The 112,092-nt window shown below is 62.0% G+C and carries 110 protein-coding genes and 3 pseudogenes (1 of these 113 running past the window's edge); 58 read left to right on the plus strand and 55 right to left on the minus strand.

Going from position 1 to position 112,092, the window contains the following annotated elements; all coding sequences use genetic code 11:
* From BLM15_RS29795 to BLM15_RS29815, 5 genes are all read right to left on the minus strand, one after another.
* Window positions 1-1,868 carry the 5' portion of a mechanosensitive ion channel family protein gene (locus BLM15_RS29795; RefSeq protein ID WP_164547729.1) on the minus strand. The gene continues 355 nt to the left of window position 1, outside the view, so the window shows 1,868 of its 2,223 coding nt (coding positions 1-1,868); it begins with the start codon at window positions 1,866-1,868; its stop codon lies off the left edge, out of view.
* Between the two features lie 112 nt (window positions 1,869-1,980).
* Window positions 1,981-3,213 carry an HlyD family secretion protein gene (locus BLM15_RS29800; RefSeq protein ID WP_126116548.1) on the minus strand — a complete coding sequence of 411 codons (1,233 nt, stop codon included), beginning with the start codon at window positions 3,211-3,213 and terminating at the stop codon, window positions 1,981-1,983.
* On the minus strand, window positions 3,206-3,646 hold the full coding sequence (locus BLM15_RS29805) for a hypothetical protein (protein ID WP_126116549.1): 441 nt from the start codon (window positions 3,644-3,646) through the stop codon (window positions 3,206-3,208). Before BLM15_RS29805 ends, BLM15_RS29800 begins: the two co-directional genes overlap by 8 nt.
* A 36-nt stretch (window positions 3,647-3,682) precedes the next feature.
* Window positions 3,683-4,126: a hypothetical protein gene (locus BLM15_RS29810; RefSeq protein WP_126116550.1), complete on the minus strand. Its 444-nt coding sequence runs from the start codon at window positions 4,124-4,126 to the stop codon at window positions 3,683-3,685.
* Between the two features lie 167 nt (window positions 4,127-4,293).
* The gene (locus tag BLM15_RS29815) at window positions 4,294-4,596 is read right to left on the minus strand and encodes a hypothetical protein (protein WP_236846845.1); all 303 of its coding nucleotides are present in this window, start codon (window positions 4,594-4,596) and stop codon (window positions 4,294-4,296) included.
* Between the two features lie 77 nt (window positions 4,597-4,673).
* Here BLM15_RS29815 and BLM15_RS29820 point away from each other — a divergent pair, with 77 nt between their 5' ends.
* The 6 genes from BLM15_RS29820 (at window position 4,674) to BLM15_RS29850 (ending at window position 13,884) form a co-directional block, all read left to right on the plus strand.
* Window positions 4,674-6,479, plus strand: coding sequence for an adenylate cyclase (locus tag BLM15_RS29820; protein ID WP_126116551.1), 1,806 nt, complete (start codon window positions 4,674-4,676; stop codon window positions 6,477-6,479).
* A 227-nt stretch (window positions 6,480-6,706) separates the two neighbouring features.
* Window positions 6,707-7,801 carry an alpha/beta hydrolase gene (locus tag BLM15_RS29825; RefSeq protein ID WP_236846846.1) on the plus strand — a complete coding sequence of 365 codons (1,095 nt, stop codon included), beginning with the start codon at window positions 6,707-6,709 and terminating at the stop codon, window positions 7,799-7,801.
* A 482-nt stretch (window positions 7,802-8,283) separates the two neighbouring features.
* A complete protein-coding gene (locus tag BLM15_RS29835) occupies window positions 8,284-8,952 on the plus strand; it encodes a hypothetical protein (RefSeq protein ID WP_126116552.1) in 669 nt (222 codons plus the stop codon).
* A 459-nt stretch (window positions 8,953-9,411) separates the two neighbouring features.
* A complete protein-coding gene (locus BLM15_RS29840) occupies window positions 9,412-10,716 on the plus strand; it encodes a metallophosphoesterase (RefSeq protein ID WP_126116553.1) in 1,305 nt (434 codons plus the stop codon).
* The gene (locus BLM15_RS29845; protein WP_126116554.1) at window positions 10,713-12,842 is read left to right on the plus strand and encodes an ORC-CDC6 family AAA ATPase; all 2,130 of its coding nucleotides are present in this window, start codon (window positions 10,713-10,715) and stop codon (window positions 12,840-12,842) included. The genes BLM15_RS29840 and BLM15_RS29845 overlap by 4 nt, the downstream gene beginning before the upstream one ends.
* Window positions 12,835-13,884, plus strand: a complete 1,050-nt coding sequence (locus tag BLM15_RS29850; protein WP_126116555.1) for a hypothetical protein — start codon at window positions 12,835-12,837, stop codon at window positions 13,882-13,884. Before BLM15_RS29845 ends, BLM15_RS29850 begins: the two co-directional genes overlap by 8 nt.
* A 190-nt stretch (window positions 13,885-14,074) precedes the next feature.
* Here BLM15_RS29850 and BLM15_RS29855 read toward each other — a convergent pair whose 3' ends face one another.
* The 3 genes from BLM15_RS29855 to BLM15_RS29865 form a co-directional block, all read right to left on the minus strand.
* Complete coding sequence (locus tag BLM15_RS29855; RefSeq protein WP_236846847.1) at window positions 14,075-14,491, minus strand: cyclophilin-like fold protein; 417 nt, start codon at window positions 14,489-14,491, stop codon at window positions 14,075-14,077.
* A 77-nt stretch (window positions 14,492-14,568) separates the two neighbouring features.
* Complete coding sequence (locus tag BLM15_RS29860; RefSeq protein WP_126116556.1) at window positions 14,569-15,666, minus strand: alpha/beta hydrolase; 1,098 nt, start codon at window positions 15,664-15,666, stop codon at window positions 14,569-14,571.
* Between the two features lie 23 nt (window positions 15,667-15,689).
* A complete protein-coding gene (locus BLM15_RS29865; protein WP_126116557.1) occupies window positions 15,690-16,874 on the minus strand; it encodes an MFS transporter in 1,185 nt (394 codons plus the stop codon).
* Between the two features lie 122 nt (window positions 16,875-16,996).
* Between BLM15_RS29865 and BLM15_RS29870 the strand changes: the two genes are divergently transcribed.
* Window positions 16,997-17,890: a LysR family transcriptional regulator gene (locus BLM15_RS29870; protein ID WP_126116558.1), complete on the plus strand. Its 894-nt coding sequence runs from the start codon at window positions 16,997-16,999 to the stop codon at window positions 17,888-17,890.
* 986 nt (window positions 17,891-18,876) lie between these two features.
* On the opposite strand, the gene BLM15_RS29880 is transcribed toward BLM15_RS29870, so the two are convergent.
* A complete protein-coding gene (locus BLM15_RS29880) occupies window positions 18,877-19,062 on the minus strand; it encodes a helix-turn-helix transcriptional regulator (protein ID WP_126116794.1) in 186 nt (61 codons plus the stop codon).
* Between the two features lie 168 nt (window positions 19,063-19,230).
* Between BLM15_RS29880 and BLM15_RS29885 the strand changes: the two genes are divergently transcribed.
* The 6 genes from BLM15_RS29885 (at window position 19,231) to BLM15_RS29910 (ending at window position 23,821) form a co-directional block, all read left to right on the plus strand.
* Entirely contained in the window at window positions 19,231-19,836 is a 606-nt protein-coding gene (locus BLM15_RS29885; protein ID WP_126116559.1) for a hypothetical protein, read from the plus strand.
* Entirely contained in the window at window positions 19,802-20,707 is a 906-nt protein-coding gene (gene ehuB, locus BLM15_RS29890) for an ectoine/hydroxyectoine ABC transporter substrate-binding protein EhuB (protein WP_236846849.1), read from the plus strand. Before BLM15_RS29885 ends, ehuB begins: the two co-directional genes overlap by 35 nt.
* Before the next feature lie 8 nt (window positions 20,708-20,715).
* Complete coding sequence (locus BLM15_RS29895) at window positions 20,716-21,375, plus strand: amino acid ABC transporter permease (RefSeq protein ID WP_126116796.1); 660 nt, start codon at window positions 20,716-20,718, stop codon at window positions 21,373-21,375.
* Entirely contained in the window at window positions 21,365-22,024 is a 660-nt protein-coding gene (locus BLM15_RS29900) for an amino acid ABC transporter permease (RefSeq protein WP_126116560.1), read from the plus strand. Before BLM15_RS29895 ends, BLM15_RS29900 begins: the two co-directional genes overlap by 11 nt.
* A 23-nt stretch (window positions 22,025-22,047) precedes the next feature.
* Window positions 22,048-22,797: an amino acid ABC transporter ATP-binding protein gene (locus BLM15_RS29905; protein WP_126116561.1), complete on the plus strand. Its 750-nt coding sequence runs from the start codon at window positions 22,048-22,050 to the stop codon at window positions 22,795-22,797.
* An 82-nt stretch (window positions 22,798-22,879) separates the two neighbouring features.
* Window positions 22,880-23,821, plus strand: coding sequence for a succinylglutamate desuccinylase/aspartoacylase family protein (locus BLM15_RS29910; RefSeq protein WP_236846850.1), 942 nt, complete (start codon window positions 22,880-22,882; stop codon window positions 23,819-23,821).
* Here the strand turns inward: BLM15_RS29910 and BLM15_RS29915 are convergent.
* From BLM15_RS29915 to BLM15_RS29930, 4 genes are all read right to left on the minus strand, one after another.
* Entirely contained in the window at window positions 23,788-24,312 is a 525-nt protein-coding gene (locus BLM15_RS29915; RefSeq protein WP_126116563.1) for a GNAT family N-acetyltransferase, read from the minus strand. The two genes, BLM15_RS29910 and BLM15_RS29915, sit on opposite strands and share 34 nt — an antisense overlap.
* Before the next feature lie 223 nt (window positions 24,313-24,535).
* Window positions 24,536-25,162, minus strand: a complete 627-nt coding sequence (locus BLM15_RS29920; protein WP_126116564.1) for an acyl-homoserine-lactone synthase — start codon at window positions 25,160-25,162, stop codon at window positions 24,536-24,538.
* 69 nt (window positions 25,163-25,231) lie between these two features.
* Window positions 25,232-25,960: a helix-turn-helix transcriptional regulator gene (locus BLM15_RS29925; RefSeq protein ID WP_126116565.1), complete on the minus strand. Its 729-nt coding sequence runs from the start codon at window positions 25,958-25,960 to the stop codon at window positions 25,232-25,234.
* Window positions 25,961-26,109: 149 nt separating this feature from the next.
* Window positions 26,110-26,376 (minus strand): helix-turn-helix domain-containing protein, encoded by a 267-nt coding sequence (locus BLM15_RS29930; protein WP_126116566.1) that lies wholly within the window; start codon window positions 26,374-26,376, stop codon window positions 26,110-26,112.
* Between the two features lie 126 nt (window positions 26,377-26,502).
* On the opposite strand from BLM15_RS29930, the gene BLM15_RS29935 reads away from it, so the two are divergent.
* Entirely contained in the window at window positions 26,503-27,870 is a 1,368-nt protein-coding gene (locus BLM15_RS29935; RefSeq protein ID WP_126116567.1) for a threonine synthase, read from the plus strand.
* A gap of 61 nt (window positions 27,871-27,931) precedes the next feature.
* Here BLM15_RS29935 and BLM15_RS29940 read toward each other — a convergent pair whose 3' ends face one another.
* Both BLM15_RS29940 and BLM15_RS29945 read right to left on the minus strand, forming a co-directional pair.
* On the minus strand, window positions 27,932-28,942 hold the full coding sequence (locus BLM15_RS29940) for a PLP-dependent cysteine synthase family protein (protein ID WP_126116568.1): 1,011 nt from the start codon (window positions 28,940-28,942) through the stop codon (window positions 27,932-27,934).
* Window positions 28,936-29,874, minus strand: coding sequence for a GHMP family kinase ATP-binding protein (locus BLM15_RS29945; RefSeq protein WP_236846851.1), 939 nt, complete (start codon window positions 29,872-29,874; stop codon window positions 28,936-28,938). Before BLM15_RS29945 ends, BLM15_RS29940 begins: the two co-directional genes overlap by 7 nt.
* A gap of 347 nt (window positions 29,875-30,221) precedes the next feature.
* Here BLM15_RS29945 and BLM15_RS29950 point away from each other — a divergent pair.
* A pseudogene (locus BLM15_RS29950) lies at window positions 30,222-30,488 on the plus strand (hypothetical protein); the annotation flags it as partial.
* Between the two features lie 55 nt (window positions 30,489-30,543).
* Here BLM15_RS29950 and BLM15_RS29955 read toward each other — a convergent pair.
* Window positions 30,544-31,047 carry an RES family NAD+ phosphorylase gene (locus BLM15_RS29955; RefSeq protein WP_126116570.1) on the minus strand — a complete coding sequence of 168 codons (504 nt, stop codon included), beginning with the start codon at window positions 31,045-31,047 and terminating at the stop codon, window positions 30,544-30,546.
* Between the two features lie 8 nt (window positions 31,048-31,055).
* Window positions 31,056-31,406, minus strand: a complete 351-nt coding sequence (locus BLM15_RS29960; RefSeq protein WP_126116571.1) for an MbcA/ParS/Xre antitoxin family protein — start codon at window positions 31,404-31,406, stop codon at window positions 31,056-31,058.
* 333 nt (window positions 31,407-31,739) lie between these two features.
* On the opposite strand from BLM15_RS29960, the gene BLM15_RS29965 reads away from it, so the two are divergent.
* From BLM15_RS29965 to BLM15_RS29975, 3 genes are all read left to right on the plus strand, one after another.
* Window positions 31,740-33,410 (plus strand): ParB/RepB/Spo0J family partition protein, encoded by a 1,671-nt coding sequence (locus BLM15_RS29965; protein ID WP_126116572.1) that lies wholly within the window; start codon window positions 31,740-31,742, stop codon window positions 33,408-33,410.
* Window positions 33,411-33,610: 200 nt separating this feature from the next.
* Window positions 33,611-34,231 carry a DUF7673 family protein gene (locus tag BLM15_RS32260; RefSeq protein ID WP_335904848.1) on the plus strand — a complete coding sequence of 207 codons (621 nt, stop codon included), beginning with the start codon at window positions 33,611-33,613 and terminating at the stop codon, window positions 34,229-34,231.
* 326 nt (window positions 34,232-34,557) lie between these two features.
* Window positions 34,558-35,139, plus strand: a complete 582-nt coding sequence (locus tag BLM15_RS29975) for a hypothetical protein (RefSeq protein ID WP_126116573.1) — start codon at window positions 34,558-34,560, stop codon at window positions 35,137-35,139.
* A gap of 92 nt (window positions 35,140-35,231) precedes the next feature.
* Here BLM15_RS29975 and BLM15_RS29980 read toward each other — a convergent pair whose 3' ends face one another.
* Both BLM15_RS29980 and BLM15_RS29985 read right to left on the minus strand, forming a co-directional pair.
* The gene (locus BLM15_RS29980; RefSeq protein ID WP_126116574.1) at window positions 35,232-35,699 is read right to left on the minus strand and encodes a type II toxin-antitoxin system VapC family toxin; all 468 of its coding nucleotides are present in this window, start codon (window positions 35,697-35,699) and stop codon (window positions 35,232-35,234) included.
* Window positions 35,696-35,998 (minus strand): type II toxin-antitoxin system Phd/YefM family antitoxin, encoded by a 303-nt coding sequence (locus BLM15_RS29985; protein WP_126116575.1) that lies wholly within the window; start codon window positions 35,996-35,998, stop codon window positions 35,696-35,698. Before BLM15_RS29985 ends, BLM15_RS29980 begins: the two co-directional genes overlap by 4 nt.
* Window positions 35,999-36,295: 297 nt before the next feature.
* Here BLM15_RS29985 and BLM15_RS29990 point away from each other — a divergent pair, with 297 nt between their 5' ends.
* Window positions 36,296-37,222: an ArdC family protein gene (locus BLM15_RS29990; RefSeq protein ID WP_126116576.1), complete on the plus strand. Its 927-nt coding sequence runs from the start codon at window positions 36,296-36,298 to the stop codon at window positions 37,220-37,222.
* Between the two features lie 37 nt (window positions 37,223-37,259).
* On the opposite strand, the gene BLM15_RS29995 is transcribed toward BLM15_RS29990, so the two are convergent.
* The gene (locus BLM15_RS29995) at window positions 37,260-38,459 is read right to left on the minus strand and encodes a DUF1173 domain-containing protein (RefSeq protein ID WP_126116577.1); all 1,200 of its coding nucleotides are present in this window, start codon (window positions 38,457-38,459) and stop codon (window positions 37,260-37,262) included.
* Between the two features lie 764 nt (window positions 38,460-39,223).
* On the opposite strand from BLM15_RS29995, the gene BLM15_RS30005 reads away from it, so the two are divergent.
* Entirely contained in the window at window positions 39,224-39,535 is a 312-nt protein-coding gene (locus BLM15_RS30005) for a DUF736 domain-containing protein (protein ID WP_126116578.1), read from the plus strand.
* A gap of 397 nt (window positions 39,536-39,932) precedes the next feature.
* A complete protein-coding gene (locus BLM15_RS31510; protein WP_164547730.1) occupies window positions 39,933-40,097 on the plus strand; it encodes a hypothetical protein in 165 nt (54 codons plus the stop codon).
* A 32-nt stretch (window positions 40,098-40,129) separates the two neighbouring features.
* On the opposite strand, the gene BLM15_RS30010 is transcribed toward BLM15_RS31510, so the two are convergent.
* The 4 genes from BLM15_RS30010 to BLM15_RS30025 all read right to left on the minus strand — a co-directional run bounded on the left by BLM15_RS30010 (window position 40,130) and on the right by BLM15_RS30025 (window position 42,421).
* A complete protein-coding gene (locus BLM15_RS30010; protein ID WP_126116579.1) occupies window positions 40,130-40,408 on the minus strand; it encodes an HU family DNA-binding protein in 279 nt (92 codons plus the stop codon).
* 350 nt (window positions 40,409-40,758) lie between these two features.
* A complete protein-coding gene (locus BLM15_RS30015) occupies window positions 40,759-41,127 on the minus strand; it encodes a helix-turn-helix transcriptional regulator (protein WP_126116580.1) in 369 nt (122 codons plus the stop codon).
* A gap of 177 nt (window positions 41,128-41,304) precedes the next feature.
* On the minus strand, window positions 41,305-41,718 hold the full coding sequence (locus BLM15_RS30020) for a hypothetical protein (RefSeq protein ID WP_126116581.1): 414 nt from the start codon (window positions 41,716-41,718) through the stop codon (window positions 41,305-41,307).
* 1 nt (window position 41,719) lies between these two features.
* Window positions 41,720-42,421 (minus strand): ParA family protein, encoded by a 702-nt coding sequence (locus tag BLM15_RS30025; protein WP_126116797.1) that lies wholly within the window; start codon window positions 42,419-42,421, stop codon window positions 41,720-41,722.
* Between the two features lie 603 nt (window positions 42,422-43,024).
* On the opposite strand from BLM15_RS30025, the gene BLM15_RS30030 reads away from it, so the two are divergent.
* Window positions 43,025-43,441, plus strand: coding sequence for a hypothetical protein (locus BLM15_RS30030; protein ID WP_126116582.1), 417 nt, complete (start codon window positions 43,025-43,027; stop codon window positions 43,439-43,441).
* On the plus strand, window positions 43,441-45,768 hold the full coding sequence (locus BLM15_RS30035; RefSeq protein ID WP_126116583.1) for a relaxase/mobilization nuclease domain-containing protein: 2,328 nt from the start codon (window positions 43,441-43,443) through the stop codon (window positions 45,766-45,768). The genes BLM15_RS30030 and BLM15_RS30035 overlap by 1 nt, the downstream gene beginning before the upstream one ends.
* Before the next feature lie 3 nt (window positions 45,769-45,771).
* On the opposite strand, the gene BLM15_RS32060 is transcribed toward BLM15_RS30035, so the two are convergent.
* Window positions 45,772-46,017, minus strand: coding sequence for a helix-turn-helix domain-containing protein (locus tag BLM15_RS32060; protein WP_236846853.1), 246 nt, complete (start codon window positions 46,015-46,017; stop codon window positions 45,772-45,774).
* 289 nt (window positions 46,018-46,306) lie between these two features.
* On the minus strand, window positions 46,307-47,182 hold the full coding sequence (locus BLM15_RS30045; RefSeq protein ID WP_236846854.1) for a transglutaminase-like domain-containing protein: 876 nt from the start codon (window positions 47,180-47,182) through the stop codon (window positions 46,307-46,309).
* A gap of 429 nt (window positions 47,183-47,611) precedes the next feature.
* Here BLM15_RS30045 and BLM15_RS30050 point away from each other — a divergent pair, with 429 nt between their 5' ends.
* The 8 genes from BLM15_RS30050 to BLM15_RS30085 all read left to right on the plus strand — a co-directional run bounded on the left by BLM15_RS30050 (window position 47,612) and on the right by BLM15_RS30085 (window position 55,065).
* Complete coding sequence (locus tag BLM15_RS30050) at window positions 47,612-49,537, plus strand: AI-2E family transporter (protein ID WP_126116584.1); 1,926 nt, start codon at window positions 47,612-47,614, stop codon at window positions 49,535-49,537.
* A gap of 229 nt (window positions 49,538-49,766) precedes the next feature.
* Window positions 49,767-50,888, plus strand: coding sequence for a phospholipase D-like domain-containing protein (locus tag BLM15_RS30055; protein ID WP_236846855.1), 1,122 nt, complete (start codon window positions 49,767-49,769; stop codon window positions 50,886-50,888).
* Window positions 50,889-51,143: 255 nt separating this feature from the next.
* On the plus strand, window positions 51,144-51,635 hold the full coding sequence (locus tag BLM15_RS30060) for a pyridoxamine 5'-phosphate oxidase family protein (RefSeq protein WP_126116586.1): 492 nt from the start codon (window positions 51,144-51,146) through the stop codon (window positions 51,633-51,635).
* Window positions 51,636-51,685: 50 nt separating this feature from the next.
* Window positions 51,686-51,985, plus strand: a complete 300-nt coding sequence (locus tag BLM15_RS30065) for a SemiSWEET family sugar transporter (protein WP_126116587.1) — start codon at window positions 51,686-51,688, stop codon at window positions 51,983-51,985.
* A 249-nt stretch (window positions 51,986-52,234) separates the two neighbouring features.
* Window positions 52,235-53,218 (plus strand): L,D-transpeptidase family protein, encoded by a 984-nt coding sequence (locus BLM15_RS30070; RefSeq protein ID WP_126116588.1) that lies wholly within the window; start codon window positions 52,235-52,237, stop codon window positions 53,216-53,218.
* Window positions 53,219-53,310: 92 nt separating this feature from the next.
* Window positions 53,311-53,826 (plus strand): cupin domain-containing protein, encoded by a 516-nt coding sequence (locus tag BLM15_RS30075; protein ID WP_126116589.1) that lies wholly within the window; start codon window positions 53,311-53,313, stop codon window positions 53,824-53,826.
* Window positions 53,827-53,889: 63 nt separating this feature from the next.
* Window positions 53,890-54,267: a VOC family protein gene (locus tag BLM15_RS30080; protein WP_126116590.1), complete on the plus strand. Its 378-nt coding sequence runs from the start codon at window positions 53,890-53,892 to the stop codon at window positions 54,265-54,267.
* Window positions 54,268-54,306: 39 nt separating this feature from the next.
* Window positions 54,307-55,065 carry an arginase family protein gene (locus BLM15_RS30085; RefSeq protein WP_126116591.1) on the plus strand — a complete coding sequence of 253 codons (759 nt, stop codon included), beginning with the start codon at window positions 54,307-54,309 and terminating at the stop codon, window positions 55,063-55,065.
* 82 nt (window positions 55,066-55,147) lie between these two features.
* On the opposite strand, the gene BLM15_RS30090 is transcribed toward BLM15_RS30085, so the two are convergent.
* Together BLM15_RS30090 and BLM15_RS30095 are read right to left on the minus strand one after the other, a co-directional pair.
* Window positions 55,148-55,423, minus strand: coding sequence for a hypothetical protein (locus tag BLM15_RS30090; RefSeq protein ID WP_126116592.1), 276 nt, complete (start codon window positions 55,421-55,423; stop codon window positions 55,148-55,150).
* A 67-nt stretch (window positions 55,424-55,490) separates the two neighbouring features.
* Window positions 55,491-56,351, minus strand: coding sequence for an alpha/beta fold hydrolase (locus BLM15_RS30095; RefSeq protein WP_126116593.1), 861 nt, complete (start codon window positions 56,349-56,351; stop codon window positions 55,491-55,493).
* Between the two features lie 543 nt (window positions 56,352-56,894).
* Between BLM15_RS30095 and BLM15_RS30100 the strand changes: the two genes are divergently transcribed.
* The 8 genes from BLM15_RS30100 to BLM15_RS30135 all read left to right on the plus strand — a co-directional run bounded on the left by BLM15_RS30100 (window position 56,895) and on the right by BLM15_RS30135 (window position 62,810).
* Window positions 56,895-57,077: a hypothetical protein gene (locus BLM15_RS30100; protein ID WP_126116799.1), complete on the plus strand. Its 183-nt coding sequence runs from the start codon at window positions 56,895-56,897 to the stop codon at window positions 57,075-57,077.
* Between the two features lie 329 nt (window positions 57,078-57,406).
* Window positions 57,407-58,141 (plus strand): alpha/beta fold hydrolase, encoded by a 735-nt coding sequence (locus BLM15_RS30105; protein WP_126116594.1) that lies wholly within the window; start codon window positions 57,407-57,409, stop codon window positions 58,139-58,141.
* Window position 58,142: 1 nt separating this feature from the next.
* Entirely contained in the window at window positions 58,143-59,243 is a 1,101-nt protein-coding gene (locus tag BLM15_RS30110; protein WP_126116800.1) for a sensor histidine kinase, read from the plus strand.
* A gap of 193 nt (window positions 59,244-59,436) precedes the next feature.
* Window positions 59,437-60,312: a hypothetical protein gene (locus tag BLM15_RS30115; RefSeq protein ID WP_126116595.1), complete on the plus strand. Its 876-nt coding sequence runs from the start codon at window positions 59,437-59,439 to the stop codon at window positions 60,310-60,312.
* A 606-nt stretch (window positions 60,313-60,918) separates the two neighbouring features.
* Window positions 60,919-61,173, plus strand: coding sequence for a hypothetical protein (locus BLM15_RS30120; protein WP_126116596.1), 255 nt, complete (start codon window positions 60,919-60,921; stop codon window positions 61,171-61,173).
* Between the two features lie 157 nt (window positions 61,174-61,330).
* Window positions 61,331-61,630, plus strand: coding sequence for a PepSY domain-containing protein (locus BLM15_RS30125; protein ID WP_126116597.1), 300 nt, complete (start codon window positions 61,331-61,333; stop codon window positions 61,628-61,630).
* A gap of 13 nt (window positions 61,631-61,643) precedes the next feature.
* On the plus strand, window positions 61,644-62,183 hold the full coding sequence (locus tag BLM15_RS30130) for a hypothetical protein (protein ID WP_126116598.1): 540 nt from the start codon (window positions 61,644-61,646) through the stop codon (window positions 62,181-62,183).
* Between the two features lie 273 nt (window positions 62,184-62,456).
* On the plus strand, window positions 62,457-62,810 hold the full coding sequence (locus tag BLM15_RS30135; protein ID WP_126116599.1) for a response regulator: 354 nt from the start codon (window positions 62,457-62,459) through the stop codon (window positions 62,808-62,810).
* Here the strand turns inward: BLM15_RS30135 and BLM15_RS30140 are convergent.
* Window positions 62,807-63,802 (minus strand): sensor histidine kinase, encoded by a 996-nt coding sequence (locus tag BLM15_RS30140; RefSeq protein ID WP_126116600.1) that lies wholly within the window; start codon window positions 63,800-63,802, stop codon window positions 62,807-62,809. The genes BLM15_RS30135 and BLM15_RS30140 overlap by 4 nt on opposite strands.
* Window positions 63,803-64,517: 715 nt before the next feature.
* Between BLM15_RS30140 and BLM15_RS30145 the strand changes: the two genes are divergently transcribed.
* Window positions 64,518-64,880 carry a hypothetical protein gene (locus BLM15_RS30145; protein ID WP_126116601.1) on the plus strand — a complete coding sequence of 121 codons (363 nt, stop codon included), beginning with the start codon at window positions 64,518-64,520 and terminating at the stop codon, window positions 64,878-64,880.
* A 27-nt stretch (window positions 64,881-64,907) separates the two neighbouring features.
* Here the strand turns inward: BLM15_RS30145 and BLM15_RS30150 are convergent, their stop codons facing one another.
* The 4 genes from BLM15_RS30150 to BLM15_RS30165 form a co-directional block, all read right to left on the minus strand.
* A complete protein-coding gene (locus tag BLM15_RS30150) occupies window positions 64,908-65,156 on the minus strand; it encodes a hypothetical protein (RefSeq protein WP_126116602.1) in 249 nt (82 codons plus the stop codon).
* A gap of 86 nt (window positions 65,157-65,242) precedes the next feature.
* Window positions 65,243-66,169 (minus strand): manganese catalase family protein, encoded by a 927-nt coding sequence (locus tag BLM15_RS30155; RefSeq protein WP_126116603.1) that lies wholly within the window; start codon window positions 66,167-66,169, stop codon window positions 65,243-65,245.
* Window positions 66,170-66,221: 52 nt separating this feature from the next.
* Window positions 66,222-67,391: a zinc-dependent alcohol dehydrogenase gene (locus BLM15_RS30160; RefSeq protein ID WP_126116604.1), complete on the minus strand. Its 1,170-nt coding sequence runs from the start codon at window positions 67,389-67,391 to the stop codon at window positions 66,222-66,224.
* A gap of 329 nt (window positions 67,392-67,720) precedes the next feature.
* Window positions 67,721-67,930, minus strand: coding sequence for a hypothetical protein (locus BLM15_RS30165; protein ID WP_126116605.1), 210 nt, complete (start codon window positions 67,928-67,930; stop codon window positions 67,721-67,723).
* 149 nt (window positions 67,931-68,079) lie between these two features.
* Between BLM15_RS30165 and BLM15_RS32405 the strand changes: the two are divergent.
* Window positions 68,080-68,169, plus strand: a pseudogene (locus BLM15_RS32405) (DUF6894 family protein); the annotation flags it as partial.
* A gap of 62 nt (window positions 68,170-68,231) precedes the next feature.
* Window positions 68,232-68,384, plus strand: a pseudogene (locus BLM15_RS30170) (DUF1236 domain-containing protein); the annotation flags it as partial.
* On the opposite strand, the gene BLM15_RS32410 reads toward BLM15_RS30170, so the two are convergent.
* The 4 genes from BLM15_RS32410 to BLM15_RS30180 all read right to left on the minus strand — a co-directional run bounded on the left by BLM15_RS32410 (window position 68,312) and on the right by BLM15_RS30180 (window position 70,174).
* Window positions 68,312-68,602, minus strand: coding sequence for a hypothetical protein (locus tag BLM15_RS32410; protein ID WP_442859487.1), 291 nt, complete (start codon window positions 68,600-68,602; stop codon window positions 68,312-68,314). The pseudogene BLM15_RS30170 and the gene BLM15_RS32410 sit on opposite strands and share 73 nt — an antisense overlap.
* Window positions 68,603-68,819: 217 nt before the next feature.
* Entirely contained in the window at window positions 68,820-68,954 is a 135-nt protein-coding gene (locus tag BLM15_RS32170) for a hypothetical protein (protein ID WP_257791811.1), read from the minus strand.
* 200 nt (window positions 68,955-69,154) lie between these two features.
* A complete protein-coding gene (locus tag BLM15_RS30175; protein ID WP_126116606.1) occupies window positions 69,155-69,457 on the minus strand; it encodes a DUF6894 family protein in 303 nt (100 codons plus the stop codon).
* 207 nt (window positions 69,458-69,664) lie between these two features.
* Complete coding sequence (locus BLM15_RS30180) at window positions 69,665-70,174, minus strand: YciE/YciF ferroxidase family protein (protein ID WP_126116607.1); 510 nt, start codon at window positions 70,172-70,174, stop codon at window positions 69,665-69,667.
* Between the two features lie 252 nt (window positions 70,175-70,426).
* Here BLM15_RS30180 and BLM15_RS30185 point away from each other — a divergent pair, with 252 nt between their 5' ends.
* Window positions 70,427-70,684, plus strand: coding sequence for a hypothetical protein (locus BLM15_RS30185; RefSeq protein WP_126116608.1), 258 nt, complete (start codon window positions 70,427-70,429; stop codon window positions 70,682-70,684).
* Window positions 70,685-72,059: 1,375 nt separating this feature from the next.
* On the opposite strand, the gene BLM15_RS30195 is transcribed toward BLM15_RS30185, so the two are convergent.
* From BLM15_RS30195 to BLM15_RS30210, 3 genes are all read right to left on the minus strand, one after another.
* Window positions 72,060-72,485 carry a DUF1236 domain-containing protein gene (locus BLM15_RS30195; RefSeq protein WP_126116610.1) on the minus strand — a complete coding sequence of 142 codons (426 nt, stop codon included), beginning with the start codon at window positions 72,483-72,485 and terminating at the stop codon, window positions 72,060-72,062.
* A 411-nt stretch (window positions 72,486-72,896) separates the two neighbouring features.
* The gene (locus BLM15_RS30205) at window positions 72,897-73,076 is read right to left on the minus strand and encodes a hypothetical protein (RefSeq protein ID WP_126116611.1); all 180 of its coding nucleotides are present in this window, start codon (window positions 73,074-73,076) and stop codon (window positions 72,897-72,899) included.
* A 302-nt stretch (window positions 73,077-73,378) separates the two neighbouring features.
* On the minus strand, window positions 73,379-73,630 hold the full coding sequence (locus tag BLM15_RS30210; RefSeq protein WP_126116612.1) for a hypothetical protein: 252 nt from the start codon (window positions 73,628-73,630) through the stop codon (window positions 73,379-73,381).
* A gap of 311 nt (window positions 73,631-73,941) precedes the next feature.
* Between BLM15_RS30210 and BLM15_RS30215 the strand changes: the two genes are divergently transcribed.
* Together BLM15_RS30215 and BLM15_RS30220 are read left to right on the plus strand one after the other, a co-directional pair.
* Window positions 73,942-74,193, plus strand: a complete 252-nt coding sequence (locus BLM15_RS30215) for a DUF982 domain-containing protein (RefSeq protein WP_126116613.1) — start codon at window positions 73,942-73,944, stop codon at window positions 74,191-74,193.
* A gap of 344 nt (window positions 74,194-74,537) precedes the next feature.
* On the plus strand, window positions 74,538-74,789 hold the full coding sequence (locus tag BLM15_RS30220) for a hypothetical protein (protein ID WP_126116614.1): 252 nt from the start codon (window positions 74,538-74,540) through the stop codon (window positions 74,787-74,789).
* 65 nt (window positions 74,790-74,854) lie between these two features.
* Here BLM15_RS30220 and BLM15_RS30225 read toward each other — a convergent pair whose 3' ends face one another.
* Window positions 74,855-75,166, minus strand: a complete 312-nt coding sequence (locus BLM15_RS30225; RefSeq protein WP_164547731.1) for a DUF1236 domain-containing protein — start codon at window positions 75,164-75,166, stop codon at window positions 74,855-74,857.
* Window positions 75,167-76,493: 1,327 nt separating this feature from the next.
* Here BLM15_RS30225 and BLM15_RS30230 point away from each other — a divergent pair.
* Window positions 76,494-78,332 carry a type II toxin-antitoxin system HipA family toxin gene (locus BLM15_RS30230; protein ID WP_236846823.1) on the plus strand — a complete coding sequence of 613 codons (1,839 nt, stop codon included), beginning with the start codon at window positions 76,494-76,496 and terminating at the stop codon, window positions 78,330-78,332.
* Between the two features lie 839 nt (window positions 78,333-79,171).
* Here BLM15_RS30230 and BLM15_RS32075 read toward each other — a convergent pair.
* Window positions 79,172-79,384, minus strand: a complete 213-nt coding sequence (locus tag BLM15_RS32075; protein WP_126116616.1) for a hypothetical protein — start codon at window positions 79,382-79,384, stop codon at window positions 79,172-79,174.
* Window positions 79,385-79,398: 14 nt separating this feature from the next.
* Window positions 79,399-79,584, minus strand: coding sequence for a hypothetical protein (locus tag BLM15_RS30240; RefSeq protein ID WP_126116617.1), 186 nt, complete (start codon window positions 79,582-79,584; stop codon window positions 79,399-79,401).
* A 1,223-nt stretch (window positions 79,585-80,807) separates the two neighbouring features.
* Here BLM15_RS30240 and BLM15_RS30250 point away from each other — a divergent pair.
* From BLM15_RS30250 to BLM15_RS30260, 3 genes are all read left to right on the plus strand, one after another.
* Window positions 80,808-81,341: a hypothetical protein gene (locus BLM15_RS30250; protein ID WP_126116619.1), complete on the plus strand. Its 534-nt coding sequence runs from the start codon at window positions 80,808-80,810 to the stop codon at window positions 81,339-81,341.
* A gap of 368 nt (window positions 81,342-81,709) precedes the next feature.
* Window positions 81,710-87,964, plus strand: coding sequence for a HAMP domain-containing protein (locus BLM15_RS30255; protein WP_236846824.1), 6,255 nt, complete (start codon window positions 81,710-81,712; stop codon window positions 87,962-87,964).
* Window positions 87,965-87,984: 20 nt separating this feature from the next.
* Window positions 87,985-89,694 (plus strand): response regulator, encoded by a 1,710-nt coding sequence (locus BLM15_RS30260; protein WP_126116620.1) that lies wholly within the window; start codon window positions 87,985-87,987, stop codon window positions 89,692-89,694.
* A gap of 473 nt (window positions 89,695-90,167) precedes the next feature.
* On the opposite strand, the gene BLM15_RS30265 is transcribed toward BLM15_RS30260, so the two are convergent.
* The 5 genes from BLM15_RS30265 to BLM15_RS30285 form a co-directional block, all read right to left on the minus strand.
* Window positions 90,168-92,417, minus strand: coding sequence for an amylo-alpha-1,6-glucosidase (locus BLM15_RS30265; protein ID WP_126116621.1), 2,250 nt, complete (start codon window positions 92,415-92,417; stop codon window positions 90,168-90,170).
* Window positions 92,418-92,471: 54 nt separating this feature from the next.
* Complete coding sequence (locus BLM15_RS30270) at window positions 92,472-93,524, minus strand: glycosyltransferase family 4 protein (protein ID WP_126116622.1); 1,053 nt, start codon at window positions 93,522-93,524, stop codon at window positions 92,472-92,474.
* 73 nt (window positions 93,525-93,597) lie between these two features.
* Entirely contained in the window at window positions 93,598-94,812 is a 1,215-nt protein-coding gene (locus BLM15_RS30275) for an MFS transporter (protein WP_126116623.1), read from the minus strand.
* Between the two features lie 75 nt (window positions 94,813-94,887).
* Entirely contained in the window at window positions 94,888-95,070 is a 183-nt protein-coding gene (locus tag BLM15_RS30280; protein ID WP_126116624.1) for a DUF3606 domain-containing protein, read from the minus strand.
* 138 nt (window positions 95,071-95,208) lie between these two features.
* Window positions 95,209-95,433, minus strand: coding sequence for a peptidase dimerization domain-containing protein (locus BLM15_RS30285; protein ID WP_164547733.1), 225 nt, complete (start codon window positions 95,431-95,433; stop codon window positions 95,209-95,211).
* 676 nt (window positions 95,434-96,109) lie between these two features.
* On the opposite strand from BLM15_RS30285, the gene BLM15_RS30290 reads away from it, so the two are divergent.
* Window positions 96,110-96,364: a GlsB/YeaQ/YmgE family stress response membrane protein gene (locus BLM15_RS30290; protein WP_126116626.1), complete on the plus strand. Its 255-nt coding sequence runs from the start codon at window positions 96,110-96,112 to the stop codon at window positions 96,362-96,364.
* Between the two features lie 25 nt (window positions 96,365-96,389).
* On the plus strand, window positions 96,390-96,845 hold the full coding sequence (locus tag BLM15_RS30295) for a YidB family protein (RefSeq protein WP_206438719.1): 456 nt from the start codon (window positions 96,390-96,392) through the stop codon (window positions 96,843-96,845).
* Window positions 96,846-97,099: 254 nt separating this feature from the next.
* On the opposite strand, the gene BLM15_RS30300 is transcribed toward BLM15_RS30295, so the two are convergent.
* A complete protein-coding gene (locus BLM15_RS30300) occupies window positions 97,100-97,354 on the minus strand; it encodes a DUF768 domain-containing protein (RefSeq protein WP_126116627.1) in 255 nt (84 codons plus the stop codon).
* Between the two features lie 44 nt (window positions 97,355-97,398).
* Complete coding sequence (locus BLM15_RS30305) at window positions 97,399-97,638, minus strand: DUF6894 family protein (protein ID WP_126116628.1); 240 nt, start codon at window positions 97,636-97,638, stop codon at window positions 97,399-97,401.
* A gap of 196 nt (window positions 97,639-97,834) precedes the next feature.
* Here BLM15_RS30305 and BLM15_RS30310 point away from each other — a divergent pair, with 196 nt between their 5' ends.
* The 6 genes from BLM15_RS30310 to BLM15_RS30335 all read left to right on the plus strand — a co-directional run bounded on the left by BLM15_RS30310 (window position 97,835) and on the right by BLM15_RS30335 (window position 105,132).
* Window positions 97,835-98,020, plus strand: coding sequence for a hypothetical protein (locus tag BLM15_RS30310; RefSeq protein ID WP_126116629.1), 186 nt, complete (start codon window positions 97,835-97,837; stop codon window positions 98,018-98,020).
* 110 nt (window positions 98,021-98,130) lie between these two features.
* Window positions 98,131-98,883, plus strand: a complete 753-nt coding sequence (locus tag BLM15_RS32080; RefSeq protein ID WP_126116630.1) for an ImuA family protein — start codon at window positions 98,131-98,133, stop codon at window positions 98,881-98,883.
* Complete coding sequence (locus BLM15_RS30320) at window positions 98,798-100,321, plus strand: Y-family DNA polymerase (protein ID WP_126116631.1); 1,524 nt, start codon at window positions 98,798-98,800, stop codon at window positions 100,319-100,321. Before BLM15_RS32080 ends, BLM15_RS30320 begins: the two co-directional genes overlap by 86 nt.
* Complete coding sequence (locus BLM15_RS30325; RefSeq protein WP_126116632.1) at window positions 100,318-103,578, plus strand: error-prone DNA polymerase; 3,261 nt, start codon at window positions 100,318-100,320, stop codon at window positions 103,576-103,578. The genes BLM15_RS30320 and BLM15_RS30325 overlap by 4 nt, the downstream gene beginning before the upstream one ends.
* 81 nt (window positions 103,579-103,659) lie before the next feature.
* Window positions 103,660-104,409: a DNA polymerase III subunit epsilon gene (locus BLM15_RS30330; protein WP_126116633.1), complete on the plus strand. Its 750-nt coding sequence runs from the start codon at window positions 103,660-103,662 to the stop codon at window positions 104,407-104,409.
* Between the two features lie 108 nt (window positions 104,410-104,517).
* Entirely contained in the window at window positions 104,518-105,132 is a 615-nt protein-coding gene (locus tag BLM15_RS30335; protein WP_126116804.1) for a hypothetical protein, read from the plus strand.
* A 120-nt stretch (window positions 105,133-105,252) separates the two neighbouring features.
* Here the strand turns inward: BLM15_RS30335 and BLM15_RS30340 are convergent, their stop codons facing one another.
* Window positions 105,253-105,540 carry a hypothetical protein gene (locus BLM15_RS30340; RefSeq protein WP_126116634.1) on the minus strand — a complete coding sequence of 96 codons (288 nt, stop codon included), beginning with the start codon at window positions 105,538-105,540 and terminating at the stop codon, window positions 105,253-105,255.
* A gap of 105 nt (window positions 105,541-105,645) precedes the next feature.
* Between BLM15_RS30340 and ku (BLM15_RS30345) the strand changes: the two genes are divergently transcribed.
* Complete coding sequence (gene ku, locus BLM15_RS30345; RefSeq protein WP_126116635.1) at window positions 105,646-106,488, plus strand: non-homologous end joining protein Ku; 843 nt, start codon at window positions 105,646-105,648, stop codon at window positions 106,486-106,488.
* Here the strand turns inward: ku (BLM15_RS30345) and ku (BLM15_RS30350) are convergent, their stop codons facing one another.
* The 4 genes from ku (BLM15_RS30350) to BLM15_RS30365 all read right to left on the minus strand — a co-directional run bounded on the left by ku (BLM15_RS30350) (window position 106,489) and on the right by BLM15_RS30365 (window position 110,698).
* Entirely contained in the window at window positions 106,489-107,277 is a 789-nt protein-coding gene (gene ku, locus BLM15_RS30350; protein WP_126116636.1) for a non-homologous end joining protein Ku, read from the minus strand.
* A 72-nt stretch (window positions 107,278-107,349) separates the two neighbouring features.
* On the minus strand, window positions 107,350-109,974 hold the full coding sequence (gene ligD, locus BLM15_RS30355) for a DNA ligase D (RefSeq protein WP_126116637.1): 2,625 nt from the start codon (window positions 109,972-109,974) through the stop codon (window positions 107,350-107,352).
* Window positions 109,975-110,220: 246 nt separating this feature from the next.
* The gene (locus tag BLM15_RS30360; RefSeq protein ID WP_126116638.1) at window positions 110,221-110,430 is read right to left on the minus strand and encodes a hypothetical protein; all 210 of its coding nucleotides are present in this window, start codon (window positions 110,428-110,430) and stop codon (window positions 110,221-110,223) included.
* Between the two features lie 58 nt (window positions 110,431-110,488).
* On the minus strand, window positions 110,489-110,698 hold the full coding sequence (locus BLM15_RS30365; RefSeq protein WP_126116639.1) for a cold-shock protein: 210 nt from the start codon (window positions 110,696-110,698) through the stop codon (window positions 110,489-110,491).
* Between the last annotated feature and the right edge of the window lie 1,394 nt (window positions 110,699-112,092).

The raw sequence follows: 112,092 nt of genomic DNA on the forward strand, positions 1-112,092 counted from the left end.
AGATCGGTGTCGCGCTTGAAGCGCAGGTTGAATTTCACAGTCGCCCAGTCGCGGCTGAAATTGGTGATCTGGCCGAGCTGCCCGAAGGGGATGGTGTGGATCTGCCCATTCTGATGGCGCAGGCGGATCGAGCGCAGGGTGAAACCCTCGACCGATCCCTTGGCTTTGCCGCAATCAATGTATTCGCCGACCCGGAAGGCGTCGTCGCTGAGATAGAAGACACCCGAAACGATATCGCGCACGAGCGCCTGGCTTCCGAACGAGATGGCTAGCCCGAAAACCGAGGCGCCGGCCAGTAGCGGGCCGATGTTCACGCCCAGCTCCGATAGCACGATCAGCAGCGCAATCACGCTGATCGTGACTGCAAGGACGACGCGCAGCAAGGGGAGTAGGGTGGCGAGCCGCGAACTCCCCATGTTGGCTTCTTCCCCCGCGTGGGGGCCCGCGCTCGTCGCGACCGGAGTATGGCGGCGGGTGACGAAATCGATGAGCTCCCAGGCCACAAAGGCCAAGAACAGAGTGATCCCGGTCGCTAGTGAAGAGCGCGTCAGTGCCCGCCAACCCTGAGCATCAACCAACCCGAAAACGTCCACGATCCAACTCTGTGCCACGATCGCGATGACGCCGATCAGGATCGCGACGCGCAGGCAGCGCAGCACAACGTCGAGCACCCGCCGCGGCTGCGGCGCCGATGAAGGCAGAGAGTCCGTTGCGGTAGGCGCCTCGCCGTCCGGACGCGTGAGATACCGCACGAGGGTCTGCAGGCTGATCAGAACGATGAGCGCGTTCAGTGTCAGCAGGACCGCATTGGGCACGGTGTAACGGATGCTGACGGCGCCGTAGATCTGGGTCAACCCCAAGAAAACGAACAGTGGAATCGCTACATAAAGCCAGTTCAGGCCAAGGCGGCGCCCGAAGCTCCGCTGCTCCTGGCTCTGCGACAGGGTGGCGAACCAGCGCGCCATCGGCGCGCGCGATGCCGCCGCCGTCGCGATGGCGAGGCTCACGCCGATCGTCGTTGCCAGAAGCTGGCCGGCGGCGACGGCTTCCGGCGGGGCCTGCGTCGCGATCAGCAGACGGATCACAATGCGCAGCGAGCCGATCACAAGGATCAGCAACGAAATTCGGCGGCAGACCGTTGCCGCATTCTCGTCGTCCATATCGGCAAGGCGGGCACCGGGAAGCCCGGGACGCAGGACAAGACGGAACAGCAACACATAAAGGCGCCAGGCGAAGATGCCGGCGAGAATCCCGACAGCCAATTTGTCCTGCCCGCTCGCGTGGGAGAACCAGATTCCGATGGCGCCGTAGCTGACGAGCCAGACCGCGCCGATCGCCAGGACATCGATCGCTAGAAGACTGATCAGGGGGATCATCGCCGCAAGGCCGCGTCGCCCCGCCGCATTTGCGTTCAGCCGCTGTCGAAGCGTTCCGAAGACGGCCCAGATGCCGCGTTCGGCGCCGAGCGCAGCCAGCGCGGATGCGAGCAGCAAGGCCAGGAAGGCGGGGAGGCTGCGCCCGCCGCCCGACTCGCTGATTAGCGCGGGTAGCGCGATCAGGCGCTCCGCAAGCTCGGGAAAGGCGGCGAGCGCCTGTCGGCTGTGTGCGACGAATTCGCCGACGCGGCCCTCGACATCAGCATCCGGAACAGTGGCCGGAGCAGCGCGCGGGGCTGGGGCGCCTTTCTCGGTCTGACGGGCGTCTAGTTTGCGAACGACGGCATCGCTGATCGCATCGACCAGAGCGTCGAACTGCTCCTTGCCGATGCCGGCCGGAGGTTGAGGTGCCTGGGCGAAAGCGGGAGGCACGAAGCCCGCGACCGTGCACAGCAGGAAGCAGCTATAGAGCCACGCAGCCAAGCCCGCCATGCCCCCTCGCGCCGGCTGGCGACGGAGGTGCCCAGGCGACGCGAGTCGATCACTGCCCATCTGCCCCCCCAGTTGAGACTCTTTCGTCACCAGCGGCTTCGGCCGCTCGCCTTTAGTGGCCGCTGAGGACGAGGGTCCTGATCGGCAGCACTTGCGCCTGAATGCGCAGGAGCAGGGCATGCACCAGCCCGACCGCGTCCACCGCATGCAGGACGATGCGCCGGAAGGTGCTGGTATCCTTTGCTGCGATCACATCGTGATTGCTGGTGTAGGCATTGGCGATGCAGCTCGAACCCGGCGTCACTCCGTCCAGCCCGCCCGGGTGGAGCGGCTCGAGATAGGCCAAGATCGTGCCCGGGCGTACTACCTGCTGTGCGTCGATCAGTTGTTCGCCGCTGCGGACCTGGCCGGCGGCGATGAAGTCCTGCACACCTGTCACCACCATCGGGATCACCGTCCACGGCTTCGAGACGCACGTGGCCTCGGCGACCATGCCGACCTTGATCACCTGCGCCTCGATCTGGTTGAAGCCGGCCTGTAATCCGACCCGGCCGGCCTCTGCCGGAATGATGGTCCCGGCCGGACGCATGAAGGGGTTGACGATATCGCCGGCCCGCAACGTGAATTGCTCGACATGCCCGGTAAAGCCGGCCCGCACCACGGTCTTGCCCAACTCCACCTCGGCCTGCGCCAACGCCGCCTCAGCGCTGGCGCGCTCGGCCGGCAGCAGCGTCACGATCTTTGTCTGGGCCGCCGCCTGCGAGGCCGTCGCGGACGCAACCGCGGCCTCGCGGCCGGCCACGATGTTCTCCAGCCGCTCGATTTCGCGGGTCGCGACGATGTCGTCGTTGCGCCGCTTCAACTCGCGCTTGGTCTGCAGTTCGTCGAGTGCCTGCTGCAGCGCGCTCCTCGCCTCCTGGATCTTGCCGTCAAAAGCGAGGATATCGGCCTTCGCGACAACCAGCGTCGCCTCGACCTCGGCGATCTTGCGCCGAGCGGCCTCGACGGCCGCCTCCTGGCTCTTGCTGTCGAGCGTGAAGATCGGCGCGCCCTTTTCGACCTTCGCGCTGTAACCGACATGGACCTGCGCGACGCGGCCATTGATCTCCGGCACGATCGGCACGCTCCGGAAGAACACCGTGGCGCTGCTCGTCGACGGATGGTTGTAGAAGATCACCGTGATCAGGCCGACCGTCAGCATGACGCAGGTGACGATGCCCCAGCGCAGTTCGAACCAGACCGAATAGAACGTGATCTCCTTGCCCAGCCGCTTGCCCTGGCCGTATCGGCGGTAGAGGTAATCCGGAACGATGGTGAAGAGCGCGCAGACGAGAAGCTCAAGCATGGTTCTTCTCCTCGATGCCGGCGCTCGCGTCCCGCGCGTTCCCCTCCGGCCCGCGCAGGGCGGCCTCCGCGTCCGATGCAGCGTCGCCACCCCGGCCCGGCGCGATATCGGCGATTTTCTCAAGGGAGCCGGCCATTCGGCCGAACATCCCCGGAATGTCGGGCAGGTCGATCAGCGCGAGCAGCAGCCCGGCGACCCAGAAGGCATGGACATGTGTGAAGAGCGCAAGCAACCCGAGAACGGCGACGATCTCGAACTGGATCTTGTGCGTCTTGTGCGCCATCCGCTCGGGCAAGGTGTGCAGGCGTAGGAAGAGCAGGCCGATGCCTAGTACGGCGCCGATCAGGATGACCGCCGCGGCGACCATCAGGTAGTCCGTTCCCCCGGGTGCGGTGATGAAGCTCGGCAGGTGGTGAGGGGCGGCGGCGTTCATGGCGATATCCCTGGTTTCGGGAAGCTACGGGCAGACCTACTGCTTGAACCCGATCAGGACTCCGTCAGCTCCCAGTGAAAGCTGCAAGCCTCTCCTTTGCGTCGCGAGGCGCATCATCACGCCCTTGGCATTGCGCAGCCAGAGCGTGCCGCGGCCCTGGCCGCCGATCGCCCAGCCCTCGCGGATCTGGACATAGGCGCCCGCGATATCCTCGACCTGGTTCAGGCCATAGACTGAACCGGTTGCCGTAAGCCGCGAGGCGCCGATGCCGCCGATGCCGAGTCCGCCGACGGTGAGGTCATAGCTGCGGTTGCGGAAGCGGAGCGTACCGCCGCCGATCGCCCCCGAGCCAATGAAGGCGACCTGGAGCTGCTTGATGCGAACGGTGGCGCTGGGCGGGCCGCTGGGGCGGGCTTGTGCGTAGGCGCCCCCGCCAGCCAGCAGGAGGCTCAGAACGAGGGCGGCGATCCTGACAATCATGATGTTCTCCGGATGGTTATTCTTTGCGCGTCTCGGGGCTGCGGAATCCAAACTTGGTTCGGGAGGTCGGATAGTCGCCTTTTTGGATCCGCCGCCGGTTCGGGTTTGAAGCGTGGTGTGTCCAGGTCATAGAAGGCAATGCACGACCGAACTTTCGTTGGCAGGCCCTATCGATAGTGATCCAGTGTCGCCTCGACTTCGGCCGCGAGTTCGTTCATCAGGCCGCGATATTCGGCGATGCGAGCCTCCTTCACGGGGGACGACGATTGCTCCCAGTGCAGAAGTGCCGCTTTGGCTTCGGCGAGATCGGCGCAAAGCGAACAGAATTCCTCGTTCGTCCTGGCGAGTTCCTCAATGGCATGTCCCCGATCCGGAAAATGGGCGACGGCGACCAGCAGGTTTCGATCCATGATGCAAACCGGACGGCTGCTTGAGGCGATGCGGATGCACCGCCTCACGATCGGGAGCATCGCGCTGTAGCCGGCAACCCGGGAGTAGTTTACGGTAGGATACGCTGGCTCAATGTCGGAACGGATCTGGGGGTCCTATGCTCGACGGCCGCAGCATCGCCGATGGAACGGATCAGGCGCGGGGGTTGCCTTCGGCAGACGACGTGCGGGCGGAGCTTGACCGGCTCATCGCGAGTCCCGAGTTCAACATCCCGGGCCGGGCCAAGAAATTCCTGCGCTATATTGTCGAGGAAACGCTGGCGGGACGCGCTGCCCGCATCAAGGCTTATACCGTCGGAACGGAGGTCTTCGACCGCGATGCCGCTTTCGATGCCCAGAACGACCCGGTGGTGCGGATCGAGGCCGGGCGACTGCGGCGCGCGCTGGAGCGCTACTATTTGATCGCCGGGTCGGCGGATTCCGTCACCATCTCCATTCCAAAGGGCGGTTACGTGCCGCTTTTCGAGCTGCGTGCCGCCCGCCAGGCCGCACCGTTAGCCCCAGTGTCACCCGCGCCCGACACGGCTTCTATGCCGCCGCAGCGACGTATGGCCTGGCTCGGAGCCGGCGTCGTCCTATCCTCCATTCTGTTCATCGGTAGCGCCCTGTTGAGTGGCTCACGCGACGGTCCCAAGCCGACTATCGAAGCCCCGGCAGTATCGACGCTTGCCATCACGCCGTTCGCCAATCTCGGCGATATCCCGGAGGCGAAGATCTATGCCGAAGGGCTGACCGAGGAGGTCATGAGCCAGGTCGCGCGCTTCAAGGAACTGTCGGTCCTCGGGCGCGAAACCTCTCGGAACATCCCGCCCGGCGCCGATGCCGCGCAGATCTATCGTACGCTTGGTGCCAGATATGTGCTGGAGGGAAGCGTTCGCGCCGCGACTAGTCAGCTGCGCGTTACTGGCCGGCTGCTCGATGCCAGGACTGGGGCAGTGTTGTGGTCGCAGAGCTATGACAACGACCTGCGCGCACGCGATCTCCTCACGATCCAGAACGATGTGGCGCAGAAAGTCGCCACTGCCATTGCGCAACCCTACGGCATCATCTTCCAGGCCGACGAACTACGGACCGGCGCGAAGGCGCCGGACAATCTCGAGGCCTATGCCTGCTCTCTGAGGTTCTACGGCTACCGAACCACACTCTCTGCCCAGAGCCATGGCGCCATCCGCGGCTGCCTTGAACAGGCCGTCGCCGCCAATCCCGGATATGCAACCGGCTGGGCCATGCTATCGATTTTATATCTCGACGAAGACCGCTTCGGCTTTAACCCAAAACCGGGCTCGTCAGCAGCCATTCAGCGCGCGACAGACGCAGCACGCCGCGCGATCCGTCTCGATCCCGCCAATGTGCGTGCGCTTCAGGCGCTCATGATGGCTCTGTTCTTCACCCAGCAACCGGCCGAAGCATTCGAGATTGGCGAGCGGGCTGTGGCCTTGAATCCGAACGACACTGAGTTGCTTGCCGAGCTCGGAACGCGCGTGGGGCAAATCGGCGCCTGGGCCCGCGGCACGGCGCTGCTGGAGCAGGCCCTTGCCCGCAATCCCGCGCATTCGGACTATTATCATGGGGTCCTAGCCCATCACGCCTATATGCAGCGCGATTATCGGCGCGCCGAAGCGATGATCCGGCAAGCAAGCTTGGACAAGTTCCCGCTCTACCATTTCGTCGCCGCCATCATCTACGCCCAGCTCGATATGAAGCCGCAGGCGGCGGCGGCGAAAGGCGAGTTCCTCCGCCTGCTGCCGAAATTCTTCGAGGATTGGGAGCATGAGATGGCCAAGCGCAACTACCGACCGGAAGATGCCATCCACCTGGCCGAAGGCGCGCGGAAAGCCGGCTTTCCGTTGCCGAACAGGACGGCGGCGGAGACCGCTTTCGGGGTGGCTTCTCCGCAGCACTGAGGGCCGCAGCCATCCCGAACATACAGGATGCTACATGCCATGTAGCCGCGCCGCTGCTAAACGGGAACAATGCGATCCGGTATTTCGAGGCGGCCAAGAGCAAACTTCCGACAGGCCAGCTGCCTCCGGCGCGATGGGGTCTTTTCGGGTAGAGCGGGGCGACGGCAGTGTGCAGGGCCACAGCGGCGTACGTCAGAATTCGAACCTGGCTCATCGCAGCGCTTGCCGTGGCGGTGCTCGGAGCAGGTTGCGGCACCCGGCCGGAGACTGGCTTCCTCACCCCGGTCGCAGCTATTGACGCAGAGGGGACGGCCCACACGATCCTGGTTGCGACGACCCGCAAGCGGGATGAGCGGCCGGGCACCTTCTTCGGCGGCGAGCGCGCAACGCCCCTCGATTTCGCCAGGATCGAGGTATCAGTGCCCCGCGGGCACCAGTCGGGCGAAATCGAATGGGCCTCGACGGCGCCGGGGAACGCACAGACCGATTTCGTCGTTCGCCGCGCCGGCTATCTCGACGGGGAGAAGGCGTTCGTCCGATCGCTCAATGCGCAGCTCGCCGCGCGTCCGCGCGGCAACCGCAAGGTGATGCTGTTCATCCACGGCTACAACACGATGTTCGCCGAGGGGCTCTACCGTTTCGCCCAGGTCGTTCACGACGCCAAATCGCCCGCCGTGCCGGTGCTGTTTACCTGGGCGTCGCGCGGTGAGCTGACGCAGTACGTCTATGACAACAACAGTGCGACGACGGCGCGCGACGATCTCGAACGGACCATCCGCCTGATCTTCGCGAGCGACGCCGAAGAGGTGAATATCCTGGCCCATTCGATGGGCAACTGGGTCACCGTTGAGGCCCTTCGGCAGATCAAGATCTCCGGCGGGCTGGCGCAGATCAGCAAGCTCGGTAACCTCGTGCTCGCGGCGCCGGATATCGACGTCGATGTCTTCAAGTCGCAGATGCGGCGCTTCGGCAAGCCCAGGAAGCCTTTCTTCATCGTCCTGTCGAAAGACGATAAGGCGCTCAGCGCCTCGCGCTTCATCGCTGGAGGCCAGGAGCGTCTCGGTGCCGGGAGCAACGCGGCGGAGCTCGCCGCACTCGGCGCCGTCGTCATCGATCTGTCGGACGTTGCGGCAACGGACTCGTCTAATCACGGAAAGTTCGCTCAGCTCGCAGCAATCGCACCGCAATTGGAGCGCGCATTGGCACAGGGCGTCGATAGGAAGCCCGGCGCCGCTCAGGAGGCAGTGGGAGACTCCCTGAGCGCGGTCGTTTCGCTACCGATCAAGATCCTCGGTCTCCCACTGAGGATCATCGCGCAATAGCCCACACGAGCCGACGCAGAGCGACCGGAGAGCTATTCGATACCCTCACTCAAAACCAGCGGAGGAGACACTCATGACGATGACGTTTTCTGGTCTTGCGGCCTCGGCACTGCTGGGCGTGCTCATGAGCCTAGCCCAGGTCCAACCTGCGGAGGCTGTTGTGTACTGCAAGACGGTTGGCATCCCGAAAGGCTGCGTCGCGCGGGTTGGAGCTCCCGTCGCTCGCCGCGCCGTCGTGACCCCCGGTTTAGGTGCGGCCGGCGTTGGAATACGACCCGGCACGCCGATGAATCGAGGCGGACCGGTAAACCGAGCCGGTAGGCGCTAACCACCGGCTTTGATCTCGCTTCTTCCGGGGCGATTGACAGTGTTCAACCGCCCATATGCCAACTCGCAACTGGCTCCGAGCAGCTAGCGGCGCACCTAGATTTTGGAAGTGCCGCCGATGCTGGCATGCAAGCCGATAGCGATGAGGCGGTGGAATGACGAATGACGTTCATCGCCGCGCTACCGTTCGACCACGATGGAATCGAAAATTGTTCGTAAAATCTGCAAAATGGAGACATCCGATGTTGAAGAATATGAGCATGATCATGGCAGTTTCGCTCGCGCTGGGGGTTGCGGGTTGCGCGACCAATCCGACGGTCACCAGCCAGACGGTCATCGTTGCCGGTATCGGGCCGGTGGAAGTCGAGCGACTTGATGTCGAGGTCGCCGCCGTAGATCCCGCCGAGCGCATCGTGGTTATTCGGCAGGGCCGCCAAACATGGCCGGTTGCGGTGCCGGAAGTGTTCGGCAACCTGCAAAACATCGGCCCCGGTGACAGGGTCGAGGTCCAGCGCGTCGAAGGCGTGATCCTTGGCGCCAAGCGCGCTCGCAAGGGTGCCAAGCCTGCGATCATCTATTCGGAGGCGGCCAGCGACCCCTCCTTCCAGAACCTGCCGGAAAAGTTCGTCGTGCGGTCGCTGACGGTGACGGCGAGGTTCGAGAATTTCGATCCGACAACCAACGTTGTGAACTATGTTGGACCGGCCGGAGCGCGGACCCATACCGTGTCGGACCCGGTCATCCTGAACGATCTCAGGCGCCTGAGGCGTGGCGACATGGTCGAATTGACCTTCGCGCAAGCCTTCCACTTCCGGAAGTACTGAGCCCTCGGCTCACCGAGGTGTATGGATGCCGGGGTCGGGCGCGAGCTCAAATCCAGAAGGAGGCGAGCATCGCATCCAGCTCCGGCAAGAGCGCCGGAGAACACATCTCCAGCAATATGCTGAGGCGGAGGTTGGCGCATTGAATCAGCGCCGGATGTTCGATGAGTGGCCCATTCCGGACGCAGGGAACGCCCGCTTTCCGGCGATCTAGTGCAGCTCTAGACCGGAAGACAAAACTGTCCAATCGTGGACGCTAAAGATGTCCGCCTATGTGGCTTTCCATTGACCAGCTGCGTGTTTCCAGCGGAAATGCCCGGAGCGCCCCACAACCGGCACGCGGTCAGTTCCCCCATGGGCGGATAGTGATGGGATTTTCCATTCATAGACAATAATCCGTGGGAAAAGCCCTAGGTTGCGTCCTATTTCCCTTGCGACTTCAGCGTGAAATCTAGATCGATCTTGAGAGAACTCAAAGACGACAGCGACAAAAGAATGCTGCCAAGGCTGCGGGTAATACAGGTAGGAGACATCCATCTCGTCCGAACGGCGAAGACGGAGCGCCATCTGGACGATAAGGATCCACGCTTTCCGAGCGGGGTTCGCAACCTCATGGCAGGCTCCCCAATCAAGACAGTGTTTCGCACGCTCCATCGACTCATTGAGCAAGAACCCATCGCTTCGCTGTTGTTTATGGGCGATTTCGCCGAAAAGGGAGATCTTCCTGGTTTTGAAGCCTGCGTGCGCTACCTTGCTGAAGCGCTCCAAATCGGATCTGGCCGGCGCCTAAGTGCACTTCAAGTCGGATTCATATCTGGCAATCATGACATTAGCCGCGACCTCGCGGCGAAACCTGGCCTACGTACGAAATTTCTGCCGCTGCAAAAAGCCATGGCGGAGCTGGGCCTGCCAAGCCTTCCGATTGAGCAGCCCATCTGGCTCAACACTACCGAAGGAAACAGTCGAATAGACATTGCTCTTCTTAACAGTTGCTGGGGGTGCGGCGCCAAGGAGTTTATACCAGAAGAGTTCCGCACAGAGATTTCCAACGCTATCAATACTGCAATTAGCCAAGGTCTCGATGAGCGTGCGACCACCGCCTATTACGATCGCCAACTCGATACGCCGGCTTTCAGCAACAACACTGTGCAGTACCTGATCGATGCCGTGCCCAAATTGCCCGGTAGTTCCCTGATATTGGCCTGCGCTCATCACAATCTTCTGCCGCAGCATATGCCACGGCTCGCGCCCTATACCGAGCTAGTCAACTCTGGCGTAGTACGCCGCGCACTTCTCGCCTTGGAAAGACCGGTTCTCTATCTCCATGGTCATATTCATGACGATCCAGTCGAGATAATTCAGACGCCCACGGGAGGGCCTCTTGTCTGCATTTCTGCACCTGAGGCGTCCGAAGGCTTCAACGTTCTAGAGCTCGTCTTCACTCAATCAGGATTGCCGCTAACCTGCTACCTTCGACCCTGGCGCTTCGATGGGGGCGTATTCCACGAACGGACCAGGCGAGTGATTCCGATTAGCGGCAGCCGCCGCAAGCCCTCGGATCCCTCCTTGTCGGCCATTTACCAAAAGATCGTTGCCGAGCGAGACTGCTACTGGCACGCGCTCGTAGGTTGCGCAAAGACAGTTGGAGCACCTGAACCTGATGGGGCCACCGAGGAAGCCCTCGAAACGCTAGTCTCCGACCAGCTCATTACGATCGAGAACTATGATCTCGACCGAGAGCATTGGATCATAAGGTCTAGACTATGAATCTGCGCGATCTCAATCCATTCCGGCCCACGCGCTGGGAACATCAACGCACCGGCCATCATCTAATCTGGTTCGCCAAGACCGCCGAAGAGCTGACTGGGGACAAATCAGTATATATTCGAGGGAGCCGCGGCAGCGGTAAAACTACCCTTTTGAAAAGCATCTGTTGGGAGGATCTCACTCGGAATCCATCGCTTATTAGGCAGCGGAGCTTGACTGATTTTGCATACATTGGCGTTTATATTAAGTTCCCCGATCACGTCAGCATGTCTCTTTCTTACTCGGATTGGGGTAAGATCTATCCCCAATCTCCCAATCCCGAGCTCGAAATGCACCGCTTCTTCTCACTTGCGGTTGAGCTTGTCTGTCTCGATCGGTGCCTGACCGCATGCCACGAGCTTCGCGTCGACGGTGCGGTCAGCCTGATGCCTAGCGAGGAGCACGCAATCGTCAGCGCAGCACTCAATGAATTTCCGGCCCTCGGCGCCTTTTCTGATCAGCTTAGCAGTTTCCACGGCCTCGCGCGGGTGGCGCGCACGATTGTGCGCGAAATGAACCAAGCTTGCGGACGAGGTAATATCGCGGCGCTTAATCACCGTTTACCGGCCCGCGAGCCTGGTGAGCTACTCAAGTTCGTGACTGAACGACTAGCCGAGGCCATATCTCTCACGAACGACCCTCATGGGGGGGCAATTGGATTTAAGTTCTGTCTCGATGATTGCGAAGTTCTGAGTTCAGGTCAGCAAAAAAGCCTCAACACGCTGGTCCGTATAAGCAAGCACCCAGTATCCTGGGTCGTAAGCTCGGTTGGCTCGTTCTTCGACACATCTGATACATTCATCGACCAACAGCCGCTTACCGATCATGATCGCCGCATAGTGCCACTCGATTCTCGGAGCTCCGACGAATTCCGGGCTCTCTGTCAGGCCGTTTTGTCTCTGCGCCTCTATTTCGCCGTGAGTCAGGAGGCGCAAACAGCCTATACAGGACAAATTCAGGAGTACTTCCCGCTTGATACGCGGCTTGGCAAGCGCAATGTCAATGATCTCTTTGCATCCCTCATCGATGAGTCAAAGAGTGTATACGCCACGCGCGTCGAGCACGCAGCCAAACGCCTTCGTGAAGCACTAGTACAGCGATTTGATCGCTATCGCGACAAATACCCAGCTGAATCTACCGGCTACCCCTATTACGAAGCCTATGTTTTGCTGCTTTGGAATGGGCGAGAAGATGCTTTCAAGGTCGATTTTGATCGTGGCGATGAAGAGCGGATGCTGTCGCTTGTCGATCGCTTCGATAACGGCTCGTTCGAGGCTTGGCTGCGGCGCAAGCAAGCGGCGGCGCTTCTGCATTTTGCGGCCAAGCTTGGATCGCGCCGATTACCGCTTGGCGGAACTCCTATCATAATTTCACTTGCTGACGGCTCGGTGCGAGATTTCTTGGAGATCATCGGTGAAATTTTCGAGTCTTACTGCCGACGCCAACGCATTGACCGGGGTGATACTGCGGCACTCGACTATTTCGCTTCGTCACGCACGCGCATTGGCTGGCCCATCCAGACCCGCGGCATCTATAGCGCAAGTGCCTCATACCTGAGCGGTATCAGCAATCGGTCCGAACTCGACGCAAGCGTCGTCACTCGCTTCATCGATGGCCTGGGGTTGTATACGGCGGCGCTTCAGTCGAATCCCAATGATCCCTCGGTCCTAGGCCGCGCGGAAAGGGGCATCTTCAGCGTCCGAATCCCGCATATCGCCGGCGATGATGCTAAGCAGCAATTGGACGAAGAGCTTGTTTGGAATGTCATTCGTCAAGCTGAGCTCGCCGGCTATATTCGCACTCAATCCGTGAGGTTCGGGGCTGGCGCAGCTAAATATGTGCTCGACAACGATGCGCGGATCATAAATTTCCGCCTTCACCGGCGATTTGCCCCACATTTTCGCTTTTCTTATAGGGGCGCATATGAACCAGTTTCACTGGCATTCGAAGATGTCGCACTGCTGCTCGACAGAGTGAATCAGATCGATTCGAAGAGCTGGGTGCAGCGCATGCTAAACCGCCCTGCGCGGCCCGATTTTGGCGAACAACTGAAATTCGATCTCATCCTGGCCCCCGAAGATGACTGACACGCTTGCTATCGGTCGGCTCTCACTTCGCCAGCGGCAGCTTGTCGCGGGCGAAATCCTCGTGGGCCCTTATGACCTCGTTATTGTCGCGGTGAGTTGGGAGGCCCGTAACGCTACCGCACTTCAAGCAATTGGCGGGACGACAATTGAGACTCTGATGATCCGCTTCGAGTCTCCCAAACCCACGGTTGACGCCAAGAAGGATGCCAGCCAAGCGGCTCTCGAGGCGTTGTGCCCGAATAACAAAATACTTCGGCTAAGTCGATCTATAGCGTTTGATAAGAATAGTACCGATCTAGAAAACGAATTGCGCGATCGCTTTCTGGCCAAAGGAAGGCCTCTGCGTATCCTAGTCGACATCAGCTGCATGCCCCGATCCTATTTGAGCTTCCTGTGTGGGCTCGGATTCGCCAACGATTATATCTGCCGCTTCGACTGCCTCTATTCGGAAGGCCAGTATGATATGAGGGGTTCGCCTAGCCCTGGGGGACCGCTGTCGATCATTTCTGAAGGAGAATGGACGTCGCTCCAGATACCATACCTTGAAGCAAGCGAGACATTTCCTGTTGAGCGTGACCTTATTGTAATACTTGGTGGAGAGATCGGATATTCTCTGCCGTTTATCGAGCGCTACGAGCCTAACCGACTCAGCATCGTTTTTATTCGTGATGGCCTTGACCCGGAAGCTCTCACAGGCAGCGAGAGAGCGGCGTATAGCGAACTCACCTCTGAGCCAAACTTAATGCGGGAAGACTTCGCCATTAACGACATGATTGGTGTAGTCGCACACGTGTGGCGCTTCTGCACGACAGATTGCGGGCGTCCCGTTATTGGCCTTGCGATCGGTTCCAAAGCGCAGTCGCTCGCGCTCGCTCTTGCCGCGCTGGACCTCGACAATCTTGAGGTCGTATGCAGGATACCCAGCGCCTATTCTGACCGTGATGTCGAGCCGAGCGGCCGTATTTTTTTCTACGGTATTGAAGACCGTTTTGAGCCCATGTCTTACCTCCCAGAGGAGCCTGCTAAGCTGGCCAAAGCGTAAAAGGGCGGGCCGCTGCAAAATTAGATGATTTTGTTAGCCCTTAAGATGCGCTGGATTGCATCAATTCCGGCCCTCGATGTCGAAAATCGGATGTCCGCTTTCTCGACGCATTCTAAGTCCGGCTTTTGGCGCTCGGGCGACCTGAAGATGGTCACTGCCGCCTTGTTGTTGAGGCCGGCAGCGGCTTCCATCATCGATCCTCGCGCTCAACCCGCACGGAAACCGACCCCGCGCGATCGAAGATTGACGCACCGCCCTTCACCTCTCCGAGGATGACGATGCCGGGTTGAGGGACCTGACCATCGCGATAGTAGACGACGAAGTGGTCCGGCCCCCACAGACCGATCGTGCCGTTCTTGAAGGCCCGCTGGCGCGCCGCCGCTGGCAAGCCGGCAGGCAGGCTTCCCGTCTTCTCTTGTCGCAGATGATCCGTCATGGGGATGGTCAGCGGCAGCATGCCTAGCAACGTCTTGGTGGTGGCGTTGTCGATGAGGTCAGCCGTGACCGAACCCCACTCCGACGAGATCTTGATGCGTTCCTGAGCCATGGTTGCTCCCATTGTTCCAAGGAATATCGCGCCGGCGATCCGAATGGTCCTCAGCGGCATTGTCCGGTCCTCCTGATTAGCTGTCGTTTCAAGCCCCGCCGGTCGAGCTGCGAGGCATGGCTCCGCGTGCTTCGCGATCAGGCGACGAGATGCCGGTCGAAGAAGCTCGCCAGCTTGTCGAAGGGGATCACGTCGGTCTTGTCGTAGAGATCGACATGGCTGGCGCCGGGGATGATCATCAGCTCCTTCGGCTCTGCCGCGGCCGCATAGGCGGTCTCGGCGAAGTACCTGGAATGCGCCTTCTCGCCGTGGACGAACAGGACGGGCCGGGGTGCGATTTCCTTGATGTAGGTGAGGATCGGCATGTTCATGAAGGAGAGCGGCGTGGTCTGCGTCCAGGAATTGCCGGAGTTCACCGCGCGCGGGTGATAGCCACGCGGGGTGCGGTAATAGTTGTGGTAGTCGACCATGAACTGGGCCTCGCCGCCCTTGAGATCGTTGTACGGCGGCTGGTAGGCCGGCGTGCCTTTGGCCGCGTCCTCCCAGCGCTGCCGGCTGAGCTGTTCCAGCGTCTTTGTCCGCTGTTCGAGCGTCACGCTGTCATTGTACCCTTTCGACATGACGCGGGTCATGTCGTACATCGTGCTCGCGACCACGGCCTTGACCCGCTTGTCGACTGCGACGGCATTCAGCGCCATTCCGCCCCAGCCGCAGATGCCGATGACGCCGATGCGCTCGCGGTCCACCATCGGCTGCAGGCCGAGGAAGTCCACGGCTGCACTGAAGTCCTCGGTGTTGATGTCCGGCGATGCGACGTTGCGGGGCTCGCCGGTGCTCTCGCCCGTGAACGACCCATCAAAGGCCAGCGTCGCGAAGCCGCGCTCGGCCAGGGTGTGGGCATAGAGACCGGACGACTGCTCCTTCACCGCGCCGAACGGGCCGCCGACCGCAATCGCGGCAAGCCGGCCATCGTCGCGTGTCCTGGGCAGGTAGAGGTCGCCCGAGAGGGTCAGGCCGTAGCGGTTCTTGAAGGTCACCTTGCGGTGGTCGACCTTCTCGCTGCGAGGAAAGGTCTTGTCCCAGCTGGCCGAGGGGGCCTGGGTCTGCGCTTCGGCGTTCCGGCCGAGCGAAGCGGCGGCGGCGATCGCCACGCCCACGCCCGTCAGCTTCATGAGGCCGCGACGGTCCAGCCGAGCGGATCGATCATTCCGGGATGCTGTGTGTTCGTGGGTCATGGCATGCTCCTTTGCGGTTGAGGTCAGTTCGGCTTGAGAAGGGATCGGCCGCCGCCGATCAGCAGGACGGCCACGGCGGCGAGTGCGACGCTTCCTGCGAAGGTTGCGGCGATCGAAAGAGTGTCGAGCAGGATGCCGCCGAGGACTGCGCCCAGCAGGATCGAGGCCTGGATCGCGGCCACCATCAGGCTGCCGGCGGCCTCAGGCTCATCGTCGACGGTCCGCGACATCCAGGTCATCCAGATCACCGACATCGCGGTGTTCGTCGCACCCCAGATCGCCAGGAACATGCCCGCAGCGACGACCGAGCTGCCCAACAGCAGTAGGCCGAGCGTGCATCCGCCCATCACGAGGGCGGGAAGCCTGAGCCAGGGCGCGACGCTGCCGTTCACGAACCGACCGGCCGCCCAGGTACCGGCGAATCCGGCGCAGCCCAGCAGGAGCAGGAGCATCGAGAGGACGGCGACGTCGGCGCCGGTAACCTGCTCCAGGAAAGGGCGCAGATAGGTGAACATGGTGAAAGCCGAGCTCCAGGACAGCATCGCCGCGACGAGGCCGCGCCGGAAATGTGGACGCGCAAGCAAGCCGATCATGCCGCGGAAGTCCTGTCTGCCGCGGGCGGGGAGAGCCGGCAGCGAGATCAGGTGCCAGGCGAGATTGACGGCGACGATCGGGACCAGCATCCAGAAGACGGCGCGCCAGCCGAGCAGGTCACCGAAATAGCTGCCGATCGGGGCGGCGAAGGCGGCCGCGATCGCTTGGCCGCCGTACATGAGAGCCAGCGCCCGCGGCATGTGGGCGGCGGGGACCAGCCGCATGAGGACGGCCGTGGCCAGCGCCCAGAAGCCACCGATGCAGATGCCCAGCAGCGCGCGGCCCAGCATCAGCATGGCGAAGTTCGGAGAGGCCGCCACCAGAACGAGCGACAGCAGCATGAGCGCCGTCATCGCAACCAGCACCCATTTGCGATCAAGCCGACCCGCCACGGTCGTGACGAGCATGCTCGCAGCAATCGCGAAAAGCCCGCTGACCGAGATCGCCTGCCCGGTCTGGCCCTCGGTCGCGTTCAGCCCGGCCGCCATCGGCGTGAGCAGGCTGACCGGCATAAACTCCGAGGCGATGAGCATCGCGACGCTAAGCGCCATCGACAGGACGGCGCCCCAGGCGGCGGCGGGCCTCCCCTCGTTCATGGTCGTAACGGCTGCCATCGCAAGCGCCTCCCTTATCGATGGAGACGATCTAACAGTTCAGGCATCCTTCTAATAGTCGTCGCAAACGGATTGAACTGATCGAACAGGTCGAATAATAGATCTGTGCGTGAGGGACCCATATGCCGATCGGCGACCTGAACAGGCTTCGATGGTTCCAGCTCGTGGCGGAGGAGCGCAGCTTTACGCGCGCTGCTGCCCGGCTCGGCGTGGCCCAGTCAACGCTCAGCCACTCCATCAAGCAGCTCGAAGCACAGATGGGCATCCGGCTATTGACGCGGACAACGCGCAACGTTGCGTTGACCGAGGCGGGCGAGCGGCTCTTGCAGACGATCGCGCCGCGCCTGACGGAGATCGACGAGGAGATCGCCGCGCTGTCCGCGTTTCGCGACAAGCCCTCCGGCTCGATCAGGCTGACGCTATCGGATCACGCCCTGGACCGCGTCGTCTGGCCGAAGCTCAAGCCCGTCCTGAAGGACTATCCAGACGTCACCGTCGAGCTGATCCTCGACAGCACCTTCCGCAACATCGTCGAGGAAGGCTTCGACGCCGGCGTTCGTTTGGGCGAGAGCGTCGAGAAGGATATGATAGCCGTCCGGATCGGGCCTGACTGGCGCCTGGTCGCGGTCGCCTCGCCGGCCTATCTCGCCGCCCGTGGCACACCGCGCCATCCGAAGGATCTCGTCGGGCACGCCTGCATCAACATGCGCCACGAGAGCGCGGGCGGACTATATGCTTGGGAGTTCGAGAAGGACGGGCAGGACCTCCGAGTGCGGGTGAGTGGTCAACTCACCTTCAACAACTCCTACGCGATGATCGACGCGGCCGTGAGCGGCTTCGGCATCGCCTACGTCCCGAACGACATCGTCGAGCGAGAGATGGAATCCGGGGCTCTGGTACAGGTGCTCGACGACTGGTCGCCCCTCTTCGACGGCTACTTCCTCTATTACCCGAGCCGCCGGCAGAACCTCCCGGCTTTCAAGGTAGTCGTCGCGGCGCTGAGGCACCGGGAGTGAAAGCGCTCCAAGTCGACATCGCTGAGCGGCCATGTGCGGATGTCCGCTTTGCGACGTGTCTCCAATGTCGGGAAGTGGCGCAGAACCGCCTATGAGCCCTCCCTGATTGAATCGGCGGCACTGTGAGCGGCCCCTCTTGGTTAGCTTTCGCGACGGTCGTACATGGCTACCTCGCCATTCTGGAGCGGCTTGCTGGAGGCCAACTACTCAGGGCCAGTCAGTCCCCGCCAGTCCACACCCTGGGGCTCGTCGCAGCAGATCGAGCACTTATCCGGCGCAACGCTGCCGCCGCACGGCGGCCGTTTCGCGGCTGCGATGCGGAACGCTGTCCTAAGGCCAGGCGGAACATCCCGGTACGGGGGAGCGTTGTCCGGCTACTCAACAGAAGGGGACAGTGTCGTGAAAATCTCGACAATAAGCCTTATCGGCGCCGCCGCTCTAACCCTCAGTGCGTGCGGCAATACAACGGAGCAGCGCATTGGCGGCGCCGCTGTCGGGGCAGGAACCGGGGCGGTGGTCGCCGGCCCGGTCGGAGCGGTCGTCGGCGGAGCGGCTGGGGCTGTCACAGCACCGTCAGTCGTGCGTAGCACCCGGCGTGCGACCCGCTAGAGCAAAACCATACCGAACAAAAAGGGCCGTCCTTTCGGGCGGCCTTTCGCTTGCCGAAGACGAGGCAGATCACTGCCTACCAGAAAGCCCGCTGAGACGGCCACCGCATCCATGCCGGTGCAAAGCATCAAAAGCTGCCCCCTGGTGCCGGGCGGCGATAAGCAGCGAGACGACGCTTGCAGCGCCGATTGTTGAGATGCTGGCGCTCCCGCCGTCTGTTGGGCTGGAGCTTTTCCTGCGTCCTGCGTTTCAGTGTCGCGGGGTCCGAATGCGCGGACATCGACCCCAATATCTGCTCCCCGTCCGACGGCTACGACCCCAACGAAGCGCATCCTTTCAGCCAACTTCAAATGCAACCAGAGCCTTGAGCCGCGTTTCTAACTTGCTTCGTGCAAGCGAATGCCATTGTTCGGAAGTATCTCGATGCCACCCCGTTCGAGCGCCCTCGTAATGCTGATCAAATTGTTTGCGATTGGGATACGCGCCCCGCGTTCGAAGTCCGCAATTGTCTGACGAGCAACATTTGCTTCGCGAGCTAACTCGTCTTGGCTCCAACCGAGCATCGCGCGCGCCCCGCGGCATTGAGCAATGCTCAAATTCGGGTGGGAGTTCGCAACTCTCTGATTGACGTCAATCAATTTGTCTATTATCCCATCTAGGTACAAACGGCCGGAAGGGCGCGGCAACGCCCTTCCGGCCTGACCACGCCTAAGCTGTCTGGAGCTCGGATCATGGCTGATTCCGACAATAGCACGACTGTGCCTTTCGTCACGACTGGACGGCAGCGTTGGACGGCACCCATAGCCCGCTCTGCGGATCGCGAGGCTGCTCACACAACAACATTAGCGGATCCGGCTTTGGCATTGTCACAGGCCTGGACCGAGGCTCATGCCGCGACGGCGGCGCAGTGCCTGAAGCAACAGCAGCTCGAGACCGCGTTGCTGGAGCGGGGGAGCTCTGTGGAGCTCGTTGGCGGACAACCTGCCAGCAGGGCAGGGGGCCGCGGCGGCATGAGGCGGGCCTACGCCGAAGCAAAGGCGGCCGAGGCACTGGCCGGTGCGCGCGAACAAGAGCTGCTGGAGCGCTTGGCCCGCACGCCCGCAACCTCGCTGGCAGGGATCGCCGCGAAGCTCTCCGTCATCGCGATCGAAGCGGAGGACAATACCGACCTGGCTGATTTTCCCGTGTCGCATGTCCGCTCCGCTCTTGAGGACCTTCGGCGTTTGATGGGCGGCGAAACCGTCGATTTACGCCCGGCATCGTCGGACGGCTGCGCAGAGGTCGGCGAACCCGACCTTTGCGGTGCGCAACGCCAACTCATTCAGCGGGAGAGGTGAAATGGCCGCACAGGCTGCGACAAGGATGGCACTGTTTGGGATCGCTGCGCTGCTGCTCATCTCGGACTGGACCGGCGCATCTGCCGAAACGACCAAGGACCGGATCCTGCGCGAAGGCAGGATCGTCGTCGGCATCCACAACCGCTCGCCCTGGGGTTTTCGCGACGAGAAGACAGGCGAGCCCACCGGATGGCATCCCGACATTCTCAAGGCCGCCTTCGCCGAGCTCGGCGTCAAGAACCTGGAATTCCAGGTGACCGAGTTCGGGGCGCTCATCCCGGGCCTTCTCGCAGGCCGGTTCGACGCTGTCGCGTCGGGTCTGTCGATCACCCCTGAGCGTTGCAAACAGGTGGCCTTCGGCGCGCCGGACCTGCAGGCGCCGGACGCGGCCATTGTCCGGGCTGGCAACCCCAGGAAGATCCACGGCTATGCCGACATCGCCGCCCAGGACGACATCGTCATGGGGGCCGGCCGCGGCAGCGTCGTCACCACCAATGCCGCAGCAGCCGGCGTACCCGGCAGCCGCATGCTGCTGTTTCCGGACATCGAATCCAATCTCTCGGCGCTGCGCGCCGGCCGCATCGACACAGCACTCATGGCGTCGCCGACGGTCATCGGGCTTCTGGCCGGGAAGGGCGGGCACGGCCTCGAACGCGTGGCACCGTTCGACGTCGGTAAGGCGCAGACCAACTTCGCGGCGATCGCTTTCCGCAAGCAGGATGTCGAGCTGCGCGCGACCTATGATGAACAGCTGGCCAAGCTGAAACGCACCGAGGCTTTCGCTGCGATCATGACGAAATACGGCTTCGGCGAGCAGGAAGCCGTGCCGCCGGGCATCGTCACCGCCGACCTCTGCAACGGGCAGCGATAACGATGCCGATGAGCCTGTTCGAGATCTGGCTGGGCATTCTGCAGGGGTTCGGCACAACGCTGGCTGTCACCGCCTATGGCCTTGTCTTTGCCGTTCCCTTCGCGCTGGTGTTCGGCGTCGCCCAATATCTCACGCGCGGCGTCGCGCATCTGCTGGTCACCGGCGTCATCGAGTTCTGGCGCAGCTCCGCCGTCATCATCCTGCTGTTCGTGTTCTACTACGCGCTGCCTGTCGTCGGGGTCACCCTGTCGGCTCTGACGGTCAGCGCCATGGTGCTGGGTCTGAACGCCGGCGGCTATGCCAGTCAGGCGGTGCGCGCCGGTCTTCAGGCGCTTCCGCCCGGCCAGAAGGAGGCAGGTGCGGCCCTTGGTTTGTCGCGCCCGGCCATCCTCCTCCTGATCGAGCTGCCACAGGCGCTGATCGCGATGAGCCCGACCTTCGTCAACACCCTCATTCAGCTGGTGAAGGCGACGGCGCTGGTCTCGCTGGTGACGCTGACCGACATGACGTTCCGCGCCAAGGAAATCGCGCAGGTCGAATACAATCCCGTCGCGATCTACACGGCGCTGCTTCTTGCCTTCTTCGTCGTTTGCTACCCGATCGCCCTGGCCGGACGCTGGCTGGAGGCGCGTGTCGCCGCACCCGGGAGCCGCTCCGGTGGGATTTGATCTGGCCTTCGCCCTGTCCAGCGTGCCGACCATTCTCGGCGCGATCGGCACCACCCTCGGCGTGGCGCTCGTCAGCTGTATCGGAGCTGCCGCAATCGGCTTCCTCTTCGACATGGTGCGACGCGTCGGCGGGGTCGCCGGCCTCACGATCGGCTTCGTCATCGACTTCATCCGGTCGACGCCGGTTCTGGCCTGGCTCTATTTTCTCTACTTCGTCCTGCCCTTCTACGGCATTCGCTTGGGCTCGATGACAGTCGGCGTGCTGGGGCTCAGCCTCTATTACAGCGGCTATCTCGCCGAGGTCTTCAAGGCAGGCATCGACGCCATTCCCAAAGGCCAGTCGGAGGCGGCCCGGGCGCTGTCGCTCAGTTGGCGCGACGCCGTCATCTACGTGATCGCGCCGCAGATGCTGCGCAACATCGCCGCCCCCCTCGGCAATTATTTCGTCTCGATCCTCAAGGCGACGCCCTATCTGGCGGTGCTGGCGGTTCCCGAAATGCTCGGACGCGCCTTCGATATCGCCTCAGAAACCTATCGCTACACCGAGCCGCTGGTCGTGGCCGGCCTCATCTTCCTGGCGCTCGCATTGGTCATTTCCCATGGCGTCAAGCGTCTGGAGCGGCGCCTGCTTGCCGTCGGCGCCCGATAACTCAGCGAAAGTCGGACCGGAGCATGAGCACGCAATCGCAGTCCATCGTTGATATCCAGGGCCTCAACAAATGGTATGGCGCCCTTCACGTCTTGAACGACGTTGACCTAAACGTCGCAAGTGGCGCGTGCGTCGTGGTGTGCGGCCCGTCGGGTTCAGGCAAATCGACACTCATCCGCTGCATCAACGGGTTGGGAAGCTATCAGAAAGGCACGCTGCGCCTCGCGGGTACGACACTCGGTGTCAATGCCAGGGAAACGGCCGCCGCGCGCCGCCAGACCGGCATGGTCTTCCAGAGCTTCAACCTGTTTCCACACCTGACAGTGCTGTCCAACTGCACGCTGGCGCTGCGCCGCGTCGCAGGCCGGAGCCGCGCCGAGGCGGAAGACATCGCCATGGCGCATCTGGAAAAGGTCAGGATACCGGAGAAGGCCAGATCCTATCCCGGCCAGCTCTCGGGTGGGCAGCAGCAGCGCGTCGCGATTGCCCGCGCACTCTGCCTCAACCCGCGCCTCATGCTGTTTGACGAGCCGACCTCGGCGCTCGATCCGGAGATGATCAAGGAGGTGCTCGACGTCATGGTCGCGCTGGCCCGTGACGGCATGACGATGATCTGCGTCACCCACGAGATGGGTTTTGCCCGTGAAGTCGCCGATCAGGTCGTCTTCATGGATGGCGGATGCATCCTCGATCGTGCGCCCGTGCGCGACTTTTTCGGCCCATCGGGTCATCCGCGCTCACGGCTGTTCCTCAACACTGTCCTGAAGCACTGAGAGAGCGCCGATGACAGGCTCCACGCAGGTTTGGACGCCGCTCGACTTCGAGGCGGATGGCAAGCAATGCGACTGGCTGCGCGTGCCGCATTCGACCGACTTGTCGGGTTATGGCGTGGTCCCGATCCCGATCGTCTGCATCCGGAACGGAGCAGGCCCCACCGCGCTGCTCATGGCCGGCAGCCATGGCGACGAATATGAAGGGCAGGTCGCGCTTGCCGCGCTGGCGCGCGAGATCGACCCGGCCGATGTGAAGGGCAGGATCATCATCCTGCCCGCGCTCAACGCCCCCGCTGTCGCGGCCGGCCGGCGCGTCTCGCCGCTGGACGCAGGCAACCTCAACCGAGCCTTTCCAGGCGATCCCGCTGGCGGCCCGACGGGGATGATCGCGCATTACGTCGCGACCGTCCTCCTGCCCATGGCGGACCTTGCCATCGACCTGCATGCAGGCGGACGCTCATGCGACTATATACCCTGCGCCCTGATCAGGAGCGGCGGGAGCGCGTCAGAACATCGGCAGCTCACCGACCTCGCGGTCTCGTTCGGCGCTCCGGTTACCTCCATCAGTGACGGCTCCGGCGGCGGGGGCAGGACCACATTCTCGGCGGTCGGGCAGGGGGCCGGTGTGCCGGTGCTGACCGCCGAACTTGGCGGTGGCGCCGCCCTGTCGCGGGACGGCCTGGCGATCGCGGAGCAGGGGCTGCGACGCGTCCTGCAACGCCATGGCCTGTTGTCGGGTTCAACCGCCGATCCTGCCTCGCCAACACGCTTCATGCGGGTTCGGGGCAGGGGGGCCTTTGTCTATGCCATGCGCAAGGGGCTGTTCGAACCGGCAGTGGAACTGGGCGCTGTCGTCCAGGCCGGCCAGCTGGCCGGTGTCATCCATGCCATCGATCGGCCGTGGCAGGCGCCCGAACCGGTCTCGTTCACCGAGGACGGAATGGTGGCCTGTCGACGTGCACCGGTGCTGACCGAGCCGGGAGATTGTCTTTACAAGCTCCTCGTCGACGTCGATCCCGCCTGATCCCTGCAAAGACGCCCGATCGGAGCGATCATGATCCTCTGGCGACCGAGCCGCCCTTCGACGATCCGTCCGGTGGGCGTCAATCCACAGGCCAGGTTCAGGTTGAAGGCGGCGAGATTGGCGACGTTCACGCTCGACATGACATGTGTGACGGTCGGCCGTTCCCGCGCGATCCATTGTGCGGCGAGACGGATTGCGGCCTTGCCATAGCCGCGCCCCTGGAGGCGCGTGTCGATCCGCAGATTGTTCAAGGTCATGCAGCCTTTCTCCGCCCAGACGGGCAGAGCGGCGCCTTCCCGCGCAACGATGAAGCCCACGACGCTGTCGCCATCGAACAGCGCAAAAGGCGTCTGGCGTGGCGGCGAGGCTCGCAACTGAGCGAAGACCTCGCCGATCGGCCCGCCGGAATAGGGCTCTGTGTCGGGATCGACGGCAATGCCGGCGACAACCTCCTCATCGTCAAGACCGAGTACATGCAATGAGACCGCCATTTGATGTCCTCCGGACCGTCAAAATCGCGGCAGTCTCGTCCCCATTTTTCAAGCTCGGTCTGGTGGAATCCCGGGATGGACGTGATGTGCTGCCAGCCGAGGACAAAGGCAGATCTGGCGGTCCGACCGTGCCGGCGGCATCGGTCCGCGGGCCAGGGAAAGACTGGCTCCGGGATCGATCATGGGGCCTCGGGTGACAGTACGCGCAGCGGCGCGCGACGAGCTAGCCGGTCGTCTTGGCTTCGGCGAATATCGGCTCCTGGATGCCATAGGCGCGCCTTGTGCTCGCGATCGCTTCTGGCGTGACGTCGATCAACAGCGCGATGACGTCGCCGTCTTCCTGCTTTTGGACATCTCCCAGTTCAGTGATGCTCCAGCCAAAGGCGCGCAGGCGTTCGAGCCAGAATGATTCACATACGACGCTGATCTGCCGAGCGCCGAGTGTGCGGGCCACCTCCAGCACACCGCACAAGATGACGCCGGCAACCGGAGACGATCTGCCGCCGCTGCGCAAAGCGGGGCTGATGAAGAAACGCGTCCATTCGAAAATGTCGGGCGCCCGCGGCGGCCCGCCCCGCGCCAGTTCAGGAAACACGTTGGCGAGCAAATGGGGCTGTAGCGTCGGCACGAGGCGCGATCCGCCGACGATCTTGCCGACGCTATCGAGGGCGAGCAGGTAGACGGTATGCTCGGTGTCGAACGCATCGATCTCGAAATTGATGGGTCGCGCCAAGGCATGCCATTGCCGCCGTTTGACATAAATATCGTAGCGGAGACGAAAGTATCTCTCTAGCTGCAGTCTGTATTTTCTTCTGTTGGCCCAAGTGACCACGTGAATCCGAACAACCATGAGCCCTCCCTATGGGATGGGAGGGTAGTTCTCCGCTACCGGGCGCTGTGTGCCGGGATTCCGGGATTGCTAGATTTGGATCTCGTCCCTGCGCAAAGCCTTTACGACCGCGTGGACAATGTTGATTGCATCGAGCTTGTCGCGGATGTTGCGCTGGTGACTCTCGACGGTATGCGTTGCGATCCCGAGAATACAGGATATGTCTTCATTCGTTTTGCCTTGGGCGCTCCACTGCAACAGCTCGCGCTCTCGCGGCGTCAACGGTGAACCCTCGTCTTTGTCCGACCTATTCTCCCAACCGCTGACTTTGCGAAACAAGTGGACACAGAGCGTTTCGATCAGAGGCATTGCGCCGGGTGGAACGTCGATGCGGTCGCTCGCTGCCGTCACCACCGCCGGGCCGGCAAGCGGGACATGGATTGGAACACAAATTCCATCCTTCATGCCGAATTCAGCTGCCTCGTCCATCACGAGACGGCCACGCGGTGTCAGACCACCAGTAGGCAATTGATGCCAGAAGAATGGCTGCGCGCTCAAGCGGCTGCGTGCGGCGCAAGGATCGTATGGGAAGTGCCCTTCGGACTCGTAGCGAATGAACCATTCGCGCGACCATCCGTCATGCAGGATCGCACGATGCCATTCGCTGTCGTGAGGCACCGGCAATCCGGTGATCAGAAAACTGTGCAGGCCAAAACGCTGGAGGACCCCCTCGAATATTGTGAGGGCGCGTTCAGATGTGGGTGCGGCGTCGATAGCGGTTATCGTCGCGAGAAGCTCCAAAAGGGCAGCGTTCATCATTCATAGACCTCGGCGGGTCTTGCAATGCCCTATTCAACCTAAGCGTGCTTTGCGACCCCTTTCAATGCCGGGCGCGCCGATTGTCTACTATAGGAGTCAAAGCTGACTCGCCGTTCTCGGTCTCAGGCGCAAATCGGCAGGACGGAAAGTCAGTCCGTTGTATCAGGCCCGGACCGCTTGTTTGAACGTCCGGTGTGCCGCACCGTGGCACCTGGGGTGATCAGATCCTGGGGTTCAACTTTCAACGCTTTTGCCAGGGTTTCCAACGTATCGAGTGTGGCGTTGCGCCGACCGGCTTCGACGCTGCTGATATATGCCCGCGTGCGCCCCGAGGATAAAGACAACTGCTCCTGCGAGAGCTGTCTTTCCCTTCGGAGTCGCTGCAGGTTCAGACCAAGCACAGCGCGAAGTTTCATCCCGCAAAACGTGCGGCGATGTTCACTGTGGTGCGACACACTCTAGTGAACATTCGGCGTTGACAGACAGGTCAGCGCCTGTTTGAACCGGCTGGCGACCGAACGATCCTGCGCAGAGGAATTGCGATGGCCGGCCAACCTGTTAGCAGGCTTTCAGCAGGCGGCGCGGCCCCAGCCTTCCACGATCGGGCGACGCTGGAGATCGAGCATCCGAAGGAGCACGCAGCGCCGGGTGCTGCGAACATCGTCGGGCTGTCCTGCATCCGCTGCGGCGCGTCCTACCCGGCCAGCATCGAGATCGATTCCAGGGGCTGTCCGGCCTGCCGCGACGCTGCGCCGGCCAATCTCAAGCCTGTCTACGCTTCGCCGGTTGAACCACTCTCGATCGCACCAAACGCGCCGCGATCATTGTGGCGCTACGCCAATGCGCTGCCATGCGCACTGGAGGACGCCGTTTCGCTCGGCGAGGGGCAGACGCCGTTGATCGAAGCTGCCCGGATTGGTCGTGCGCTGGGAGCCCGGAACCTCTTCATCAAGGACGAGAGCCGAAACCCAACCTGGTCGCACAAGGACAGGTTCTCGACGGTTGCGGTGTCGGTGGCGCGCGCGCAAGGGGCAAAGGTGGTGGCGACGGCCTCATCCGGCAATGCCGGAGCCTCGCTGGCCGCCTACGCCGCACGCGCGGGGCTGCACTGTGTTGTCGCTACGTTTGGCGGCTCGGCCACCGCCATGCTGGCGCAGATCAGGAAATACGGTGCAACCGTCTTGCCGCTCGCCAACAAGATGGAGCGCTGGACGCTGCTTGCCGAGGCCGCGACACGCTATGGCTGGTTCGTCGCGTCGCCCTGTCATGCGCCCGTCGTTGGCAGTCACCCCGTCGGTATCGAGGGCTACAAGACCATCGCTTATGAAATTGTCGAGCAGTCGGGTGGCATCGCCCCCGACTGGTGTGTTTTGCCGGTCTGTTACGGCGACGCCCTGTTCGGTGTCTGGACGGGGTTTCAGGAACTGTTTGCGCAAGGCGCGATCTCCCGACTGCCAAGGATGGCTGCAGCCGAGGTGCATGGTTCGCTGGCGCAGGCGCTCGCCACAGGTAGCGACAGGATCGAAGAACGAAAGCTGGCATTCGAAAGCCTTGCCGTCTCGATCGGCGCGCCGCGCAGCACCTATCAGGCCCTAAAAGCACTGCGCGAGTCCTCCGGCCGCGCCGTGCCGGTGAACAATGACGGGCTTGTGGAGATGCAGGAGCGCCTTGCCCGCGACGAAGGGATTTTCGCCGAACTGGCGTCGGTCACGCCACTTCTTGCGCTGGCGCGACTGCGTGAAGACGGTGTCATTGCAGCCGATGATCATGTGGTGGCAGTCGTCACCGCCAGCGGGTTGAAGGATCTGGATCGATCGGTCGGCCAAGCTGGACATGACATGATCTTTCAATCGACGCAGGATGCCTGGGATTGGCTTGGCCGCAATGCGGCCGCCCTGATGGGTCGGTGAAAGCGAGACGGCCCAGGGATTAGTGAGAGCGTCCTTCCTTCCCGACTTCGTCATGGACGATTTAGTCGAGGCTGCGTCTCGCCCATTTGAGCCATGTCCAGTCAGCCTCGGACCCAGGCTCGACGATCGTGAGCTCGCGGGGCTCGGACCGCGGCGAGCAAGGCCAGCCCGGTAACGAGGCGAGCCAGGCATCATCGAAGACCGTCTCCGCATATCGGTGACCCTCGTCCGGCATGATGACCGCGATCCGGGCTCCGGGTCGGGTGCTTGCAGTCCACCTGCCGACCAGGGCCGCGGCAGCGCTGGTCGGCCCCTGAAAGATGCCATGTTCACGCAGCAGGCGGCGAGCCTCGCTGAAGGCCGGATAGGCGCCAACCCAGTGGACTTCATCGATCAGCTCATGCCGGAGATTGCCCGGCAGGATGCTGTTGCCGAGACCGCGCAACAACCGCTTGCCGGCAGCTTGTCCAAAAAGGACACTTCGGTGAGTGTCGACCGCAATGACAACGAGTTGCGGGAAGACCGCGCGCAGAAACAGTCCCGTCCCGCACAGCGAGCCGCCGCTCCCGACACAACCGACAAGACAGTCGATCTCGCCGACCGTCCGCACGAGTTGCTCGGCCAGCCGGGCATAGGCGAGCGCGTTTCCTGGATTGTCATATTGCCGCGGCCAGAAGCAATTGGGCTCCTCGCGGCGAATGTGCTCGAGCCGCTGCAGGCGGCCGAGCTGATCACCATTACCAGCGCGGTCCTCCGTGATGATCATCTGCGCGCCTAAACCATCGAGGCGTGCCTTGTACTTTGCGTCGACAAGGCTTGAGGCGGAGACCAGTGTGAGCCGGTATCCGCGTGCCGCTGACAGCAAGGCCAGAGCCATGCCGAATGTGCCGGATGTCGTCTCGACGATGCGCATCCCGGTCTCGAATGCGCCGTCGGCGATTGCGCGGTCCAAAATATAGCGCGCCGGCATGAGCTTCATCAGCGGGAATGCTGCCGCGATCAGATTGGGAGCCAGCGCAGCCATGCGAGGCGTTTCCAGCGCGCGGAAATAATCAACATCCAGGGCTACCATGTCGCGCCGTCGTCGTTGATCTGGTGAAACTCGACGTCGCAGAAACCGCATCTTCGCACCGAGGCCGCGACGCTTTTCGCGCGCTGTCGCAAGTTTTTGCCGGCGCGGTCGAAGACAATGCCGAGCAGTGAGCCGCTATGCGCTACCTGGACGCCGCATGCGCCAGCGCCTTTCGCGATGTCGATGACGCGTTCGAGATGCTGTTTGGGCAGATGCCGCTGGCTGAGCAGCGCGCTAGCGGTCGCCGCTCGTCCAAGGCAATTGGGATCCTGATAGCGGACCGCATAGGCGATCAGAGCGCGCAGGACACGAAACTGTTGAATCTCGAGACTGTCATAGCGTGCAGGTGGCAGATCAAGCGTATCGATCGGCCGTCCTCCGATAGCCTTGAAGCCGACCAGCAACAGAGGTGGCAGCGAGCCGCCGAAATCCTCCAGGACGGCACCCTCTCGCTGCGCGAAGAGGACAGTGTGTCCATCGAAGGCTATGGCGTCGCTGGCGCGTTCGGCGGTGACCGCCAGCTGGCTGACACGAGAGGGCTGCAGCCGGACGGCGTGGGCTGCCGCCACAGCGCGAATGGCGGCGACGACATCCGCGGTCGAGGAGCCGTAACCATGACCGATTGGAATGTTGCTCTCGATATGGAGGAAACCTGCTTCCGAAACGCCCAGATGGCTCAGCGTCTGACGTGCAGCCAGGCCCGCCTTGACCTTGCCGGCCGGGTGCGTGGTGAGGTCGGCTGTGGGCGCACAGGTGAAAGTCGCCTTCGAGACCAACTTGGTAAGCGGGAGGGTGACCAAGCCGCGATGGAGTCGCCCGTTCCGGTCTTCGAAGACCCCTTGCAGTAGCTCGCCATGGTGCCCGCATGCAGCCCCGACGCCGATCCTCGGCAGCGGTTTGCCATTCGGTGCGGTTTCGGAGACTCCAGCCACGACTCGCTCCCAGCGATCAGCATCTGGGCAGTGGTGACTTCGGCGGCGCCAATCCGGCGTCATCAAATTCCGCCATTGACTCAAGGCCGACCGCCGCCGCCCGGTCGTTCAGGCGACAAAACCCAATTGCCCTGGCGTCCCCCTAGCATCCATCTGGGCGGAGGCGAGGAACTTTGCTGTGCCTATGGTCCAGGCCGATACCGTCCCATGGCGGGAGCTTATCGTCGGCCTGCCGGGCGACAGGTCGCACTCGTCTTCGAATACGGCCTTCGCGCCGTTTTAAACCGACCGGAGGCTCTCTTCATCGGACGATCTTGTGTTCCAGCCGGTATCCGCTGCTGCCGACCGAAATCGAGCTTCCGGTGACGACTACGCCGCTTGGCGCCATCTCCCGCCTCGAGCATGCGCTCGACGGCTTCGAAGGTGATCGGGAGCGCTGCCGCCAGCGCCTGGCCGATGCGCGCCGCAGGCTTGAATCCTACCAGTCGCGCGGCGAGGGGGCGTTCGCTTTCGCCTCGGAGCTTGCTGAGAAGCACCGCCTGCTCGCGGAGGTCGCTGCGGCGCTGGCGAAGGATATCGACGGCATCGGTGCGGTTGACGCGATCGCAGCGTGATCGGCCCGGTGGCCGGCGCGCCCTCGGGCGAGGCCGGCAATCCTCAGGTCGCTCGTCAGGGCTGCCGCGAAAGTCGATGCTCGTCGTCGATCAGAGTGAGGCGGCATGGCGCCGTGTCGCCCCACCGCCAGAGAACGAGGTTGAGGTCGTCGGGGGTTGCCCCGGGGGCGAAGCTCCTGACCAACAATCCATGATAGCCTGAGGCGATGAGGTTTCGGGCGAAGGCCTGGGTTTTCGCTTCTCCCGCCGTCTTCATCTGATCGCGCCAGGTCGGATCATTGAGGGCCGCGGCATCCATCCCCTTCTCCTGAAGGGCGCCATCGTCCCGGCAGTCGAAAACGCGCTCGATGTCCGCGTCGTAGGAGACGAGGGTCGTCGGTTGCAAGCTGCCGACCTGGTTGGCTTCCCGCAAGGCCGTCATGATCGACACCGACGTGTAGAGCGCTGGCGTCCCTTTCCGGTTGAAGCGCCCCCCATACAGCTCAGCGCCGCGTCCCGATAACGGCTCGCGGGCATAGACCGGGTTCAGCGCCCGGTAGAGGACCCCCTGGAAGCGCATCAGCCAGGTTATGCGTGAACGCCGGCGTCGACCGCGTCGATATAGTCGTGCACTTCGTCGGCGCGGCCGTCACGGACGAGCTGCATCGCCGTCAGGCCGGAAAAGCCGGGCAGGGGCTCGGAGCGATACCAGGCATAAGCCATCAGCGCCGAGCCGAAGCGCGGCTCGACCTTATTGATGATTTCCGTCACTTCGCGCAGCCGGCGTTGCGTCTTGTCGGAGCGGATGCGCTCCTTGCGCTGGATCGCATCCTTGCCGAGACCGGCCGTGCGGGCGATCTCCTCGCTCGTGGTGCGCAGCGTCTCCGCGATCTTGCGCGGCGAGAACAACCCGCCGTCAGCATATTGGGCAAGTCCCATGGCGCTCTCCTTCATTCAGAAATGCCAATCATTCTGACGCAATATAGCGTCGAAATAAGCGTGTTTCAATCCGGTCAGGAGAAGAGAAAGGGAAAGGGGAACGGCTGCTCGCAGACCGGGCGCGCCGCTGCCGCTGGCGCTCAACCGCGCCATTCGCGATCCCGGCCCGGCGTCCTGCGCAGGGCTTCACGCGCCCCGCTTGGCCGCCCGGCCGGGCTGCTCGGCCGCAATTGCTCCGGCCCGCCCGCTCCGCGGGCGTGAGGGGGTCTTCGGACAGAAGACGGAGAAGGGCCGGTGCGAGGCCGCGCCCACACCCCTGAACAGGAGCCTGCCATGCTACTCAAGAAGGTCGATCCGCGCGCCTTGAAGGACAATCCCGATCGCTCGCGCCGGACGAAGTCCACACCCCAGGCCGATGCCCTGCTGCTCGCTACCATCAAGCTCGTCGGCATCCTGCAGCCGCCCGTCATCGTCCCCGAGCAGGGCGGCGGTAACGGCTACCTCATCGAGGTCGGCCACCGTCGCGTGAAGCAGGCGATCGCGGCCGGTCTCGACGAGATCGAGGTTCTGGAGGTCGAAGCTTCGGACGATCACGGCGCGATGCGCTCGATGATCGAGAATGTCGCTCGGGAACCGCTCAACCCTGTCGATCAGTGGCGTGGTATCGAGCGGTTGGTCGTGCTCGGCTGGACCGAGGAAGCGATCGCAGCCGCCCTCGGGCTGGCGCTTCGGCGCGTTCGGCAGCTCAGGCTCTTGGGCAGCGTCCTTCCCGCCATGCTCGATCACATGGCCAAGGGCGACATGCCCAACGAGCAGCAGCTCCGCACCATTGCGGCGGCCCCGGTCGACGACCAGAAGGAGGTCTGGAAGAAGTACAAGCCCTCCAAGGACGATCCGAAGGTTACCTGGTGGAACGTCTCGAACGCGCTGACCAAGACCCGGATGTACGCCAAGCATGCCAGCTTCGACGACGAGCTCGCGCGCGCTTACGGCATCGAATGGGTCGAGGACCTGTTCGGACCCGCCGACGAGGACGGCCGCTACACCACCAATGTCGAGGCCTTTCTCGGCGCTCAGCAGGAGTGGATGACGAACCATCTTCCCAAGCGCGGCGTCATCGCCGAGGTCAACAGCTGGGGTGAGCCGGTTCTTCCGCCGAAGGCGGAGCGCGTCTACGGCAAGGCAGGCAAGAGCGATCGCGTCGCCATGTATCTCGATCGCAATGGCACGGTTCAGAGCGTGGCCTATCGGATGCCGGCGCCGAAGGCGCAAGGCAACGGCACGTCCCCGGCCGGAAACGCGGCCGAAACTCCAACGGGCCGTCCCGACGTCACGCGCCGGGGGATCGGGATGATCGGTGACTTCCGCACCGATGCGCTCCACGAAGCCTTGTCGCGGGCGCCGATCGCCAACGACACCCTGATGGCGCTCCTCGTGCTGGCGCTTGCCGGGCGCAACATCACGATCGCATCCGGCACCAGTGACGATGTCTATGGCTTTGCCCGCATGGACCGCCACGCCGTGCGGCTGATCGGCCAGGACGGCAAGCTCGGCTTCGACGAGCAGACGCTGCAGCAGGCTGCGCGAGGCGCACTGATCGAGGTGCTCTCGTGCCGGGAGAACCGCTCCGATTCCGGGATCGTGGCTCGCATCGCCGGCGAAGCGATCGGTGCGGATGCCTTCCTGCCGAACATGGGCACCGAAGAGTTCCTGTCCTGCCTGTCGCGTCCGGCGCTCGAGGGCTCGTGCAAGGACACGCCGGTCCTGCCGCGTCCGCGCGTGAAGGAAACCCGGGCTGCGCTCGTGGCGCATTTCACTGATGACCGCTTCGTCCATCCTTCGGCGCTCTTCGCGCCGGATTCGACCGCGCTGGCGAATTGGCTCGCGAAGCACGAGGCTGTTCCCGAGGACGAGCAGGAGGAGCCGCACACGGAATTGCAGGACAGCGACTCCGGCGCCGAAGCCCAGGGCGACGATGCGGAGCAGTTCCGCGAGGCTGCCTAGCAGCGCTGCGCATCGTTCATCCAACCTACAGCCGCCGCCGGCTCGTCCGGCGGCGGTTTTGTTTCGGTCAGTACAACAGTCCTCGCGTTCAGCGCATATCGTCAAGCAGGCGGTACGGCGATGCGGCTGGCGTCGCGGTGGATGTCCGTGATCTCCTCAGGCAGACCGTCTCGACCGCGCCATTTCACGAGGGCGATCGAATGAGCGTGGCCGATCTAGCCCAGCTCTACGAAATCGACACCAGCGTCGAGCTTCCGGAGCCTACCGAAATTGCTCTGGTTGATGACGTCCTCACGGCAGGAACGCATTTCAAGGCGGCGCAGGCGGTCCTGCATGCGAGATACCTGGCCGCGAAATCTTCGGGCTGTTTTGGGCCCGTCGCGTCTTCCCGAACCCGTTCGAGAATCTCGACGACACCTGATCCGGATAAGTTACGGACATCCTGCCATCCAGGTATTCAAGCTACCCCTCGAACGCTCCCGAGCGTTCTTGCGCCACGCCCGCACGATCCCGGCCAGTCGCGGCGCATCGCGAATTTCATCTTGGCCTGGTGGAATGCCGACGACCTCGGCGGCTTCGGCCTCGCCGACATCTTCGCTGTCGATCAGGCGATCGGACAGGACATGGCCTCGGTCTTCCCTGGCTCGCCGGCCGATCGGTCGCCGAGTACCCGGGTGCCTATCGTGCCGAGATCAGGGCGATCATCCGCCTCTGGCGACCGGAGATCTGGGTGCGCGCTGCGCAGACGGCATGAGCCTGTTCGCGATAACAACGTTGCGGCTTGGCTGGAACGCCGCGGGCGGTCGCGACGCGATCCCTGACGCTGTGTCCCCCTTCAAGTGGCCTCTCTGGTGGCCGGTCCCGCCGGCCCTCCCTTCGGCCGTGTTTGCGCTCTTAAACCGGCGGCCGGCCGCTTCAAGGCCGCGTTCCGCGCCGCTTCGCGGCCGGTTCGACCGCTCTCGGCAGGGCAGGTCCGCAGGCGGCACAGGGCCTACGCCCCGCTTGCCCGCAGACCTGCCCCGCTCGATTTGGCCGCCCCTAGCCCTGAAGCGTCCGTCTTTCCGCCGGTTTCGTTCGAGCGCGCCCGGAGGGAGGGCCGGCAGGGGCCGGTCCGCTTCTTCGGCACAACCGAAGGAAGGAAGCTCGCATGTCCAGGACCGCTCCCCGCCCGACCGCCCGCGTCGTCCAGCTCCGCAAGGGCACGACCCTCGAAATGGCCCGGCTCGCCTGCCCGGATGCAGCGCAGGCCATCCTCATCGCAGAGAGCTTCGGATTGCCCGTGCTCGACAGCGATGGCATCCGCGACCTGCACGAGCGATTGATCGTCGAGACGGCCGACGCGCTCAGGGAAGGCCTCGCCGAGCGCGCGATGCAGATCCATCTACAGCGGATCGTCGGCTCCTATGTCGGCTCCGCCCATGGCGCTGGCCAGTTCTACAGCCGGGCCGTGAGCGAAGCACGCGACCTGACGAGCAAGCTCGCCAACGAGGCCCGCGACGACGATCTCGACGGACCGGTCGGCTTCGAGAGCGCTGCGCAACGCAAGCGCGAGTTCGCCGCCGACATGGGCGTCCAGGCCCACGCGCTTCGGATGGCGGCTGAGGGCGCGGTCGCGGCCTATGAGCGGGTCGTCGGCGAGCACTGGAAGCCCTTCGAGCGTGCCGTCGAGAATCCGGGCCATGCCGTCGACCGCAAGGCGGCCGAGATGCAGATGGCGGCTTTCAGCTGAGTCGCTACGGGCGAGGCGGATGCCTCGCCCGTCTTCGCGCCAGCGACTGCGACAGGCCGGTCTCTCAAGAGGCCGACCTTTTTGTCGTGCAGCTATCTCACTCGGCCGGCTCGCGCGCTGAGCGGAAATTTCGCCGGATCGTTATTCCACGGATCGAAGATGAGCGCGCCGGATGGCCGCGCATCCTTCACGTTGCGGATGACTAGGTAGAGATCATGCTCGATCGCCGTAGCAGCGAGCATCGTATCGATCACCGGTGGTGGATGTCCGGATGCGCGCTTCACCTCGCCGGCGAGACGACCCCATCGCCGCACGACCTCGTCGGTCAGCGACAGGATTCGCTCCCCGAACCGCACTTCCAGCGCATCGCGCGCCGCGATGTATCGAGGCCGGTCGGCGTGATCGTCCGCAAGGTTGCCCTTGTCGTACTCGGCGAGTGTGAGAACGCTGATGTGGAAGAAGCGCTCGTCCTGCGCTGCCGCCCAGGACTTCACGGATGGCGCTCCCTGCGGATTGATCAGCGCGGCGACGACATTGGTGTCCAGCAGCCAGCCCTTCAACGTTCGACGTCCCGTCCGCGATCCATCTCGCGCTCCAGATTGAGCCCGCCAAGATGAAGGCTTTCCATGAACTCGACGAACGGCGCCCGCGGCTTCTCCGGCACGAGGCGCTCAAACTCCTCGACGCTCATCACGACGACAGCGTCGTGCCCGCGCACGGTCACGCGTTGCGGCCCGTTCTCGCGCGCATGCCGCACCACCTCGCTGAACCGCGCCTTGGCGTCTTCGAGCTTCCACCGTCCCACCGGGGTCTGGCGTCCGACTGCCTTCACAGTCTTCAGGTTCGCTTGCTTGGTCATCGTCTCACACCTGGTCAGATGGTCAGATATCTAGCACGGCGCGGGCGGTTCCGCCAGATTGCGGATGGCCGGACCAGAAAATGAGGGAACGTACCATGCGGCCCGTCCCGGGCGGTGGTCCTGCCGGGGCCGGTTGTTCGCGCAACGGCTTCGCCGTCCTCCACTGCGTTTCGGCCGATGACCACCCGCCGCGCGAGCGCGGGCGGATGGTCGGGTGCGCGACCCTCCTGATTGCCCCGGCACCGGACCTCCGTGACCGGCCGCGATGGGCGCGGTCCCGAAACGGAGGACAAGACAATGACGGCCAAGGATAGGGAAACGCGCTCCGACATCTATACGCGCATCACCGAACGCATCGTGGCGGATCTCGAGAACGGCACCCGTCCCTGGGTCCAGCCCTGGAATGCGGGCAAGGCGAGTGGACGGATCACCCGGCCGCTGCGCCACAATGGCCAGCCCTATACCGGGCTGAATGTCCTGCTGCTCTGGTCGGAAGCGGTGGCGCGCGGCTACTCGACGACGATCTGGATGACGTTTCGCCAGGCGAACGAGCTCGGCGCCCATGTGCGCAAAGGCGAAAGCGGCGCGACCGTCGTCTATGCCAGCCGCTTCACCAAGACGGAGGTCGATGCCGCCGGCGGCGAGGTCGAGCGGGATATCCCGTTCCTCAAGGCCTATACCGTCTTCAATTGCGACCAGATTGAAGGCTTGCCCGATCACTATTACCAGCGCCCGGAGCCGCCGGCCGATCCGCTGGTGCGGATCGAGCACGCCGACCGCTTCTTCGCCAACACCGGCGTGGTGATCCGTCACGGCGGCTCGAAGGCGTTCTACGCGCCGGGCAGCGACAGCATCCAGATGCCGGAATTGCAGAGCTTCCGCGATGCCGAATCCTATGTTGCGGTCCTCGGCCATGAATGCGTCCACTGGGCGGGCGCACCGCATCGGCTGAACCGGGATCTCAGCCGCTATCACAAGGACCTGACAGAGCGGGCCCGGGAAGAGCTGATCGCGGATATCGGCGCCTGCTTCCTCTGCGCCGATCTCGATATCGTGCCGGAGCTCGAGCCGCGCCCCGACCATGCCAGCTATGTCGCCTCGTGGCTCAAGCTGCTCGATGGCGACCGCCGGGCGATCTTCCAGGCGGCTGCCCACGCCCAGCGTGCCGTCGCCTATCTCCATGATCTTCAGCCCCTGGCGAAATGCCGGCAGGAGGCGGCCTGAGACTTCATACGTCCCCCCGTCGCGTAGTAGTGCCGCCCTACCGGGCAGGTAAAGCCGGCATCTCGCCCTGGCTCACGTGCCAGATCCAGCTATCCATCTCGGGCCGAGCGGCGATCATCTCCTCGAGCGCGGCCTCATAGGCATCGTCGGCGCTGGCCGGCACGACGAAGAGGGCGAGTGGCCGTGGCCGGTGCTGCATCAACAGCGCCGCCACGATCGGCTGGTCGGCTGGCGAGGCATAGCGCAGGCCCTTGATGCTCTGCTCGCGCGTCTTCGCCAGCACCTCGACGAGGCGTAGCTCCTGGGCGGATTCATAGGGGATCCAGTTCTGCGCCACGACCATCAACGCGATCTCCTCGACGATCGCGAGACCGGCGGCATTGAGTCCGAAGGTCGCGACCGTGATCAGGTGGGAGGCATCATTCGCCGCCCATAGCGCGAGCTCCGCTTCGAAGCGCGCCTGCACGCGGACCCAGCTCCTGTCGTCGAGCAGGAACGGAAAGCCGGGCAAATGCTTGACGATGAGCCGATGGCCGCCGCGCGCCGGCTGGAACTCCTTGACCTCCCCGACCAGCACCATGAGTTTACGCGGGCCGGTCTTCTGTGGCTGGACCGCGCTCAGCGCGGCGGCGCGCCGCTGCTCGATCGCATCCTTGTTCGCCGCGCGGAAAGGCTCGGGGATCAGCAGGACCTCGCTGAGCGGCGCACCCTTCACCAGCATGGTCCTGGCTGCTTCGATCAGATGGTAGCGGACGTTCCACCAGTGGCGCTTGCCGGCCCAGGCCGAGGTCCATTTGGTCAGGCCGGCCTCGTTCCAGAGCAGATGCAGCAACCCGCGCAGCGACAGCCGGCGTGCCTCGCTCTTCACCGAGGTCGATTCCGTTGCGCCTGGCGTCGGCGCGGCCCGGCTGCCGGTTCGCGTCAGGCTGAACTCCAGCCGCAGAGCCGCCATGCCGCTCGCAGGATCGAGCCGGACGGCACTGCCCATCAGCGGGCCGAGTCCCGACAGATCGACCGGCGGCTCATAAGAATCGCAGGTGGGATCGTGCTGGCCGCCGCTGAGCGGCATGCGTTTGACGACGAATTGCTCTCCCACCGCCGCGACATACATCGGGATGCCGGGCTCGCGGCACAGACACAGCGGGCGCATCCGATCGCGATAAGCCGCCGCGATCGCCGCCGGCACTGCCGGATCGTCTTCGGTCCGAATGCGTCCTGCGATCTCGAACCGGCGCATCCATCTCCTCCTGGCTTGGCCGTCGAAGTTTCGCCCGGCCGGACCGGCGCTGCAACCCGAGCGGGTGGGTCGCCGCAAGGCGCGCTTGCCATGGCGTGCTCCGAACCCCGCCCTGGCAGCGGAGCTCGTTGGGGGGCGAGAGGCCTGCCATGCTTGGCGGCCCATCCGGGAGCCAGTCCATCCCGTCCGCGCTCGGGGACTGCCGATGCGGCGGCGGAAAGCTGCTTTGGTGGCGCCGGCGGAGATGCCGGCTCTCCCGATCTCAGAGCTCATTCGTTGCGCATCCACCCCCGGTCGTTGCGGCCCGGTGGTGCGGCATGACGTGGCTGGAGACGTCGGCGGACGGGCTGCGCAGAATCCGCACGGACAGTGCCGACAGAGCCAACGATCGTGTAGACGTCGGCGTATCCCTCGAACTCCACCGATGGAGAGCGGCCGGTTCGGGCCCCTTCCTGTTCGGCGTCACGGTTGCGCCCAGTTGCGGTCTCGATGGATTGGGTGTGACCGGGGGACGACTTTCGTCTCGATCGCCCATCCGCAACGGCCGGTCCCGGCTTTTTTCCGCCGGCGGCTGCACCGCCTTTGCATCGCGAAGCAAAAAAGCCGGGACCGGCCGCCCTCCACTGCGTTGCGGCCCTAAGGACCACCCCATTGCGCAAGCGCAACGAGGACCCCGGCGGGTGCGGGGTCGAGCGCCCCCGGTCTTTACACCGCCATCGAGGCCGCGACGGGCGCGGTCCGAGCAAACCGGAAAGGATCCCATCATGGCTGTCATCGGCGAATTCAAGAGCAACGGCAACGGCATCGTCGGCAACGTCCGCACCCTCAGCGTCCGCTTCCAGGCCCGCCTGCTCCCGATCGAGCGTGTCTCGCGCGACGCCCCGGACTTCCGCGTCACCGGCAACGGCGCCGAGGTCGGCGCGGGCTGGAATGCGGTCTCCGGCGACGGCGAGCCCTACATCTCGCTCAAGCTCGACGATCCGAGCTTCAACGCTCCGATCACCGCGGCACTCTGGCCGGGCGAGACTGAAGGGAACTACACCCTGATCTGGAACCGCCCGAAGCGGGAGGCCTGATCCCCACCGCGAACGAGCCCCGCCGTCCCGGCGGGGCTTCTTCATGCCAGCGATGGCGACGGACGACGCCACGCCGCCAACCCGCAAAGCAGGTCCCGGTTCGCCGATGGACCGCCTTTTCGTGTGTCGAAGCCGAAGGCCGGCATCGAGCCGGCCTTCGGCTTTCTGGTGCTGACCGGAGCCCAAAAAATCTGCTCAGATCGTCAAAGGATGCCATGCCGGCCCGAAGGCCCCAAGGACGAGCGGTGCCCCCAATTTTGCCGCCGACCGCTGCCGCGCCCATCGACAAAATCGGCTCCCCCACTCGCCGCCTGCGGCGGTCGCTGTGCGATCCCTGACCCCTTCGGCCCACCATAACTGCCGGCGTCGTCTTTCACACTCAATCGAGGAGATGACGATGACGATCGAACAGCACATCGAGGAACTGCGCGCCGAACTGCGGGATGCAACCGACCGCACCGAGCGTCGTCAGATCGAGGCGGAGCTGGAGTTCGCGCTGGCCGAGCGCGAAGTCATGCTGGCCGAAGCCGAGGGCCGCTACAGCAGCGAGCCTCCCTTCTGAGGAGGCGTCGCGCTGCTGGCGCGCTCGCGGTCTCAGCCGTTGAGCGCGTCCTTCACGGCCTTCGCCGGCGTGAAGGTCAGCTTCTTCGATGCGGCGACTTTGATGGTAGCGCCGGTCGACGGGTTGCGTGCCTCTCGCGCTGGCTTGTCCTTCACCTTGAACTTGCCGAAGCCAGGAATATTCGTCTCGGCCCCGCCCTTCGCAGCCTCGGCGATCTGCCGGAACACGCTCTCGACGATAGCCTTCGCTTGCGCCTTCGTCAGCTTCTGCTCGCCGGCGATCGTGTCGGCAATCTCGGTCGCTGTGGTCATGGAAGAAGGATCCTGTGACGTTGATGATCTCGCCGAGTATCGCAGTCGGTGCGCGGCGACGGAAAGGCGAAGAATACCGTGTCGCTCGCTATCCCCCGGAATTTCTCGATGTCGCCCACTCTCGACGTCGCCAGTCGGGCTGAATTCCCCTCATCCGCTGCCTTTTTTGAGGCACCAATCTCGCACCACGGCTGTTTCGGCGTCACGAATGGTGGGGCGAACAGGTCTGGGCGAGCCCTTTGGGGACAGCTCTACTCGCGACAGGGCGCTCCCGGAGCTCGCAAGCGGTCTCCGCGCCTGCGCGTGACGATCCTCTCGCGGCGCTCGGCTCCAGCGCGGAATTTCCGAACCTATGACGGGAGCTTGCGTGACCGTGTTTCACGCGCGAGCGTGCGCTGAGCCCGGTTCTTCTTGGCGATGGCGGAACTCAGATCGTCGTAGTCGACCCCGCCCTTCTGCAACGCCCGGCGAGCGTCGTCGACTTCGAAGCCGAGAAGCTCGAACACCGTCATATTCAGGCTCGAGGCGAGGCGTTCGAGCGTCTTCAGAGTCGGATTCCCGATACCACGGAGCAGTTGGTAATAGGTCTGGCGCGCGAGGCCTGTCTTCGGCAGAAGCGCTTCCATGCCGCCGTTCTCGATTTCGAGCTGCTGCAGCCGGATCGCAATCATTTCATTGAGGATCGAGTGATCGATCGGCTGGGGTTTGCGAACGGGCATCGGGTATCGGGGGGCAGGTTGGCGGTCACGATTCCCGGGACGATATATCAGGTCCCAACATTCAGGATAATAGACATTAGAGGAATCCAGAGAAAGCCCGTTGATTGCGCCGGCTTGCCCGTGCCAGCGTTCGGCCGGTTCAACCCTCGCGATGCTGACGATACTCGTCGGCCAGTCTTATGTCGGAGGCAGGCGCCCGACCCGACGGAGATGGTCATACAAAATCCGATCGATCACGCGCAGCGGGTGCGTGCGCTCCTCGGCGGCGAGCTGGCGAAGGACGAGATCGATCGCGTCCGGCAGCCGCAACGCGTAAGGCCTGGATGATGAGCGTTCGCCATAGGCCTCGAACGGGTTCCGCTCGGCTTTTGGTCGCATCGGTCGCCGTCCAGGCGCTTCGGCATTGTTGTGTCGACGCGGCAAGGCGTTGTGAGGCGCAGGATCACCAGCGCCGCGGTCGTCATAAGCGGGCGTCACGACCACAGGTCTTGGAGACGCCTCAGGGCTCGATGCGGCAACACGCTGCGGTCGGAATGCGTCGCGGGGCAGGGCAGGCCGCTCCGGCTTGCTGTCGGAATCGGGGCCGCTCATCTCAAACGGCCGCTTCGTCTGGCGCTGTGCCCTGGCGTGCCGCGAGCAGCTCTCGCACGACCTGGTCGGCATTGTAGCGCGCTTTGCGAACGGCCTCGTCGCCGTCACTCATCTGGTAAAGCGTGCCGTGCCCGCTGGTCAGCGTGCGAAAGGTGACACGGCGGTAGAGCGCGTTTGAACAGATCGGCACCTGTTCGGCATCGAGATAGGCGACGACCTCGCGCAATGGACGCGTGTTGCGGTCGAGACTGTCGTATTCGTTGAACAGCACGCGATGTTGGCTCATCGGCAGGGCGGATGCAGCCGCATGCTGTTCGAGATTGCGAATCGTACGCACGACTTGCGAGGCGTCAAACGTATGGACCTTGCAGGGCAGGACTACGAGATCGGCCCGAAGCGCCGACTGGATCAGAACATTGCCGTAATAGCCGGGGGTGTCGATCACCACGACGTCGTAGCGGTCGAGATCGGCGATCGCCGCGTCCAGTGCCGCCTCATCGGCCGCACGGACCAGATCGATTCCCTGTGGCGTCATCCCGCGTGCGATGCTTGACGCATGCCATTGGTAGGACGAGCCTTGTGGATCCGCGTCGATGATCGCCACCGCATAGCCATGGCGTGCAAACTCTCCGGCGAGGATGATCGCGACGGTCGTTTTGCCGCTGCCTCCCTTCGGATTGGCGACCGCAAAGATGCTTGGCATCGGTGCTCCTCGGGGCTGCAGACTCACTTGGGTAATGTACATTATAATAGATATTAGACAACACCGAGAACTGCGATTGCCGCAACCGTGCATCGCCCCAGGCGGGAAATGCCGCATTACAGCGATACGGCTTCTCGGTCTTACCCAGACCACGGATAAATTGAATGGGGTAATGCGGCATTCCAGGACTGCCGCGATAGCGTAAAGCGTGAAGTGATCGATATCGAATGGCGCTGATGCTGGGATCCGATATTCCCTCACGCGCGAAATGCGATATTGCCGAAATGGCGCAACTGCGTGCTGGCGTCATGCAGTGAAACCGGAATTGCGGTAATAGCGCATGCGACCCATGCGATGCTCCGGGAGGGACTTGCGCGAGGCAAGCAGGCTGAAAGGATGCCGCCTCCGCGTTGGCGGTCATTTGCTCGGCATATGTCTATTTGAATAGATGTTGATTGACAAGATACCGGTTTGTGGGCCACAAACTCGGGGCGGCTGCGAGACGCAGCCGGAGATCGCCTCGGCGCTCGGTGCCGGCATCCGGCGATGTCGGTGGCCCGGCGGATCTGGCGATCCGCCGTTCGGCCGGAAGGGAAGAGGGCGATGGCTCGGTCCGCTGCCGTTCCAAGACGCAAGCCGCGGCTGCGGACCGAGCTCTCCGCGGCGGACGAGCAGCGGCTGCGTGAGGCAATCGTGCTCTTCGGTTTGCCGAAGGCGGAGGTGGTGCGCCGGTTGATCCGCGCCTCGGTGCAAGCAGGACCGGCGCTGTCGGCCGAGAACACCGAGGCGGTGGTCCTGCTGGCGAGTCAGGTTCGCATGGTCGGACGGAACCTAGCGCAGCTCCTGCGCGCGGTCCGTTCCGGCCAAGCGGTCGGGCTGGATGACACCGAACCGGTCTGGCAGGGGCTCTACGATGTGATCTCAGTGATCAATGACGAGCTCACTGAAATCACCGTCGCCTATGGCTTGAGGCTTCGACGTCTCGCGAAGCTCGAGCTTCCGGCGGAGTGCGACGTGTAATGAGCCGCGCCGGCCAGATCGCCTGGTGGACGGAGCGGGTCGCTGCGGCTCGCGACGGGATAGCGCAGGCGCGCGAGGAACGGCGCAGGCCGCAGGCTGCGCGGCTAGAGGAGCACCGCCAGCGGAGCCGCGGCTTCTCGGCGCGTCCAACCGCGATGCCCCACGCCCATAAACTCATCCGAGGTGAGACGATCGCAGGTGGGCTCGATGCGGAGCGCCAGAGGGAGCTTCCGCCCGGGCCGAAAGGCCGCGGCAGCGGTCCGGCCGGGGCGCGCCGTGTTGGGGCCCCTGGACCAATTGCCGGCGGCCTCGCCGGCGGGGGCGAGGCTGTCGGCCGGGCCCGGATGCTCGCGGCTGGCTATCAGCCTGCGGTCGTCAAGGTGGTGTCCTATGCCAGTGGCGTCCCCCGCGCGACGGCCACCGGCCAGTACGTGCTGCGCGAGGATGTTCCGCTCGAGACCCATGACGGACGGATGCTGGCGGATCGGGAGGCGGTCGCTGACGAAATCAAGGCCTGGGCGGTGGGCTTTTCGAAGCGCGCTGAGAGCCAGGATGTTGGAACGGTGCGCCTGACGCTCCGCGACGCTCCCGCCAGCCCGGGAGGCAGGGCGACCTATGAAAAGGCGGTCGCTGCGGCCTTCGAAGGCCATCGTTTCGCCTATCGGTTCGATACTACATCCGAAGGGATGCTGGAAGCGCGTGTGGTCCTCACGATGGCCGGCGCCGCGAAGGAGCGGTTTCGCTCTCGGATGGTGGAGGGCGGAGCGCCAACGAGGGGACAACGACAATTCGATCGGGCGTCGGAAGCGAAGATCAAGGACAGGATCGCTGCTGCGACGGCTATTCCGGCGGATCGGGTCGGCGTCGTTTTGGACGCGACCGGGCATGGCCGTGACGGGGTGACCCATCAGTTGCACCGCTTGATCGCGAAGGGGCCGGCGGTGGACGACCGTAATAGAACGCTCGCCAACGTCGCAGACGTCAAAACTGCCGCGCGGGACTGGGGACCATCGCTGCGTTCGCAATCCACGCGCGATACCATGCATGTGATCCTCTCGGCCAAGGCGGGCACTGATGTGGAGGCATTGCGACGCGCCGCCCGGTCTTTCCTGCAGGACCGCTTCGCCGACCACAAATTCATATTCGGCGTCCATACCGACAAAGAAGCGGAGGGGCACATTCATGCCCATGCCGTTATCACGGTGAAGAGCGAATCCGGCCGGAAACTGCATCCGAGCCGCGACACCTTTCGTGAGTGGCGCCAGGCCTATGCCGAGCATGCGCAGGCCGAGGGCCTGAAGATCGTCGCGACGGGCGCGGGGGAGCGCGCCTCCTCGCAGAGTTATGGCCCGAGGGATAAGGCGATCGTCGAGGTAGCTGATCGACCACGGCCCGAGCGCGCGGCGCGGGATCGTACCTATGCCGCGGATCCGGCAAACCGGCGGATGATCGATAACGCTCGCCAACGCATCGCCGTGGCGCGGGCCAATCGGATTAGGATGGCCGTATCGGACTCCGAACTCCGCGTGGTGAATGACAGCATGCGTGCTTGGCGGGCCCTTCTCGGAGAACAGCCTGAGAACGGGATCGCCAAGGAGATGCTTGAGCGTCTGACTTTTGCGCAGACACTCGGAGGCATTCTCAACACGATCGCGCAACGCGTGGAACATCTGACAAGGGAGGGAGCCAATATGGCCGGGACGTCCGAACAAATGGCAAGGGATCTGCGCCTGATGAACGAGGCCGTCTCACGTACCAGTGACCTGCTCGACGGCGTGACGAAGCAGCAGTTCCGGGAGGCGTCGGCGCGCTATCTGGAGACCTTAGCCAATCGGCTCGATCTCCAGCGCGTCTCCGAGCGTGGCGTGCAGCAGATGAGCCGCGCCGAGGTCGAGGTGATCGTCGGTGCCAATGCCGACTGGCTGATCCAGCGGGCGAATAGTGTTCAGGCGAAGGAGACGCGGGAAGCACAGGCCGCTGCCAGACTGGCAGATCGCGCTGTCGAAACGGAACGGCAAAACGAGGCGACAGCCGGCCTGGATCCAGCGTACCAGCGTGACCTCGCGGCCTCACGGGATGTCGTGAGGGGAGCGGCGCGCTCCGCTGCCCAGGAAGCGCGTGAGGCAAGAGCCGCGACGGAAGCGGCGCGCTCATTGGCGCGGCATCCGGGAGAGCGGCTCTCGGTCGCAGTGGCTCAGACCGATGCGCTCGCGCAATTGCGCATCGAACAGGAGCGTGTCATCCGCGAGATCGAGGCGAGTGAACGCGCCGAGTCCCAATCGCAAAAGGGGCAGCGGATGGGCGAAGGACGGAGAGGGCGCTCCTGAACGCTATCGGATAATCATCTCGCGCAGGGCAATCGCGATCGCATGCGCCTTCGTGACAGCGCCGAGCTTTTCGCGCGCGGACAGAATATGTTTGGTCACCGTCGGCTTCGAAATGCCGAGGATGATAGAGATCTCCCAGTCGGTTTTGCCTCCGGCCGCCCAGAGCAGGCAGTCATACGCGCGGGCCGAGATGCGCCGGCCTGCACGACCAACGTTGAACCGGGCGCTGGAGCAAGGTGCCGAGCGCATAGCTTGGTGCGAAGCCTAGCAGCGATTGGTCATCGGGGCTTGGATCAAGGCGATTTGCGGCGACCGCCCGTTGCGCTCTTACACGCGTAAGCACGCCGCGGCTTTCAAGGATGCGCTGGAACGGCTGCCCGCCTCGGCTGACTGGTTTCAGGCGACCTATCCGCGCGATGGTCGAAGAGACTTAACCTCGACCGCCCCGTGCCGACATGTGAGCGTCCTGAAGTCCACAAAGAAGCCGACCGCCTTCCGGCAGCCCGTCCGATTTATTCGGCTGGGACAGTCAGACCTTTCAGGAAGAGGCTCCCGAGGCGATTACCTCCTCGGTGAGGATATCGAACCGCTGAAGTCCGTGCGGACCGTAGGTGTGGATCATCGGGATATCCGCGGCGTCTCGCCCCCTTGCGACCAGCACTCGACCGATGCGCGGCATGTTGTGGCGGGCATCGAAGATGTACCACTTGCCCCCGAGATAGGCCTCGAACCAGGCGTTGTAATCCATCGGTGCAGGATCGCGGGGCACGCCGATGTCACCGAGGAAGCCGTTGCAGTACCGTGCCGGGATGTTCATGGCACGGCATAGAGCAATGGCAAGATGGGTGAAATCCCGGCATACACCGACGCGTTCATTCATCGCTTGAACAGCGGTGCGCGTGTTTCTGGCGAACCGATAGTCGAATCGGATTTGCGCGTTCACGTAATTGCAGATTTGCTGAACCCGATTCCAACCGGGGGCAAAACTGCCGAACAAATTCCACGCGGTCGCAGATAGCTCGTCGACCTCACAGTACCGGCTGGACAAAGTATATTCGATGAGCTCAGCCGGCAGGTCGCCTGGCCAGACTTCCGGTGCGTTCTTATCGAACTGGTCCGGAATCCCCGTGTCGCGGACGATCACATCGTTTGTGAAGATCGCTCCTCCCTGCGGTATAACCAGCCGGCGACACTGGTTGCCGAAGCCGTCCGTGTATTCCTCGACCGGCACATTCCTGCCGTCGATGATCGATTTAATCTGCGGCGTCGGCTGACCAACCACGTCCTTGCCGCGGCTAGGATGAGGGTCGAGTAGGACCACCGCCGGAGTTGTTTGTGCGGTGACGATCTCGATCCGGTAGCCGACGCGGATTTGCATTGCGCTGCCTCTGAGAGTGATGATGAAGCGCAACATCCCGGGGTGACTTGAGGTTCCCCGATAATCTCCCGTTCTGGACCAAGGTTTGGTTTCGCCCATGGCGCGAACCCGTCGGAACTTGGCGCGGGGGGAGGCCACGCGGCCAGATCCTGAGCAGTAGGAGCGTCCGAGAGGAGCACCTGGAACCCCCGAACCTTATTGATGTTCTAAAGAAGCTCGCCTGATTGCAGGTGGCTGTCGCATTGGGGGGCCACGGTGTCCAATCCGGCTGATTGCGCGATTTTCGCCCCGGTATCGAACGGCCCGGTGCGCGCTTACACAGCAGCCCGCTCGGGCCCCAGCCTGCCTGAGGTCCGTTGGTTCAAGCGGGGGCTCTGGGAGGAAAAACCCTCGCAGGGCAAGACTGAGATAGTCGCTTCCAAATGGCAGATTCACGCAGCCTTCGCGAGCGAAGGGAACTGAATAATGCCCGCGATCGAGACTTCCTCTGCCATGCAAAATCCGGCAACGAAGTCGCCAATTAACAGCGTTGCCAACGTTGCTACCGGCGCTTTCATCATTGCCGCGTTGTATTTCGGACGCGAGGTTTTCGTCCCGGTAGCGCTCGCAATCCTATTCAGTTTCGTCCTGGCGCCGCTGGTGAAGGGATTGCAGAAGCTTCGTGTTCCGCGAGCATTGGCGGTCTTCACGGTTGTCCTGATTGCGTTTGCGACCTTGGCTATCTTGACGATGGCTATGGTTAGCCAAGCGACCCAACTGGCGGGGCAGCTGCCGACCTATCAAAGCACGATGCGCGCAAAGATCTCCGCTTTGAAAGGCTCGGAAGCGGGGAGTGGAGTGTTGAGCCGGGCAGCGGATATTCTGCAAGACCTGAGCAAGGAACTTGACCGCCCCAAGGCAGAATTTCCTCCGTCGACCGAGATAGCCGGCCGTTCTCGAGAGGGGCGTCCGATCCCAGTCGAAGTGCACCAACCCGAGCCCGGTGCGATCGAAACTCTGCAGGCATTTCTGTCCCCGCTAATTCACCCTCTAACCACGACGGGTATTGTTCTGATCTTCGTGATCTTCATCCTTCTGAAGCGCGAGGATCTTCGAAATCGGTTCATCCGGTTGACTGGTACCCACGACCTGCAGAAGACCACGGCCGCGTTCGATGATGCCGCCAGGCGCTTGAGTCGATTGTTCCTCACCCAACTCATCGTCAATGCAGGCTTTGGAGTGGTGATCGGTTGCGGCCTTTGGGCCATCGGCGTTCCCAGTTCGCTGCTATGGGGCATTCTGGCGGCAATCCTGCGCTTCATTCCTTATCTCGGGGCGGTGCTTTCGGCCGTCTTCCCGATGGTGATCGCCGCATCGGTCGATCCCGGGTGGATGATGCTCGCATTGACAGCCGGATTGTTCGTCATCGCAGAACCGCTCGTGGGACATGTGATCGAACCGTTGGCCTATGGCCGCTCTACCGGACTATCGCCCGTCGCCATCGTGGTCGCAGCGACATTCTGGACCTGGTTATGGGGCCCCATCGGCCTCGTTCTGGCGACGCCATTGACCGTTTGCCTCGTGGTACTGGGCCGACATGTCGAAAGACTGGAATTTCTGGACGTCATGCTCGGGGATCGGCCTCCGCTGTCCGCCCCGGAGATTTTCTATCAGCGCATCCTTGCTGGAGATCCGGCGGAAGCAGCCGACAAGGCTGAAGAGGTACTGAAGGAACGCTCGCTCTCCGCCTATTACGACGAAGTCGCGCTCGAGGGCTTGCGGCTCGCGGCAGCGGATGAAGCGCGTGGCGTCCTCGATGCCGCTCGCCGAAATCAAATTCTCGCGACAGTGCGCGAGGTCGTTGAAGATCTGGCTGACCATGACGACAGCCGACCGGTACTTGACGCTGCCGCAGCAGATCCGGAGACCGAGGCCGCCGTTGAACAGACAGATGAAAGTGAAGGCACTTCCGATCTGCCGATTCTCGCCGCGGCTGAGCTTGGCGAGACGTTCGCGGGCCGAGATCGCGTCGTCTGCATCGGGGCAAGGTCACAACTCGACGAGGCGGCTGCCCTGATGCTGAGCCAGATTTTGGAAAAGCACGGATTGGCAGCGGAGGCCTTGCCGCCAAACACCTTGTTGACCTCGGGCATGGTGCAACTTGCTGAGCGCGATCCAGCCTTGATCTGCCTCTGCTATATCGGCCCGCAGAGCGCTGTGCACATGAAATATGCCCTTCGCCGCCTCCGCCGTCACATGCCCTTGGCAATCCTTGTTCTTGGGCAGCTGTCGCAAGTTTCGGATCCCAAAGCGGACGATAAAGGCCCGTTGCTGGCCGATGCTGTGGAAACCTCTCTCCGAGGCATCTGCAGGGTCTGTCTGAAATTCGCGGCGAAGGGAGCTCCGGCGTGACCACAAATCTACGATTCTCTATGCGCTCTTCTCTGCAACCTCACGCGCCAGCCTTTACGTTCCCGGGCCGATGAATTTTCGACGCCATCCACTCATCATTAGCTTGGTCTCGGCCGCTATCGGCGCCCTCGGTTGTCTGGTTATCGGCAACCTATTGCCGGCGCCCCAGGAGTTGCGGCAACCGCTTCCGCATAACTTGGCCTCCTCAGATAGCCAGCTGAGGACGTCGATGGGCGCGCTATTTGGATCAAACTACGTGCCCGGGAACCGCGTCGAGACGCTCGTCAACGGCGCCCAGATATTCCCCTCGATGCTGCGCGCAATCCGAGAAGCGCGGCAAACGATCACCTTTGAAACTTACATTTATTGGCGCGGCGCCATCGCAAACGAATTCGCGGACGCACTCTCGATCAAGGCCCGCGAGGGCCTGAGCGTGAAAGTCCTGCTCGACTGGGTCGGCAGCATTCCGATGGACGAGGGCCTAATCAAGCGTATGCAGGATGCCGGCGTCCAGGTTGTCCGCTTTCGCCCACTAACCTGGTACACCGTCGATCGGGTGAACAACCGCACCCACCGGAAACTGCTGGTCGTCGATGGGCGCGTGGGCTTCACCGGTGGTGTCGGAATTGCTGATGAATGGAACGGTGATGCGCGCTCGCCAAACGAGTGGCGCGACAACCACTATCGACTGGAAGGACCGGCCACCGCAGAACTCCAGGCGGCGTTCGCCGAGCATTGGATTGAGGCGACGGGCGAGCTCTTGCTGGGCGATCGCTTCTTTCCAGCACTCCAGCCGATAGGGGATCACGCAACGCAGGTTGTCATCAGCTCGACCCATCAGCGCAATGTCATGCACCTCATGCTGATGACGGCGCTTGCCTCAGCCCAGAAGAGTATCCGGATCGCCACGCCGTATTTCGTCCCTGATGAACTAACCAGGCGGCAGCTCCTCGAGGCACGCAAGCGCGGCGTGGAGGTCCAGATTATCGTCCCCGGACCTCAGACTGATGCGCGCCTCGTCAGGAAGGCTTCTCGGCATCTTTGGGGTGATTTGCTTGAGGCGGGTGTGAAAATCAGCGAATTTCAGCCCACGTTCTTCCATTGCAAGCTGGTGGTCGTCGACGACGTTTGGACCTCAGTCGGCTCGACGAATATCGATGACCGAGCCCTGAGGCTCAACGATGAGGCCAACATCAATCTGTTCGACCAGCGGTTCGCGAGCACCCAGATTGCCTTGTTCGACAAGGATGCCGCGGCATCCAAGCCTTACACCTTCTCTGACTGGCAAAATCGCGCGGCAAACGAGAAGTTTTCAGATTGGCTCTCCAGCCTTGCGAGATCGCAGATCTGATGAGCTGACGGAATCCGATTTTGCGGGTGCGACGACTCGATTTGACGGATGACGAACGCTCGTCGCTGCGTGATGTCGTGGCGCAGCATGTGCTCGTGGCCCCCAATGACCATGACCTCGTTCGCCGTTATGTAGCAGGCTTCCTCAAGACTCGCCGGAGGCTCGCAGGATAACCTGCGGGGCATCGTCCGAATTGTGGAACTTCGTTCGCGGCCGACAGGTTGTGAGGTGACAGTTGCTATCGGAGCGAATGGCATGACAACTCCCAGGGACCTCGAAGCGAAGCTGTGGAAGGCCCTGCGATCGGATATGACCGTCATGCTCGGCCTATCCGCCTGCGCTGATAGCCTGCTCCGGCCAATGACCGTCCAAATCGATGGAGAGGCCGATAAGGGCCCACTTTGGATCTTCTCGGCCAACGATACGGAATTGGTTCAGGCAGTGTCGGGTAGAACCGGTGGGTTCATATCTTTTGCATCGAAGGGGCACGATCTCTTCGCGACCATCAGTGGTGAGCTCAGCCTCGATAAAGACCGAGCCGTCATCGACCGGCTCTGGAACCGCTTTGTTGCGGCTTGGTACGAGGGGGGCAAGGATGATCCCAAGCTCGCGCTCCTACGTTTCGAACCGAGCCACGCAGAGATCTGGGAAGACGAGTGGAGTCTGGTCGCAGGCATCAAGCTCCTGCTAGGTGCCGACCCAAAGGAAGACTACGCCGACAAGACGGCTAGCGTGAAACTAAGTTAGTTCGAGGCAGCAAATCTTGCTCGGCGCTGGGCCACGTTTCGGAGAGTTCCGTGAATTGGATCGCTGTCGCAGGAACGTTGGCCGCAGCCTGCTCAATGATCAGCTTCATCCCGCAGGCGTGGCGCATCGTCAAAAGCCGCGATACCAGCTCGATCTCGCCGGTCACATACAGCCTGACTGTCTCGGGCTTTGGGCTTTGGACAGCGTATGGCTGGGGGCTGGGCGAATGGCCGCTCATCGTCACGAATAGCGTGTGCTTCCTGCTATCGGCGTTCATTCTTTGCATGACGCTGCTTCCGCAGAACAAGAAGGAGGCCGTGGCGAAATCGATTGACCCGGCATCACGGTAGCCGCGTAGCCTGGCTATGCTTCGTATGCTGTGGGTGGCCATTGGTTGGGCTGGTCAGAGCTAATTGCCCAATGGCTCGTCGATCCTGCAGGCATTCGGCAGAGGAGGCGCGACGCTCCTTCATCACCGTCGATAGCGGCCGCCATATTGCGGATCTTTCCAGTATTTCCCGCGCAAATCACGTCAGACGGAACCAGCGGCGCAGTCCGCGGTCTTAGTAGCGATATGCAGCCAACTAGCTGGGGCGTCCATGAAATTCCGTCCGGTATTCACGCTGGCCGTGGCGTTCACTCTCGCTATCGGCGCCGGTCCCATCTCGGCGCTCACCGCGGATGAGGTGAACAAAGCCACCATGGGTCGCGATCTCCGCAAGAAGCCAGCCAGGCTGGACCCTTCCATCCTCAAGGCCCAAGTCCTTCTGAGCCGCCGCGGAGTATCGCCCGGCATGATCGATGGCCGCGATGGCGAAAACTACCGCAAGGCGATCGCCCAGTTCCGTCGGCAGGAGATGCTGGGCGAGGCCGACGTCATGGATGCAAGGACCTGGCAGGCGCTGGGAGGCGATGCGGCCCGCGATATCGTCGTCGACTACGAGATCTCCGCCAAGGACAGCGCTCACCACTTCGCCAAGCGGATTCCGCGCGATTACGCTCGGCAGGCCCGCATGAAGCGCCTGACCTATACGAGCGCGCGGGAAATGCTCGCTGAGCGCTTTCACATGAGCGAGCAACTGATCGCCGCTCTCAATCCTCGCACAAGCCTTCGTAAAGTCGGCGGAACGATCTCGGTCATCGCGGCGACGCGCGTCGACCCGCCGGGCAGCGCCCAACGTGTCGAGGCCGTCAAGGGCACGGGTATGGTTGTCGTCTATGGCGAGGGCGATCGTATCCTTGCGAGCTATCCAGCTACGATCGGCTCAGGCGAGACGCCATCGCCCGAAGGTGAATTCCGTATCGAACGGGTCGTCAAGAACCCGACCTACCACTACGATCCTGACAAGAATTTCCAGCAGGGCAACAATACCAGAAAGCTCATCCTGCCTGCGGGCCCCAACAACCCAGTCGGCACGGTCTGGATCGCTCTCTCGAAGCCGACCTTCGGCATCCATGGCACGCCCGATCCCTCGCGTGTCAGCAAGAATTCCTCGCATGGCTGCGTCCGGCTGACGAACTGGGATGCCGAGCATCTCGCCGCGTTGGTGAAGCCGGGCGTGTCCGTGCGCTTCGTGGACTAGTGCGGCCTGGCATCTCCGCCAGGGCTCGTGCTCCGGTTGCCGAACGTTCTGCATCCCTGCGCGTTGAAGCGGCAAACTGGAGATCAACGTTCATGAAACCGATCAGGGCTCTGCAGCTCGAGTCGCGCGGTCTTATTCCCAATAACCCGCGGCTGCCGGTACTGATCTATGAGTCAGCTTTCTCACCGGCTACCGGCGATCTTGCTCGCCAGATGGAGCAGCGCTTCGCCGAGAACGACTGGCCGCCGCAATGGCGCAACGGGATCTATGCCTTTCACCACTACCACGCGGAAGGACATGAGGTGCTCGGTATCGCCGCCGGCCATGCAGTGCTGATCATCGGCGGTGATGGAGGAGAGGAGCTTCGCGTCTCAGCCGGCGATGTTCTCGTGCTGCCGGCCGGCACAGGGCACTGCCGCCGCTCGGCCAGCGAGGATCTGCTCGTCGTGGGCGCTTATCCGCCCGACCAACAAGGCGACATCTTGCGCGAGGCGGCTACGCCCGAAATTCGAGGCGCGATCGACCGATTGCCGTTTCCCCGCATCGACCCCGTGCTCGGTCGCGGCGGCCCGTTAGTTGATCATTGGCTAGCGAATAGGGACGGGTAGGGCGCCGAGAGGGCTGCGTACGACCCTCGTTAGATCCGCTACAAAGCTGGAACGGAGGTAGCCGTGATCCACCATGTTTCGGTTGGGACGAATAATATTGGGCGTTCGAAGCGCTTCTACGATGCTGTTTTGCCCCTCGTCGGCATTACGCCAATGGCAGAGGACGAGGGTGGACTAGGTTATGGAAGCGGCACGTTTCACTTCAGCGTTCAGATTCCAATCGATGGAAAGCCAGCGACCGTAGGCAATGGCACTCATATCGCCTTTGCGGTGGAGGACCGTTCGATGGTCAAGCGATTTTATGAAGCAGCACTAAAACATGGCGGCAGCGACGATGGCGCTCCAGGGCTGCGGCCGAACTACGATGCCAACTATTATGGGGCGTTCGTCCGTGACCCAGATGGTCACAAAATCGAGGCAGTAACCTACTCCGCAAAGTAATGACTGACGGAGGCGCCCGTGCCGACCCTTCCCTAGGCAATTCTGGAAGCCCCTTCCACATTGGGCCTCGCGACGGATGGAGTAGAGCGCCTGTCAGACCGACTCCTGGATCTCGGTCTCGCGGATCGTATCCATGCGCGCCGGGCCGGGCGGCTGGCGGTGCCTCCGAAGGAACCCACGCCCGATCCCGAGATTGGTACCCTCAATGCCAGGGCAATCGCGGCGTGGTCGCCCAAACTCGCCGATGCGGTGGAAGCGGTCCTTGACGCGGGCGAATTTCCGGTCGTGCTGGGCGGCGAAGGCGCCTCGATGGACCTCGCCTTCGTCACAGGCTACGGCCCGTTGCTCCTGACCGACATGGAAGGTCGCGGGCCTCTCGTCCGTCCCGAGGACGCTGTCGCGTTCGCGTATCGCGATCATAAGGATCAGGAGGAGTACGGGAGCCAGCCACTCCCCAACGGGCTCAATGCGATTGACCTTCCCGCCGTGCGCACAATGGGCATCGAGGCCGCCGCCCGCGAATCGGTCGATCACCTGACGCGAGAGGAACTGGACGGCTTCTTCATCCATCTAGACGCCGATTGCCTCGACGACGTCGTCATGCCGGCTGTCGATTTCCGTATTCCCGGAGGGTTGTCACGAGACGAGCTCGGGTTAGCGCTTCGGGTTGCCTTGGCGAGCGGCGAGGCAGTGGGCATCGAAATCACCATCTACAATCCGCGCCTTGATGAAGACGGCAGCGCGGGGCGCGGCCTCGCTGACGTACTCGCCGCAGCGCTCGGAACAGCAGCGCCCTGAACACAGTGAGCAACGTGTCGCAATTATGAGATGCAACGCAATGCGCACTCTGCCTTGCGGGTGCGCAAGCCGCGGCCTTCTTTCAGACCAGTCGCCTACCAGCTCCAAGCCTCAGGAACGTGGCTTGTCCTTCCAACAGCATTGCCGCACGAAGCAATCCGCCCGGGACGATCATGTCCTGTTTCAGCAGCCAGGCGACGGATGGAATGCTACGTCCCGATAAGCGAGCGAGCGCTTCGACCATGGCATCGTCGCTCAATCGAAGCAGAAGCCGTTCCCGCATGGCCTTCCCGCTGGGCGGGGCGCGGTGGTTGAGGGGAAGGGCGACGCTTATGAGTTCAGCGGGGTGACGGCTCATCGCTTCCTCCTAAAGCGCTGGGACAACGCGGCAGGAGGCGATGAGTTCTCTATCTCTGCCCAAGTTTTCAGCGGCCGGTGAAAAACTGCCGAAGCGCCTCGGCGACCTCTTCGGGCACCTCTTCCGCCATATGGTGACCACTCGTGATCGCACGCCCTCGCCGATCCGGTGCCCAGGGGCGCCAGACCTCCAGGACATCGCCATAGAGGTCAGCCAGGTCATCCCGTTCCGACCAAAGGCATAGCAGTGGACATTGCAAACTATGCGCTTGATCGCGATCGGCCTCGTCGTGGACGCGGTCGATCGCCGGGCCGGCGCGATAATCCTCGATCATCCCATGAATGACGTCCGGATTTTGGATCGCCGCGAGGAAGTCGGCGTAATTCTCAGACCCCATCGCCTGAGGGTCGGCGCCATACCATTTCAGTGGATCGGCCTGGATCGCCCGCTCGGGCTTGTCCGGCTGGCAAAAGAAGAACCAGTGCCACCAGAGCGTTGCGAACTTCTCCGTGCAGCGCTCCAGCGCTTCCAGGATCGGAACGCCGTCCATTACAGCCAGCCGTTCGACGGCGCCGGGATGATCCATCGCTAGCCGAAAGGCGGTATACGACCCACGGTCGTGGCCGGCGACGTTAAAGCGCTCGAATCCCAGCCGCGCCATCAACTCCAGACAGTCGAGAGCTTTGGCGCGCTTCGATGACCCAGAGTGGTCGGGCAGTTCAGGCGGCTGCGAGGATTGGCCGAACCCGCGCAGGTCGGGACAGACGACATAGAACTCCGTTGCCAACAAAGGCGCGACGCGGTGCCAAGTCGCATGCGTCCGCGGATGGCCGTGGAGCAGCAGCAAAGGCGGCCCCTCGCCACCATGGCGCACACGCAACGTCGCTTCGCTGACCTGAACGAAGTCGAGAGTGAAGTCTTCAAACATTGCCGGGCGCCCGCCTCAGGTCGGATAGCTGTGGTCAACATCCGATGGCGTGCTTCGTTCCGATACGATTGGCGAGTTCTGCCCTGCCGTTCGGCGTGGAGGTCAGGACGGTCTCAGCGGGCTGGCGGCCTCCTCCGTCGCTGGCCTTGCGCGGACGGCGGCTACCGGATTTCTTTGGAATGGGCCCCCTGAAGAAGGCTCCGAACGGTCGTGCGAAGCCGGGTCGACACCGCCGGCTCGTCCGTGTGCTCGAGGAATGGAGCCCCTATTGTCCGGGCTTCCACCTCGATTATCCCGTTCGTCGCCAGATCCCCGCCGCACTGCCGGCCTTCATCGACTTCTTCCGCGGTGAGTGCGTCGTATCGTAATGCAAATTCGTAGCCGCCGCCGAGGTTGGGAATGCCCGCTCCGCGCAGAGTGCCAAGGTCAGCTTATCGCGCGATCATGAACAAAAGCCGCTGGTGCACGCAAGCCTGCACAAGGATCGCAGAAGCATTGCTGCTATAGATTAGATCCTCAAGTGTGAGCACGCTGCAGGAGTGGATTGTGACTGAGCGATTTGAACGGCACCGCCAACCCTGGACTTCTGAAGAGCTTCAGAAACTGAAATTGCTCGCTGGAAAGGGCATGGCCCTGAAGGCGATTGCGAAAGCAATGACCCGTAGCGAAGAGTCCATAAAGGATCGCGCGAAGCTCGACGGCATCGGTATCGCCAAACTCCGCTAAGTAAGGGGCTATGGAGTCGTCATCTCGCGTCAGAACCACGGGCGTCTGCTCTCGGGATAAGCGGCGTCGTCACATGATGGCGCAAGGCTGCCCTGGTCACTGGCTTTAGGCTGCTTGTCGATCAGGAAAGAAGTGGGGGTCTGGCAGCGCATCCTTGGCGAGGAGCAGACCATGAATCAGTAGTTGGCTAAACATATGGGCGACGTGAAACGACATAGTTGTCACTAGCCCGGTGATATAGGTTGCGGCCTCCTTTCCACTGGATCGAGATCATCGTGTCGCCAGCTCTCCGAAACAATGTCCGGGTGTTTGGCTCGGGCGAACGCGTCATGATGTTCGCCCACGGTTATGGCTGCGATCAGACGATGTGGCGGTATGTCGTACCGCATTTCCAAGATCGCTTCAGGATCGTACTTTTCGACCATGTCGGCGCCGGCGCTTCGCACATCTTCGCCTACAGCCCTACAAAATACGGCACGCTCGACGGGTATGCGCAGGATCTGGTCGAGATTGCGGAAGACCTCGACTTGTCCGACGTCATTCTCGTGGGCCACTCGGTTAGCGCGATGATCGGCGCCCTGGCCAGCATCAAGGCGCCAACGCGCTTTGGGAAGCTGGTGATGGTGGGCCCATCACCGCGCTATATCGACGACGACGCCTATCGCGGCGGGTTCTCGCAGATGCAGATCGCCGAGCTTCTGGATTTCTTGTCGATCAACTATCAAGGCTGGGCGGTCGCCACGGCCCCAGTGATCATGGGCAACCCCGATCGACCAGAACTCGGCATAGAGCTGACAGACAGTTTTTGTCGTGCAGACCCCGATATCGCCAAGGATTTTGCGCGCGTGACCTTCATGTCGGATAACCGAGAAGATCTTCCGCGCGTCGCGGTTCCGACACTGGTGCTTCAATGCAGCGAGGACATCATCGCCCCGATCGAAGTAGGCGAATATGTGAGAGACCATATCCCCAACAGCCAATTCGTGCTGCTGGAGGCTACCGGCCATTGCCCGAACTTGAGCGCGCCCGACGAGGTTGTCAGGGCGATCCGCGCCTTTGTATGACATGACCGCCTCGGAACCTCGGCGCGACCAGCTCGTGGACTTCTTCGACAACGCACCTTGCGGATATCTCTCTATAGCGTCGACCGGCGAGATTGTGCTGGCCAACCGCACGCTCGCTACGTGGCTGGGGCACGACGCGGCGGCGCTCAGCGGCAAGCGTCTTTACGATGTCCTTCCCTTCACTGGCAGGGTCTATTGGGAAACCCACCTGCGCCCGCTGTTGAAGATTCAGGGTAACATCGACGGCGTTGCGCTCGATTTCTTGAGCGCCGCGGGGGAGACGATTCCCTGTTTCGCCAGCGCAGTTGAATCTGCCGGCGACGCCCCCACCGTCAAGCTCGCGATCTTTAAGGCGGCCGAACGCAGACAGTTCGAGCAATCGCTCTTGAAAGCGCGAGCTGCCGCTCAAGAAAATCTGCGCTCTGAGCGGGCCACCGCTGAACTTCGAGAGCAATTCATTGCCGTGCTCGGACACGATCTACGCAATCCCCTCGCGGGGTTTGCCGGAGGTGTGCGTCTTCTCGCGCGAGAAAATCTGAGTGAAAAAGGGGCAAAGATCCTGCCCCTTCTGATGGGCAGCATCGCGCGCATGTCCGAGCTGATCGACAATGTCATGGATTTTGCAAAAGCTCGGCTTGGCGACGGCATCACACTCGATCGCAACGCAGCCGAGCCTCTTACCCCGGCGTTGCAGCAGGTCGTTGACGAGCTAACGTCGACGTATCCGGATCGACGGATTGAGCTTCAATTCGCCATCGCTGAACCAGTTGATTGCGACCGCGCCCGCATCGCTCAGCTCGTCTCAAACCTGCTTGGCAACGCGCTTGCGCATGGAGCGGTAGACCAGCCGATCCGGATGCGCGCTCAAACGGCCGAGGGGTTTTTGCACGTATCCATTGCCAACGGCGGCGATCCCATTCCCCCCGAAGCGATGGCCAAACTGTTTCAACCGTTCTTCCGCGGCGAGGTGCGCGCCAACCTACAGGGGTTGGGGTTGGGTCTGCACATCGCTTCGGAAATCGCCAAGGCGCATGGCGGCACGATAGTTGTCGATTCCTCTGAACTCGAAACGCAGTTCACATTCCGAATGCCACTCGGCTGAGCGCGACGTCCGTTTGATCTCGACCGCCGGCTCGATCGGAACATCCGGCAGAGGCCTTCGTTTTCTTGCCGCGTGACCATTTTGGCGCGCTTGGCGGGAGAGTTCCTATGAACGGCATCATCTATATCGTCGGCCTTGTCGTGGTCGTTCTGGCCATCTTGTCCTTCCTCGGCCTCCGCTAGGAGTTGATGTCATGACAATGGACACAACGGATGTGGTTGTCGTAGCCCCCAGCACCGGCAACAGCTCGTCTTATCTCGACTGGAGTCCGATCATCGGCGGCGCGGTGGTCGCCGCCGCCATCACCACGATCATGGCGGCATTCGGTTCTGCCATCGGGCTTTCGATGGTCTCCGCCGACACCTCTCGCTCCTCCGGTCTGACCGCGTTAGCGATCGCGGGCGGGATCTGGGCGCTCTGGGTGACGATTTCTGCCTGCGCTGCCGGTGGATATTTGGCTGGACGGATGCGCCGGCCAACCCTCGATGCCACTGATCATGAACGTCATGTGCGCGATGGCGCGCATGGACTGGTCGTCTGGGCAGCTGGTGCCTTGCTTGTTGCGATGCTCACCAGTTCGGTGTTGACCGGGGCTGCCAAAACCGCTGCGACAGGGGTCACAGCAGCCGCGACGGGCGCGGGTGCGCTGATCAGCCAACAGGCCGACCCCCTCGGCTCAGCGCTCGACTCGGTGATGCGTTCCACCGGTAGCGAACCCGTGTCGGCGGGAGAGCGCGAGGAGGCTTCACGCATCTTAAGTCGCAGCTTGGCGAGCGGTGCCCTCGATCCGGCCGACCGCACCTACATCGCAAACCGCCTCGCGGCGCGCGCAAATATCTCTCAACCAGACGCCGAGAAGCGCATCGACGATGCGTATGCGAAACTGAACCAGGCGAAGGAAACTGCGAAGCAGGCTGCCGAACGCGCGCGGAGGATGGGCGTCATAACCGCATTCCTGACCGCAGCCGCGCTGCTGGCTGGCGCCGCAGCCGCCTGGTTTGCGGCTGTACTAGGCGGGAAGCATCGCGATGAAGAGATCGATCTCACCGCATTGTTTGGATCCCGCTAGTCTCCAAAATCTATAGTCGCTCAGTCGTGTGGTCGGCGCCGCGTTAGATTGCGGCGCCGACTGGCGAGCTCGGATCGAAGCCGCACGGGAGGTAGGCGATTTTGTCCCCAATGCAGCTCATCACTCTTCGATTGGGACGACAGCTCCTATGACATCGAAATCAAGCTTAAGACCTCGGACAACCTGCCGAGTGCGCCCGCGCACTGGGTCACGAATTATGAAGCATCCGTCGCGAGCCTTGGCTGGGACACCAAAGGTGTGCCGAGCAGCGCGGTGATCGCTAGGTTTCCAGCGCCTGATTTCCGCTAGTATGGACCGCCGTTATCCTTTTACCCCTGATGGTCGCTATTCCTTGTCGCTGGACGGCTCTGGCGAGCCACTGATCCGTCGATCGCCGAAGCGCGCAGGCAGGATTTGGTACGGGATTTGATGGGAGCCAGGCGGGCGGTGAAGAACCGCGATCTCAAAACGTCGAGCCTGAAAGCGCAACGTCGGACCCCTCGCTGGGCTGAGAGCCACTGGAACGAAGGGCGTAGCGGGCGGTTCCGATCCTAAAGCGAAATGTGCCGAGCCCTCGGCGAGGCACATCCGACCGTGGAGATCGCAATGCTGATCCAATCACATACTGAATACGCGGCGACAGCCGAGCGCGCTAACGCCCTTAGCGATGCGCCGGAAGGTTCATCCGCAGCAGAAGAACTGAAGAACTTGGTCGCGGCGCTTCGCCAATGGGACGAGGATCACGCTCGCGAAAACACGCATGGATCAGAGGCCAATCCCGTACCGGGAACAAACCGCAGCCGCGATGACCTTCCGGTCGCGGGTTTGCCGGGCAACCTCGGCAAACTGCATCTCGACTAATGAGCAAGGCGAGATGGTGATCAGCTTTCGCGAGGGCATTTCTGGCGCCGATCCGGGGAGGGCCTACACAGCTGATAATTCACCATTTATGGGAACATCTTGAGCAGCCTGCCGTTCTGATTAGCAGCCTCACGGCGCCTTAAAAATGGGGATAATCATGAAACGTGCGATTCTCACGATGGCTTTGTGCGCCCTGATTCCGGTCGGCGGCCTTGCACAGACGAGCACTACTTCGCCGACGCCTGCGCCGAATGCGCCCGCCGATGCGAACGCTCCGCTTCCCGGCGCGAATAGCTTCACCGAGGGGCAGGCCAAGAGCCGCCTGGAGGCGAACGGCTACACCAACGTCGGCGAGCTCAAGAAGGACGACAACGGTGTCTGGAAGGGCACCGCCACACATTCAGGCGCGCAGGTGACCGTCTCAGTCGATTACCGCGGCAACATCACCCGTAATTGAAAAGGAGAGTCAAATGACCCGCACGATCACTCGCGCCTATGATGATTACGCCGCCGCCCAGGGCGTCGTGAACCAGCTTGAGGCCGCTGGCGTCGCGAGCTCAGAAATCAGCCTGTTGGGACGTCAGGAAAATGCCGACGACGACAGTAACGCCGGCGAAGGCGCGGGTATCGGCGCCGCGGTCGGTGGCGCCGCCGGTCTGCTCGCCGGTTTGGGCCTCCTTGCCATCCCTGGAGTTGGGCCCGTGGTCGCCGCCGGTTGGCTGGCTTCGACGCTGGCTGGAGCGGCGGCTGGCGGCGCGACGGGTGGGATCATCGGTGCGATGACCAGCGCCGGAGAGGACGAGGACAGCGCGCATTACTATGCCGAGACCGTTCGCAGAGGCGGCTCTGTCGTTTCTGTCCGGGCTGAAGATAGTCGGGCGGCGGAAGTCGAAGCCATCATGGACGGCGCAACGCCGATCGACCGTGAGGCTCGTCTAGCAGAATACCGACAGAGCGGGTGGAGCCGCTTCGATGAGACTGCCGAGCCGTACCGATACGGCGCCGTTTGAGCTAAATCCGAGATCGGCGCTCCCCACAGCGCCGTATCTTCGCCGGTGGCTACCCACCGGCCCTTCAACTCCATCGGGCGAGAGGCCGAGATTTATGCATTCCGGCTTTCGCGAGCGCCATCTTCAACCCGTCGGACTCTATCCGCCTGAAAATAAAAAAGGCACCAACCTATCCAAACGTATGTCCGGCAGCTTCATGTGCATTTCATTTGGATAAGCCGCAACTATCGTAAGGGAGGCGCGTTGAATTCTAATCCATTCAAGAGTTTGCTCATGCCCCTAGTTGTCCTTGTTGTTGAAGACGATGCAATTGTCCGCATGGATACCGCCTCAATTATTGAGGAGGCCGGCTTCGAGGCGATCGAAGCTGGAAATGCCGATGAAGCGATCGTCCTCCTGGAGGCCCGGGCAGATATCAAAGTTGTCTTCACCGACATTGAGATGCCTGGGTCCATGAACGGTTTGAAGCTAGCGTTCGCAGTGCGAGACCGATGGCCGCCGATACTGATTATCATCGCGTCGGGTCGCATCAGGCCTGATCCACATGAGATGCCCGCCGCCGTTACGTTTTTGCGCAAGCCGTACAGTGCGACCGCCGTTCTTGAGGCTGTTCGGCATGCTGCCTAGGCCGCCAGTTTCGACGTCTTCATCGTGAGGGTAACGATGACACCCTCGGCTGACCAGTTATAGCTAATCGACCCGCCGAGCTGGCCCGAGATGCTGCGCACGACCAGGCGGCTGCCATAGCCACCTGCACCGTTTATGGGTTCGACGCTGGGGCCTCCGCGCTCGACCCAGACGATCTTCACGTCCTCGTCGTCGAGGCTGCCAGAGACATCAAGCGTTCCAACGTCGGCAGAGAGCGCACCATATTTCAGCGAGTTCGTCGCAAGTTCATGGATGATAAGAGCTAGCGTCGTTGCGGCCAACTCGCCGACACCCATACGCGGAACGGCTACGCGGATTCTGCCGCTAAAGGCGCCGGTATCTTCATAGGGGGAGAGTAGGATCGAGAGGAGGTCGCCAAGCAACGCCGCCTGGCCTTGATGGCCGGGAAGAGGCCTCACCAAATCGTGGGCCCGTCCAAGAGCCGCCAGACGGCCCGTCAGCTCGATGGCCATCTCCTTGGCCGTCGTGGTCGAGCGGGACGAGATTTGAGTTAGTCCCGACGCGATAGCGAGCAAGTTTTTGACGCGATGGCTCATCTCCCCGGCAAGAAGTTCGTGGCCTTCCTCAGCCTGCTTGCGCCCGGTTACATCAAGGAATATGCCGTACGCTAAACGATCGTGCAGCCCCGATTCATCACCGATCCCGCGGGCTGAAATCCAGCGGATCTCGTCGCCGATGATAATGCGGAAGTCGATCTCGTAGGCACCGACGATGGCTCGGGTCGCCGTGAAGGCCGCCCTCACCCTATCCCAGTCCGCGGGGTGGATGCGGGCGGACAGGTCTTCAAATTTGACGTCGTCGCTTTGAGGTACGGCCCACAGCTGGAAGCCCCGCTCATCCATGGCGAACGCGTCGGTTTCGACGTTCCAGGACCACAACGCAACACCCGCGGCGCTTATCGCGCGGCGCAGGCTTGTTGCGCTCCAGGCGCTTGGGTTCAATTCGGGCATCGGCGCACTCGGGCGAGATCAAAGCGGCGGCAAATGCCATCCACTATAGAACAAGGTGGATTTTAACCTAGGCACTCGGGAGATGGTCGCATCGGGTAAGCGTTCGGCCTGTCGTTTCGATCTCAAACACACAATCGTCGATGAAGCGAACCGGCGTCCCGTCCTCTAGCTCATATTGGGAACGGCCGATAGACGATGACCGTGTACTCGGTACCGCCTTCATCCTGGCAGTACTCACGATAAAGCTCGCGGCAGGCGGAGCTCGCGCCGCTTGAGATCTTGGGGTTCATCAACGGCCTCGTCCTTGCACATGCATCTCCAACGCAAACGTCCCCAGCTTGCCATCTGCGACCGCTCAGTCCTTTTTGGTGGGCCGCCCAGGGTCGAGGGCGCTGGAAGATTCTGAAGGCTTCCGCTCGCCTTTGGAGCTGCGCGGCTTCGGTCCATCCTTGTTAACCGGCTCGCTAGCTGTCGGTGTCCCGGATCCGGGGCGCGGCCGGCTATCCGAGGCCCTACGCGGCTGGCCGACCGTATCGTCGTGCTCTGGCTTGCGACTGCTCATGGCATCCTCCCTTGTTGCCCTGTCTCCCTGAGCTCGCAGGTTTAATGCCGGCCGCACGGGAAGGTTCCTAACCCTGTTGGGTATGTCGCGTCCTGGGCGGAACACAGCGGCGCGCGAAAGGTTGCGCTCAGACAGCAACTAGTGAGAACCATCATGCCCAGCACCCCAGAGGTCGGCTTCGGCGGACGTGCCATATTGAATTCCGACGATTGCCTGATCGCAGAGGCGCGGATCGCCAAGCTGGCTATCGCGCCCGAAGGCTCGGACGAGGAGGCCGAGAGAGTCGGCCTGATCGATGCCGTCAACGCCTATCGGCTGGAGCAGGATTCTCCCGCAACGGCAGCCATGACCAACCCAATTAGCTCTCTGGAGCAGTATGAGGCGGCGACACAAAGAGTGGCGGAGCTCGCCAACTATGCCGAGGGTACGCCGGAGGCTGACGAGCTCGGTAGACTGGTTTCCGATATCCGCGCCTGGGAGGAAGCGAAGCAGGACAACGCACCGCGGCGGCAATGAGAACTGCTTCTCAAGCTTGCTACCTCGCTACGACTTCGACAATCGCCGCACGTTGGCTCGCACCTTGCGCCGATAGGCTTTGACGACCGCGCTAGGATGGGTGCCCCCCATCAACCTGCCGGCAGCTTGCATTGCGGCCGACAGCTTCTCGTCGACCATCAGCTTGGCTTCCCGATCGGCTGCTGGGCCGCCGGTGGACAGCTTGATGGTGCGCAACCAGATCGCCTGCTGCGATTCAAAGGCGAGCATCGACAGATCGAAGAACATGTTGGACATGCGTGTTGTGACCTCGTGGGTGGGGGCATGACGTGGCTAGGCCGAGGTGCTCAGCGCGCGAGCGATGGGCACCCCCGACCATTGGCTTAGCGAGACGCTTTGTAGAGCTTGGTCGCAATCTCGAACATTTCCTCGGGCGCATAGTCCGGGGTGAAGGCGGACGGGACGCCGGTGAACTGATGGATCTTGCCACCTTCCGGCATTCCCTCCACCACCTCGAGTTCGCCTGGCGGATCACCCGGCAAGGCCTTCTCTCCGTTCCCCCAGATGCCGGACATCTCTTTGTAGTCGGAGGGACTGAAGGTGTAGAGGCGCCGGTGTGAGCCCTCGTCGAGGTACTTCTGGCACTCCGGGATCTTGTCGAGATTGATATTCGGCGTCGGTAGCATCTTCTCGATCTCGACGCCGGTGATCTGCTTCAGCGCCAGTGCATAGGCATGGGCGTGAACCGAGCCGCGGACCAGGAGATAGCCGCACACCTCGCGGCCAACCGGATCTGTCAGTGTCTCGTAGACCCGCAGCTTGTGGAGGCGAGCGCCGCACTCGAGGTGGAAATTGTGCAGCAGGTCGGTCACGACATTGCCGGTCGTCGTGATGAAGTCGTTGTTCCAGGAGACGCCGTTGGCGTTGACCGGGGTCGCGCCGCCGGCATTTGACAGGAAGGCCGTTGCCAGGCGGATGTCCTGCATCGCGTTATACGGCGCGCCGGAGATGTCGCCGCCGTCGCCCTCGTCGCCGCCCGGCTTGTCGGGCCCATTGTTGAGCATGGCAACGCCGTTGCTGACCAGCTCGACATGGCCGAGCTCCTCGGCGGTGATGCTTGCCACGAGGTTGTAGAAGGGGCGCAGCTTGTCCTTGCTGCGGAAGTTGAAGCTCTGGAACATGTAGTTCCCGAGGGTCGACATCTCGCCATACTTCCCGCCGAGCAATTCCTGGAGGGCGGCCGCGGCGTTCTCGTCTTTTTTCTTCGGGGCAGGAATGTCTATCTGCAGCTTGTCGACACGTAAAAACATTGGTCGTCTCCTCATTGGCCCCAGCCGATTTGGAGTGTGAAGGCCGGGGCGCCTAAGGGCGCAGGACGACCTTGATCACGCCGTCCTCCTTGTCGCGGAACTTCTTGTACATGGCGGGCGCGTCTTCGAGGCTGGCTGGGTGCGTGACGACGAAGCTGGGATCGATGAGACCTGCCTCGATCTTGGCAAGCAGCGGCTTCGTATAGGCCTGGACGTGGGTCTGGCCCATTTTGAAGGTCAGGCCCTTGTTCATTGCCGCGCCGATCGGAAGCTTGTCGGCCATGCCGACATAGACGCCGGGGATGGAAATGGTTCCGCCCTTGCGGCAGCACATGATCGCTTCCCGCAGCACATGCATGCGGTCGGTTGCGAGGAAGGTAGCAGCCTTCACCTTGTCGAGGATGGCATCCGCCGCACCGTGCCCCGAGGCCTCGCAGCCGACCGCGTCGATGCAGCTGTCGGGACCGCGGCCATTGGTCAGCGCCATGAGCTGGTCGTAGACGTCGGTCTTGGAGAAATCGATCGTCTCGGCGCCGCCCGCTTCGGCCATTGCCAGCCGCTCCGGGACTTCGTCGATCGCGATGACGCGACCTGCGCCGAGCATAAACGCCGACCGGATCGCAAACTGGCCAACCGGTCCGCAGCCCCAGATCGCGACAAAGTCGCCGTCTTGGATCTGGGCATTCTCCGCTGCCATGTAGCCGGTCGGGAAAATGTCGGAGAGGAACAGCGCTTGCTCATCGCTGACGCTGTCTGGAACCTTGATCGGGCCGACATCGGCCATCGGCACGCGAAGATACTCGGCCTGGCCACCGCTATAGCCGCCCAGCATATGGCTGAAACCGAACAGACCGGCCGGCGACTGTCCCATCGCCTTCGCTGCCATCTTGGCGTTCGGATTGGTGCGGTCGCAGGCTGAGAACATGCCCTTCCTGCAAAACCAGCAGTCGCCGCAGCTGATCGTGAACGGCACGACGACGCGGTCGCCGATACGCAGGTTGGTCACTTCCGAGCCGAGCTCGACGACCTCGCCCATGTTCTCGTGACCGAGAATGTCACCGCTCTCCATCGTTGGCTGATAGCCATCGAGGAGATGCAGATCTGAGCCGCAGATCGCGCAGCAGGTGATCTTGATGATCGCATCCCGGGGATGCTGGAGTTTCGGGTCAGGAACCGTATCGACCCGAACGTCTCCTTTTCCATGCCAACAGAGCGCACGCATGCGTCGTCCTTTCAAGCAGGATGAGGGAACCCCACCGCGCGTCGGAGGCTGACGACCTGCTCGCCACGTCGAGCATCACCACCCAACAACGGGGGCGTCGAACTTGTTCCGCTGCAGGGCGGCTTTATCCCTGATTAGCAATTGGCAGCGGATGAAGAGACAATTGGGCGTGCGGAAGCCTGACACAGCACAAGCGGCTGCTGGGTACCAAGATGGCACGATCCGTTCGCCACTCCGAACGGTGAGGAACCGCCAGGCCAGCGCGTCCACAAGGTTTTCTAAGCCGGGCACGCTAGTCCGTTGGCGCCCGCCCGTGGCTTATTTTGGAGCTACTGCGCTGGGAGCATGTGCGCGTGCCAACTATCCATTTTCGCAAGTGCAGATCGCAGTTTGACCAGGGTCAACGGGTCGAACAGGAGGTCGACATCCGTTGAGCCCTCGATTGCGAGCTTGATAATCGCCCCTTCGGCCGGGTCGTCGCTGATGACGACATTGATCACGTCAAGCACTGTCGCCGGTGTGCTGGGCTTTCCTGGCATACCCGGTCTCGCCTCGCTTACTAGTGCGGCACCGGTCGCCGCGGGGATAATTTGGACCCGCGCAAGAGGCGGCAAGTCGATCCGCAGACCTTCGGAAGGACAAACGCACAACTGAAAACCCGGTTTCCCGGAACGAGCCTGGCGACGAGATGGAGTTCGCAGACGATAAGGCAGCCTCGGATAATGCTAGGCGGGCACTAGCTGAAATGGCTCACGAGCAGTTACCGAATGGATCGCACCTCAAAATGAAGGTGGCGGTGCAGAACGAAGCGGAGGCCATTGTTTATCAGGCCACCCTCGAGTCCGGGTCGGAGCGGTTCTGCCAGAGAGCGGCGTCACCTACCGCGAGGTTCCGGCCGAGTACGGCGTCAAGGAATACCGCTACACCGTGGTCAACAACCGCACCGTGTTGGTCGAGCCTCGAACCCGCAGGATCGTCCAAGTGATCGAATAGTCTCGGACCGGCTCCGTGTTTCGACGCGGGGCCGCTTCTTCCTCCGGAGGGGGACAGTCAGTACGGACGCGCTCGCAGAATCTCTCCATCCGCTCAACGTCGGCCTTGAAGGAATTAGCTCCGGCCTGACCGCGAATAGCCGGGAGCGGCCTGCGGTGACGCCCATCCTCCGCATTGCCCGAACCGTTTACAAAGCGGCATTGCTGATATGCAGGCATACGGAGCAGAGTGTCTACTTCGGATTGCCGCGCCCATTCGCTCGACCATGTGGAGACCTCTCGGCCGGCGAGATGTGAAAACACGAGAGGGGCTGCGGCGCGGTAGGATATCTGATCATCTGTCGTCGTCAGTTCGCGTCACCCGGCACAGCACTGCGATAACGGCGCCGATGGTTGCAAGCGTGCGCATGGTTCTTTCCCGGCTGCGCGACGGTTCCTATCGAAACGAGGCGATCCCGATGGCGCCGAGGATCGCGGCGATGAGCAACGCCCAAATCAAAAGCGCTTCCATCCGCGTCAACTGCTTGCCCGTTGCTTTGATCTCGAACAGGCAATCGTCGATGAACTCCACTCGGCTGCCGTCCTCGAGCTCATACCGCGTGACGTTTCAAGTTGGTGAACGGTCGATAGACAATGACCGTGTAGCGCTTCCCGTCCTCGTCCTGGCATAGCTCGCGATAGAGCTCTTTGTGGTCGTAAGCATGGCTGCCTGCCAATCGAAGCCTGATCGTAGAGCCCGCCAAAGATAAACCCCAACACTAGCTTCGACAATTAATCCCGTGGCCCGCCTGCGAGATGCGACGCCACATCGTCGATTTCCGCTGCCGCGTTGGCGACGTTCTCCTCGGTCCTTGCCTTGAAATGCATCTCTGCGACGTAGATTACCCGCCCCGTCTCGTCCTCGACCTTAACTTCGAAGTCGGCGTGTTTTCCGTTTGGCAGCTTTTCGCGGGCCATTTCGACCAGCGCGATCTGCGCGTCGTCGATCACCGCTTTGGTATCGGCGAATTCCAAGGCCTCATCGGATCGCTCGGGGCCTTCGCCGCCGTCCGTCGTGATCGTGAACTTAGGCATTGCGGCGACTCCATCCCGGCGCCCCCGCTGACCGAACGGGAGATCCGCTTTCCGGTTCCGGCTCTGTACGGCACCGGACTGAACGGGGAGGTCACTGTCGAGCGCTGGCCCGCATAAACCCACGAGATATGCATGCCGCAATCTGGTTTGAGCCGCGCGGAAAAGCCCGCCGAGTGTCGCTCGGCGGGCCTCAATCGTTGCCGGAGCTCAGGCCGCCTTCGCGGTGGCGACTGCCGCTGAGTTCGTCGACTTGCTGATCTTCGTCAGCAGCTCGTCCGTCTTGGTCTCTTCGGCGAGCGTAGCGTCGAGCAGCGTGACCGCGTCCTTGTGGCCGAGCTGTTGAGCCCAGGACCTGAGCGTGCCGTAGCGGGTCATCTCATAGTGCTCGACCGCCTGAGCGGACGCTACCAGCCCGGCATCGAGTGCCGGACTATCGGCGTAGTCCTCCATGACCGCCTTGCCTTCCTCGAGAATGCCGAGGATCGCGTCGCAGGTCTTGCCGCGGGGCGCCTTGCCGATCACCTCGAAGACGTCGCTGAGACGCTCGACATGACCTTCCGTCTCAGTGCGATGGGTCTCGAAAGCCTTCTTGAGCTCGGCCGAATTGGCCGCCTTCGCCATTTTGGGCAGAGCCTTCAGAATCTGTTTTTCGGCATAATAAACGTCCTTGAGCATGTCGTGAAACATGTCGTCGAGAGCTTTGGGTTCGCTGGCCATGGGGCGCTCCTAACTAGCTGAGAAGCCCATGCAACGTAGGGGGGCTCGCGTAGTTCCGTCCTTCAGGGATAAAGGCGGGCAGACGTTGGTGGGGCACGCCGCCAACCGCTTGCTCGAATAGGTCCTCAGCAGCGCGGGACAACTCCAAGGCTGTTCGAGCGGGATGTGGAACAGCGGGCCGTGCGCATCGTTTGATCCCCATCAGTGTAGGCCGCTGCGTAATGGCTCAGCTCAATGACGAGGGGTTCATCCATGGAAAACGGGTTCAAGGCGATGTCTAAGAGCGTCGACGAGCGCGGGGGAACTGCATCCGACGAATCCACGGAGGGGCAGACAGCTGACCGCCTTAAGGCGTACGGAGTTGATACCGACGTGATGGCGGAGGCTGCCACGGAGCGCGTGAGCGAACTTCAGCAATTGATAATGGACGAGGTTCGCGCCCGTCCCCTGCGCGCCCTTGGATGGGCGGCCGCTGCGGGCGTCGTTTTCGGTTTCTGGGCGGCGAAATAGATCGTGGGCGGGTTGCCGGTTTATTTCGCCTCGCGCGCAAGGGCTGCTCTAAAGCGGGCTGCTGTCACCTACAGCTTGATGGCCTTTAGCGGGCTGATCACAGTCTTCGCTTTGGGGTACGCGCTTAATGCTGGCTACACGGCGCTGATGTTCCGATACGGCGCGATTGCAGCCAGTCTCTCAATAGCGGGCATCTTGCTTCTGACGGCCGCAATTTTCCTGGTTGCAGCGCTCATCGTCAGGAGATGGCCTACGGCGCCACCGGCCTTGTCGAACCTGCAATTTGCGCGTCTCCATGCCGCGCGTCGAACGGGATCGCCCGTGCTTGCTCTGGGCGCAGGGCTGGCAGGGGCCGCCACGGTGGCTGCGGCAATAATTGGCTTCAGAAAGCGCGCACGTTCAAACGAGCTGGATACATAGGACGGGGCCTGTCGGCTTGAAATCGGGATCGAGGCCTTGCAGCCTGGCGCTGCGCGTACTCATGCAGGCTGGTGGGCGCTTTTCGCTTTACCAAGACACGTCGCGTTCCATTCCGCCAACGAGCTGCCCGCGGATCGGGCGAAGGATTAAGCAACGGCGATTTCCAGCGAGCGCCACTCAGCAAGTTGCGGACGGAGATCGGGCATCAGTGTTCCCGACGCTCAGAGGAACCTGTTAAAACCCCGTCATTTCCGACGTAGCCATTGTCGCAGTCGAGCCCATTGGTCAGCTCCGAATAATGTGAACCGCGCAACGGGATGTTGGAGGAAAGGTATATCGGCGGCCAGCAAGAGAAGGCCGAGGGGCAACATCCAAATGCCCAGGCCAGGCAGAATTGCAAAGACGCCACCAACCATCAGAAGCAAGCCAGCAGGTATGCGGACCCATCGGGAGGCTGGGTGACGGAGCCATCTTAGCGCTGACCCGACCCAGAGAGGCACTTCCCGCTCAAAGCGCTTAAATGCTTGTCGTAAAGCCTGCCTGCCGTCGAGCATGGCCTTGCTCCAAAACCGCCGGAACTAGTGAATGTAGCGGGCAGCCGACTGCGGCGACCCGCTACACCAAGCGGTTGCTTAACCGCAGATGCGCGTGCGCCTGATGACGACCTCACCAAACCGGTTAACTCGGCGCTTTTCCACCATCCGACAGTCGCGGTAGCGGCTGCGCACCACCCGCCGCTCCTCATATCCTCGCCGATCCCGATATCGCGGGCCGTCGTAGCCCGGGCGGTCAATGCGCGTTTCGATCCGCACTTGCGACTGCGCGGGCGCGGTGAGAAGTGCTGCCGATGCGATGCCGGCAGCCAATAGAATTGTCCGAAACATAGCGTATTCCTCTTTGTCGTGGGCGGAAACGTTCGGAGCCCACCCCGCTTGGGATGGGCCCCGACCTTTGATCATTCGATGATCTGAACGATCTTGCGCGACTTCGGCTCGACCAGGACGGTCTGATCATTGACTACCGTGTAGCGATACTCGGTCTTGCCGTAGCGAGCGGGCACCTCGTGGTAGGTCACCGTCGTCGGCAACGTGGCGCCCACGACGACCTTTTCCCGATATGTGACCGAAGGCACCTTTTGCTCCCTCACATAGGTGCGAAACTCGGTCCGCTTATCCGCGGTGATACCGCCGACCACCGCGCCGACTGTGGCGCCACCGACCGCGCCTACAGCTGCACCAGCGGGCCCACCGACGATTGCCCCTCCGACGGCACCGGTGCCTGCACCGGCGGCAGCGCCGCCAGCGGCACCCGAGTTCGACTGTGAGAACGCCGTCGCCGGGACAACGGCGAGCGCGGCGATAATAGCGAGGTTCTTCATCATAGCTCTTCTCCCTGCATGGCCCCTGCCACAGGACTAAACGGCCGCCTGGATCGCAGGTTCCATGAATAGCTATTCATAATTACTGCGCTTGTTCAGTATTAATGCCTATTCATCTCGCTGAGGGGAAGGCGTCTTTCAAGCTTTGATAACACCAGCGGTCTGAACGTCATTTCTTTGAGATGGGCCGCCGCATCCTGTTGCTAAATCGCCGACGCCACTGCGGCGTGGTTAGCGGCCGTATCGCATGTTGCCGCCCGACGTGATGCAGCAGCGGCCACCTTTACGGCCAACGCAGACCCCGGCGTTGCTACATGCGCACGAGCCCGGCAGCCCTAAGCAGACATTCCCAGGGAGGAGCGCTACCTGATGTAAAAAATCGCGCTCCGTCGGCTTCGGCCGGCTGGGCTTTTTTTATTGCGAACGGGTTCGCGCTCGCAGAATCTCTTCCATGCGATCCGAGTCGGCTTTCAATGAGGCGGCGCCAGCTGCGCCCCGGATCGCTTCGAGCGACCTGCCATCGCGCCCATCTTCCGGCCTGCCGGAGCCGTTCAGGAAGCGCAGCCGTTGACCTGCCGGCATGGCGAGCAGCATGTACACTTCGCATTGCCGCGCCCACTCACTCGACTAGGTCGAGACCTCCCGGCCGGCTAGATGCGAAAAGACGAGCAGGGCGGTGGCGCGGTCGGATGTCGTGATCATTTGTCGTCGTCAGTTCGCGTCACCCGGTACACCACGACGAAATATGCGACTAGCACTGCGATGACGGCGCCGATGGTCGCAATTGTGCTCATGGTTATCTCGACGGCTGTGCGAGGGATCCTATCGAAACGAGGCGATTCCGATGGCGCTAAGGATCGCGACAATGAGCAAACCCCAGATCACCAGCGCTTGCATCAGATGCACGGCGTCAACGTTTGGCCGGTCGACTCAATCTCGAACAGGCAGTCGTTGATGAAGCGTACCGGGGTGCCATCTTCAAGCTCGTAACGCGTCACGTTCAAATCGGCGAAGGGGCGATAGACAATGACCGTGTAGCGCTTGCCGTCCTGGTCATGGCATAGCTCGCGGTGGAGTACTTGGGGGTCGTAAGCTGGCCTACCGACGATTTTTTCGCTGAGCCTGGCGTGCTTCGCCTGTGTATGCATGGCAACCTCCAACGCAACAGCTGTTGGAACAGTCGACCACGACGCAAAGTTCCAGGGTCTCTACCGGTCCCAACGATCAGCCGCCGCCCATCCGATAGCCAGTGAGGCGAGCATGCCGACCGTGACGGTGAAGAACAGATCCATATACGCGCCCTCGTGTCAATAACAGCAGAACAGCGCGTAAGTTGAGCTTGTTCCCTTCCAGTCTCGTCCAGCGTGCAAATCTAGTTTCGTGTCATGAATATTTCGACAACTCAGGAACGTCACACATCGGCTGTCGTTGAATCGTCAGTTCGCAGCGGAGGTGTGTCATGGGACGTCACTGGTTCAACCCGGCCGTCTATGTCGAGACCGATCGCGCCGGCCATTCCTATGCAGTCACATCAGTGGAGAAGGCTGCCGAGCTGCTCATGGCGTGGCCAGAGCGCAGCAACGAATGGGAAGAAGCGTTTCGAGCTTGTGCAGCCGCTGTCCACGGCAAGAAGTCGGCCGATGAAGCTCGGATCGCGTTCGAGAAGGCTGCGGCAGCGGCCAACCGTCTGATTTTGACGACCGTTGGCTAGCAAGCTCCTTCGCACGATCGCTCTCTTGAACCGGCAAGCCCTGGCAGCGTTCAATACCTATCCGAGATGTGTCCAGTACGGGCCCCGTCAGCTTCAGGTCAGTTGGCGGGGCCTTTGCTGTTTGGCGTCGATTGTCGCGCGAGATGGCGGATGCGGCGAAGGCCAATAGGCTGGGCTAGCCGCCAAGACTGTTGAAAATGCAACATACCGAACAAAAGAGGGTATACCCGCGCTGGTTCGCTAGCGCGCGAAGATGGTTCGTGTTCAAATGTTTGAGTAGTGGCCTTTGGTAGCGATTCCAACAACGCGGGCTTGCGTGCAAGCCGCCAAGGGCAGCTTCTTCCATGGACGTATTCACGATGGTGATTGTCGCCTGCGTAGCGGGTGAGCCCACCTGTTTGTCAACGCATATCAGTGAGATGAGCTTCGTCAGTAATGAAGCCTGCGAGGCTCGCATCGACGATATTGTGGGAGCGATGACCAAGGACTTTGCAAAGCGCCTGGAGTTGAAGGGGCGCCAGGTCAGCTACGACGTTTCGTGCATGAATAGGGTGCAGCTCGCCCAAAAATTTGGAATCACGCAGTCCGACACTTAGGGCCGCCCACGCAACAAAGAGGTCGAGTGGCGACCTCTTTGCCGTGAGTTTCGCTCGTCGCGATATTACTCGATGATCTGGACGATCTTGCGCGAGCTCGGCTCGACCAGAACCGTCTTGTCGTTGACGACCGCGTAGCGGTACTGGGTGACGCCGACGTCCGCCGGCAAGGTTTGGAGCGTAACCGAGGCCGGCAGAGCCGTTCCAACGGTAACTGACTCGGTCACCTTCATGGAGGCGGGCTTCTCCTTGACCACATAGGCTCGGACCTTGCTCTGTTGCTCGGTCGTGATCGTTGTGGTGGTCGTGGTTGACGTCTGGGCGAACGCCACCGCCGGAGCTAGGGCGAGAGCGGCTGCAAGAAAGATCTTCTTCATGGTGGCCTCCTTGGCAATCCCCCCACGGACGCCGCAACTTAGAGGCATTATAAAAGTTCCCCCGAGACTCGCTTTTTCTGCGGCAGGGAGGTCAACGCCGCATGCCGCACACCCATTTGCGAGCGTCGGCCGCCTGCGTGCAACGTCCGGTCGGCTTGACTCTCCCGGAGTGTTGTTCTCTTTATGTTCTCTTATTTGAGAGTGAGAACGATGTCAGCGCTGCCAGCCGATCAGCGGGTCGAAGACGTGTCCCTAGATGCTGAAATCACGGGGCTGATTGCCGAACTGCTAGAGGAACATGGGTCGGGGCCGGCCGCGCTGCGAGCGCTAGCGCATGATTTCATCGTTCTTCTCGCTGACGCCGATCGCTCTGTGTCTCGGGGCTTCTTGCGCGGCGCGTTTTCGCAGGGTGCCCGGCCTGTCCGCAGTGAGGACGAGCCATGAGGTGCAAGGGAGAGCTCTCGCCCTCCGGCATCGATAGGGATTGACCCTATCAGGTCGCGATTAGGGACGACGACGGCCAATATCTCGGTCACCTCCCAGCAAGCGGCCCGCTATCGTCCGTATGCATGCGCGGCCATACGCTCACCGGCGGCCGGCACAACCGGTACCGCATTTTTGCTTTTCCAATCGCGGCCAGGCGGAGCGCTTTCGAGATCTTCTCAGCGGCGAAGATTTCGACACTCGCGACCGATCCGGGAGGAGGTGGATCAGGGAACAGGAAGCGGCTCGAGACGCGAAGCGGCGATGAGTTGGACGCGACTGTAGCGGGAGATCCTCTGATCCAAAATGCCAATGGAACCGCCCCACGAAGACACCTCGCTGATCGATTTTCCCTGGGTCATCGTGCACTTCCGCTGCGAATTTTGCTCCCGCAGGATGCCCGTCTAGCCGGGCTGGCCTGGCTGTACGGCGACAACGCGACGTTGGGACGGTTGCTCGGCGTCTTCAGATTGTCGTGCGCCTGGGACCCGAGCAACGGGGCGCGCAAGCCGCAGAAGTGCGGAAGGAAATGCGGCGCTTACCTCATGGACATTGGCCGCACCTCGCCGCCGGATCTGCCGCAGAAAGCCCGGCCGTGATGGATGGGTTGGATAGTTAAGCGAAATCAATGGGTTGTGAACTGTCGTGTGCAGCGTTTGTTCACGAATGTTCCCCTTCTCTCTAGTTTCCGTTCGCACGATTGAGACGCCGATAGGTCGCCAGAATTCTCCCTTTTCGCGGGGCTGCTGTCGCTTCATGATCTCGCATTTCAGATGCGTGATAATCCTTGACATCTGATTGCCGAGGCGAGAATGATTGCGCATCTGAAATTCGGGATAATTCTGTGCTCCATCTTGTCGGCGAGACGGTTGATGCCAAGCGCGCCCATTTGAGAGCTCAGGCGGGCGAACTGGTTCAGCTCGTCCGCGGCATCTACGTCGATGCAACGGATGACGTCGAGGCCACGGTGCTAGGCCATGCGGTGCGTATCGCCCGTTATCTTTATCCGACTGCCTATTTGTCGTCAGCTAGCGCGAGCCTCTTCGGGCCGACGCCGGATGGACGACTGTTTATCAGCGGGCGCCGCAACCAGCGCACGCGCCTGCGAACGCTCGAGATCGTCCAGAACGAGGCGCCCGCGTACCCCTCTACCGTCAGCGTCGTCATCGGCGACGACATGGGCGAGCTGAGAGCCGAGGCGTCGTCTCCGCGTCAGCGCTTCCTGGAAGCCTTTCGATTGCGCAGCGAGCATGCAACCGCGATTAACGAGCCCATGCGCGCGCAGATGGCGGCGCGGCTCGTCGAAGAATATGGGACACCACGGGCCGCTGCGGACGCAGTCTGGGCGCTTGCCCGCGAGAATGGATGGTACCGGGAAGGAGAGGGGGCAGAGCGTTACATGCTCGCCCGACCGAGCGCGGGCAAGATTACTGGCAACAAGGCGGCTCTGGAGTTTCTCCTAGCTTGGCACGGGACGCCGCTCGGATATTTGACCCATGACGGCCTCGAATGGCGATGGAAGGCTTCGGGACGAGGCGGCCGCCCGCCGCTCATTCGCGAGACGATACCGGGCAAGCTGCCGCCATTCATCGAGTCCCTCCTGCCGGAAGGTTGGCTTGCTCGGGTACTCCATCAGCGGGACGAGCGTGACGTGCTGCGCTCGGGCAAGCGCTATATGTCCAACATCGCGATCGTCCGAAACCGTGAGGAGCTCGCGAGGATCCCTGCGGACGTTCTTCAAGGCGAGCTTGCCGCCTTCTCGAGAAGCGGCCGCTTCATTGGTCGCTATTGCGGCCCCGGACGGGGAGAGATCGAGGAGACCTTTGAGCAGAATCTCGCGCGGCTCTATGCGCAGGCCCAGACCCCGCGCTTGTCCGGCGTCCAGATCAAGGCGCCGATGTGCCTGACCGCCGACGGCACTCTGGTGCCGGCGATCGAGCTGCCGTTTACGCATATATTCAAGCCGGCAGGCACCGCTGGCTTCGAAACCTTGCCTGTAGTCGAGTGGCTTTGCCTTGAGCTTGGCAGGGCGGTCGGGTTTGAGGTTCCCGCCGCAGCTTTGATCGACATGCCTGCCGGTATGCCACCGGCACTCGTTGTCGAGCGGTTCGATATCCGGCGGAACGCCGATGATCATCGCATATTGGCGATGGAGGACTTCTGCTCGATCCTGGAGCTCCCGACCTCAGCCAAATACGATGGCACGATCGAGCGCATGGCGCGGGGATTGCGTCCGCTGTCGACCGATCCGGCCGCCGATCTCGAAATCCTGTTCCGGCGCGCCCTGTTCGCCTGGTTCATCGCCGACGGTGACATGCATCTTAAGAACCTGGCGCTCTTGAAGAGCGCCGAGCCCGGATCACGTCAATTCGCGACCGTTCGGTTTGCGCCCCTTTACGATGCGGTCACGACCCGAATCTTCCCGGGTCTTGCAAGCGACCGGATGGCGTTGAAGCTCAACGGCAAGGACGATCGCCTTACACGCCAGGATTTTCTGACACTTGCACGGACCATCGATCTGCCGGCTCCACGCGCCGAGGCGGCCATATCGGAACTCGCCATGCGCCTGAGTGAGACGGCGCCTCACATGGCGTTTCCCGAGCAATTGGGGGGAGGGGCCGCAAAGGCTGTGCAGGAGGCCATCCGCCGCCTCATCGCCGAGCGCGCCGTGACCTTTCGGTGACCAAAGTACGTGCGGCGGCTCCGGGGCGGAGCCGACTCCAATGAGTATTGTGGGGAGCGTCGCGGGAGAAGGCAAGCTGCGGGACGCAAAATCGGCCGAAGGCTATCGGCACAATGCCGGATGTCGTCAGTGAAGTCATGGCCGGGTTTTCGCGACCGGATGGCGTTGAAGCTCAATGGCAAGGACGATCGGCTGACACGTCAGGATTCTCGACGATCGCTCGGACGATCGACATACCGCCTGCTCGCGCCGCGGCGGCGACTCGCTAGACACCGAAGGCTTACTCGGACCAGAATTTATGAAGCCGGCTCGTTTTCATGATTCCGTCACGAGTTATTGATTTTCATGAAATTAGTTTTCAGAAATCGATTTCACGCTCAAATATCGCAATTCACGCAACGGGGCCGGCTGGGGGCCGTTTCAAAGCCATGGCCATTGCACGAGTCTGGCCCATTTGTATGGACGCAGCTGCGTTTTACAACGGGCTCGGCACGGTGACGCAAGTCGTAGCGAACTGGCGCCACGCTTCAAACAGTATGTGATCACCCAGCGCCCGACGTCATTTACTTACGCTCAGCCTCTCGCTGTGGGTAGCGTCCTTCCGCAGCAGGGCGTCATCTACCGGGAGGTACCTGCTGAATACGGTGTCAGCGGTTACCGTCGTGAACGAGCGGACCGTGCTGGTTGATCCGAATACCGGCCGTATCGTCCAGATCATCGAGTGACGACTCTAGCCAGCGCGTGGTACGCGCTGAATGACGGCCCGCTCCTTTGGGGGCGGGCCTAATGTTGTCATGCAGCAATTCGAATACCCGACCTCGAAGGGGCGGGCTCTTGCTTCAGTTGGCTGGACGGGTTCGGCCGCCCTTTTGCTCGGGATCGCGCGTGTGATGCTCGTCGCGTTCGCCTCCGCCACCGGAGATTGTCGAATGGCGACGTTGCTCACTTTCAGGGCGCGGCTTCGTAACGACCTTCGGGGCCTTTGCATTTTCGTGAGAGGCCCCGGGGCCGCCCTGCCGGATTGTGGTCGGAGATTTCGTTGACGTCGACATTATACCTCCCCGATTTACCGGTCCTGCTGGTGTCCCTGATGGGTGGTATTGATCTTGGTATTACCCTGTTGGCCTTGCGAGGCCGTGTTGGACGGACGGTCATTCGGTTTGGCCTCGTGGGCATCGGTACCCTGATGGCTGGGCTCGCCCGGCCCCTTGTCGCTGCGATTGGCGGGCGGGATCGGTGGCTGTTTGCTCATGGTTGTCCTCCTGTCTCAGGAGGCAACCAAATGTGCGTGCTAGAGTTCCGTGCACGCTCCGGAGCCGCCAGTCATTTTTGCTGAATGTCCTTGCTCCGGCGTTGATTAATGCCGCCGAATTCAGGCGCCGGTCAATTCGGGACTCGCAATCGACGCACATGCAAGCCCCAGGCATCGCCATGCGCCTGGTCTCTGATATCTCCTTGCCGCAAATCTGGCGGGTTGTTTCGCCCGGACTGTCAGGAAGCCTAGCGCGCACCAGGCCCACCGCGTCCGGTGACGGAGTGGTCGATCTGATCCTCAACTGTCTTATCGGGAGCTCAGAAGACCGTGGATGCCGGAGCTCACGCACCCTCTTGTCGCGGCTTGCCCTGCAATGGTCCGCTCATGGGATTGTTCAGCATGATGCGTTCAAATGCCCTGGCCAGAGAAAAGCGGGAGCGCCAGAGCAACCGACCAACGACTAGCCGGTTCTTCTGCTCGGCGCTCGGGTACCCTTGCGCCAAGCCTCTCGCCGGCTATCGGCGTCGCGTCCTCGGTCGGCGAGAGGCAGCCCTCCGGGAGCCTGCGTGGTTCGAAATGCGTCCGGCGGAGAAGCCTGGCCTTTTCCCTTCACCACGCCGTGCTAGCTTAATCTCGGCGCCCCCAACCCAGCTCCATGCCTTTCGCTGATCCGGTCGCTCCCCAGCCCGCGTCGGCGAGAGGCTTCTATTCAGCCCCGTCGGCTCGCGCCGGCGGGGTTTCTTCGTTCAGGAACAGGTTTGCATCGCTGCGGGTTCCTGGCGCGGTGGCCTAACCTGTTCTAGATCAAGGGCATTCCTATGCGCAGCGTGCTCGTCACGTCGATCTTCTGCGCGTTGTTTTAACTGCCGCGCTCGCGCAGACCTCGAGAACTTCGCCGAACGCGCCGGCAGATGCCAACGCGCCTCTTCCCGGCGCGAGCAGCTTCACCGAAGGCCAGGCCAACAGCCGGTGAACGGAGGGATATCTTCGCACTGGTGGGGGAGGCTCGCCAACAAACGGTCAATCTCGCCGGCGAATCGATGGATTATTCGAATGCCTGATTCAGATCGGGCCTCGCACGGCGAAAACCTTTTGGGTTGGATGCCGACTTTAGTCGAGGTGGCGGAACTAACCGCCGAGCCGCGCATTCTGGGTCGTTAGCTCAAAAAATCAGGAATGCGAGCTTGTACATTTCACTGGCTACTGCAGAAGAAGCCCTAGTGACGATCGTTCGCATAGTTTCCGGCCGCGACGAGGTCATACAGACAGCCATCGAGGCCCTTTCCGCCCCGGTCTATCTGACCGACGTCGAAGGCGTCGTGACCCATTTCAACAAGGCGTGCATCAATTTCGCCGGACGCCGGCCCGTCCCCGGACGAGACCGGTGGTGCGTCACGTGGAAGCTCTACACCACCGATGGCGAGTTTCTCCCGCATGCAAGCTGTCCGATGGCACTCGCAATAAAGCGGCAACAGCCGATCCGCGGCCTTTCGGCTATTGCCGAGCGGCCTGATGGGACGCGGGTCCGCTTCACACCTTTCCCCACGCCGATCTTCAACTGCGGAGCGCTAGCTGGGGCCGTCAATATGATGATCGATACTACCGATCTGCGACAGGTTGAGGCCCTGCGCGAGCAGGCGAGACGGTGCCGCCGCTTGGCCAACGAAGAGCCCGGAACCGCCGACATTCTGAGAGCGATGGCTGACGACTACGACGCCAAGGCTATTGAGCTCGAACAGGCGAAGCGGCACTAGGGTTTGCCTCTAGCTGAGATCTCGCACGGACTGCCTTGTTTTTGTAAGTGCACTTTGCCAACTCGTCTCTTTCTTCACCGGCGACGAGCGATCTTCGCTAGATAAGCCTTGTCTTAAGTTCTGATTGCTCGGTTTGCGCTAACCGGCCTTTCATGTGTCGAAAAGTGCGACTTTGTTCGCGCCTGTAGCTGCACAAGTTTTCTGTCGAGTTTCACCCCGAGCGTCGATAGCGTTGTGAATTGAGGGCTTTTCGCAAAGCCAGATGGAGCCGGCCCATGACCGAGACGCGTGCTGCTTCAAAGGTGAAATCAAACGGACGTCCCCCAAAGAAGCACGATACGTCCGCAGCAGTCAGTAGCGGCCTGGCGATGATGACAGCCGCTGATGGGTCCGCTCTCGATCTGAACGAACTTCTGGACGCCCTGCAAGCGATGCGTCAGGGCGCATTCGACGTCAGGCTGCCGGGCAATCAGACGGGGCTCGCCGGCAAGGTCGCCGACACTTTCAACGACATCGTAGCCGCCAACGAGCGCATGGCCGACCAGCTCGAGCATGTTGGCCAGGTCGTCGGTCGAGACGGCAAGACGCGCACGAGGGTCCGCTTCGGCCTCTCCGGCGGCGCTTGGTCGGACATGGAGGGGTCAGTCAATACGTTGATCGACGATCTGTTGTGGCCGACCACCGCCGTCACGCGGACGATCACCGCGGTGGCCAAGGGCGATCTCCTCCAGACCATGCCGCTCGATGTCGACGGCCGGCCGCTCCAGGGCGAGTTTTTGCGCTCCGCCACCATCGTCAACACGATGATCAAGCAGCTCAGCGTCTTCACCTCCGAGGTGACGCGCGTGGCGCGCGAAGTCGGCACAGACGGCAAGCTCGGCGGGCAGGCGCAGGTCAGCGAGGTGACAGGCGTCTGGAAAGACCTGACCGAGAGCGTCAATTCCATGGCCTCGAACCTGACGGCGCAGGTCCGCAATCTTGCCGAGGTGACGATCGCCGTCGCCAATGGCGACCTGTCCAAGAAGATCACCGTCGACGTCCGTGGTGAGATTCTGCAGCTGAAGGAAGCCATCAATACGATGGTGGATCAGCTGCGGTCCTTTGCCTCCGAAGTGACGCGCGTCGCCCGCGAGGTCGGCACGGAAGGCAAGCTCGGCGGCCAGGCGCTGGTACCCGGCGTCGCCGGCACCTGGAAGGACCTGACCGACTCCGTCAACGCCATGTGCGGCAATCTCACGGCGCAGGTTCGGAACATCGCGCAGGTCACCACTGCGGTGGCGCGCGGCGACCTATCCCGCAAGATCACCGTGAACGTTTCCGGTGAGATCCTGGAGCTGAAGGAGACTATCAATACGATGGTCGATCAGCTCAATGGCTTCGCCGGCGAGGTAACGCGCGTCGCACGCGAGGTCGGCACCGAGGGTCGCCTCGGCGGCCAGGCGCAGGTGCCCGGCGTCGCCGGCACCTGGAAGGACCTCACCGACAACGTCAACTCGATGGCCTCGAACCTAACCGCCCAGGTCCGCAACATCGCCGAAGTTTCGACCGCGATCGCCAATGGCGACCTTTCGAAGAAGATCACCGTGACAGTCTCCGGCGAAATCCTCGAGCTGAAGGAGACCATCAACACGATGGTCGACCAGCTGAATGCTTTCGCCTCCGAGGTGACGCGCGTCGCACGCGAGGTCGGGACGGAAGGCCGCCTCGGCGGCCAGGCCAATGTGCGCGGCGTCGCCGGCACCTGGAAGGACCTGACCGAGAACGTCAACTCTATGGCGGGCAATCTGACCGCGCAGGTGCGCAACATCGCCGAGGTCTCGACCGCCATCGCCAATGGCGACCTGTCAAAGAAGATCACCGTCGACGTGAAAGGCGAGATCCTTCAGCTCAAGCAGACCATCAACACCACCGTCGATCAGCTCAACGCCTTCGCCTCGGAGGTGACGCGCGTCGCGCGCGAGGTCGGCACCGAGGGTAAGCTTGGCGGCCAAGCGCAGCTCAAGGGCGTCGCCGGGACGTGGAAGGACCTGACAGACTCGGTCAACTCGATGGCCTCGAACCTCACGGGCCAAGTGCGCAACATTGCCGAGGTCGCCACCGCCGTGGCGCAGGGCGACCTGTCGAAAAAGATCACCGTCACCGTTTCGGGCGAGATCCTCGAGCTGAAGGAGACGATCAATACGATGGTCGACCAGCTCAACGGCTTCGCTGGCGAAGTCACTCGCGTTGCCCGCGAAGTGGGAACCGAAGGGCGGCTGGGCGGCCAGGCCAACGTGCTCGGCGTGGCGGGCACCTGGAAGGACCTCACGGATTCCGTCAACTCGATGGCTGGCAACCTCACGGCCCAGGTTCGCAATATCGCCGAAGTCTCGACCGCGATCGCCAATGGCGACCTGTCGCGCAAGATCACCGTCGACGTGAAAGGCGAAATCCTTCAGCTGAAGGAAACCCTGAACACGATGGTGGACCAACTCAACCGCTTCGCCTCCGAGGTAACACGCGTGGCGCGCGAAGTCGGCACCGAGGGCAAGCTAGGTGGCCAGGCTCAAGTGCCGGGCGTCGCCGGCACCTGGAAGGACCTTACCGAGAACGTCAATTCGATGGCCTCGAACCTCACCGGTCAAGTCCGCAATATCGCTGAGGTGACGACAGCGGTCGCCAGAGGCGACCTGTCGCGCAAGATCACCGTCGACGTGAAGGGCGAGATCCTCGAGCTGAAGAACACGATCAATACCATGGTCGACCAGCTCAACGCATTCGCCGGCGAGGTCACACGCGTCGCCCGCGAGGTCGGCACCGAGGGTAAGCTCGGCGGGCAGGCCCAGGTGCCAGGCGTCGCCGGCACCTGGAAGGACCTGACTGACTCGGTGAACTCGATGGCAGGCAATCTGACCGCGCAGGTGCGCAACATCGCCGAGGTCGCGACCGCCATCGCCAATGGCGACCTATCGCGCAAGATCACGGTCGATGTTCGCGGCGAAATCCTGCTGCTCAAAGACACGCTTAACACGATGGTCGATCAGCTTCGCTCGTTCGCGGGCGAGGTCACGCGCGTCGCGCGCGAGGTCGGCACCGACGGGCGCCTCGGCGGACAGGCCGTCGTGCCAGGCGTTGCCGGCACCTGGAAGGACCTCACCGACAACGTCAATCTACTGGCGGCGAATCTCACCACCCAGGTCCGCAACATCGCAGAAGTGACGACTGCCGTGGCGCGCGGCGACCTTTCACGCAAGATCACAGTGGACGTGAAAGGCGAGATTCTGGAACTGAAGAACACCATCAACACCATGGTCGACCAGCTCAACGCCTTCGCCGGCGAGGTCACGCGCGTCGCCCGCGAGGTTGGCACCGAGGGAAAGCTCGGCGGGCAGGCCCAGGTGCCGGGCGTCGCCGGCACCTGGAAAGACCTGACCGATACGGTCAACGTCATGGCGGCCAACCTGACCGAGCAGGTTCGGGGTATCGTCAAGGTGGTGACTGCGGTCGCCAACGGTGATCTCGAGCAGAACCTCACTGTCGCCTCGAAGGGCGAGGTCGCGGCGCTCGCCGAGACCATCAACAACATGACGAACACGCTCGCGACCTTTGCCGACCAGGTCACCACCGTGGCGCGAGAGGTCGGCGTTGAGGGCCGCCTCGGCGGCCAAGCGAATGTGCCCGGCACGGCTGGCACCTGGAAGGACCTGACTGGCAACGTCAACCTGCTGGCGGCAAACCTCACCACGCAGGTCCGTGCCATCGCAGAGGTTGCCACCGCGGTGACCAAAGGCGACCTGACTCGCTCGATCCAAGTTGAGGCGAGGGGCGAGGTCGCCGAGCTCAAGGACAACATCAACACGATGATTGGAAATTTGCGCCTGACCACGGAGCGCAATACCGAGCAGGATTGGCTGAAGACCAATCTCGCCCGCTTCACCAACATGCTGCAGGGTCAGCGCGACCTCTCGACCGTTGGGCGCATGCTGCTGACGGAATTGGCACCGCTGGTCGGTGCGCAGCACGGCGTCATCTACCAGGTTGAGGCCGACGCAGATCTGGGCAGCTTGCGGCTGCTCTCGACCTATGCCGACGACGCCATTCAGGGCCATCCCGAGCGGCTTGAGATGGGCCAGGGGTTGATTGGCCAATGCGCGCGCGATGCGCGGCGCATTCTCATAACCGACATGCCGAAGAACATCACCCCCATCGGCTCCGGCGTCTTCAAGGCACGACCACGCAACGCAATCGTGCTGCCGGTCCTTTCGGAGGGCCAGGTCAAGGCGGTGATCGAGCTTGCCTCGATCGGCAGCTTCACCGACCTGCAGCTGTCTTTCCTCGACCAGCTGACCACCTCCATCGGCATCGTGCTGAACTCGATCGAGGCGACGATGCAGACTGAAGGGCTATTGAAGCAGTCGCAGCAGCTGGCCGGCGAGTTGCAGACCCAGCAGCGGGAGTTGCAGCAAACCAACGAACAGCTTGAACAGAAGGCGCAGCAGCTCGCCGAGCGCAACGTCGAGGTGGAAGCCAAAAACCAGGAAATCGAGCAGGCCCGCCGGGCGCTCGAGGAGAAAGCGACCGAGCTGGCGCTAACCTCCAAATACAAGTCCGAATTCCTGGCCAACATGTCGCACGAACTGCGGACACCCCTAAATTCGATCCTCATTCTTGGCCAGCAGCTCGGCGAGAACCCGGACGGCAACCTCTCGGGCAAGCAGGTCGAGTTCGCGCGCACCATCCACGGCGCCGGCACCGACTTGCTCAATTTGATCAGCGACATTCTCGATCTCTCGAAAATCGAGTCCGGCACCGTCTCAGTCGACGCCGAAGAAATTTTCTTCAACAGCCTGCTCGACGTCATGACGCGGCCATTCCGCCACGAGGCGGAGAACCGCAGGCTCTCCTTCGAGGTGGCGCTGGCGCCGGACCTGGAGCGGAGCATCGTCACGGACTCCAAGCGATTGCAGCAGGTGCTGAAGAACCTGCTGTCCAATGCCTTCAAGTTCACCGACCAGGGCGGCGTCAGACTGAGCGTGTCGCCGGTCAAGAGTGGATGGAGTGCCGACAACACCTCACTGACGAATGCACCCGCCGTCGTGGCATTCGAGGTGACGGATACCGGCATAGGCATCCCGCCGGAGAAGCAAAGGATCATTTTCGAGGCGTTCCAGCAGGCAGACGCCTCCACCAGTCGAAAATACGGCGGAACCGGGCTCGGCCTCGCCATCAGCCGCGAATTGGCCAACCTTCTTGGCGGGGAGATTCAGCTGCGCAGCATCCCGAGTGTCGGCAGTACTTTTACGCTCTATCTGCCGCTGACGTTTGTCGGCACCTCGCCCACAGCCGTGCGCGCCAGCGAAATGGAGGCGTTGAATGCGGCCGCCGTTTCGATCGCGGCGCTGACGGCCGGACGGCTCGGCGACAAGGCGACGGAGCAGCTTCAGGACGATCGGCACATCATCACGCCTGGTGACGCTGTGCTGCTGATCGTCGAAGATGATCCCCATTACGCAAGCGTGCTGGTGGATCTCGCCCGCGACAACGGCTTTAAGGTGCTCGTCGCTATGCGCGGCGCCGACGCGCTGGCATTGGCAAGGGAGTATCGGCCAACCGCGGTGTCGCTCGACGTCTTCCTGCCCGATATGCTGGGCTGGACGGTTTTGAGTCAGCTCAAACAGGACCCGTCGACGCGGCATATCCCCGTCCAGATTGTCACCCTCGACGAGGACCGGCAGCACGGTCTTGCCCGCGGCGCCTTCGCCTTTATGAACAAGCCCACCACGAGCGACGGGCTCGACAAAGCTCTCGCCAAGCTCAAAGGCTACGCCAAGCCGCGTCGCCGGCAGCTTTTGCTGGTCGAGGACAACGAAGGGGAGCGCCTGGGCGTTACCGAACTTCTGGGACACGACGACATCGACATCACGAGCGTGGGTACGGGTGCCAAGGCGCTTGAGATTCTGAGCGAGGGCGCGACCGACTGCGTCGTGCTCGACCTCAAATTGCCGGACATGTCGGGTTTCGAGGTGCTGGAACGCATCCGCGACGACGCGACGATCGCCGACGTTCCGGTCGTCGTCTTCACAGGCCGCGAGCTCTCGCCGGAGGAGGACGCGCAGCTACACACCATGGCCCGCAGCGTCGTGGTAAAAGGCGTCGAGTCGCCGGAGCGCCTGCTGGACGAAACCGCCTTGTTCCTGCATCGCGTCGTATCTGATCTGCCGGCCTCAAAACAGGCGATGCTCGAACGCTTGCACAGTTCGGACGAGGATCTCGTTGGGGAGACGGTCCTGCTCGTGGACGACGATGCGCGCAACATATTCGCGTTAAGCAGTGTGTTGGAACGGCGCGGCATGAACGTGCTGACGGCGACGACCGGCAACGAAGCCATTGCGATTATCAATGCTCAACCCGACATAGCCATCGTCCTGATGGATATCATGATGCCGGGAATGGACGGTTACGAGACCATGCAGGTCATACGCTCCAATCCCGCGTTTCGCCGGTTGCCCATCGTGGCGCTGACGGCGAAGGCGATGAAGGGGGATCGCGAAAAATGCCTTGAGGCCGGCGCTTCGGACTACCTTGCCAAGCCGGTCAACACCGAGCAATTGCTATCGTCACTTCGCATGTGGCTACATCGCTGAAAAATAAGAAGGGATTCGCGATGGACCCGGTTAATATCCTCCTGGTCGACGATCAGCCGGCCAAGCTGCTGAGCTACGAGGTTATTCTCCAGGAACTCGGCGAGAACCTTATCAAGGCCAAGTCTGGACGCGAGGCTCTGGAGCACCTGCTGAAAACCGAAGTCGCCGTCATCCTGGTCGATGTCTGTATGCCGGATCAGGACGGCTTCGAGCTGGTCGCAATGATCCGAGAACATCCGCGCTATCAGAAAACCGCCATCATCTTTGTCTCGGCGATCATGATGGCAGAGCCGGATCGTTTGCGCGGCTACCAGGCGGGCGCCGTCGACTACGTCTCGGTGCCAGTGGTGCCGGAACTGCTCCGCGCCAAGGTAAAGGTGTTTGCCGAACTGTTCCGCAAGACTCGCGACCTGCAGCGGCTCAACGCAGAGCTGGAGCGGCGGGTCGCTGAGCGTACGGCCGAATTGGAAGCTTCGTCCGGTCAGCTCGCCCTTCTCAACGAGCAACTCGAGCACCGCATCGAGGAGCGGACGCGTGAGCGCGAGGAAGCGTTAGCGCAGCTCTTCGAGGCGCAAAAGCTAGATACGATCGGGCAGCTGACCGGCGGTGTCGCGCATGATTTCAACAATCTGCTGATGGCCGCTCTGGGAAGCCTTAATCTACTGAAGAAGCGCCTGCCGATGGAAGACCGTTATGAGCGCTTGCTCGAAAATGCCATCCAGGCGGCCGAGCGCGGAGCGGCGCTCACCCAACGGCTCCTTGCCTTCGCACGACGTCAGGAACTGAAGCCCCAGGCGGTCGATGTGATCCGGGTCATCGGCGGCATCGAGAACTTGCTGCAACGAGCAATTGGACCAGGGGTGCGCTTCGCAAAACAATTGCCGGATCAGCTTGCCGCGGTGCTCGTAGACGCGAACCAACTCGAGTTAGCTTTGCTGAATCTCGCTGTGAATGCGCGCGATGCCATGCCGAGCGGAGGGCTCATTACGGTGAGCGCCGCCGAATATGACGTATCAACCGATCGCCCACAGCCCGGTCTGACACCTGGCCACTACGTTCGCGTAAGGGTCTCGGACACGGGTTGCGGGATGGACGAAGTGACGCTCGCCAAAGCTACGGAACCGTTCTTTACGACTAAGGGACCAGGCAAGGGTACAGGCTTGGGATTATCCATGGTCCACGGCTTGGCAGCTCAGTCTGGTGGAACGCTCGTTCTATCCAGCGTTCCCGAGCAGGGCACCTCCGTCGATCTGTGGTTGCCTGTAGCGGGAGAACCACTAGCTCCGGCGGTTGGATTCGCCGATGCGCAAGACGCCATCATCGCTCATACTTTTGTGGCGCGAACCATTCTCGTTGTCGACGACGATGCTTTGGTTAGCATGGGCACTGCGGCGATGCTGGAAGACCTCGGCCACACAGCTATCGAGGTCATGTCGGGCGCTAAAGCACTCGAAGCATTGACTGCAGACCAACGTATTGACCTGGTCATCACTGATCACGCAATGCCAGGAATGACAGGCGCGGAACTTGCGCGCCACATTCGCAGATCGTACCCAAATCTGCCGATTATTTTGGCTTCAGGCTACGCCGAGCTTCCAGACGATGACGGTCTGGCCGATTTGCTTCGCCTGGGCAAGCCGTTCGCTCAAGCGCAGCTGGCTGCTGCAATTGAACGCGCCGTTCTCACGTCCGCGGGGGGAGGCCCACAAGGTTTGCCGTTGTCTTCATAGCCGTCGCAAATGGGCAATAGCGCAGCCGTCCCTGCTTGGTGGCTTCGCGTGAACTGCGTAGTCAATCGGAGGTTGTCGGTTGGTGGCTCCGGTCGCGATTAGGGCCGAGCGCGCGTTAAACGTCATCCCCTGTCCCGAGCCACCAAATACCATGCGAGAAAGCCGCATAGACTATGAGCGCCGGCGATCTGCAAGGCTCGACTTTTACCCTTATCGGCGACGGCAATCTCATGAAATTGCGCGAGAACCCGCCGGGTTGCCGCCGATGACAAGGTAATCCAGCTGATTTGATAGGAGGGGACCAGTCGGTGGTCAGCTCAAAATAAGACCACACCAACTCGCGACGTTGGCCGTGCCCGCCCGGGGCACCTCGTGCCATCCTTTTTGAATGACGGCGAAATTCGTCTTAAGGTCTCCGTCGTCGGACATCCTTTCGAGTCAGACTCAGTTCTCCAGCAGGCGCTTGGGGACATTTATCGTGTCTTCAACATCAGAACACTAGCGTCACTCTGCGCCCATCGCTTCAGGACGTTGATGGTCACATCGCTTTTGTGACGATGCACGCGCAAGTCGAACTGGGAGCGCGTCAGTTTCAGGCCCCGAAGCGTAACGTCGTCGAGGAACGCCGGAAGCACGGGGTCAATTAACTTGACCTCGTTGCTAGCGGCCGGCAATTCCAGCCCTAGACAAGCAGCCAACATCGCAAAGGGCGCTGCCGCGGCCCAGGCTTGGGGCGAGCATGCGACCGGGTATGCGGTCGGCCCGCGCCGGCGCCGTCTCAAAAAGCCACAGAACAGCTCCGGCAAGCGCTGCTGATCCTGATAAGTCGACGCATCGAAGATCGCCTCGAACAGCCGTGCCGCTTCAAGTTTGAAGCCGTATTTGGCGAAACCAAGGGCGATCAAGGCGTTGTCGTGCGGCCACACCGATCCGTTGTGGTAGGACATCGGATTGTAGCGAATTTCGCCGACGTTCAATGTCCGGATTCCCCAGCCGCCAAAGCTGCTTTCGCTCATTAACGTCGCCGCGACCTTGGCCGCGCGCTCTGGCAGGGCGATGCCCGCAAATAGCGCATGTCCGGCATTGGATGTGCGCACCTGGCACGGCCGCTTGTTACCGTCGAGAGCTAAGGCGTAGGAGGCGATCTCTTCGCACCAGAAGGCGCGATCAAACCTGTCCCTCAGCGCGGAGGCGGCGACCTCGAGTTCATCCGCGCGATCGACTAGGCCCAAAGCTTTCGCCATCGACGCGGCCGCTCGCTTGGCGGCGTAAACGTAAGCTTGAACTTCGACCAGCGCGATCGGGCCTTGCGCCAGGGACCCGTCGGCATGTGAAATCGAATCGTGACTGTCCTTCCAGCCCTGATTGGCCAGGCCGCTATCGGTCTCGCGGTAATATTCGACGAAGCCATCGCCGTCGCGATCTCCATAGGTATCGCACCACTGGAGCGCCGCCTGGATGTGACCCCAAAGTCGCTCGATCGTCGCAAGGTCGCCGGTGCGCTCGAAATACTGCCCCGCCAGCATGACAAAGAGCGGCGTGGCATCCACCGAGCCATAGTAGAATCCGAAGGGCACCTCTCCGAGATTGGCCATCTCTCCGCTGCGCCGTTCGTGAAGGATTTTACCGGGCTGCGCGTCCGCCATAGGGTCGGTCGTGACGGCCTGGGCCTTGGCCAAATGCAGGAGGACACCTTTCGCCACCTCCGGATCGGCCCACATCAACATCATGGCCGTGATGATTCCGTCGCGACCAAACATCGTCGAAAACCACGGAATGCCGGCATAGGGATAAATGCCTTCGGCGCTGCGCGTCATTAGCGTATAAAGATCTGAGGTCGAGCGCGTGATCAGGTCTGTAAAGAGGGTATTCGTCGCATCTATTTTCGTGATATTGGACGTCAGCGCGCGCAGATCCCTGCGGGCATCCTGATAAGCCTTGGCGAATCCTTGAGGCGGGACCCCAGACGCGCTCTTGATTGGCGATGTATTCGAGCTGTGGGCATCGACCAGATCGCAGGCGACAGTGACAAGCAGCGAGGTTCGCTCGCCCGGGTTGAGAGCGAACCGGAACGAAGCGCAATCCTTCGACAGTTGGCTCGGGTCCGGGCTAAAACGCAGGACAGTTCTGCGAATTCTTTCGTCGAGACCGCGATAGGCAAAGCGCGCGAATTGCGAAGTGACTTCCGTTACCATTTCCCCGCGTCTGGAGCGCTTCATCCCTCTGACTTCGAACAGATCGCAAAAATCCGCTGCGAACGTCAGGGACAGCCAGAATTCGTGCGGAACGCGGTCGAAATTGCGTAATCCGATCCGCTCGTAACACACGGAGTTCCAGAGGAATTTCGTTCTTCCAATCGCGATGGCGTCACGTGGAATTATCGTCGCCCCATCCGAACGAGTGATCTCGGGATTGGCCAGATCCACAGTCAGGGACGCATTGTCGTCTTGAATCACCGAGCTCAGCAGAAGTGGACGCTTGTGCTGGAAAAACAGCTGCAGGCGCGAAAGATGTCTGGTGTCGTTGCAGAACAGACCTTCCGAAGTGTCCGGGGTAATTCCCAAGTCGCCATAGCTGTCGAGAACCGCGAAGGCATTTCCGGATTTCAGGGTGCGTAAGGGACGATCGACCAGCGATGGATGTGCATCAAGCGCATCGTCGGCAAATCGCTCGGCCGGACGCGGAATTTCGCGTTCGCTTGCAGCGACGCTGAATTCAACCATTCGATTGTCCTCTGCTGGGATCAGGTTCGAACCGATTGGGCCATGGCTCTGCGTCTATTCTGCGGCCCTGCGCGGTTCTCGTGATGAAGCTAGCAGACGCTCGAATGCGTCCAGATAGTCGCTCGCCATCCTCGCCGCGGTAAAATGGCCTTCGAAATACTGCCGCACCTGGAGGCGATCTATCATCGCGCTGCGATGGGCGGCGGCGACCGCTTCAGCCATTGTGTCGACTATGATCCCGGAAACACCATCTTTGATGACTTCGGGCACCGATCCATTGCGCCAGGCAATAACAGGTGTTCCCGCCGACATCGCTTCGATCATGACGAGCCCGAAAGGCTCGGGCCAGTCGATCGGAAACAGGAGAGCCCGCGCGCCCCCGAGAAATGCTGCCTTTTGTGTTTCATCGATCTCGCCAATGAATTCGATCAGGGGATGATCGAGGAGCGGCTTGATTTCGGTTCTATGATAGTCGGCATCAATCGAATCGACCTTTGCCGCGATCTTCAGAGGCATGCCCGCTCGCTTGGCGATCTCGATCGCGCGGTCTGGTCGCTTTTCGGGCGTGATGCGTCCGAGGAATGCGAGATAGTCGCCGCCTCGCTTGTCGAACGGACATAAGCCAGGCCCAAGCCCATGATGGACCGTCGCCAGCCAATTCGCCGTGTCGGGCATAGGTTGCCGTTGGCAGTCGGAAATTGAGATCAGTGGCATTTGCGGGAACGCCCGATAGACAGGGAGAAAATCCGGCAGATCCAGGCGGCCATGCAGCGTCGTCACGCATTTGTGGGCGAGATCGGTGAACAACGCGTGCTGCAGCAAGTCGAGATGGAAATGGATAATGTCGAATTCCGCCGACCGCTCCCGGACCTTGGCAAGCATCGCAAGGTGGCTCGCAGTGTGATCGCGAATACCCGAAAGCCGCAGACCGTGTGGCGCGCAGGCGACAAGTTCGGCAGAGGTTTTTGAGTCGCCCGAGGCGAAGAGTGTGACCTGATGTCCTTGCCGAACGAGTTCTTCAGTCAGCCAGGACGCAACCCGCTCCGTGCCCCCGTACATCTTGGGTGGAACCGACTCCGCCAGCGGTGCAACCTGCGCAATCCGCATCCCATTTCTCCGGATCCCAACGCCACTAAACTCGGGCTAGCAAGCAACGCCGCTTCGGCCCAAAAGTTCGAAATCAGGCGCCGTCGGTGCTTTTCCCCGTTTGGACTCGGGGGACTGTTTCGGGCATGGCCACAACCATCAGAAGAAGGGCTATTAGCGCCACGCCGGATAGGACGGCAAAAGCGACGCTGTATCCCGCCCAGACGACGACACTGCCGGCAAACACGTAACTCGACGCGCCGCCAATGCCTTGAATCGTGCCGATGATGCCGCGCGCCAGGTTATACCGGCCGCTACCTTTGACCGCGCCGAGGAGGACCAGCGGTAACAAGACGTCAAACAACCCAGCTCCCACCCCGTCCAGTAGCTGGAAGCCGATCATCCAATAAGGATCGTCGACAAGGGAAAACAATATGCCGCGCAGCGGCACGGCGGCAAAAGCCAGAATGAGCAAAAGCTTTCCGCCGATCAGATTGGCCCGCATGACGAGAAAAGCCATCGGGATCGTGGCCAGTTGGGCGACGATGATCGCTGCGGAGGTCACTGCTGACTCAAAGCCCTTGGCCTCGAGGGCGAGCTTCTGGCTCGCTAAGGCCAGCATCGGAGCATTTGCAAAATGAAACAACGCAGTGCCGAGCGCCAAGACCACGAAAGGTCGTTCGGCAAATAAGTGCCGCCATCTGAAGGGACGGCTCCGAGCGAGAGTGGCCTGATCAAGACCCCGAGCCAGTTGATGATTAATGGCGCTTTGCGGGATCGAGAGGACCGCGATGGTCGTCAGTGCCGCGAATAACGGTAGCATATAGAAGACGCTGCGTTGCCCAAAGTAGGTGCCTACCAGCGCCGCCAGCGCAGCGATAAACAAATTCCCGAAGCGGTCAAATACCGCGTTGCGGCCGAGCTGAGCGGCGACGCCGCTCGGCCCGAACAGTCCAAGGGTGATCGCGGCGACCGTCGGCGCGAACACCCCACCCAAAACAGCCATAGTGACGTCCGCTGCAAAGACCACGGCAAGCGTCGGGAACGTCACAATTGCGACCCCCAGCAGCGCCAGCGCCCAGGAACCGCTAACAATCAGAGCCCGCTTGGAACGCGTACCATCGATCAAGGCGCCGATCGGTGTATGAAAAGCGATTCCGATTAGCCCGCTTGCGGTCAGGACACCCCCGATTGACGCCTGATTCCAACCCGCCTCTGTCAGCAGAAACACATTGACATAAGGCCCCAGGCCGCCCCGCAGGTCAGCCAGCAAGAAGTTCAACCAGTCGAGGCTTGGCCGATACGACACTGGGTCCTCATCTGGGTAATTCTTAGATCGTCAGGCGCTTACAATCGCGCCGCGAGCACCGTATATCGAGCTGAGCTAGAGTGTCTTGCCGAGTTGGCGCGCGACTTCGGTAGCGCTCACGCCAGCCTTGGCAACGGCCTTTTCGAGTTCAGCTTTTGAGACGCCCAACTTCTGCGTCCAGTAGCGCACTTCATACTCTTCGCTGAGGTTGATGCGGCTGCGGTCCTGCGGGCCACGATCTGTCTTGTCGTCCGGCATGGAATTTCTCCTTTGCTGGGAAATTCGCCAGCTCGGCCGTTGGTTCCAGATGGGCCTTGAGCGGCATCTCTGGCTTGAAAATTCCTGCTCGGTTGACCTGCCTTTTCCGGCAGTATCGCAATTTGCGCGAGCGGATCGTCAGTCTTCGATACCGACGAAGGCTTCGAACTCGTCAGCCCGCGCTTGCGGGTCTTCTCCAGGGTAAAAGCCGATGCGGCCCTCAACCACGCAATCGCTTGGGATCGAAGCGATCCAGTCGCCGCCGGCGATCGTCCCGAATGTCAGCGCAACGGGATTAGCAATGTCGTCGAACCCGCGCTTGCCCTTCGCCTCGCCAATCCACTTGCGCTCCAGTGCTCGCAAGTGACTGATCATAGCCCACGAGTTTGGCGAGGAACTCCACCTGCTCTTCGAACAGATCGTCGACGGCCTGCAGAATCCGATCTTCGGGAGAAGTCATGATCGATATCCGAAGTGAAGGACACGCGGGTCTGGCTAGATTTCGGATCGCTCAAACTAGCTTCGACGGACCTTGGCGCCTGATCGGGATTTCGGAGTTCCCTTCCGAGTCGGAGACTTGGCGCGGGATTTCGGCGTCACGTCCTTCGCGCGCTTTGCTCGGCCTTCGATGTTCAAGCGATAGAGGCCGTAACCTATCGCCCCGGCGATGAGCACAGGCGCCGGAAGCCGAGTGGCCAAGAGCGTGAGCGGCACAGATAACCCCTCTGCAATATCTCCCCGCTCCGCGTCACGTGCGATCCAGGCGCCGGCCAAACTAGCGAGAGTTGCTCTGATCATTTGCGATGCTCTTCTTCCATTGCGGTTCTCGAATTTCGGGTGTCACGACACACCCTGAACGCCGACGGAGCCGTCCTGGATCCACGCACCATTGTCATCGATCGAACTTGCTGCCGGCGGCCCGTCTCCGTGCAGCAAGAAGGCCGGTTTGACCGAGCCCGGAACTTTCGGGGCACCGCCTGGGTTGAGCTTGGCCAGGCGCGTGTCGCGCCCAAGCGAACATCAGGTGCGGAGGCTATCCATGGGCATCATTTGGACGATCATTATCGGGTTCGCTGCCGGCATCATCGCGAAGTTCTTGTCGCCGGGATCGAATGAGCCCTCAGGTTTCATCCTCACGACCATTCTCGGCATCATCGGCGCCTTTGTAGCCACTTTCCTGGGGCAGGCACTGGGCTGGTACCTGCCTGGTGAAGGCGCTGGGTTGATCGGCGCCGTCATTGGAGCGGTGATCGTATTGATGGCCTGGTCGATGATGAGCCGCCGTAGCGCTTGAGTTCCGAACCGAGGAAGAGAATCACATGAGCAACGAGAACAGCGGCTTTCCATCTATGACGGCCTTGCTCGGCCTGCTTGCAGTCGCGGGGTATCAAAACCGCGACAAGCTTGCTGAATGGTTCGGAGGCTCGCAGCAGGGCAAGGTTGCACAGGATGCACCGGCCGGCTTGGACAGGATCACGGAAGGCTCACAAGCAAATTCGGCCGGTGGCGTCGGGGGGTTTTTGGGCAACGGCCTCCAAGAGCTCATTGAACGCTTCAAGCAGGCCGGCCGCGGCGATGCTGCCGACTCTTGGGTTCGAACGGGCCCGAACCAGCAGATTGAGGAGCGCGACCTCGAGCAGGCGATTGGCCCTGGCGTCTTGGATCGCCTTGCGACGCAGACCGGCCTCAGCAGAGAAGAAATCTTGGCGCGGCTGTCGAAGCAGCTGCCAGAGGCGGTAGACAAGTACACGCCGGACGGGCGAGTCCCAGCTTAGCGCAGCGAGCACTCGACAGCTACCCTCAAGCTCCTCCGCAACCAGTATTGTGCACACTCGCAAGGCGTTTACCGACGCGCGCATTGCTCTGCCCTGGCACGATCACTCAGAGTATTGTCGCTGGTCGGCACGTCGAGTCAGATCATTTTTCCTGCTCCGCAACCACCACGATGCTGTAGGAAACGAATTGTCTCCTGCTCTCAATCCGTCGGGCAGCGGATTTGATTTCTACCCATGAGCGCCTGCAGAGATTGTCAATCGTCGTTGTCGACACGACGTTTTATCTCGGTATTGGTGGCTACTTCCATAGCGCGGGCGATTTCGCCGGGCAGGTCGTGATACTCTGCCTCGATTTCCTCTTGGGGAATCCCGGCAGAGTTAGCGTCGAGCAGGAGTTGCGTCGCTAGGTGCATGTTCCGCTCGTCTGGTCCTTCTTCATCGTGATAAACATCAGGCTGGACACGCTCGGCGATCCACTGTTCGACATAGGCAATTGCTCGCGTTGACATGGCTTGGTCCTTTACCAGTTTAGGAACGGCGCCTGCATTGCGCTCTACGATGATTTTTTTCGCGCCTGTCCTTTGAAATCGAGTGAGGCGCGATAGACTTCTTCGCCGGCCTCGTTTCGGACATGAGTCTTCATTGAGAGCCGTTGGCCATTTGGCAGATCGTACTTCGCCATATCCGCCAGTGCTCGCTGAGCTTCTGCCGCTGCGCCTTCCTCACTGGAAAAATCGATTCTAGTGGTCGAACTACCTTTTGAGTCCTTGGTGGTGATACGAAATTTGGCCATGACCAGCTCCTCCGATGATGAGAATGCGCGAGCGTGCCTCTCGTTCCGCCCGTGCAGGCGACGATGAGCGCAAACCTTTCGTACCAATCGTGATGATGTTCCGGCTGCTGCTGGGGAACTGGGTCGAAGCGCGGTGGGGCGGGAACTGAGTTCTGCCATCGAGGTTTAATTGATGGGGGACACAGGGAGTATCGCCATGAGAGACGGCAAGGGAAATAAGCTAACTGCGGAAGAGGAAGCTCAGGTTAAATCCATCGAGGTCACTCCAGGCAGTGACTCGCTGAAAAAAGTCTCGATCGATCCGAAACCAGACCCAGTTCAGGATCGCGATCGGCGCACCGAGACCGGGACACCGCATACCGAAACGGCACCAAAATTTTAGTCGTCTTCGAAAGGTGAGGCGTGTCCAGGCAGCGGAGGAGGGGGCAAGCTTGACTCGCACCGCCAGAATGAGAACAAAGAGGGAACTTATTCACGACGGGTCATGTTCAATTGCGGTCTCAGCCCGCCCTTCAGTCGTTGCGAGACCAGATCGAACGGATCGAAGGACGCAGCACGCGTGATCGAACGGCGCTTCCATTTGGTGTCGCTGCCATGGATTCTCGGCTTCCCGGTGGAGGATTGGCGCTAGGCGCGCTTCACGAAGTTGGGGGCGGCGGCCAAGGAGCAATCGATGGCGCTGCGGCAGCGCTTTTTACTGCCGGCGTCGCCGCACGGACGCCAGGAAAAGTTCTGTGGTGTATGACCCAGTGCGACCTGTTCGCGCCGTCTGTCGCCCAGGCAGGATTGCTGCCCGACCGTGTGATCTATGTAGAAGCCGCTGACGACAAGACAGTGCTGGCGTGCATGGAGGAAGGCCTCCGCCATGGCGGTCTCGGCTCTGTCGTCGGAGAGGTCACCCGCCTTTCGATGACGGCATCTCGACGGCTCCAACTGGCCGCGGAGGGCACAGGGTCGATCGGGATTGCTCTACGTCGGTGGCTACGCGAACCGGACATATCGGACTTCGGACAACCCACCGCAGCCATGACGCGATGGCGGGTTTCTGTTCTTCCGTCGACGGCTCTTCCGGTTACCGGGGTCGGCCGACATCGGTGGCTGGTTGAACTCATTCGTGTCCGGGCGGGTGAAAGCGCAGATTTCGAATTGGAGGCTTGCGATGACACGGGTCGTCTCGGTCTTCCTGCCGAGCTGGTCGATCGACCGGTTTCGGCGGGCGGCTGGCGACGCGGCACCTTCGCCTGAGGTCCCGCTCGTCCTGATCGCCCGCGACGGAAGTAGGAGGTTGGTGCAGGCAGCGAGCGCCACGGCGTTCGCCGCGGGACTTCGTGTTGGCATGCCAGCCACTAAGGCGCAGGCGCTAGTGCCAGGATTGGCAGTTGAAGAGGCCGATCTAGCAGCCGATGCTCAAGAGTTAGAAAGGCTGGCAATCTGGCTATACCAACGTGCCGCGCCGGTCGTGGCGCCAGACCCGCCCAGCGGCATCGTCATCGATGCCAGCGGAGCCGACCACCTCCACCGTGGCGAGACGGCGATGCTTGACCAGATAGTCGGTCGCCTCGCGATGTCGGGCGTCGAAGCGAGGGCTGCGGTGGCCGATACCTGGGGTACAGCTCACGCCTTGGCGCGATACGTCGCTCGATCGACCGTCGTGGCTCCGGCCGGGCACGGAGCGTTGCCCATCGTCCATCTCCCCCTGGAATGCTTGCGGATTCCAGTGCGGATCGCGGCAGACCTTCGCGTACTTGGCTTTGAGACCGCCGGCGATCTCATCTCCCAGCCGCGGTCCCCGCTCACGCTCCGTTTCGGGCCCGATATCGCACGCCGATTGGCCCAGGCGCTTGGCGAAGTAGCGGAGCCGATAATCGCGATACGGCCGCCCGATCTTATTGAGGTCCGGCGTGCCTTCGCCGAGCCCATTGGCGCTCCCGAAACGATCGCCCGCTACATCGGTAAGCTCGTCGCCGAACTCTGCGAACGCCTCGAAGAGCGCGCCCTCGGTGGCAGGCGCCTCGATTTGATCTGCCACCGCCTCGACGGAGGTCTTCAGACCGTACGGATCGGGCTTGCACGGCCTGTTTGCGACGTCAGGCGCCTCACACGTCTGCTCTGCGAAAAGATTGAAACACTCGCGCCCGGCTCGGGGATCGAGATCATGACGCTCGCCGCAATCTTGGCCGAACCGCTGGAGCGCAAGCAGATTGCGAGCTCGCTCGTGGAGGAATTCGACCCGGACGTCTCCGGGTTGATTGACATCCTGGCAAATCGCGTCGGCGACAAAGCCGTCTACCGCCTAGTCCCCGTTGCCAGCGACGTCCCGGAACGATCCGTCCGCCGGGTTGCAGCACTTGCCGAGGAAACCGGAGCCGTATGGCCGACCCACTGGCCGCGGCCCGCTCGCCTGCTGTCGCGTCCGGAGCCGGTGGAGACGCTGGCGCTACTGCCCGACCATCCGCCTGCCTGGTTCAGCTGGCGCGGCATTCGGCGCCGCGTCAGGCGCGCGGACGGGCCCGAGCGCGTGTTCGGGGAGTGGTGGAAGCGGGACGCAGAGATGGCGGCGGTTCGTGACTATTTCCAAGTCGAGGACGACGCGGGAGAGCGCTACTGGCTGTATCGCGCCGGCGACGGCGAGGACACCGCCACGGGATCGCACAGGTGGTTCCTCCATGGGGTGTTCGGATGAGCACGCGCTACGCCGAGCTCCAAGTCACCAGCCACTTTAGCTTCCTGCGCGGCGCGTCCTCCGCCGAGGAGCTTTTCGCGCAGGCTGCCATGCTGGGCATCGAGGCGCTGGCCGTCGTCGATCGCAATTCGCTTGCCGGGATCGTCCGCGCCCATGAGGCCGCGAAGACGACGGGCATACGGCTCATCGTGGGATGCCGCTTGGATCTCGCCGACGGGATGTCGCTCCTCGTCTACCCCATCGACCGCGCCGCTTATTCCCGTCTCTGCCGGCTGCTTTCTGTGGGGAAGAAGCGCGGCGGGAAGGCACGCTGCCACATCGAATGGTCGGATGTCATCGCTTACAGCGAGGGTTTGGTCGCCGTCCTTGTATCAGACCAAGCCGACGACGAATGTGCCTTCCGTCTGCGCAGGCTTCGCGACGGCTTCGGCGACCGGGGCTACGTCGCGCTGTCGCTGCGGCGCCGGCCGAACGACGCTCTCCGGCTTCACGAGCTTTCGAACCTTGCAACCCGGATGCGCGTGCCGACGGTCGTCACCAACGACGTGCTGTTCCACAAGCCAGCGCGGCGTATCTTGCAGGATGTCGTCACCTGCATCCGGCACAATGTTACGATCGACGCCCTCGGCGACCGCCGCGAACGCCACGCCGACCGCTACCTGAAGCTCCCCGAGGAGATGCATCGGCTGTTCGCGCGCTATCCCGAGGCATTGGCCCGAACGCTCCACATAGCCGACCGCTGCCGGTTTTCGCTCGATGAACTCGCCTACCAGTACCCGGAGGAGCGCGACGATCCCTCGCTGACGCCGCAGGAGACCCTGGCGAAGCTGACTTGGGCAGGCGCCGCAGCCCGGTACCCCGAAGGCATTCCGGACAGTGTCCGTGCCAGTCTGAACCACGAGCTGATTCTGATCGAGAAGCTCGGATATGCCCCCTATTTTCTGACGGTCAACGCGATCGTCCGTTTCGCTCGTTCGCGCGACATTCTCTGCCAGGGACGCGGCTCGGCTGCGAACTCAGCCGTTTGCTTCGTCCTGGGCATTACCTCGATCGACCCAGGGCGCAACGATCTCTTGTTCGAGCGGTTCGTGTCTGAAGAGCGGCGGGAGCCTCCCGACATCGACGTCGACTTCGAGCACGAGCGGCGCGAGATCGTCATGCAGTGGGTATTCGATACCTACGGCCGGGACCATGCCGCGCTTTGTTCGACCGTCATCCGGTACCGGACCAAGGGCGCCTTGCGCGATGTCGGCAAGGCGTTGGGGCTTCCCGAAGATTTAATTAGGGCGCTGTCGTTTCAGGTTTGGGCGTGGTCCGAGGAGGGCGTCGAGAAACGCCATGTCGAAGAGCTCAATCTCAACTTGACCGACCGCCGGCTTCGATTGACGCTCGATCTCGCCCGTCAGCTCCAGGGAGCGCCGCGGCATCTATCCCAGCACCCGGGCGGGTTCGTGCTGACGCATGATCGCCTTGACGACCTCGTTCCAATCGAACCGGCTGCCATGGCCGACCGCCAGGTGATCGAGTGGGACAAGGATGACATCGACGCCCTGCGCTTCATGAAGGTCGACGTGCTCGCACTCGGAATGCTGACCTGTATGAAGCGGGGTCTCGACATGCTGGCCGATCACAAGGGCATTAAGCTCGATCTGGCCTCAATCCCGGCGGAGGATCCTCGGACCTACGCGATGATCCGCAAGGCTGACACGCTTGGGACATTTCAAATCGAAAGCCGGGCCCAGATGTCGATGCTTCCGCGTTTGAAGCCGCGGACCTACTACGACCTCGTCGTCCAAGTCGCCATCGTTCGGCCCGGCCCGATTCAGGGCGATATGGTCCACCCTTATCTGCGACGGCGTGAGGGGCGCGAGCCCGTGCAGTATCCAAAACCCGAACTGGAAAAGGTGCTTGGCAAGACGCTTGGGGTACCGCTCTTTCAGGAACAGGCCATGCGGGTCTCGATCGAATGCGCCGGTTTCACGCCCGGCGAAGCCGACATGCTGCGAAAGAGCATGGCGACGTTCAAGTTCACCGGCGGCGTTTCTGCTTTCAAGGAAAAGCTCGTGAGTGGCATGGTCGCCAATGGCTACGAGCAGCCGTTCGCGGAACAGACCTTCCGGCAACTCGAAGGCTTCGGCAGCTATGGTTTTCCCGAGAGCCATGCCGCCTCGTTTGCCCTCATCGCCTATGCATCGGCTTGGCTTAAATGCTGGCATCCCGACGTCTTTTGCGCCGCTCTGTTGAATAGCCAGCCGATGGGCTTCTACGCGCCCGCCCAGATCGTTCGCGACGCGCGGGACCATGGCGTCGAGGTTCGGCCGGTCTGCGCAAACGCTTCGCGCTGGGACTGTTCACTGGAGCAGACAGACGACGAGGTGCGCTTCGCCGTCCGCCTCGGTTTGCGCATGGTCAAGGGTCTCTCCAATGCTCACGCGGCTGCGATCATCACGGCGCGCGCGGGCTTACGCTTCTCCTCAGTCGAAGATCTCTGGCGCCGTGCTCGTGTGCCCGTCGCCGCCCTGGCGCACATCGCCGAGGCCGACGGATTTCGGCCTGCCTTCCGGCTCGCCCGTCGGGACGCGATTTGGGCCATCCGGGCCCTGCGCGACGAGCCCTTGCCTTTGCTCAAAGTGGCTCCAGACGGGTATGCCGAGGAAGCTCCTGAACCTGCGATCGCGCTGCGGCCGATGACCGCGGGAGGCGACGTCGTCGAAGATTACCGGCATGTCGGCCTGACCCTCGGAGATCACCCAGTGTCATTCCTGCGGAGGGATTTGCAGCGCAAACGCATCGTCAGCTGCCAGGCTGCGATGGAGGCGCGCGACGGTCGTTGGCTTGAAGCGGCAGGCATCGTGCTCGTGCGTCAGCGACCGGGCTCGGCGAAGGGCGTCATGTTCATTACCCTGGAGGACGAGACCGGCATCGCGAACTTGGTGGTCTGGCCGGCGGTATTTGAGCGCTTTCGCAGGACGATTCTTTCCGCGGGGATGATCTCCGCGCGAGGCCGCATCCAGCGCGAGGGCGAAGTCGTTCATCTCGTAGCCCAGCGGCTGACTGATCTTTCTGCTGACCTTGCCGGTATCGGGCAGCGAGACCGGCCGTTCCCGCTGCCGCACGGACGAGGCGATGAATTCCATCATGGGTCGCCAACCCCCGATCCGCGGGATCTCCCGCCGAAGGGGTTGCGGACGCGGGATATCTACATCCCCGATCTCCACATCAACACGATCAAGGTAAAGACGCGGGATTTCCGCTGACCGCTCGGCTAGCGGCCGAAGTTCCCGCCGGATACCCGCTCCTGACTTGTAACAGTCGAGGCGGATGCTGATGTGAGGATCATGCCGAACCAACGCGTCAGGGTCATCGACCTCGAGACCGCCGGAGGCGGAAAGCAGGACGTCTGTGAAATCGGATGGCAGGACGTATCCGTCCGTCCAGATGGCCGATGGCATGTTGCGCCCGAACGGGGATCGTATCTCGTCAATCCAGGTCGACCTATCTCGATCGACACGATGGCCGTTCATCACATACGCGACCAGGACGTCGCCCATGCGCCGTTCTGGAAGGAAGTCGCGCCAATCGCCCTGCGCCGGTCGGGCGGCGTCGATGCGCTCGCCGCCCACCGCGCGGCGTTCGAGCAACGTTACTGCACGCCGAACCTGAGCGGTGGCGCCCCCTGGATCTGCACCTGGAAGTGCGCTTTACGGCTCTGGCCGCATTTGCCAAGCTTTTCGAACCAGATGCTTCGCTATCAGCGCATGCCCGAAGGGCTCGTCCACGAACTCGGCCTACCGGCGCACCGGGCAATGCCTGATGCCTATGTCACCGCGCACCACCTGCGCGACATGTTGAATGAAGCCTCTCTGGAACAACTGCTCGCCTGGAGCCTCGAGCCCGGGCTCCTGCCGCGAGTTCCCGACGGACCGCATCGCGGCAAGGGCTGGGTTCAACTCAACGGCGACGCCTTGCAGGAACTAGCAAGCGCTCGCGATGCCGACGTGCGTTTCAGTGCCAGGATGGAACTAGAGCGGCGCGGAGATGTAGACGTTATTCCGCCGAGGGAACCTGCACAGCCCTCGCTTTTGTAACGTGGGTGGCGAGAATTCTCCTGACCCGGAACAGCGACAGGGCAGGGCGAGTTGTTTCTTCCTTTCGACCCGGAACAGAATGAAAGCGGCATGGTAAACCCCGGCGAAATGACGCTCCCAGCTTCCCAGCGCTCGATCGAATGGCCATTGGCGTCATCGGCGACGCTTGGCTCGGCGACTCGTATGAAGGGGCTCGAGCGTGAGTTGCGGCGTCGCCTTCCCCTCGCATTCCGAAACGATGTCGCCGTCGAGGCCGGGCGCGTCCTGCTATGCATGCCCGAAGCCGAGCCCGGCGAGCTCACAGCTGCTTCCGAGCAAGTCGGCGAGGCGCTGGCGAAGGTTGCCGATCTCCCCGTGCTCCCGCGGGAGGTCGAGGATATTCTCTCGATCTCCTCTCGAGAGCGACACAAATGGCTGAAAGACGGACGCCTCAAGAGCATGGGGACACGCACGATCAAACTGCGCGGACGCTCAAAGGCAGTGACGTTTCACGTCTTCGATCCTCGGCACATCGAGGACGTTCTGGATGGCGACTTGCCCGTGCTGTGGAGGGATGAGGATGCGCAGGCTGTTGTCGAAACCCGCCGGCGGGCGGCAGCCAAGGCGGCGCTAACCCGAGCTGGCAAAGGCAAACGCAAGACCGGTGGCAGGTCAAGCGAGCCTGATGTGCACGCGTCACTGGAAGGATGGGACGCCTTCGATGCGGAAGGTCTGCTACGCTAACTTTTGCGTCATACACTTCGCGATAGGGCGGAACCCCAGTGCTCCGGCAAAACGCTAATCGCAACCTACGCATCGGCGGCGAATTGACTCATCGCTCTCGCTAGCCAGCCAAGCGCTGCCTCACTGAGTTTGCGCAGGAACCGGACGATGTCCTGAAGCCTCGCGCGATGCGGCATCCAGGTAGAGCTTGAGCCCATTCCGAACCGCGGCCGTCAGCGCAACATCCTCTCCTGCATCAGTCGTACCGCGCATGGCCAAACGGCCTATTTCTCGATTGATGGCATCATATAGCGTGGGATGCTCAGCATTATCGGCCGCAGTTTCTTGCTCATGGATGAACGCCGCCACGAGAAGCCGGCGTAGCCCGGCGTTCAGAGCCTTAGCGATGACGGCGTCTTCGTTCGACATCGGCCTGTCCCAGTCTGCGCGTTAGGGTCTGAAACTGGAACCATTAGCATCGCCACCAAGTTCCTCCGCATAGAGCAAATTACCAACCCAGCTTGAGGGATATCCATGGCACCGCGCGCTGTTTGGAAAGGCGTCCTCAAAATCGCCGAGGTGACATGTCCCGTATCGCTGTACACGGCGGCGTCGACAGCGGAACGCATCTCGTTTCACACGCTCAACCGCAAGACGGGCAACCGCGTCCACCGCCAGTTCATCGATGAGGTCTCCGGCAAGCCGGTCGAGGCGGAAGATCAGGTCAAGGGCTATGACAGGGGGGATGGTGACTATGTCATCCTCGAGCCTGAAGAGATCGCCGCCGCAATCCCTGAAAGCGACAAAACCCTCACCGTCGAGACATTCCTGCCTTGCGATGAGATCGACGATATCTTTTTCGACAAGCCTTACTATGTGGCACCGAGTACGCCTGTTGCGTCCGATGCGTTCGCGCTAATCCGCGAGGGTATGAAAGGCCAAAAGTCAGCCGCCCTCGCTCGGACTGTGATCTTCCGCCGAATGCGCTCGATCCTAATCCGCCCGCAGGGCAATGGGTTGATCGCGACGACGCTGAACTTCGATTACGAGGTGCGTTCGGCCGAGAACGCATTTAGCGACGTGCCCGCCATCAAGATCGATGACGAAATGCTCGAACTCGCCGAGCACATTATTAAGACAAAGGCCGGCGCGTTCGATCCCAAATCCTACGACGACCGGTACGAATCGGCATTAGCCGAGCTTGTCCAGGCGAAGATCGAAGGCCGAAAGATCAAGCCTCAGAAGCGGCCAGAGCCAACCAAGGTTGTGAATCTCATGGAAGCGCTGCGCCAAAGTGCAAAGGCGAGCGGTGGCAAGTCCGCGACAAAGTCGAAGCCGGCCGCGAAAAGTGAGGCGCCCCGCAAGAAGGCGAGCTGATCACTTCCGCTTCGGCTCAAGGCTCTTCTTGAGCGCGTCCATGATGCTGATGACGTTGCCCTCAGAGGCTTGACGCGGCGCCGCCTTCGCAGGTTTGCGCCCCTTCTGCTTGGCTTTAATGATCCCGAGCAATTCATCCTGCACGGGGTCCGTCGCCAGATCGGGAGACCAGTCTTTGGTGCGGGTCTTGATCAGCTTGTCCATTAGAGGGCGCAGATCGGCCTCAGGCTCCGCCTTACCGATTCCGCCAAAATAATCCTTTTCGGGCCGGACCTCATCCCCATAGCGCAGCGTCCAAAGAACGATGCCGTTATCGCGAGCGTCGAGCAATACTGCGCGCTCACGGCGGTAGAGGACGACGCGCGAAATCCCCACAGTCTTGGTTCGCTTCATCGCTTCGCGGATGACCGAGAAGGCCTCCTCGCCAACCTTGGCATCGGGGACGAGATAATGCGGCGTATCGTACCAAATCCAGCCGACCGACGATCTTGGCGCGAAGGTCTCGATATCGATCGTGCGCGTGCTCTCCAAAGCGACAGAGTCGAGCTCATCATCTTCGAGCATGACGTATTCGTCGTCGCCCTTGGGATAGCCTTTGACCTCGTCATCATCGGCGACTGGCTTACCGGTGATCGCATCGACGAACCGGCTCTGGATGCGGTTACCCGTCTTGCGGTTGATCGTGTGGAAGCGAACCTTGTCGCTTTCTGACCGAGCCGGCATCATCGCCACGGGGCATGTCACCAGCGAAAGCTTCAGGTAGCCCTTCCAGAATGTCCGTGGCGCCATGGTCAGATGTCTCCCGATTCTCCCGGTGAACGCAGCGCCATAGCCGATCGTTCCGCGAGGTTTGCAAAGCGATCAGGCCGCCTCGGCACGTTTCCCGAGTTTCTTGATAGCGTCCGCGATCGATCCCGCTGCGTCGTCATAACCGTCCCAAGCCTTGGTTTTCTTGAGCAGGCCAGGCAGGGTCCGCACCGTGTAACGGCTTGGGTCGAGACCGGATTTAACTTGCGACCATGTCAGCGGCATCGAGGCGTGGGCGCCGGGCCTGGCCCGAGGCGAGAGCGGGGCGACCGCCGTCGCCATGCGATCATTGCGAAGATAGTCGAGGAAAATCCGGCCGTTTCGCAGGCGCTTGGCCATGTTGACGACGTAGCGCGACGGCTCCTCGCTCGCCAGTACGGCACAGACCCCTCGGGCGAAATCCTTTGCGGCCGGCCAGCCGACCTTGCTGCGTTTTGCGGGCGCGAGCGGCGCAACCACGTGCAGGCCCTTTCCGCCAGTGGTCTTGCAGAAGCTTTCGAGACCGAGCGCAGCGAGCCTCTCGCGCATCTGCTTCGCGGCATCGATGACGTCGCCGAAGCTGACCCCTGGTCCCGGATCTAGATCGAATACGAGGCGCCCTGGAACCTCAGGATCGCCGGGCACGCAGTTCCAGGGGTGCAGCTCGATGCCTCCGATCTGAGCTGCCGCGGCCAATGCTTCAATTCGATCGATTTGAAGATAGGGCTTCTTGTCGCCGAAAACGCGGACGAGCTCGAACAGGTTCGACGTGCCCATGCCGGCATGGCGCTGGAAGAACATCTCTCCGTCGATGCCATCCGGTGCACGCACCAGCGAGCAGGGGCGCCCCTTGATATGCGGCAGCATCCAGTCGCCTACAGCTGCAAAATACTCGGCCAGATCCTGTTTAGTGACGGGACGACCATCCTCGGCATGTGGCCACAACGGCTTGTCCGGATGGCTGATGCTGACGCCGATTACATCGACCCTACCTCCGCGTCCGCGAGTGCGAGCTGGGCGCGGTTCTGGAGTTTCGATCTCTTCGGGATCGGCGGGTAGTTCAGTCTCGACCTCGTCGGCGGGCTTGTCTTCACGCAGGCCCTTGAAGGCCGCCTGCCGAACCATGCCATCGCCGGTCCAGCCGGCGAACTCGATCTCAGCGACGAGCTCGGGCTTTAGCCAAGTGACACCAGGCTCGCGCTTGGGAGCGCCAGCTCCGGTGAAAGGCGATGTGTTCGCGGCCACTGCCTTCAGCCGCGGCAATAACGCATTGACCTTGGCGGCGCTGTAGCCTGTGCCGACCCGGCCGATGTAGACGAAGTGCGAGCCTCGATTGACGCCGACCAGGAGCGATCTGAACTTGCCTGCCGTCGTGGACCAGCCGCCGATGACGACCTCATGCCCGGCACGACATTTAGCCTTCGTCCATGTGTCACTGCGTCCGGAAACATAAGGCGCTTTGACGGCCTTCGAGACGATGCCCTCTAAGGACAATTTGCAGGCCGACTTCAGCACGGCGTCGCCGCCGGTTTCAAAATGCTCGACATAGCGAACAACAACACCGTCGGCATGCTCATCGAGATAAGTCTTTAGCTGCTCCTTCCGCTCGAGAAGCGGCTCTGCGCGCATATCCTTGTTCCTGTCGAAGAGCATGTCGAATGCAAAATAGACGAGATGCTGCGTCTTACCTTCGGAGATGGCGGCCTGGAGTGCCGCAAAATCAGGCGAGCCGTGGCCGTCGAGTGCGACGATCTCGCCGTCGATGATGGCATCGGGCAAGCCAGCTGCGGCCTTCGCAATCCCGCGAAATTTCGAGGTCCAGTCGAGCCCCTTGCGCGTCTTCAGGGTGACTTTGCTGCCTTCTATCCGCATCTGAACGCGATATCCGTCAAACTTGATTTCGTGAACCCACCCATTGCCATTGGACGGCCGCTCGACGCTGCGGCATAGCTGGGGTGCGATGAAGGGCGGCATATTGGCGGTCCGCGCTTGGTCTTTTGACGCGGGTCTCTTCGCACTAGTTCTCTGCTTCGCCGCAAGACCCCTTCGGCTGTCCCACTCCGCATCCGGAGCCAGGACGTTTTCGGCAAGCAGGAATGGTTCCGGAGAGCGCCCTTTGCCCGCCGCTATCGCAGGCATCTTCCGGCCCGATGCCACCGAGGTCTCAGCTTTCAAAACCGCTTCGCCGTCACCATCGACCGCATGCTCATCGCGATGCTTGATGAGCAGCCAGTTGGTCCGCTTGCCACCGTCCCTATCGCTGCGCATGCGGACGAGGACGAAGCTGCCGTGAAGCCGTTTGCCCTTCAGGGTAAACTTCAGATCGCCTTTTTGCAGTTGGCGCTCGGCGCTGAGCTTGCCTTCTGGCTCCCAAAACCCGCGATCCCAGAGCTGGACCGTGCCGCCTCCATATTCCCCCTTAGGGATCGTCCCTTCGAAGTCGCCGTAAGCCAGCGGATGATCTTCCACCTCGACGGCCAGCCGCTTGTCATGGGGATCAAGCGATGGCCCCTTCGTCACCGCCCAAGATTTGAAGACCCCATCGAGTTCGAGACGCAGGTCGTAGTGGAGCCTCGTGGCGTCGTGCTTTTGAATGACGAACCGCAAACGATCCGAGGACGCCACGGGCGCGTTGTCACTCGGTTCCTTGGTTTTCTGAAAATCGCGTTTGGCGCGATATGCTTGGAGTTTTCCGGCCACCGAGATATCCTCTGTGACGACGTCAACGCACGCCGATTTTCAGGGTTCCATTCGTGCTAGGCGACGGCCGTAGCCAAGAACGTTCACGGCGCTCGGATCCGGCGCTCGGCGCTGGCGACTACTAACTGGCCGAGCGCGATAACGCCAGGGAGGGCAACAAGGCCGATATGCCAGCGCGAGCTTAACCAATACTTCAGCGCGATGTTCGCTGCGGTTAGCTTGGGGGTGGAATCGTATCCAGCTGGATCATTGCTTTGGCAGACGTTTCGCCTGCTCTTGACTGGCGCGGGCGAGCAGCGCCTCAAGCTCTGCGATTACAGTCGGCGGCAATCGAAGAGCGATATCCGCCTCCGCCTCAGTCGCAAACGTGATCAGAGAATCCTGCGTTGGGTCAGAGCTCACCTCGATCGCCACAACTTTCACGATAGGAATCTCGATAATTTGCTTATCGGCCATGCGGAGCGACCAGTGTAGCGGCCTCGCGCGCCCGGCGAGGCCGATCGGGTACCAGATGCTATTCGGCTTTCAAGTTCTCTGCAGATGACTTGCCGGAGCGCTTATCGGCGACGACCTCGTACGAAATCTTCTGTCCATCGCGCAACTCTTGGAGACCGGCACGTTCCACGGCGCTAATATGAACAAATACATCCTGACCGCCGCCGTCTGGCTGGATGAAGCCGAAGCCCTTTGTCGAGTTGAACCACTTCACGGTTCCAGTAGCCATGCTTCTCTCCCGTTGTTGAGTACCCGAGAATGCCGAGCGTCCGTTTGGGATGCAAGTCGGACCATCTGTGACCGACTCGCGGTTTCCTAGCAGGTGGCACATCCGGTCTGCATGTGTCGAAATCTCGGCGCGCTGACACATATCCGGGGATCGTCACCGGGACTGGTTCCTCCGTCCTTGGTCGAGACATGGCACTTTGGGGCGCACTCGGGAGTGGCAAGGATCTGCTCAAACCCAATTTTGAACAAATGTTTGGATTCCGCACTGAGTTACGCGCACAAGAAACCCCACCGGCGCGAGCCAGCGGGGCTCCCAGTTCTGCCTCTCGAGCGGCTGGGCTGCGGGCCGGCAAGAGGCTTGGCGCGAGGAACGCGAGGGCGCCACGCAAACAACTGGACTTCGTAACTTTGATCCCTCCTCGGGCCGAAGAACTAACCAGTGTACGCCACCGCACGCTGGCCGAGTTCGATTTGTTTATGGCAGCCGGAACAGCACCCCAACTGGGCCGTTTGAAGGTCATCTATGGACACAGTGAGCGAAATGACTCAACAACAAACGAGTGCGGGGGTTGCTATGGAAGATGGGTTCAAAGCAATGTCTCAGAAAGCCGAGGGTGGATCTTCGCAGGACGGCGCATCTCAACATATTTGGCGCGGACTGATGTAATGACGGAGGCAGCAACGGAGCGTGTCAGCGAGCTGCAGCAGGCAATAATCAACGAGGTGCGCAATCGACCCATGCGGGCAAGAGGATGGGCGGTCGCAGCTGGCGTCTTTCTCGGCTTCTGGGCGGCGAGATAGGTCGTGGGTAGCCTGCTGGCTTATTTTACCGCACGAGCGACGCTTGCTCTCAAGCGCGCTGCGGTTAGCTACGGCCTCATGGCGCTAGGCGGGTTGATCGCAGTCTTCGCCCTGGGTTATGTGCTCAACGGCGGCTACACGGTTCTAATGTTTCGCTACGGTCCCATCGCGGCCAGCCTGGCGATAGCGGGGGGATTGCTCGCTCTGGCGGCCAGCTGTGTTGTCGCCGCGCGCATTGTAAGCAGGCGGCCTCGGGCAGTCTCGGCACCGCTGGAGGTCTCGGCACCGCCGGGAAAGAAGCCGCAGCACGCGCATTTTGCGGGAGCCGGACGCCCGCGCTTGCTCGCTGTTGGTGCGGGCTTGGCAGGTGCTACGACCATGGCGGCGGCGATAGTCAGCGTCCAAAAGCGCAGGGCCGCACGTGCCCATCGCAACCCGAAATAGGGTAATAACGGCGGCGTTCCTAGAGTCATGGGAAGCGGCCCGGCGGTGATCACTAACTGTCGCCAGCGTCGGTCGGACTGTATTGATGGCGCTCTAGGCAGCGTTGGCAGGGCTGACGCCGTGCCTCGCTGATGCTCAGAACAAGGCAAA

It is taken from the genome of Bosea sp. Tri-49 (assembly GCF_003952665.1).
Classification (GTDB): Bacteria; Pseudomonadota; Alphaproteobacteria; order Rhizobiales; family Beijerinckiaceae; genus Allobosea.

Excerpts from the sequence above, each read along its gene's own strand:
- BLM15_RS29920 (WP_126116564.1), bottom strand. The coding sequence starts at position 25,162 with ATGGTTGTTCGGATTCACGTGGTCACTTGGGCCAACAGAAGAAAATAC.
- BLM15_RS30310 (WP_126116629.1), top strand. The coding sequence starts at position 97,835 with ATGAGAGACGGCAAGGGAAATAAGCTAACTGCGGAAGAGGAAGCTCAG.
- BLM15_RS29855 (WP_236846847.1), bottom strand. The coding sequence starts at position 14,491 with ATGCCGCTGAGGACCATTCGGATCGCCGGCGCGATATTCCTTGGAACA.
- BLM15_RS32410 (WP_442859487.1), bottom strand. The coding sequence starts at position 68,602 with ATGCCTGCATATCAGCAATGCCGCTTTGTAAACGGTTCGGGCAATGCG.
- BLM15_RS30095 (WP_126116593.1), bottom strand. The coding sequence starts at position 56,351 with ATGTTTGAAGACTTCACTCTCGACTTCGTTCAGGTCAGCGAAGCGACG.
- BLM15_RS29805 (WP_126116549.1), bottom strand. The coding sequence starts at position 3,646 with ATGAACGCCGCCGCCCCTCACCACCTGCCGAGCTTCATCACCGCACCC.
- BLM15_RS30210 (WP_126116612.1), bottom strand. The coding sequence starts at position 73,630 with ATGCATACACAGGCGAAGCACGCCAGGCTCAGCGAAAAAATCGTCGGT.
- BLM15_RS30240 (WP_126116617.1), bottom strand. The coding sequence starts at position 79,584 with ATGAGCAAACAGCCACCGATCCCGCCCGCCAATCGCAGCGACAAGGGG.
- BLM15_RS30225 (WP_164547731.1), bottom strand. The coding sequence starts at position 75,166 with ATGAAGAAGATCTTTCTTGCAGCCGCTCTCGCCCTAGCTCCGGCGGTG.
- BLM15_RS30220 (WP_126116614.1), top strand. The coding sequence starts at position 74,538 with ATGGACGTATTCACGATGGTGATTGTCGCCTGCGTAGCGGGTGAGCCC.
- BLM15_RS29800 (WP_126116548.1), bottom strand. The coding sequence starts at position 3,213 with ATGCTTGAGCTTCTCGTCTGCGCGCTCTTCACCATCGTTCCGGATTAC.
- BLM15_RS30055 (WP_236846855.1), top strand. The coding sequence starts at position 49,767 with ATGGGCGCGCTATTTGGATCAAACTACGTGCCCGGGAACCGCGTCGAG.
- BLM15_RS30150 (WP_126116602.1), bottom strand. The coding sequence starts at position 65,156 with ATGTCCAACATGTTCTTCGATCTGTCGATGCTCGCCTTTGAATCGCAG.
- BLM15_RS30205 (WP_126116611.1), bottom strand. The coding sequence starts at position 73,076 with ATGCTGCTCGCCATGCCGGCAGGTCAACGGCTGCGCTTCCTGAACGGC.
- BLM15_RS29940 (WP_126116568.1), bottom strand. The coding sequence starts at position 28,942 with ATGGTAGCCCTGGATGTTGATTATTTCCGCGCGCTGGAAACGCCTCGC.
- BLM15_RS29975 (WP_126116573.1), top strand. The coding sequence starts at position 34,558 with ATGTCCAGGACCGCTCCCCGCCCGACCGCCCGCGTCGTCCAGCTCCGC.
- BLM15_RS30290 (WP_126116626.1), top strand. The coding sequence starts at position 96,110 with ATGGGCATCATTTGGACGATCATTATCGGGTTCGCTGCCGGCATCATC.
- BLM15_RS30070 (WP_126116588.1), top strand. The coding sequence starts at position 52,235 with ATGAAATTCCGTCCGGTATTCACGCTGGCCGTGGCGTTCACTCTCGCT.
- BLM15_RS30115 (WP_126116595.1), top strand. The coding sequence starts at position 59,437 with ATGACAATGGACACAACGGATGTGGTTGTCGTAGCCCCCAGCACCGGC.
- BLM15_RS30165 (WP_126116605.1), bottom strand. The coding sequence starts at position 67,930 with ATGCCAGGAAAGCCCAGCACACCGGCGACAGTGCTTGACGTGATCAAT.
- BLM15_RS31510 (WP_164547730.1), top strand. The coding sequence starts at position 39,933 with ATGACGATCGAACAGCACATCGAGGAACTGCGCGCCGAACTGCGGGAT.
- BLM15_RS30015 (WP_126116580.1), bottom strand. The coding sequence starts at position 41,127 with ATGCCCGTTCGCAAACCCCAGCCGATCGATCACTCGATCCTCAATGAA.
- BLM15_RS30025 (WP_126116797.1), bottom strand. The coding sequence starts at position 42,421 with ATGCCAAGCATCTTTGCGGTCGCCAATCCGAAGGGAGGCAGCGGCAAA.
- BLM15_RS29810 (WP_126116550.1), bottom strand. The coding sequence starts at position 4,126 with ATGATTGTCAGGATCGCCGCCCTCGTTCTGAGCCTCCTGCTGGCTGGC.
- BLM15_RS29965 (WP_126116572.1), top strand. The coding sequence starts at position 31,740 with ATGCTACTCAAGAAGGTCGATCCGCGCGCCTTGAAGGACAATCCCGAT.
- BLM15_RS30305 (WP_126116628.1), bottom strand. The coding sequence starts at position 97,638 with ATGGCCAAATTTCGTATCACCACCAAGGACTCAAAAGGTAGTTCGACC.
- BLM15_RS30030 (WP_126116582.1), top strand. The coding sequence starts at position 43,025 with ATGGCTCGGTCCGCTGCCGTTCCAAGACGCAAGCCGCGGCTGCGGACC.
- BLM15_RS30160 (WP_126116604.1), bottom strand. The coding sequence starts at position 67,391 with ATGCGTGCGCTCTGTTGGCATGGAAAAGGAGACGTTCGGGTCGATACG.
- BLM15_RS30130 (WP_126116598.1), top strand. The coding sequence starts at position 61,644 with ATGACCCGCACGATCACTCGCGCCTATGATGATTACGCCGCCGCCCAG.
- BLM15_RS30280 (WP_126116624.1), bottom strand. The coding sequence starts at position 95,070 with ATGCCGGACGACAAGACAGATCGTGGCCCGCAGGACCGCAGCCGCATC.
- BLM15_RS30155 (WP_126116603.1), bottom strand. The coding sequence starts at position 66,169 with ATGTTTTTACGTGTCGACAAGCTGCAGATAGACATTCCTGCCCCGAAG.
- BLM15_RS29990 (WP_126116576.1), top strand. The coding sequence starts at position 36,296 with ATGACGGCCAAGGATAGGGAAACGCGCTCCGACATCTATACGCGCATC.
- BLM15_RS30360 (WP_126116638.1), bottom strand. The coding sequence starts at position 110,430 with ATGGCCGATAAGCAAATTATCGAGATTCCTATCGTGAAAGTTGTGGCG.
- BLM15_RS32075 (WP_126116616.1), bottom strand. The coding sequence starts at position 79,384 with ATGTCGACGTCAACGAAATCTCCGACCACAATCCGGCAGGGCGGCCCC.
- BLM15_RS29820 (WP_126116551.1), top strand. The coding sequence starts at position 4,674 with ATGCTCGACGGCCGCAGCATCGCCGATGGAACGGATCAGGCGCGGGGG.
- BLM15_RS30010 (WP_126116579.1), bottom strand. The coding sequence starts at position 40,408 with ATGACCACAGCGACCGAGATTGCCGACACGATCGCCGGCGAGCAGAAG.
- BLM15_RS30295 (WP_206438719.1), top strand. The coding sequence starts at position 96,390 with ATGAGCAACGAGAACAGCGGCTTTCCATCTATGACGGCCTTGCTCGGC.
- BLM15_RS29935 (WP_126116567.1), top strand. The coding sequence starts at position 26,503 with ATGGCCGGCCAACCTGTTAGCAGGCTTTCAGCAGGCGGCGCGGCCCCA.
- BLM15_RS30255 (WP_236846824.1), top strand. The coding sequence starts at position 81,710 with ATGATGACAGCCGCTGATGGGTCCGCTCTCGATCTGAACGAACTTCTG.
- BLM15_RS30075 (WP_126116589.1), top strand. The coding sequence starts at position 53,311 with ATGAAACCGATCAGGGCTCTGCAGCTCGAGTCGCGCGGTCTTATTCCC.
- BLM15_RS29925 (WP_126116565.1), bottom strand. The coding sequence starts at position 25,960 with ATGATGAACGCTGCCCTTTTGGAGCTTCTCGCGACGATAACCGCTATC.
- BLM15_RS30325 (WP_126116632.1), top strand. The coding sequence starts at position 100,318 with ATGAGCACGCGCTACGCCGAGCTCCAAGTCACCAGCCACTTTAGCTTC.
- BLM15_RS30005 (WP_126116578.1), top strand. The coding sequence starts at position 39,224 with ATGGCTGTCATCGGCGAATTCAAGAGCAACGGCAACGGCATCGTCGGC.
- BLM15_RS30215 (WP_126116613.1), top strand. The coding sequence starts at position 73,942 with ATGGGACGTCACTGGTTCAACCCGGCCGTCTATGTCGAGACCGATCGC.
- ku (WP_126116635.1), top strand. The coding sequence starts at position 105,646 with ATGGCACCGCGCGCTGTTTGGAAAGGCGTCCTCAAAATCGCCGAGGTG.
- BLM15_RS30140 (WP_126116600.1), bottom strand. The coding sequence starts at position 63,802 with ATGCCCGAATTGAACCCAAGCGCCTGGAGCGCAACAAGCCTGCGCCGC.
- BLM15_RS30195 (WP_126116610.1), bottom strand. The coding sequence starts at position 72,485 with ATGATGAAGAACCTCGCTATTATCGCCGCGCTCGCCGTTGTCCCGGCG.
- BLM15_RS29815 (WP_236846845.1), bottom strand. The coding sequence starts at position 4,596 with ATGCTCCCGATCGTGAGGCGGTGCATCCGCATCGCCTCAAGCAGCCGT.
- BLM15_RS30260 (WP_126116620.1), top strand. The coding sequence starts at position 87,985 with ATGGACCCGGTTAATATCCTCCTGGTCGACGATCAGCCGGCCAAGCTG.
- BLM15_RS32260 (WP_335904848.1), top strand. The coding sequence starts at position 33,611 with ATGAGCGTGGCCGATCTAGCCCAGCTCTACGAAATCGACACCAGCGTC.
- BLM15_RS29995 (WP_126116577.1), bottom strand. The coding sequence starts at position 38,459 with ATGCGCCGGTTCGAGATCGCAGGACGCATTCGGACCGAAGACGATCCG.
- BLM15_RS29885 (WP_126116559.1), top strand. The coding sequence starts at position 19,231 with ATGGCTGATTCCGACAATAGCACGACTGTGCCTTTCGTCACGACTGGA.
- BLM15_RS29860 (WP_126116556.1), bottom strand. The coding sequence starts at position 15,666 with ATGACCCACGAACACACAGCATCCCGGAATGATCGATCCGCTCGGCTG.
- BLM15_RS30120 (WP_126116596.1), top strand. The coding sequence starts at position 60,919 with ATGCTGATCCAATCACATACTGAATACGCGGCGACAGCCGAGCGCGCT.
- BLM15_RS30135 (WP_126116599.1), top strand. The coding sequence starts at position 62,457 with ATGCCCCTAGTTGTCCTTGTTGTTGAAGACGATGCAATTGTCCGCATG.
- BLM15_RS29850 (WP_126116555.1), top strand. The coding sequence starts at position 12,835 with ATGACTGACACGCTTGCTATCGGTCGGCTCTCACTTCGCCAGCGGCAG.
- BLM15_RS29895 (WP_126116796.1), top strand. The coding sequence starts at position 20,716 with ATGAGCCTGTTCGAGATCTGGCTGGGCATTCTGCAGGGGTTCGGCACA.
- BLM15_RS30035 (WP_126116583.1), top strand. The coding sequence starts at position 43,441 with ATGAGCCGCGCCGGCCAGATCGCCTGGTGGACGGAGCGGGTCGCTGCG.
- BLM15_RS29880 (WP_126116794.1), bottom strand. The coding sequence starts at position 19,062 with ATGCTCGGTTGGAGCCAAGACGAGTTAGCTCGCGAAGCAAATGTTGCT.
- BLM15_RS30050 (WP_126116584.1), top strand. The coding sequence starts at position 47,612 with ATGCCCGCGATCGAGACTTCCTCTGCCATGCAAAATCCGGCAACGAAG.
- BLM15_RS29835 (WP_126116552.1), top strand. The coding sequence starts at position 8,284 with ATGACGAATGACGTTCATCGCCGCGCTACCGTTCGACCACGATGGAAT.
- BLM15_RS29845 (WP_126116554.1), top strand. The coding sequence starts at position 10,713 with ATGAATCTGCGCGATCTCAATCCATTCCGGCCCACGCGCTGGGAACAT.
- BLM15_RS30365 (WP_126116639.1), bottom strand. The coding sequence starts at position 110,698 with ATGGCTACTGGAACCGTGAAGTGGTTCAACTCGACAAAGGGCTTCGGC.
- BLM15_RS30060 (WP_126116586.1), top strand. The coding sequence starts at position 51,144 with ATGACAACTCCCAGGGACCTCGAAGCGAAGCTGTGGAAGGCCCTGCGA.
- BLM15_RS30320 (WP_126116631.1), top strand. The coding sequence starts at position 98,798 with ATGACACGGGTCGTCTCGGTCTTCCTGCCGAGCTGGTCGATCGACCGG.
- BLM15_RS30045 (WP_236846854.1), bottom strand. The coding sequence starts at position 47,182 with ATGTTGCGCTTCATCATCACTCTCAGAGGCAGCGCAATGCAAATCCGC.
- BLM15_RS30340 (WP_126116634.1), bottom strand. The coding sequence starts at position 105,540 with ATGTCGAACGAAGACGCCGTCATCGCTAAGGCTCTGAACGCCGGGCTA.
- BLM15_RS30175 (WP_126116606.1), bottom strand. The coding sequence starts at position 69,457 with ATGCCTAAGTTCACGATCACGACGGACGGCGGCGAAGGCCCCGAGCGA.
- BLM15_RS30145 (WP_126116601.1), top strand. The coding sequence starts at position 64,518 with ATGCCCAGCACCCCAGAGGTCGGCTTCGGCGGACGTGCCATATTGAAT.
- BLM15_RS32060 (WP_236846853.1), bottom strand. The coding sequence starts at position 46,017 with ATGCGCTCGGCACCTTGCTCCAGCGCCCGGTTCAACGTTGGTCGTGCA.
- BLM15_RS30270 (WP_126116622.1), bottom strand. The coding sequence starts at position 93,524 with ATGCGGATTGCGCAGGTTGCACCGCTGGCGGAGTCGGTTCCACCCAAG.
- BLM15_RS30105 (WP_126116594.1), top strand. The coding sequence starts at position 57,407 with ATGATGTTCGCCCACGGTTATGGCTGCGATCAGACGATGTGGCGGTAT.
- BLM15_RS30180 (WP_126116607.1), bottom strand. The coding sequence starts at position 70,174 with ATGGCCAGCGAACCCAAAGCTCTCGACGACATGTTTCACGACATGCTC.
- BLM15_RS30300 (WP_126116627.1), bottom strand. The coding sequence starts at position 97,354 with ATGTCAACGCGAGCAATTGCCTATGTCGAACAGTGGATCGCCGAGCGT.
- BLM15_RS29915 (WP_126116563.1), bottom strand. The coding sequence starts at position 24,312 with ATGGCGGTCTCATTGCATGTACTCGGTCTTGACGATGAGGAGGTTGTC.
- BLM15_RS30020 (WP_126116581.1), bottom strand. The coding sequence starts at position 41,718 with ATGAGCGGCCCCGATTCCGACAGCAAGCCGGAGCGGCCTGCCCTGCCC.
- BLM15_RS30265 (WP_126116621.1), bottom strand. The coding sequence starts at position 92,417 with ATGGTTGAATTCAGCGTCGCTGCAAGCGAACGCGAAATTCCGCGTCCG.
- BLM15_RS30335 (WP_126116804.1), top strand. The coding sequence starts at position 104,518 with ATGACGCTCCCAGCTTCCCAGCGCTCGATCGAATGGCCATTGGCGTCA.
- BLM15_RS29985 (WP_126116575.1), bottom strand. The coding sequence starts at position 35,998 with ATGACCAAGCAAGCGAACCTGAAGACTGTGAAGGCAGTCGGACGCCAG.
- BLM15_RS29955 (WP_126116570.1), bottom strand. The coding sequence starts at position 31,047 with ATGCGCTTCCAGGGGGTCCTCTACCGGGCGCTGAACCCGGTCTATGCC.
- BLM15_RS29865 (WP_126116557.1), bottom strand. The coding sequence starts at position 16,874 with ATGGCAGCCGTTACGACCATGAACGAGGGGAGGCCCGCCGCCGCCTGG.
- BLM15_RS29870 (WP_126116558.1), top strand. The coding sequence starts at position 16,997 with ATGCCGATCGGCGACCTGAACAGGCTTCGATGGTTCCAGCTCGTGGCG.
- BLM15_RS30185 (WP_126116608.1), top strand. The coding sequence starts at position 70,427 with ATGGAAAACGGGTTCAAGGCGATGTCTAAGAGCGTCGACGAGCGCGGG.
- BLM15_RS30090 (WP_126116592.1), bottom strand. The coding sequence starts at position 55,423 with ATGAGCCGTCACCCCGCTGAACTCATAAGCGTCGCCCTTCCCCTCAAC.
- BLM15_RS29930 (WP_126116566.1), bottom strand. The coding sequence starts at position 26,376 with ATGAAACTTCGCGCTGTGCTTGGTCTGAACCTGCAGCGACTCCGAAGG.
- BLM15_RS30110 (WP_126116800.1), top strand. The coding sequence starts at position 58,143 with ATGACCGCCTCGGAACCTCGGCGCGACCAGCTCGTGGACTTCTTCGAC.
- BLM15_RS29905 (WP_126116561.1), top strand. The coding sequence starts at position 22,048 with ATGAGCACGCAATCGCAGTCCATCGTTGATATCCAGGGCCTCAACAAA.
- BLM15_RS29960 (WP_126116571.1), bottom strand. The coding sequence starts at position 31,406 with ATGGGACTTGCCCAATATGCTGACGGCGGGTTGTTCTCGCCGCGCAAG.
- ku (WP_126116636.1), bottom strand. The coding sequence starts at position 107,277 with ATGGCGCCACGGACATTCTGGAAGGGCTACCTGAAGCTTTCGCTGGTG.
- BLM15_RS30330 (WP_126116633.1), top strand. The coding sequence starts at position 103,660 with ATGCCGAACCAACGCGTCAGGGTCATCGACCTCGAGACCGCCGGAGGC.
- BLM15_RS30125 (WP_126116597.1), top strand. The coding sequence starts at position 61,331 with ATGAAACGTGCGATTCTCACGATGGCTTTGTGCGCCCTGATTCCGGTC.